The 115343-nt window shown below is 65.2% G+C and carries 96 protein-coding genes, 1 tRNA gene and 2 pseudogenes (1 of these 99 cut by a window edge); 49 read left to right on the top strand and 50 right to left on the bottom strand.

The window, feature by feature from the left end:
- Both N2603_RS02630 and N2603_RS02625 read left to right on the top strand, forming a co-directional pair.
- Nucleotides 1-798: the 3' portion of a uracil-DNA glycosylase family protein gene (locus N2603_RS02630; protein ID WP_018643552.1), read on the top strand. It extends 21 nt beyond the left edge of the window; only the last 798 of its 819 coding nucleotides appear in the window; the start codon falls outside the window, past its left edge; the stop codon is at nt 796-798.
- Nucleotides 795-2417: an amidohydrolase family protein gene (locus N2603_RS02625; protein WP_260387587.1), complete on the top strand. Its 1623-nt coding sequence runs from the start codon at nt 795-797 to the stop codon at nt 2415-2417. The genes N2603_RS02630 and N2603_RS02625 overlap by 4 nt, the downstream gene beginning before the upstream one ends.
- Here N2603_RS02625 and N2603_RS02620 read toward each other — a convergent pair.
- Together N2603_RS02620 and N2603_RS02615 are read right to left on the bottom strand one after the other, a co-directional pair.
- The gene (locus N2603_RS02620; RefSeq protein WP_260387586.1) at nt 2414-3448 is read right to left on the bottom strand and encodes an aldo/keto reductase; all 1035 of its coding nucleotides are present in this window, start codon (nt 3446-3448) and stop codon (nt 2414-2416) included. The genes N2603_RS02625 and N2603_RS02620 overlap by 4 nt on opposite strands.
- 10 nt (nt 3449-3458) lie before the next feature.
- Nucleotides 3459-4640, bottom strand: coding sequence for an MFS transporter (locus N2603_RS02615; protein ID WP_260387585.1), 1182 nt, complete (start codon nt 4638-4640; stop codon nt 3459-3461).
- A 98-nt stretch (nt 4641-4738) separates the two neighbouring features.
- Here N2603_RS02615 and N2603_RS02610 point away from each other — a divergent pair, with 98 nt between their 5' ends.
- Entirely contained in the window at nt 4739-5692 is a 954-nt protein-coding gene (locus tag N2603_RS02610) for a LysR family transcriptional regulator (protein ID WP_260387584.1), read from the top strand.
- A 7-nt stretch (nt 5693-5699) separates the two neighbouring features.
- Here N2603_RS02610 and N2603_RS02605 read toward each other — a convergent pair.
- A tRNA-Ser gene (locus N2603_RS02605) sits at nt 5700-5789 on the bottom strand.
- A gap of 196 nt (nt 5790-5985) precedes the next feature.
- Between N2603_RS02605 and N2603_RS02600 the strand changes: the two genes are divergently transcribed.
- Nucleotides 5986-6327 carry a hypothetical protein gene (locus N2603_RS02600; protein ID WP_260387583.1) on the top strand — a complete coding sequence of 114 codons (342 nt, stop codon included), beginning with the start codon at nt 5986-5988 and terminating at the stop codon, nt 6325-6327.
- A gap of 44 nt (nt 6328-6371) precedes the next feature.
- Here N2603_RS02600 and N2603_RS02595 read toward each other — a convergent pair whose 3' ends face one another.
- The 3 genes from N2603_RS02595 to N2603_RS02585 all read right to left on the bottom strand — a co-directional run bounded on the left by N2603_RS02595 (nt 6372) and on the right by N2603_RS02585 (nt 10389).
- Nucleotides 6372-7835 carry a trehalose-6-phosphate synthase gene (locus N2603_RS02595; RefSeq protein ID WP_026312501.1) on the bottom strand — a complete coding sequence of 488 codons (1464 nt, stop codon included), beginning with the start codon at nt 7833-7835 and terminating at the stop codon, nt 6372-6374.
- A gap of 240 nt (nt 7836-8075) precedes the next feature.
- Nucleotides 8076-8897 (bottom strand): trehalose-phosphatase, encoded by an 822-nt coding sequence (otsB, locus tag N2603_RS02590; protein WP_018646258.1) that lies wholly within the window; start codon nt 8895-8897, stop codon nt 8076-8078.
- A 4-nt stretch (nt 8898-8901) separates the two neighbouring features.
- Complete coding sequence (locus N2603_RS02585; protein ID WP_260387582.1) at nt 8902-10389, bottom strand: MFS transporter; 1488 nt, start codon at nt 10387-10389, stop codon at nt 8902-8904.
- Nucleotides 10390-10570: 181 nt separating this feature from the next.
- Between N2603_RS02585 and N2603_RS02580 the strand changes: the two genes are divergently transcribed.
- Nucleotides 10571-10954 (top strand): DUF3175 domain-containing protein, encoded by a 384-nt coding sequence (locus N2603_RS02580; RefSeq protein ID WP_260387581.1) that lies wholly within the window; start codon nt 10571-10573, stop codon nt 10952-10954.
- Nucleotides 10955-11288: 334 nt separating this feature from the next.
- On the opposite strand, the gene N2603_RS02575 is transcribed toward N2603_RS02580, so the two are convergent.
- Together N2603_RS02575 and N2603_RS02570 are read right to left on the bottom strand one after the other, a co-directional pair.
- Entirely contained in the window at nt 11289-13322 is a 2034-nt protein-coding gene (locus N2603_RS02575; RefSeq protein ID WP_260387580.1) for a methyl-accepting chemotaxis protein, read from the bottom strand.
- 319 nt (nt 13323-13641) lie between these two features.
- Nucleotides 13642-15681, bottom strand: coding sequence for a methyl-accepting chemotaxis protein (locus N2603_RS02570; protein WP_260387579.1), 2040 nt, complete (start codon nt 15679-15681; stop codon nt 13642-13644).
- 227 nt (nt 15682-15908) lie between these two features.
- Between N2603_RS02570 and N2603_RS02565 the strand changes: the two genes are divergently transcribed.
- Both N2603_RS02565 and N2603_RS02560 read left to right on the top strand, forming a co-directional pair.
- Entirely contained in the window at nt 15909-17075 is a 1167-nt protein-coding gene (locus N2603_RS02565; protein ID WP_260387578.1) for an FIST N-terminal domain-containing protein, read from the top strand.
- 5 nt (nt 17076-17080) lie between these two features.
- Nucleotides 17081-18436, top strand: a complete 1356-nt coding sequence (locus N2603_RS02560) for a hybrid sensor histidine kinase/response regulator (RefSeq protein ID WP_260424439.1) — start codon at nt 17081-17083, stop codon at nt 18434-18436.
- 143 nt (nt 18437-18579) lie between these two features.
- Here the strand turns inward: N2603_RS02560 and N2603_RS02555 are convergent, their stop codons facing one another.
- From N2603_RS02555 to N2603_RS02535, 5 genes are all read right to left on the bottom strand, one after another.
- Nucleotides 18580-19269, bottom strand: a complete 690-nt coding sequence (locus N2603_RS02555; protein ID WP_051123047.1) for a response regulator — start codon at nt 19267-19269, stop codon at nt 18580-18582.
- 115 nt (nt 19270-19384) lie between these two features.
- Complete coding sequence (locus tag N2603_RS02550; protein ID WP_260424438.1) at nt 19385-20074, bottom strand: response regulator; 690 nt, start codon at nt 20072-20074, stop codon at nt 19385-19387.
- 153 nt (nt 20075-20227) lie between these two features.
- Nucleotides 20228-21418: a c-type cytochrome gene (locus N2603_RS02545; RefSeq protein WP_260387577.1), complete on the bottom strand. Its 1191-nt coding sequence runs from the start codon at nt 21416-21418 to the stop codon at nt 20228-20230.
- Nucleotides 21419-21557: 139 nt separating this feature from the next.
- A complete protein-coding gene (locus N2603_RS02540; protein ID WP_260387576.1) occupies nt 21558-23273 on the bottom strand; it encodes a PQQ-dependent methanol/ethanol family dehydrogenase in 1716 nt (571 codons plus the stop codon).
- Nucleotides 23274-23680: 407 nt separating this feature from the next.
- Nucleotides 23681-24130 (bottom strand): SRPBCC family protein, encoded by a 450-nt coding sequence (locus tag N2603_RS02535; protein WP_211414326.1) that lies wholly within the window; start codon nt 24128-24130, stop codon nt 23681-23683.
- A 543-nt stretch (nt 24131-24673) separates the two neighbouring features.
- On the opposite strand from N2603_RS02535, the gene N2603_RS02530 reads away from it, so the two are divergent.
- From N2603_RS02530 to N2603_RS02515, 4 genes are all read left to right on the top strand, one after another.
- A complete protein-coding gene (locus N2603_RS02530) occupies nt 24674-25159 on the top strand; it encodes a (2Fe-2S)-binding protein (protein WP_209969521.1) in 486 nt (161 codons plus the stop codon).
- Between the two features lie 85 nt (nt 25160-25244).
- A complete protein-coding gene (locus N2603_RS02525; protein WP_260387575.1) occupies nt 25245-27587 on the top strand; it encodes a xanthine dehydrogenase family protein molybdopterin-binding subunit in 2343 nt (780 codons plus the stop codon).
- A gap of 15 nt (nt 27588-27602) precedes the next feature.
- The gene (locus N2603_RS02520; RefSeq protein WP_260387573.1) at nt 27603-28403 is read left to right on the top strand and encodes an FAD binding domain-containing protein; all 801 of its coding nucleotides are present in this window, start codon (nt 27603-27605) and stop codon (nt 28401-28403) included.
- Between the two features lie 257 nt (nt 28404-28660).
- Nucleotides 28661-29767 carry a CaiB/BaiF CoA transferase family protein gene (locus N2603_RS02515; RefSeq protein ID WP_260387572.1) on the top strand — a complete coding sequence of 369 codons (1107 nt, stop codon included), beginning with the start codon at nt 28661-28663 and terminating at the stop codon, nt 29765-29767.
- 197 nt (nt 29768-29964) lie between these two features.
- Here N2603_RS02515 and hppD read toward each other — a convergent pair whose 3' ends face one another.
- Nucleotides 29965-31083, bottom strand: a complete 1119-nt coding sequence (gene hppD, locus N2603_RS02510) for a 4-hydroxyphenylpyruvate dioxygenase (protein WP_260387571.1) — start codon at nt 31081-31083, stop codon at nt 29965-29967.
- A gap of 121 nt (nt 31084-31204) precedes the next feature.
- Between hppD and N2603_RS02505 the strand changes: the two genes are divergently transcribed.
- Nucleotides 31205-31684: an Lrp/AsnC family transcriptional regulator gene (locus tag N2603_RS02505; protein ID WP_026312495.1), complete on the top strand. Its 480-nt coding sequence runs from the start codon at nt 31205-31207 to the stop codon at nt 31682-31684.
- Between the two features lie 73 nt (nt 31685-31757).
- Nucleotides 31758-32069 (top strand): DUF1272 domain-containing protein, encoded by a 312-nt coding sequence (locus N2603_RS02500; RefSeq protein WP_260387570.1) that lies wholly within the window; start codon nt 31758-31760, stop codon nt 32067-32069.
- A 103-nt stretch (nt 32070-32172) separates the two neighbouring features.
- On the opposite strand, the gene fahA is transcribed toward N2603_RS02500, so the two are convergent.
- From fahA to N2603_RS02475, 5 genes are all read right to left on the bottom strand, one after another.
- Nucleotides 32173-33444: a fumarylacetoacetase gene (gene fahA / locus N2603_RS02495; RefSeq protein ID WP_260387569.1), complete on the bottom strand. Its 1272-nt coding sequence runs from the start codon at nt 33442-33444 to the stop codon at nt 32173-32175.
- Between the two features lie 209 nt (nt 33445-33653).
- On the bottom strand, nt 33654-35000 hold the full coding sequence (gene hmgA / locus N2603_RS02490) for a homogentisate 1,2-dioxygenase (protein WP_260387568.1): 1347 nt from the start codon (nt 34998-35000) through the stop codon (nt 33654-33656).
- A gap of 2 nt (nt 35001-35002) precedes the next feature.
- Nucleotides 35003-35959 (bottom strand): MBL fold metallo-hydrolase, encoded by a 957-nt coding sequence (locus tag N2603_RS02485; RefSeq protein ID WP_260387567.1) that lies wholly within the window; start codon nt 35957-35959, stop codon nt 35003-35005.
- Between the two features lie 17 nt (nt 35960-35976).
- Complete coding sequence (locus N2603_RS02480; RefSeq protein WP_025032749.1) at nt 35977-36201, bottom strand: DUF2783 domain-containing protein; 225 nt, start codon at nt 36199-36201, stop codon at nt 35977-35979.
- A gap of 8 nt (nt 36202-36209) precedes the next feature.
- A complete protein-coding gene (locus tag N2603_RS02475) occupies nt 36210-37826 on the bottom strand; it encodes an FAD-dependent oxidoreductase (RefSeq protein ID WP_260387566.1) in 1617 nt (538 codons plus the stop codon).
- 110 nt (nt 37827-37936) lie between these two features.
- Here N2603_RS02475 and N2603_RS02470 point away from each other — a divergent pair, with 110 nt between their 5' ends.
- Both N2603_RS02470 and N2603_RS02465 read left to right on the top strand, forming a co-directional pair.
- Nucleotides 37937-38479, top strand: coding sequence for a MarR family winged helix-turn-helix transcriptional regulator (locus tag N2603_RS02470; RefSeq protein ID WP_018646236.1), 543 nt, complete (start codon nt 37937-37939; stop codon nt 38477-38479).
- 57 nt (nt 38480-38536) lie between these two features.
- Complete coding sequence (locus N2603_RS02465; protein WP_260387565.1) at nt 38537-39280, top strand: class I SAM-dependent methyltransferase; 744 nt, start codon at nt 38537-38539, stop codon at nt 39278-39280.
- A gap of 173 nt (nt 39281-39453) precedes the next feature.
- Here N2603_RS02465 and N2603_RS02460 read toward each other — a convergent pair whose 3' ends face one another.
- Nucleotides 39454-39798, bottom strand: a complete 345-nt coding sequence (locus N2603_RS02460; RefSeq protein ID WP_260387564.1) for a YciI family protein — start codon at nt 39796-39798, stop codon at nt 39454-39456.
- A 229-nt stretch (nt 39799-40027) separates the two neighbouring features.
- Here N2603_RS02460 and N2603_RS02455 point away from each other — a divergent pair, with 229 nt between their 5' ends.
- Nucleotides 40028-40948 carry a c-type cytochrome gene (locus N2603_RS02455; protein ID WP_260387563.1) on the top strand — a complete coding sequence of 307 codons (921 nt, stop codon included), beginning with the start codon at nt 40028-40030 and terminating at the stop codon, nt 40946-40948.
- Between the two features lie 126 nt (nt 40949-41074).
- On the opposite strand, the gene N2603_RS02450 is transcribed toward N2603_RS02455, so the two are convergent.
- Nucleotides 41075-41881: an N-acyl homoserine lactonase family protein gene (locus N2603_RS02450; RefSeq protein WP_260387562.1), complete on the bottom strand. Its 807-nt coding sequence runs from the start codon at nt 41879-41881 to the stop codon at nt 41075-41077.
- A 384-nt stretch (nt 41882-42265) separates the two neighbouring features.
- Here N2603_RS02450 and N2603_RS02445 point away from each other — a divergent pair, with 384 nt between their 5' ends.
- The 6 genes from N2603_RS02445 to N2603_RS02420 all read left to right on the top strand — a co-directional run bounded on the left by N2603_RS02445 (nt 42266) and on the right by N2603_RS02420 (nt 49501).
- Entirely contained in the window at nt 42266-43816 is a 1551-nt protein-coding gene (locus N2603_RS02445; protein ID WP_260387561.1) for a caspase family protein, read from the top strand.
- Nucleotides 43817-43964: 148 nt separating this feature from the next.
- On the top strand, nt 43965-44639 hold the full coding sequence (locus N2603_RS02440) for an OmpA family protein (protein WP_260387560.1): 675 nt from the start codon (nt 43965-43967) through the stop codon (nt 44637-44639).
- Between the two features lie 158 nt (nt 44640-44797).
- Entirely contained in the window at nt 44798-45727 is a 930-nt protein-coding gene (locus N2603_RS02435) for an efflux RND transporter periplasmic adaptor subunit (RefSeq protein ID WP_260387559.1), read from the top strand.
- Nucleotides 45727-48876, top strand: coding sequence for an efflux RND transporter permease subunit (locus tag N2603_RS02430; RefSeq protein WP_260387558.1), 3150 nt, complete (start codon nt 45727-45729; stop codon nt 48874-48876). Before N2603_RS02435 ends, N2603_RS02430 begins: the two co-directional genes overlap by 1 nt.
- A gap of 56 nt (nt 48877-48932) precedes the next feature.
- A complete protein-coding gene (locus N2603_RS02425; RefSeq protein WP_260424437.1) occupies nt 48933-49220 on the top strand; it encodes a hypothetical protein in 288 nt (95 codons plus the stop codon).
- The gene (locus N2603_RS02420) at nt 49217-49501 is read left to right on the top strand and encodes a type II toxin-antitoxin system RelE/ParE family toxin (protein WP_260387557.1); all 285 of its coding nucleotides are present in this window, start codon (nt 49217-49219) and stop codon (nt 49499-49501) included. Before N2603_RS02425 ends, N2603_RS02420 begins: the two co-directional genes overlap by 4 nt.
- A gap of 5 nt (nt 49502-49506) precedes the next feature.
- Here the strand turns inward: N2603_RS02420 and N2603_RS02415 are convergent, their stop codons facing one another.
- Nucleotides 49507-50181, bottom strand: a complete 675-nt coding sequence (locus N2603_RS02415) for a Crp/Fnr family transcriptional regulator (RefSeq protein ID WP_026312449.1) — start codon at nt 50179-50181, stop codon at nt 49507-49509.
- Between the two features lie 235 nt (nt 50182-50416).
- Between N2603_RS02415 and N2603_RS02410 the strand changes: the two genes are divergently transcribed.
- From N2603_RS02410 to N2603_RS02400, 3 genes are all read left to right on the top strand, one after another.
- On the top strand, nt 50417-52474 hold the full coding sequence (locus N2603_RS02410) for an AsmA family protein (protein ID WP_260387556.1): 2058 nt from the start codon (nt 50417-50419) through the stop codon (nt 52472-52474).
- A 203-nt stretch (nt 52475-52677) separates the two neighbouring features.
- The gene (locus N2603_RS02405) at nt 52678-55131 is read left to right on the top strand and encodes an adenylate/guanylate cyclase domain-containing protein (protein WP_260387555.1); all 2454 of its coding nucleotides are present in this window, start codon (nt 52678-52680) and stop codon (nt 55129-55131) included.
- Between the two features lie 306 nt (nt 55132-55437).
- Nucleotides 55438-56304, top strand: a complete 867-nt coding sequence (locus N2603_RS02400) for a hypothetical protein (protein WP_260387554.1) — start codon at nt 55438-55440, stop codon at nt 56302-56304.
- Here N2603_RS02400 and N2603_RS02395 read toward each other — a convergent pair whose 3' ends face one another.
- A complete protein-coding gene (locus N2603_RS02395; RefSeq protein WP_260424436.1) occupies nt 56305-57573 on the bottom strand; it encodes a Spy/CpxP family protein refolding chaperone in 1269 nt (422 codons plus the stop codon).
- A 173-nt stretch (nt 57574-57746) separates the two neighbouring features.
- Nucleotides 57747-58766: a LysM peptidoglycan-binding domain-containing protein gene (locus N2603_RS02390; protein WP_260387553.1), complete on the bottom strand. Its 1020-nt coding sequence runs from the start codon at nt 58764-58766 to the stop codon at nt 57747-57749.
- A gap of 181 nt (nt 58767-58947) precedes the next feature.
- On the opposite strand from N2603_RS02390, the pseudogene N2603_RS02385 reads away from it, so the two are divergent.
- Together N2603_RS02385 and N2603_RS02380 are read left to right on the top strand one after the other, a co-directional pair.
- Nucleotides 58948-59642, top strand: a pseudogene (locus tag N2603_RS02385) (hypothetical protein).
- A 236-nt stretch (nt 59643-59878) separates the two neighbouring features.
- Nucleotides 59879-62539, top strand: coding sequence for a bifunctional diguanylate cyclase/phosphodiesterase (locus N2603_RS02380; protein WP_260387552.1), 2661 nt, complete (start codon nt 59879-59881; stop codon nt 62537-62539).
- Between the two features lie 121 nt (nt 62540-62660).
- Here the strand turns inward: N2603_RS02380 and N2603_RS02375 are convergent, their stop codons facing one another.
- On the bottom strand, nt 62661-63176 hold the full coding sequence (locus N2603_RS02375) for a Spy/CpxP family protein refolding chaperone (protein ID WP_018645909.1): 516 nt from the start codon (nt 63174-63176) through the stop codon (nt 62661-62663).
- A 332-nt stretch (nt 63177-63508) separates the two neighbouring features.
- Here N2603_RS02375 and N2603_RS02370 point away from each other — a divergent pair, with 332 nt between their 5' ends.
- Both N2603_RS02370 and N2603_RS02365 read left to right on the top strand, forming a co-directional pair.
- A complete protein-coding gene (locus tag N2603_RS02370; RefSeq protein WP_018645910.1) occupies nt 63509-63868 on the top strand; it encodes a hypothetical protein in 360 nt (119 codons plus the stop codon).
- Between the two features lie 123 nt (nt 63869-63991).
- Entirely contained in the window at nt 63992-65689 is a 1698-nt protein-coding gene (locus N2603_RS02365) for a GMC family oxidoreductase (protein ID WP_260387551.1), read from the top strand.
- A gap of 116 nt (nt 65690-65805) precedes the next feature.
- On the opposite strand, the gene N2603_RS02360 is transcribed toward N2603_RS02365, so the two are convergent.
- The 3 genes from N2603_RS02360 to N2603_RS02350 all read right to left on the bottom strand — a co-directional run bounded on the left by N2603_RS02360 (nt 65806) and on the right by N2603_RS02350 (nt 68443).
- A complete protein-coding gene (locus N2603_RS02360) occupies nt 65806-67905 on the bottom strand; it encodes a methyl-accepting chemotaxis protein (protein WP_260387550.1) in 2100 nt (699 codons plus the stop codon).
- Nucleotides 67906-68047: 142 nt separating this feature from the next.
- Nucleotides 68048-68170 carry a hypothetical protein gene (locus N2603_RS02355; RefSeq protein ID WP_260387549.1) on the bottom strand — a complete coding sequence of 41 codons (123 nt, stop codon included), beginning with the start codon at nt 68168-68170 and terminating at the stop codon, nt 68048-68050.
- 96 nt (nt 68171-68266) lie between these two features.
- Entirely contained in the window at nt 68267-68443 is a 177-nt protein-coding gene (locus tag N2603_RS02350) for a hypothetical protein (protein WP_260387548.1), read from the bottom strand.
- A 175-nt stretch (nt 68444-68618) separates the two neighbouring features.
- Between N2603_RS02350 and N2603_RS02345 the strand changes: the two genes are divergently transcribed.
- The 4 genes from N2603_RS02345 to N2603_RS02330 all read left to right on the top strand — a co-directional run bounded on the left by N2603_RS02345 (nt 68619) and on the right by N2603_RS02330 (nt 71325).
- Nucleotides 68619-68756: a hypothetical protein gene (locus N2603_RS02345; RefSeq protein WP_260387547.1), complete on the top strand. Its 138-nt coding sequence runs from the start codon at nt 68619-68621 to the stop codon at nt 68754-68756.
- 123 nt (nt 68757-68879) lie between these two features.
- Nucleotides 68880-70004 carry a lactonase family protein gene (locus N2603_RS02340; protein WP_260387546.1) on the top strand — a complete coding sequence of 375 codons (1125 nt, stop codon included), beginning with the start codon at nt 68880-68882 and terminating at the stop codon, nt 70002-70004.
- Nucleotides 70005-70073: 69 nt separating this feature from the next.
- Nucleotides 70074-70244, top strand: coding sequence for a hypothetical protein (locus N2603_RS02335; RefSeq protein ID WP_260387545.1), 171 nt, complete (start codon nt 70074-70076; stop codon nt 70242-70244).
- Nucleotides 70245-70431: 187 nt separating this feature from the next.
- Nucleotides 70432-71325, top strand: a complete 894-nt coding sequence (locus N2603_RS02330; RefSeq protein WP_260387544.1) for an efflux RND transporter periplasmic adaptor subunit — start codon at nt 70432-70434, stop codon at nt 71323-71325.
- Nucleotides 71326-71570: 245 nt separating this feature from the next.
- Here the strand turns inward: N2603_RS02330 and N2603_RS02325 are convergent, their stop codons facing one another.
- Nucleotides 71571-72422, bottom strand: a complete 852-nt coding sequence (locus N2603_RS02325; RefSeq protein ID WP_018645919.1) for a caspase family protein — start codon at nt 72420-72422, stop codon at nt 71571-71573.
- A 424-nt stretch (nt 72423-72846) separates the two neighbouring features.
- Between N2603_RS02325 and N2603_RS02320 the strand changes: the two genes are divergently transcribed.
- The 3 genes from N2603_RS02320 (at nt 72847) to N2603_RS02310 (ending at nt 76812) form a co-directional block, all read left to right on the top strand.
- Entirely contained in the window at nt 72847-74574 is a 1728-nt protein-coding gene (locus tag N2603_RS02320) for a hypothetical protein (protein WP_260387543.1), read from the top strand.
- Between the two features lie 222 nt (nt 74575-74796).
- The gene (locus N2603_RS02315) at nt 74797-75519 is read left to right on the top strand and encodes a thermonuclease family protein (RefSeq protein WP_260387542.1); all 723 of its coding nucleotides are present in this window, start codon (nt 74797-74799) and stop codon (nt 75517-75519) included.
- 105 nt (nt 75520-75624) lie between these two features.
- Entirely contained in the window at nt 75625-76812 is a 1188-nt protein-coding gene (locus tag N2603_RS02310) for a pyridoxal-phosphate-dependent aminotransferase family protein (protein WP_018645922.1), read from the top strand.
- A 162-nt stretch (nt 76813-76974) separates the two neighbouring features.
- Here the strand turns inward: N2603_RS02310 and N2603_RS02305 are convergent, their stop codons facing one another.
- Together N2603_RS02305 and N2603_RS02300 are read right to left on the bottom strand one after the other, a co-directional pair.
- On the bottom strand, nt 76975-78084 hold the full coding sequence (locus N2603_RS02305; protein WP_260387541.1) for a hypothetical protein: 1110 nt from the start codon (nt 78082-78084) through the stop codon (nt 76975-76977).
- The gene (locus tag N2603_RS02300) at nt 78084-79520 is read right to left on the bottom strand and encodes an MBOAT family O-acyltransferase (protein ID WP_260387540.1); all 1437 of its coding nucleotides are present in this window, start codon (nt 79518-79520) and stop codon (nt 78084-78086) included. Before N2603_RS02300 ends, N2603_RS02305 begins: the two co-directional genes overlap by 1 nt.
- Before the next feature lie 214 nt (nt 79521-79734).
- On the opposite strand from N2603_RS02300, the gene N2603_RS02295 reads away from it, so the two are divergent.
- Entirely contained in the window at nt 79735-81834 is a 2100-nt protein-coding gene (locus tag N2603_RS02295) for a S9 family peptidase (protein WP_260387539.1), read from the top strand.
- 337 nt (nt 81835-82171) lie between these two features.
- Here N2603_RS02295 and N2603_RS02290 read toward each other — a convergent pair whose 3' ends face one another.
- From N2603_RS02290 to N2603_RS02265, 6 genes are all read right to left on the bottom strand, one after another.
- Nucleotides 82172-83263, bottom strand: coding sequence for an SMP-30/gluconolactonase/LRE family protein (locus N2603_RS02290; protein ID WP_260387538.1), 1092 nt, complete (start codon nt 83261-83263; stop codon nt 82172-82174).
- Between the two features lie 140 nt (nt 83264-83403).
- A complete protein-coding gene (locus N2603_RS02285; protein WP_260387537.1) occupies nt 83404-84123 on the bottom strand; it encodes a ribonuclease activity regulator RraA in 720 nt (239 codons plus the stop codon).
- Nucleotides 84124-84236: 113 nt separating this feature from the next.
- The gene (gene araD / locus N2603_RS02280; RefSeq protein ID WP_260387535.1) at nt 84237-85973 is read right to left on the bottom strand and encodes an L-arabinonate dehydratase; all 1737 of its coding nucleotides are present in this window, start codon (nt 85971-85973) and stop codon (nt 84237-84239) included.
- Entirely contained in the window at nt 85970-86830 is an 861-nt protein-coding gene (locus N2603_RS02275; RefSeq protein WP_018645929.1) for an ABC transporter permease, read from the bottom strand. Before N2603_RS02275 ends, araD begins: the two co-directional genes overlap by 4 nt.
- A gap of 11 nt (nt 86831-86841) precedes the next feature.
- Nucleotides 86842-87603, bottom strand: a complete 762-nt coding sequence (locus N2603_RS02270; RefSeq protein ID WP_260387534.1) for an ABC transporter ATP-binding protein — start codon at nt 87601-87603, stop codon at nt 86842-86844.
- Nucleotides 87603-88619: an ABC transporter substrate-binding protein gene (locus N2603_RS02265; protein ID WP_260387533.1), complete on the bottom strand. Its 1017-nt coding sequence runs from the start codon at nt 88617-88619 to the stop codon at nt 87603-87605. Before N2603_RS02265 ends, N2603_RS02270 begins: the two co-directional genes overlap by 1 nt.
- A 97-nt stretch (nt 88620-88716) precedes the next feature.
- Here N2603_RS02265 and N2603_RS02260 point away from each other — a divergent pair, with 97 nt between their 5' ends.
- Nucleotides 88717-89430: a GntR family transcriptional regulator gene (locus tag N2603_RS02260; RefSeq protein WP_018645932.1), complete on the top strand. Its 714-nt coding sequence runs from the start codon at nt 88717-88719 to the stop codon at nt 89428-89430.
- 1 nt (nt 89431) lies between these two features.
- Here the strand turns inward: N2603_RS02260 and N2603_RS02255 are convergent, their stop codons facing one another.
- On the bottom strand, nt 89432-91573 hold the full coding sequence (locus N2603_RS02255; protein ID WP_260387532.1) for a HAMP domain-containing methyl-accepting chemotaxis protein: 2142 nt from the start codon (nt 91571-91573) through the stop codon (nt 89432-89434).
- Between the two features lie 392 nt (nt 91574-91965).
- On the opposite strand from N2603_RS02255, the gene N2603_RS02250 reads away from it, so the two are divergent.
- Together N2603_RS02250 and N2603_RS02245 are read left to right on the top strand one after the other, a co-directional pair.
- Nucleotides 91966-92385 (top strand): response regulator, encoded by a 420-nt coding sequence (locus N2603_RS02250; RefSeq protein WP_260387531.1) that lies wholly within the window; start codon nt 91966-91968, stop codon nt 92383-92385.
- Nucleotides 92363-95959: a PAS domain S-box protein gene (locus tag N2603_RS02245; protein ID WP_260387530.1), complete on the top strand. Its 3597-nt coding sequence runs from the start codon at nt 92363-92365 to the stop codon at nt 95957-95959. Before N2603_RS02250 ends, N2603_RS02245 begins: the two co-directional genes overlap by 23 nt.
- A 109-nt stretch (nt 95960-96068) precedes the next feature.
- On the opposite strand, the gene N2603_RS02240 is transcribed toward N2603_RS02245, so the two are convergent.
- Nucleotides 96069-96704, bottom strand: a complete 636-nt coding sequence (locus N2603_RS02240; protein WP_020608024.1) for a response regulator transcription factor — start codon at nt 96702-96704, stop codon at nt 96069-96071.
- 149 nt (nt 96705-96853) lie between these two features.
- On the opposite strand from N2603_RS02240, the gene N2603_RS02235 reads away from it, so the two are divergent.
- Complete coding sequence (locus N2603_RS02235) at nt 96854-97159, top strand: aldo-keto reductase family protein (RefSeq protein WP_260387529.1); 306 nt, start codon at nt 96854-96856, stop codon at nt 97157-97159.
- Between the two features lie 46 nt (nt 97160-97205).
- Here N2603_RS02235 and N2603_RS02230 read toward each other — a convergent pair whose 3' ends face one another.
- The 7 genes from N2603_RS02230 to N2603_RS02200 form a co-directional block, all read right to left on the bottom strand.
- A complete protein-coding gene (locus N2603_RS02230) occupies nt 97206-97709 on the bottom strand; it encodes a response regulator (protein WP_260387528.1) in 504 nt (167 codons plus the stop codon).
- Nucleotides 97710-97847: 138 nt separating this feature from the next.
- Nucleotides 97848-98165, bottom strand: coding sequence for a hypothetical protein (locus tag N2603_RS02225; protein ID WP_011083221.1), 318 nt, complete (start codon nt 98163-98165; stop codon nt 97848-97850).
- Between the two features lie 2 nt (nt 98166-98167).
- Complete coding sequence (locus N2603_RS02220) at nt 98168-99046, bottom strand: CheR family methyltransferase (RefSeq protein ID WP_260387527.1); 879 nt, start codon at nt 99044-99046, stop codon at nt 98168-98170.
- A 61-nt stretch (nt 99047-99107) separates the two neighbouring features.
- Nucleotides 99108-99494: a response regulator gene (locus tag N2603_RS02215; RefSeq protein ID WP_018321619.1), complete on the bottom strand. Its 387-nt coding sequence runs from the start codon at nt 99492-99494 to the stop codon at nt 99108-99110.
- Between the two features lie 32 nt (nt 99495-99526).
- Nucleotides 99527-99997 carry a chemotaxis protein CheW gene (locus tag N2603_RS02210; RefSeq protein ID WP_260387526.1) on the bottom strand — a complete coding sequence of 157 codons (471 nt, stop codon included), beginning with the start codon at nt 99995-99997 and terminating at the stop codon, nt 99527-99529.
- Between the two features lie 24 nt (nt 99998-100021).
- On the bottom strand, nt 100022-102808 hold the full coding sequence (locus N2603_RS02205) for a hybrid sensor histidine kinase/response regulator (RefSeq protein ID WP_260387525.1): 2787 nt from the start codon (nt 102806-102808) through the stop codon (nt 100022-100024).
- A 410-nt stretch (nt 102809-103218) separates the two neighbouring features.
- On the bottom strand, nt 103219-103698 hold the full coding sequence (locus N2603_RS02200) for a response regulator (protein ID WP_425248972.1): 480 nt from the start codon (nt 103696-103698) through the stop codon (nt 103219-103221).
- Between the two features lie 447 nt (nt 103699-104145).
- Here N2603_RS02200 and N2603_RS02195 point away from each other — a divergent pair.
- The 4 genes and pseudogenes from N2603_RS02195 to N2603_RS02180 all read left to right on the top strand — a co-directional run bounded on the left by N2603_RS02195 (nt 104146) and on the right by N2603_RS02180 (nt 106605).
- A pseudogene (locus N2603_RS02195) lies at nt 104146-104848 on the top strand (Crp/Fnr family transcriptional regulator).
- Nucleotides 104849-105037: 189 nt separating this feature from the next.
- Entirely contained in the window at nt 105038-105736 is a 699-nt protein-coding gene (locus N2603_RS02190) for a Crp/Fnr family transcriptional regulator (protein ID WP_260424434.1), read from the top strand.
- Nucleotides 105737-105883: 147 nt separating this feature from the next.
- On the top strand, nt 105884-106261 hold the full coding sequence (locus tag N2603_RS02185; protein ID WP_260387524.1) for an Hpt domain-containing protein: 378 nt from the start codon (nt 105884-105886) through the stop codon (nt 106259-106261).
- Nucleotides 106262-106359: 98 nt separating this feature from the next.
- Nucleotides 106360-106605 carry a hypothetical protein gene (locus N2603_RS02180; RefSeq protein WP_260387523.1) on the top strand — a complete coding sequence of 82 codons (246 nt, stop codon included), beginning with the start codon at nt 106360-106362 and terminating at the stop codon, nt 106603-106605.
- 56 nt (nt 106606-106661) lie between these two features.
- On the opposite strand, the gene N2603_RS02175 is transcribed toward N2603_RS02180, so the two are convergent.
- Nucleotides 106662-107285, bottom strand: a complete 624-nt coding sequence (locus N2603_RS02175; protein ID WP_260387522.1) for a LuxR family transcriptional regulator — start codon at nt 107283-107285, stop codon at nt 106662-106664.
- 338 nt (nt 107286-107623) lie between these two features.
- Here N2603_RS02175 and N2603_RS02170 point away from each other — a divergent pair, with 338 nt between their 5' ends.
- The 3 genes from N2603_RS02170 (at nt 107624) to N2603_RS02160 (ending at nt 111061) form a co-directional block, all read left to right on the top strand.
- Nucleotides 107624-108787, top strand: coding sequence for a hypothetical protein (locus N2603_RS02170; protein ID WP_260387521.1), 1164 nt, complete (start codon nt 107624-107626; stop codon nt 108785-108787).
- Between the two features lie 354 nt (nt 108788-109141).
- Nucleotides 109142-109561, top strand: coding sequence for a hypothetical protein (locus N2603_RS02165; RefSeq protein ID WP_260387520.1), 420 nt, complete (start codon nt 109142-109144; stop codon nt 109559-109561).
- Nucleotides 109562-109846: 285 nt separating this feature from the next.
- A complete protein-coding gene (locus tag N2603_RS02160; protein WP_260387519.1) occupies nt 109847-111061 on the top strand; it encodes an EAL domain-containing response regulator in 1215 nt (404 codons plus the stop codon).
- Between the two features lie 11 nt (nt 111062-111072).
- On the opposite strand, the gene N2603_RS02155 is transcribed toward N2603_RS02160, so the two are convergent.
- Nucleotides 111073-111933 (bottom strand): DMT family transporter, encoded by an 861-nt coding sequence (locus tag N2603_RS02155; protein ID WP_260387518.1) that lies wholly within the window; start codon nt 111931-111933, stop codon nt 111073-111075.
- Nucleotides 111934-112090: 157 nt separating this feature from the next.
- Between N2603_RS02155 and N2603_RS02150 the strand changes: the two genes are divergently transcribed.
- Nucleotides 112091-113449: an aminotransferase-like domain-containing protein gene (locus tag N2603_RS02150; RefSeq protein WP_425248971.1), complete on the top strand. Its 1359-nt coding sequence runs from the start codon at nt 112091-112093 to the stop codon at nt 113447-113449.
- 13 nt (nt 113450-113462) lie between these two features.
- Here N2603_RS02150 and N2603_RS02145 read toward each other — a convergent pair whose 3' ends face one another.
- Nucleotides 113463-114068: a GDYXXLXY domain-containing protein gene (locus tag N2603_RS02145; RefSeq protein ID WP_260387515.1), complete on the bottom strand. Its 606-nt coding sequence runs from the start codon at nt 114066-114068 to the stop codon at nt 113463-113465.
- Nucleotides 114065-115336 carry a DUF2157 domain-containing protein gene (locus tag N2603_RS02140; RefSeq protein WP_260387514.1) on the bottom strand — a complete coding sequence of 424 codons (1272 nt, stop codon included), beginning with the start codon at nt 115334-115336 and terminating at the stop codon, nt 114065-114067. Before N2603_RS02140 ends, N2603_RS02145 begins: the two co-directional genes overlap by 4 nt.
- Nucleotides 115337-115343: the final 7 nt, after the last annotated feature.

Below are 115343 nucleotides of genomic sequence, written 5' to 3'. Positions count from 1 at the left end.
GGATACGGCGAACAACCCTTTCGCGATCTGTGCAGCAACTATCCCGGCCCTGAAGCCTACGATCCCCACGATTTCCGCATTGAATGGGGACCGATCTTCCATCGCGGCCGGCTCGATGGATCGGCGCGTGTGCTTGTCGTCGGACAGGACCCCGCCCAGCATGAGACGATCGTGCGCCGGATCCTGGTCGGCACCGCGGGACGCCGGACGCAAGGCTTCCTCGCCAAGCTCGGCATCACGCAGAGCTACGTGATGGTGAACACGTTCCTGTACAGCGTCTACGGGCAGAGCGGCGGCTCCAAGCACAAGAACGAGCCCGGCATCGTCGACTATCGCAACAAATGGTTCAAGGCCGTGCTCGCGCCCAGCAACATCGAGGCCGTTGTCTCGCTCGGCGGCCTTGCCGACGAGGCCTGGAAAGCGTGGCTGAAGACCGCCGATGGCGCGGCCTACAAGACGCTCGCCTATCAGCACATCACGCATCCGACCTGGCCGGAAAGCTCCGCCCATGATGCCGCCACGCAGGCCGCGAACACCAAGCTCATGCTGACCAAATGGAATGCCGCCCTCGCCGCGCTCGCGCCTGCGGTCAAACATCCCGACGTCCAGACTGCGCTCGTGCCCTATGGCGATGCCTTCAAGCCGACCGAACTGGTCGACATCATCGCCAAGGACCTTCCGGCGGGCCTGCCGGCCTGGATGCGCGGCGACACGCCATGGGCCGTGCGCCAGGGCACTGATGCGGTCACCAAGCGGCGCAACATCACGATCACCATTCCCAATGGGGTGATCCCATGAGCCCGGCCGCAGGCCCGAAGCGCTGGGCGCTGAGCGGGCGGATCGTGACGATGGCCACTGACGGCGACGTCATCAAGAGCGGGACGATCTTCATCGAGGATAGCCGCATCGCCGCGATCGTTCCGAAGGGACAGCCGGCCCCAGCGGGCTTCGAGACCGTGGCTCCGGTGGCGACCGGGGGCACCATCTATCCCGGCCTGATCGAGCTGCATAATCATTTGAGCTACAACATCCTGCCGCTCTGGCAGGTGCCTCAATCCTACGGCAATCGCGACCAGTGGCAGAATGCCAAATCCTACAAGACGTCCGTGACCGGCCCGATGAGCGCGATCGCGCTCGCCGATGACGGCTCGTTGCTGCCGGCCCTGGTCCGTTATGTCGAAGCCAAATGCATGGTCGCGGGAACGACGACGAGCCAGGGAATCACGCTGTCGAACTGGAGCGGCACGATCCACAAGTACTACAAGGGCGCGCTGCGGGCCGCCGAGATCGGCAGCCCGCCGGATCTGCCGCGCGCTCACTCCAAGATTCCCGACATCGATGCCGAGGACTGGGCGAAGTTCGACAAGGAGCTGAAATCGTCGTCGTGCTTCCTGCTGCACCTGAGCGAGGGCATCGACACCAAGGCGCACAGCCACTTCCTCGCCTTGCGCAACCCTCAAGGCGACTGGGCAATCGAACCGTCGCTGGCCGGCATTCATTGCACGGCGCTGGACGCGACCGACTTCGGAACGATGGCCGAAAATCATGCCAAGGTCGTCTGGTCGCCGCTGAGCAATCTGCTGCTCTACGGCAAGACGACCGACGTTGCGGCCGCGCGCACCGCCGGCCTCACCATCGCGCTCGGCTCGGACTGGTCGCCATCAGGCAGCAAGAACCTGCTCGGCGAGCTGAAAGCGGCGAAGGTCGTGTCCGCACATTTCAATCTCGGCTTCAGCGACTTCGACATCGTCGCGATGGCAACGCGCAATCCCGCCGCGATCCTGAAATGGGATGCCAAGCTCGGGACCATCGCCAAGGGCAAGTTCGCTGATCTCCTGGTCGTGAAGGGCGTCACCGGCGATCCCTACGCCCACCTGATCAAATCGCGCGAGCAGGACATCGTTCTGGTCACCATCGGCGGACGGCCGCGCTACGGCACGAAGACGGTGATGCAGAAGGCCGGCGGAAGCGGCGAGGCTCTCAAGATCGGCAGCAGCGCGCGCGTGATCGACTTCTCCTCACCCGACCAGGATCCAGGGATCGAGAAAATTTCACTGGCGGAAGCGACGAGCCGCCTGAAGGCCGCACTCGGCAATCTCGGCGCGCTGCAAACGGACAGCCTCGCCATGAGCGATGCGATCGCCCGCGGAACGGTGTCACGCACCGGGTGGCGCCTCGCGCTGGATGAGCAGTTCGGCAACAATGTCCAATTGCGCCCGCGGCTCGCATATGACGGCGTGCGCACCGGTCCCGATCTGGCGGCAGTGGCCGTGACCGACGAGCCGCTGCATCCGATCAAGCTGAATGGCCTCACCGTGGCGGGCGATCCCGTCTTCCTGGACACGCTGAAGAGCGAGACGAACCTTCCCGACGGAATCGCAACGGCTATCGCGGCGTTCTATCGGTCACCGGCCTAGACCAGGGGCGGGTTCAACCGCGCAAAGCCTTCCTGGACGCGGTAGGGATAATAGGGATAAGGCGGCATCACCGCGCTGACCTCGTCGAGCCGCCTGATCTGATCCGCGCTCAGCGTCCAGCCGACGGCGCCGAGATTGTCGCGCAGCTGCGCCTCGTCGCGCGCGCCGATGATGACGGAGGAGACCGTGGGGCGTGACAGCAGCCAGGCGATCGCGGCCTGGGGCACGGTATGGCCGGTCTCTGCGGCAATTCCATCAAGCACATCAACGATGGCGTACAGACGCTCCTCATCCACGGGCGGACCGAACTGTGCGGTGGCGTGCAGGCGGCTCGCTTCCGGCAACGGCTGGCCGCGCCGGATCTTTCCGGTGAGCCGGCCCCAGCCCAATGGGCTCCAGACCAGTGCGCCGACGCCCTGATCGCGTGCGAGCGGCATCAGCTCCCATTCATAGTCGCGGCCGAGCAGCGAGTAATAGACCTGGTGCGCGACATAGCGCGGCCAGCCATGCCGGTCCGCGATGGCGAGCGACTTCATCAGCTGCCAGCCGGCGAAATTCGAGACGCCGACATAGCGCAGCTTGCCGGCGCGCACGAGCGTGTCGAGCGTGGACAGCACCTCCTCGATCGGCGTGAACGCGTCGAAGGCGTGGAGCTGAAGCAGGTCGATCGTGTCAGTGCCAAGCCGCCGCAGCGCCGCATCGACCGAAGCAAGCAGCCGCTGCCGCGAGGAGCCGGCGTCGAGCGGGCCGTCGCCCATCGGCAGGCTCATCTTGGTTGAGATCAGCACCTTGTCGCGGCGGCCCTTGATCGCAGCACCGAGGATCTCCTCGGAGGCGCCGTTCGAATAGACGTCGGCGCTGTCGAACAGATTGACGCCGGCATCGAGGCAGATGTCGACCAGCCTACGGGCCTCCTCAGTGCCGCTGCGGCCCCAGGCCGAAAACAGCGGGCCCTGGCCGCCGAACGTGCCGGTGCCGAAGCTGAGGACGGGGACCTTGAGCCCGGATGCGCCGAGATTGCGGTATTCCATGATCGCTCTCCTATTCCGCCGGGCACGCCGCGACCGCGGTCGTCGTGCGATCGAGCTGGAGGCTCCACAACGCCAGCACGAGACCGATCGCCGTGATGCCGGCTGCGACCAGCGGCAGCGCCGAGAGGCCGAACCCGCGATCGATGGCGACGCCGCCGGCCCAGGCTCCCAGTGCGTTGCCGAGATTGAACGCGGCGATGTTGAGGCTGGATGCGAGCGTGCGGCCGCTCGGGCCGGCGGCCTCCAATACGCGAAGCTGGAGCGGCGCGACGGTTGCGAAGGCGGCGATACCGAGGAGCAGGATCATCACGATCGCAGGGATCTTGACCGACAGCACCGCGGCAAGGCCGAGCAGCACGATGGCGAGCGCGGCGAGCGTGCCGATCAGGGCGCGCCCGAGGCCACGGTCGGCGAGCTTGCCGCCGGCGACGTTGCCGATCGCAAGGCCAACGCCGAACACCAGCAGGATCGGCGACACCACGGCTTCCGAAAAGCCGGTGAAGCGCGTCAGGATCGGCTGGATATAGGTGAAGACGACGAACAGGCCGGCGAAGCCGAACACGGTCATGGCAAGGCCGAGCAGCACCTGCGGACGGCCGAGCACCGCGACTTCCTCAGCAAGCGAGATCGGCTTGTCGCCCTTGCCGACATGACCAGGGACGAGCACCGCGACCACCGCGAACGCAACCACGCCGATCACGGTCACCGCCCAGAACGCCGCGCGCCAGCCGAGCATCAGGCCGAACCAGGCGCCGAAGGGCACGCCCAGCAGCGTTGCGACCGTCAGGCCGATGAACATGGTCGCGATGGCGGAAGCGCGCTTGTCCTCGGCCACGAGGCTGGTGGCCACCACCGAGCCGACGCCGAAGAACGTGCCGTGGGCGAGCGAAGTCAGCACCCGCGCCGCCATCAGCAATTCGTAGTTGGGGGCCAGCGCGCAGGCGGCATTGCCGAGCGTGAAGATCGCCATCAGCGCCAGCAGCACGGTTTTGCGCGGCAGCCGTCGTGTGGCCAAGGTCAGCACCGGCGCGCCGACGAACACGCCGAGCGCATAGCCCGAGATGAGCAGGCCCGCGACCGGCACGGAGACATGCATGTCGGCGGCGACCTGGAGCAAGAGGCCCATGATGATGAATTCGGTGGTGCCGATGCCGAAGGCACCGGCGGTGAGCGCGAGAACGGCGGGAGGCATGCGTGGCTCCAATGGATGAGACGAGCCACGCAGATAGCTGCACCGCGGCAAAACCATTAGAATGTCCGCAATCCAATCATTTATGACGTGAATTCAACATGGCCCGTTTCGACACCAACCGCTCCGCCGAGATGGAGGTCTTCGTCCGCGTCGTCGACCTCGGCGGCTTCACCCAGGCCGCGCGAAAACTGCGCCTGACGCCGTCGGGCGTGAGCAAGCTGATCTCGCGGCTGGAGGCGCGGCTCGGCTCTCGCCTGATCAACCGCACCACGCGCAAGCTGACGCTGACCGAGGAAGGCCAGGCCTTTTACCAGCGCTCGTTGCGCATCCTCAGCGAGATGGAGGAAGCCGAGCGCGAGGCGGCCTCTGGGGCCGCGCCGCGCGGCCGCCTCACGGTCAACAGCAACATCCCGTTCGGCATGCTGCACGTGATGCCGCTGATCCCGCGCTTCCTCGAACAGCATCCCGAAATCACGCTCGACCTCATGCTGACCGATACGCTGATCGACCTGATGCAGGAGCGTGCCGACGTCGCCATCCGCGTCGGGCCTCTGAAGACTTCGCGCCTGATCGCGCGCAAGCTCGGCACCAGCCGCATGGTGGTGGTCGGCGCCCCAAACTACCTGGCGCGCTTCGGCACACCGAAGACGCCCGAGGATCTCGCCGATCACCGCGGCATCGGCTGGACCTTTCCACGCATCCGCGGCGGCTGGCCATTCCGGCGCGGCGATCGCACCGAGGAAGCCGTGCCGCCGCCGATCGCGCGCGCCAGCGACGGCGAAGCCGCCCGGCGCCTCTGCCTCGGCGGCGTGGGACTAGCCCGCCTCGCCCTCTTCCATATCGGCCCCGACATCGAAGCCGGCCGCCTCGTCCCGGTTCTGCAGAGCTACAATCCCGGCGACCGCGAGGACATCCACGCCGTCTATGTCGGCCACACCGCGCCGCTCCCCGCGCGCGTGCGCGCCTTCATCGATTTCCTCGCGGAGCATGTGCGAGTGAGCGATCCCGCGCTGAAGCGGGTGGGAGATGGGAAGTGGAGGCTGGTGAGATGAGGCCCAGTGGCGGAGAGAGTGGGATTCGAACCCACGGTACGGTTTCCCGCACACACGCTTTCCAAGCGTGCGCCTTAAGCCACTCGGCCATCTCTCCGGAGCGCCCTCTCTTGAAGGGGCGCCGGTGATTTTGCAAGGGATCGCGGGAAAATCGGGTGAATTTTCCGTAAGATGTTGTATTTAAATAATAATATCTGACGTCGACGGCCCCTGCGGAACCGCCCGCTCGCTGAACCGGAGGCGGGTTTGGCGCGACGATTCACCTGAGGCCACCAAACACGACCGGGGACGCCATGACCATCCGCAAGACCATCGCCGCGCTGGGCCTGATTTCGGCCCTCGGCTCCGCCTTAGGCGTGCCGGCCCTGGCACAGGTCTGCACCCGGCAGGGCGTCGATGTCAGCTGCGACGACGGGCGGCGCGGGGTGCTGTCGGGCGATGCCATCCTCTGGCCGGACGGGACGCGCTCGAGCTCGACGCCGCATCAGAGCGTCATCATCGGCAACAAGAGCTCGGTGCATGTCGGGCCCGGCGTGTTCGTCGGCCAGGGTAAGGGCATGGTGCCGCTGGACGATCCCAACGCGCCGAACAAGCGGCAATGCGCGATCCTGGAGGGCGTGTCGTATTGTTATTGAGGTCGTCGTTTTTCACCTCTCCCCGTAAGGAGAGGGAGAAGAGGCTAAATCAACCGCACGCCTGATATCGCCGACTTCAGCCAGCGCAGCGCTTGCGGCGGCTGGGCGGCGAGCGGGGCGACGGCGGCCTTCTGCGTGCGGCACTTTTCCAGTTCAGTGACGAAATCGGTGGACCATTGCTGGATGGTGTGGCCGCGCAACTTCTTCATCATCGCGTCCCAGCGCATCTTGCGCTCGGTGAGCGGCATCGAGGCTGCGATCGCGATCGCGCGCGCCATGCCGTCGATGTCGTGCGGATTGACCTGCAGCGCGGCGTCGAGCTCGTTGGCGGCGCCGGCAAACTTCGACAGCACGAGCACGCCGGGATCGGCCGGGTTTTGCGCGGCGACATATTCCTTGGCAACCAAGTTCATGCCGTCATGCAGCGGCGTCACCACGCCGACCTGCGCGGTCCGGTAGAGCCCCGCGAGGACGGCTTGGCTAAAACCCTTGTTCAGATAGCGGATCGGCGTCCAGTCGACCTCGCCGTGACGGCCGTTGACGTCGGTGACGAGGCGCGCGACCTCGTTCTGGAGATTGCCATAGGCCTCGATCGCGCCGCGCGAGGGATTGGCGATCTGAAGCAGCGAGATGCTGCGCGAAAACTGCGGCTGCTCGGTCCAGAGCCGGTCGAACGCGCTGATGCGGTTGACGAGGCCCTTGGAATAGTCGAGCCGGTCGACGCCGATCGCGAGCCGCTCGCCATTGAGGCTGCGGCGCAGTCGCGACACGTCGGGATGCGATGCCGACTTGGCGGCATAGGCTGCGAATTTCTCCGCATCGATGCCGATGGGGAAGACTTCGCAGCGCGTGCGACCATGCTGCGAGACCACGACACCGTCTTCGATGGCGAGGCCAAGCTCGCCGCCGACGTAACCGAGAAAATTCTGCCGGTCCTCCTCGGTCTGGAAGCCGAGCAGATCATAGGCCAGCATCGCCGTGATCAGCTCGCGATGATTGGGCACGCCCTGCATCACCGCGACCACCGGCCAGGGCGTGTGCAGGAAGAAGCCGATCGGATCATCGACGCCGAGTTCGCGCAGCTCCGCGCCGAGCGCGAGGAAATGATAATCCTGCACCCAGAACGCGGTCCGGGCTTTGCGGAAGCGCATCAAGGCGCGAGCCATGAAGGCGTTAACCTCGCGATAGCTGACATAGTCCTCGCGTGAGACGCGGATCAGATCGCTGCGCGAATGCAGAGCCGGCCACAGCGCCGAATTGGCAAAACCTTCGTAATAGCCGCCGTAATGCGCCGCCGGCAGATCCAGCGTTGCGATCGCGCCCGTACCCAGCGCCTCGATCTCGGCAAACGGTTCCTTCTGATGACCGTCACGCACGCGGCCTGACGACCCCACCCAGATGGCCCCTGAATGCTCGACAACGGGAAGCAATGCCGCAGCGAGGCCACCCGTCATGGGTTCATTCGGCTTGCCGCGAGCGACGCGATTTGAAACGACGACTAAGTTCACAGGTCGTCCCCTCCTGTTCATTCCACCCCGTTTAACTGCCGTTCATCAATATGGTTCCTGTCATGATTTCTTCGGATTGAAACCAAAATCGGGCATGCGCGTTGGAGCAGGTTTCGCCTGCGGAACCTGGAAATTTCACTGCAAAGACAGCATTTGCGACCTTGTCGCGCAGCATGCATTGCGTAGCGCAATGGTGCCTTGCCGAGAGCATTGTGTCTGTGACGTGGCGCTGCCTTCGTTTCACCTTGGATCGAGCAGGCGCGCGAGGAACATGCGCACATCGGCGGGCGCATCGAAGTGACCATTCACGCCCATGGCACGGCGGCCGACCGAGAAGGCGAGCCCGTCCATGTCGGGCATGATCGCGAACACCGTCTCATCCGTGACGTCGTCGCCGATGAACAGCGGCCGGCGCCCCCTAAAAGGTTCATGTTTCATCAATTCGCGCACGCCACTCGCCTTGGTGAAGCCGGAATGCTTGATCTCGCAGACGAACTTGCCCGGCAGCACCTCGATGGGAGCGCTGGGCAGGTCGGCGCGGATCAGCGAGACGGATTCGTAGATCGCCTTTTCGGCATGCGGCGCGAGGCGGTAATGCAGTGCCAGCGAATAGCCCTTGTCCTCGAGCAGAATGCCGGGCGAAAGCTTGGCGATCGCGGCGAGCCGCCGCTTCAGCTCCTTGTCCAGCGGCGGCGCGTGCACGTCATCCGCTTCGTTGTCGACCGACAGCCGCATCTCAGCGCCGTGACCCGCGACGGCGCGGAAGACGTCGGGCGCGAAGATCAGGTCGATGTCGTTGAGCGAGCGGCCGCTGACCAGCGCCAGCGCTCCGGAGGTGCGCTCCGTCAGCCGGTTGAGTGTCTCCGACAGGCCGGGCGGCACCCACACCTCACGCGGCGTCGGCATCAGGTCGAGCAGCGTGCCGTCGATGTCGAGCAGGATCGCGGTCTCGTCGAGATGCGGGACGAGCGCATGCGGCACCGGCACCGCATCCGGCTTCTCGTTGTCGTTGCGCACAGCGCGTTCGTCGACCATCGACATGTCCGCAAGTTCCGATTTCATCAGTCTACTCCATAAAGGCGAGCGGCCGCGCGATTTGTTCGAGCGATTTTCGTTCCGCGGAGACGGCATAGCGCCACGCCACGATCGCGGCCGCGATCATCAGGAAGGCACCCAGCAGATAGCCGGCGAACACGCTGGTGCGTGATCCCGTATCGATCAGCGCGCCGAACAATGCCGGCCCGATCACGCCGCCGATGCCGGTGCCGATCGCATAGAACACCGCGATCGCCAGTGCGCGCACTTCCAGCGGGAAGGTCTCGCTGACGGTGAGATAGGCCGCGCTCGCGGCGGGCGAGGCAAAGAAGAAGATCACCATCCAGGCGATGGTCTGTCCTTGCGCACTGAGTGCGCCGATCGTGAACAGATAGCCCGAGAGCGCCAGCAGCAGGCCGGAGATGCCATAGGTGAACATGATCATGGTGCGCCGTCCGAGCGTATCGAACAGACGGCCGAGCAGCAGCGGGCCAAGGAAATTGCCAGCGGCAAAGGGCAGCAGGTACCAGCCGACATGGTCGGCGCTGATGCCGTAGAAATCGGTCAGCACCAGCGCGAAGGTGAAGAAGATGGCGTTGTAGAAGAACGCCTGCGCGCTCATCAGCACGAGGCCGACCAGCGCGCGCTGGCGATAGGTGGAAAACAGCGTGTGCACGACTTCGCGGATCGGCGTGTGATCGCGCATCTTCAGCCGGATTTTTGTGAAGCGTCCCTCGCCCGCATCCTGGTCATGTCCGATCACCGAGCGCTCGATGTCGTCGACGATGGCATGGGCCTGGTCAGGCCGCCCGTGGATCATCAGCCAGCGCGGGCTCTCCGGAATCCACATCCGCATCAAGAGCACGACGAGGCCGATGGCGGCGCCGATGAGATAGGCGAGCCGCCAGCCGAGATCGGGGCCCATCAGTGCAGGATCGAGCAGCACAATGGCCGCCACCGCGCCCATCGCAGCGCCGATCCAGAAGCTGCCGTTGATGACGAGATCGGTCCAGCCGCGATAGCGCGCCGGCACCAGCTCCTGGATGGTCGAGTTGATTGCGGTGTATTCGCCGCCGATGCCGGCGCCGGTGAGGAAGCGAAACAGCGCGTAGCTCGCGATGTCCCAGGACAGCGCGGTCGCCGCGGTCGCCGAAAGATAGAGCGCGAGCGTGATGAAGAACAGTTTTTTGCGGCCGATGCGGTCGGTGAGCCAGCCGAAGCCGAGCGCACCGAGCACGGCGCCGGCGAGATAGGCGGAGTTGGCGATGCCGAGATCGAGATTGGAGAACTGCAGCGTAGGACTCTGCTTCAGCGCGCCGGAGAGCGCGCCCGCAAGCGTGACCTCGAGACCATCCAGGATCCAGGTAATGCCAAGCGCCAGCACGACGCGGGTGTGAAAGCCGCTCCACGGCAGCGCGTCGAGGCGCGAGGGAATGCTGGTCTCGACGATGCGATCGGCCGCAACCGCCGCAGGGACGGCAGGTCCGTAGTTCAGCGCTGGGGTTTGCTGCAATTCCATCGGGTTGTTGGATCTGACCAAAGGATGCAGCCCCGGTTCACATGAGGTGGACGGGGCGATCCGATCATCGGGGTGCGGCACCTCGCCTGCCACATGCGACAACGTCTGCGGCGATGCCAGGTTCCCGCAGGAACAGTCTCACGGGCCGCCCGTTTGCGACGGAGCCGCAAGGAGTTGACGCATGGCTCATGCCAGAAAGACGACACATTCGCGAAAGAGCGGCGCGCACAAGACTGCACGCCGAAAGACCAGCGCGAGGCGTAGCACCGCGCGCAAGGGCACGAAGCGCGCGACGCCGAAGCGCTGGTCACAGCGCGTAACGAGGGAGAGCGACGCGCTCGATCTCAAGCAAGGCGTGTTCAAGCTGACCAGCGCGAAGAAGATCGCGGCGTCGCTGAAGCGCTCGGCGGAGCACAGCTCACGCCGCAAGACCGGCGCCTACCGCTCGGCGCTGTCGATGCTGACCTTCTACGTCAACCGCGCCGGCAAGACGCTGCCGAAGACCCAGCGCACACGACTGGAGCGCGCGAAGGTGGAGCTGAAGCGGGCGTTCGGGAGGGAATGAGGCTTCCGCTCTTTACTCCGCCGTCGTCCCGGCGAAGGCCGGGACCCATACTCACAAGATTGGGTTTGGCCAAGACTCGGAGTTACCGGCGTCGCATCCCACTACGCCCTGTGGCTATGGGTCCCGGCCTGCGCCGGGACGACAGCGGAGTGTGATGCGGTGCCAGCGAAACACTCAGACGTCGTCCTGGACAAGCGAGCGGAGCGAGCGCTAATCCAGGACCCATTACCACAGCACGTGGTTTGGCGAAGACTTGGAGTTACCAGCATCGCGTCCCACAGCGCCCTGTGGTTATGGGTCCCGGCCTTCGCCGGGACGACGAGAGAGGGAGCGCTTACGCCGCCCTGATATTCCCCATGAAGCGGTCGAGCTCGGCGCGCAGGCGGGTGCTTTCGGATGAGAGCGACTTGGCCGAGTTCAGCACTTCTTCCGAGGCCGAACCGGTCTCGGCGGCGCCGCGATTGACCTGGCCGATGTCGGTGGCCGCGGTCTGGGTGCCCTGCGCGACGGTCTGGACGCTGCGGGCGATCTCCTGCGTGGCCGCGCCCTGCTGCTCGACGGCGCTTGCGATCGAGGTCGAGATCGACGAGATCTGGCCGATGGTCGCGCCGATCTCCTTGATCGCGGCGACCGATTCGGCGGTGGCGCCCTGCATGCCCGCGATGTGCGAGGAGATCTCGTCGGTGGCCTTGGCCGTCTGGCTTGCCAGCGACTTCACCTCGCTCGCGACCACCGCAAAGCCGCGGCCGGCGTCACCGGCGCGCGCCGCCTCGATGGTGGCGTTCAGCGCCAGCAGATTGGTCTGCTCGGCGATCGCCGTGATCAGCTTGACGACTTCGCCGATCTGCTGGGCGGCATGCGAGAGCTTGCCGATACGGCCGTCGGTCTCCTTGGCCTGCACCACGGCGGCTTCGGCGATACGGCTGGAATCGCGGACCTGGCGGCCGATCTCCTCGACCGAGGCCGACAGCTCTTCCGTCGCGGTCGCCACCGACTGCATGTTGGAGGAAGCCTGCTCGGAGACGCCGGCGACCTGGCTCGACAGGCTCTGCGTCGTCTCGGCGGTGCGGGTCAGGGTCGAGGCCGCCGATTCCAGCTGCACGGCCGAGGACGAGACATTGGAGACGATGGCGCCGACCGCGCTCTCGAAATCGTCGGCAAAGCGGATCAGCTCGGCGCGTCTGCTGGCGGCCTGCTCCCTGTTCTGGACTTCGCTCGCGGCAGCATCGCGCTCGGCCTTGGCGACCGCCTGAACCTTGAACTCTTCGACCGCGCCGGCCATCTCGCCGATCTCGTCCTTGCGCCCCAAACCGGGCAGCACGACATCGAAATTGCCCGAGGCAAGCTCGCGCATCGCCTTGCACATCGCGATCATCGGCCGCGAGATGCCGTTGCCGAGCATCAGAGCCAGCGCCGCGCCGACAGCAAGGCCGCCCAGCGCTAGCATCAGCATCAGCCGCTCGGTCTCAATAATCGTCGTGTTGGCACTGGCCTCGATGCGCTGCTGGTCGGCAGTGAGGTCCGAACGCAGATCGGCCGAGAGCTTGAGGATGGACGCGGCGGTCTTGGTCATGTCGCCGTTCGACTTGACGATGACCTTCACGTTCTCGGTCAGCTTCGAGAACGAGGTACGGTACTGCTTCAGCAGATTGCCGATCTCGGTGACGCGGTCGGTGATCTTCTGGTCATTGGCGTAGATCGAGACCAGCAGGGTCTCCAGGAACTTGATGCGGGCGATGACGCCATCGGCGGTCTTCGGCTCGGGCTTGGCGACGAAGGCGCTGACCGAGGTGGAGACCGCGAGATATTGCGAGGTGACGTCCTTGGCCGTGGTCTGGACCGAGGCGAGGCCGGCGAGCGCGGCGGTATCGGCGAGGTCGTCGAACTTGAAACGGATCTTGTTGCCGACGCTGTTGAGCTCGTCGGCCGCGATCTTGTTGTTCTCGCGCGTCAGGGTGATGATCTCACCGAACACCTTGGTGAAGCGCTGGAACTCGGCCTCGAGCTTGCCGACCTGCTCGCGGCGCGCAGCGCCGGTCGTGGCCGCCATGGACTTGGCGATTGCGCCCCTCAGATTCTCTTCCGCCGCCTTGGCCGCGGTCTCATCATCATTCGCGCCGGTCAACGTGTAGGCCCGCGCCAGCCCCTGATAGGAGATCAGCTCGCGGTCGACGGTCCGGGCGAGATCCGCTTCCGACACGCTGGTGCGGTAGGAGGCCACGGCAGCCTGGATCCGCTCGAAGCCGAAATAGGCGAAAGCCATGCTGACGGCGAGGATGGCCAGCACCGCCACGAAGCCGAGGATGATTTTTGCGCGAAAACGCAAGGTGAGCAGCTTCGATGTCTTCGGTTTCGACTTGACGGGCATTCCCCCACCCCATTCCATTCGCGGAAAACCAGGCGCAGCCCGGGAGCAGCCCGCTCCCCGACTCGTATGCACGGTAGTCGGCAAAGGATAAGCCACGGTAAATTTATGGCGTCGCAACTAGCGGTTAGGTGTCGCGGGGAGTGTTAAGGCGCGCTTTCTCGCGCCGCTAAAATTGATCTCCGCTGTCGTCCCGGCGAAGGCCGGGACCCATACCCACTAGATCAGGTTTGGCGAAGACTCGGAGTTACCAGCATCGCGTCCCACAACGCCCTGTGGTTATGGGTCCCGGCCTTCGCCGGGACGACGAGAGAGGGAGCGCTTACGCCGCCCGGATATTCCCCATGAAGCGGTCGAGCTCGGCGCGGAGGCGGGTGCTTTCGGATGAGAGAGTCTTGGCCGAGTTCAGCACCTCTTCCGAGGCCGAACCGGTCTCGGCGGCGCCGCGGTTGACCTGGCCGATGTCGGTGGCCGCGGTCTGGGTGCCTTGCGCGACGGTCTGGACGCTGCGCGCGATCTCCTGGGTTGCCGCGCCCTGCTGCTCGACGGCGCTCGCGATCGAGGTCGAGATCGACGAGATCTGGCCGATGGTGGCGCCGATCTCCTTGATCGCGGCGACCGATTCGGCGGTGGCGCCCTGCATGCCCGCGATGTGCGAGGAGATCTCGTCGGTGGCCTTGGCGGTCTGGCTTGCCAGCGACTTCACCTCGCTCGCGACCACCGCAAAGCCGCGGCCGGCGTCACCGGCGCGCGCCGCCTCGATGGTGGCGTTCAGCGCCAGCAGATTGGTCTGCTCGGCGATCGCCGTGATCAGCTTGACGACTTCGCCGATCTGCTGGGCGGCATGCGAGAGCTTGCCGATACGGCCGTCGGTCTCCTTGGCCTGCACCACGGCGGCTTCGGCGATACGGCTGGAATCGCGGACCTGGCGGCCGATCTCCTCGACCGAGGCCGACAGCTCTTCCGTCGCGGTCGCCACCGACTGCATGTTGGAGGAAGCCTGCTCGGAGACGCCGGCGACCTGGCTCGACAGGCTCTGCGTCGTCTCGGCGGTGCGGGTCAGGGTCGAGGCCGCCGATTCCAGCTGCACGGCCGAGGACGAGACATTGGAGACGATGGCGCCGACCGCGCTCTCGAAATCGTCGGCAAAGCGGATGAGCTCGGCGCGTCTGCTGGCGGCCTGCTCCCTGTTCTGGACTTCGCTCGCGGCAGCATCGCGCTCGGCCTTGGCGACCGCCTGAACCTTGAACTCTTCGACCGCGCCGGCCATCTCGCCGATCTCGTCCTTGCGCCCCAAACCGGGAAGCACGACATCGAAATTGCCCGAGGCGAGCTCGCGCATCGCCTTGCACTTCGCGATCATCGGACGCGAGATGCCGGTGCCGAGCAGGAAGGCGAGGAAGGCGCCCAGCAGCGTGCCGCCGACGGCCAGCATCAGCACCAGCTGCTCTGTCTGCCCGATGGTCGCTTCCGACTCCGACTCCAGCCGCTGCTGCTCGGCGACCAGGTCCGCCTTCATGGCGGTCGCGCCTTGCAGGATCGCACCGGCCGAGCCGCTCATCTCGGTCACGAGATCGTCGACCATCTTGGCGTTGGCGATCAGCTTCTCCAGCGATTCGCGATAGGCGACGAGGATGGTCTTGGCGTCCTTCAGGCCGGCGACGATCTTGTCGTCCATGGAATAGACCGCGCCGAGCGAGTTCTCGACGAATTTCAGCCGCGCGAGCGCGCTGGTGGCAATCGTCTGGTCGGACGTCAGCACAAAGTTGGTCGCCGCAGCACTCGCGGTCTGGAACTGGGCGTTGACCTGCTTGGTGCCGAACTCGATCGCCTGCGCCTCGGAATCGGAGGCGTTGTTGCCGATATCGTCGAGCTTGTACTTCAGCAGGTTGGCGTTCCGGGTCAGCTGGTTCTGCACCAGCAGCGCGCTGTCACGCTTGGCCTGGAGCACCTTCGCGAAGGTCGCGGAGAAATTGGTAAACTCCTTGGCGAGCTTGTTAAGGCTCTCCTGCCGCGCCGGCTTCTTGGCGCCCTTGATGGCCTGGTCGATGGCGCTCTTCAGGCTTGCCTCGGCGTCCAACGCTGCCTTGGCATCGTCTTCCTTGCCGGTGACGACGAAATATCTGACGGCCGAACGGTAGGCGAGCAGCTCGCGGTCGATGTTGCGGGCGAGGTCAGCCTCCGTGACGCTCGTGCGGTAGGATCCGACCCCGGACGACACCCGCTCGAAGCCGAAATAGGCAAAAGCCATGCTGCCGGCGGAGATCACCAGCACAGCGGCAAAGCCGAGGATGATCTTTGCGCGGAACCTGAGGGTCGGAAAAATTGCACGCTTCGACGGCGACGCGGTACGCCCGGACATTCCCAACCCCCAGCTTATGTTCTTGCAACGATTTTGCGGCTCGGAAGCAGCCCTTTCCGAACCGTGCGGAAAATTAAGGCAGAATCGTCAAGGGGTGGTAAATCCGTCCGGTCTGCATCCTTGCTGGGACCGGGCGCCGTGTTGCGGCTCACCGGAAAACGCCTTACTCTCGAATCTTATCAGGCACTTGGCGTTAGACCGAGCTGGTCCTCGAGGGGAGAAACGGAGTGGGGCAAACCGATTTTCGGTTTGGCGGTGCATCTGGCGTTGCCGTGGCCAAGTCGAAGGCTGCGAGCGTCGACGAAGCCGTGGCCGAGCTGGCGGCCCAGCTCCCCTCCGACGGGCTGGCGCTGATCCTGGTGTTCCTCTCCCCCAGCTACGACCCCCATCACTTCATCGCCGAGATCACCCGGCACTTCGATGAGACCCAGGTGTGCGGTTGCACCACCGCGGGCGAGCTTGCTCCTGATGGCTGGGACGAGAACAGCGTCGTGGCGCTGGCATTCAGCCGCGCCGATTTCTCCGCCGCGGTGCGGCCCATTTTCAATCTCGACAGTTTCCGCGTCGAGGACGGCCGCAGGATCGGCGGCGAGCTCCGGCACGAGCTGTTGCGGGCCACTCCGCAGGTCGACCGTGGCAGTCCCTTCGGCCTCGTCCTGATCGACGGCCTGTGCCGCCGCGAAGAAGCGGTGATGTCCGCGATCTATGCATCGCTCGACGACATTCCGGTCGTCGGCGGGTCCGCAGGCGACGGGATGCGCTTCGAGAAGACCTTTGTGTTCTTCGACGGCAAGGCACACACCAATGCCGCCCTCCTGATCCTGTTGAACACCTCGCTGCCGTTCCGGGTCTTCAAGTGCGACAATTTCGAGCCGACCCCACAGAAGATGGTGGTCACCGAAGCCGACATCGAGAACCGGACGGTCAGGGAGCTGAACGCCGAGCCTGCGGCCCTGGAATATTCGCGCATGGTCGGGATCATGGACGCCAAGCTCGATCCGTTCTCCTTTGCGTCCCATCCCGTGCTGGTGCGCGTCGGCGGCTCCTATTACGCGCGCTCGATCCAGCGCGTCGAACCGGACGGCTCGCTACATTTCTTCTGCGCCATCGACGAGGGCATGGTGCTGACGGCGGCGACGTCGCGAAGCCTGGTCGGCGCGACCTGCGAGACCTTTGCCGACATCCGCGACCAGATCGGAGACGTCTCGCTCTATATCGGTTTCGAGTGCCTGCTCCGCCGGCTCGATGCCGAGCAGCATCAGCTCACCCGCGACATGTCCGAATTGTACCGGCAGAACCGGGTCGTCGGCTTTCATACCTATGGCGAGCAGTTCGGCTCCATGCATGTGAACCAGACCTTCACGGGCGTCGCGATCGGAAGGCGTCCGTCGTGACGGACATGTGGCAGGGCCCTGATGCGGTCGACCAGTTGCGGCGCGAAGCCGCCAAGCTGAGGAAGATCAACGCCGCCCTGATGTCGCGCGTCGAGCGCTCGATGGACCAGCAGCTCAACGCCTTTTCATTGTTCGAAACCGCCATTGCGCTCGACCACAAGGTTCGCGACCGGACGCACCAGTTGCGCGAGGCGCTGCATTCGGTCGAGCGCGCCAATGAAGGGCTCTACCGCGCCAAGCAGCAGGCGGAGGCGGCAAGCTCGCTGAAATCCTCGGTGCTGATCTCGGTCACCCATGACCTGTTGCAGCCGCTCAACGCGGCGCGCCTGACCCTGTCCGCGCTGACCGAGATGATGGAATCGCAGGAGGCGGGCCTGCTCATCGACCAGGCCGACCGCTCGCTGCTGATGCTGGAGGACCTGCTGCGGTCGCTGCTGGAGATCGCCAAGCTCGATGCCGGTGCGCTCAAGCCCGACGTGCGCGCGATTGCGCTGGCGCCCCTGTTCGAGCAGCTCCGCAACGAGTTCGAGCCGATCGCCGCGCGGCAAGGCCTGTCCTTGCGCATCCGCAGCTCACAGCTGGCGGTGATGTCGGATGCGATGATGCTGCGGCGGATCCTGCAGAACCTGCTTGCCAATGCCATCCGCTATACCCGCAGCGGCGGCGTCGTCATGGGATGCCGGCCGCGGGGCGACCAGATCTGCGTCCAGGTCTCCGACACCGGGCCTGGAATTGCGCAGGCGCAGCAGGAGGCGATCTTCCGCGAATTCCAGCGCGGCGAGGCCATTGCGACCGACCAGGCCGGCTTCGGGCTCGGCCTCTCCATCGTCCGCCGCTTCGCGACCGTGCTCGGGCACGAGGTGCGACTGTCGTCGCAGCTCGGCAGGGGATCGACCTTCACCCTGGAGCTTGAGCCGGCCGATCTCACTGAAGTCGGCGACGAGGTGCATGAGGTCAAGCTCGCCGAGCGGCACTACAGTTATAGCGGGCTCGAAGGCGCCAAGATCCTGCTGATCGAGAACGATCCGAACGGCTCGGAGGCGATGGCCGCGCTGCTGGAGGGATGGGGCTGCGACGTCGCGACCACGCGATCGGGCGCGGACGCGCTGGAGCGCCTCAGCGAGCTCGGCGGCGCGCCCGATGCCGTGATTGCCGACCTTCATCTCGATCACGGCGAGAGCGGCCTGTCGGCCATCGCCGCCGTCCGGGAGCAGTTGAAGCTCGACACGCCGGCCATGATCATCACGGCCGACTATTCCGAAAAGGCGGCGAAGGAAGCGAGCCTGCATGGCCTCGAAGTGCTGAAGAAGCCGATCAAGCCGGCCGAGATGCGGGCGCTGCTGTCGTTCCTGCTGAGCTAGCGCGCGGCTGCTCACATAAATATCGCAAAACAACCCCATGCATAGTAGAGGTAACACCTTACGCTGGGCCAGGGCTTTGATTTATCTATGAATCATCTGCCGGATGTGGCGCGCCCGGCGCGACAAGAAGAGACCAAATCGCGTCATTGCGGCTCTGGCCGGCCGCGCTCGCGCCTGGTGCCCTCGGCTGCCAGCGTCGCGAAATCGATCCGGGACATTTCGACGATGGCCTTGGTGCGGCTCAGCACGTTGAGCTTGCGCAGGATGTCGGAGACGTGGACCTTCACAGTGGTCTCGGAAATCTTCAGCTCATAGGCGATCTGCTTGTTCTGCAGGCCGCGCTTGAGCATTTCGAGCACGCGCAATTGCTGCGGCGTCAGATCGTGCAGGCGTTTCAACAGATCCTGCGCGGGGCCGGCCGCACGTTGCGGGCGCACGAGCGCGCGATAGGCCGCGGGGACACAGACCGCGCCGCGCAGCACCTCGCCGATCGACTGCGCCAGCTCCTGCTTGGACGATGATTTGAGGATGTAGCCGGACACGCCGAGCGACAAGGCGCCGGACATGATCTGCGGATCCTGATGCCCGGATACGATGACGACGGGGATCCTGGGAAATGCCTTGCGGATGCGAATGATGCCCGAAAGACCTGTGGTGCCCGGCATCGACAGATCGAGCAGGATAAGGTCGAGTTCGGTCATCGCCGCGACCTGCTCGAGCGCACCGTCGATCGACGTCGCCTGAAGGATCTCGGCCGCGGGCGCCACCATCTGAAGCGCGCCCTCGAGGGCTTCGCGGAACAGCGGATGATCTTCGACAATCAGAAATCGCATCACGCGTGAGCCATGCCCTGATTATTGCCGGAGTGGACGTAGAAACGAGAATGTCTCAGTCCGGTCAGACCGGGTTGATCCAGGTCAAACACGAGATCAAGCACGACATCGCGCATCATTGCGACCGCCCGCGGTCGGCCCGCGCATAGGGCCGGGCCTTGGGATCGGGCAAGTCCATCTTGCCGATCTCGATGATCGCCTTGTTGCGGCTGAACAGGCCGAGCTTGCGCAGGATCTCGGTGATGTGCGCCTTCACCGTGGATTCGGCGAGCTGAAGCTCCTGGGCGATCTGCCGGTTCGGATAGCCGCGCCGGAGCAGATCGAGCACGCGAAGCTGCTGCGGCGTGAGCTCGCGCAGCTTGACCTCGAGCGCCTTGCTGGATTCGGCCCGCCGCCGCGGCGTCACCACGAAATCCTTCGGCACCGACACCGATCCCTTCAGCACGCCCTCGATCGATTGCGCCAGCTCGCGCTTCGACATCGATTTCGGCAGATAGCCGGCGGCCCCCAGCTCTAGCGCCTCGCGGACGACGCGCTGGTCCTCGTCGCTCGACACGATGGCGACCGGCAGGCGCGGATAGGCCTCGCGCAAGCGCAGAAAGCCGGAGAAGCCGGTCGCATCCGGCAGCAAGAGGTCGAGCAGCGCGAGGTCGATGCCCTCGCCCTGCTCGGCCGTCAGGATATGAAGAGCATCCTCGATCGACATCGCCTCGAAGATCCGCGCCTCCGGCAAGGCCAGACGCACCGCATTGCCGAGCGCCTCGCGGAACAGCGGATGATCGTCGATGATCAGGAAGCTGGTCATGGCGCCTTCACAGGACTGCACCGCCGAATAGTGCACCGCACGGGCATCCGCCGCCGGAGCGGAAGAGGCCAAGCCATGCGGCACCCGTCCGGCACCGGAATGATGCCGGACGGACGCTAGCACATCCTCCCGATCGGGTTCGGTCAAGACCGTTCAGTCGTTCGATTCGGACTGGACCGTCAGCAGGAAGGAATAGATGCTGTCGAACTGGTCGTCGGTGTACACCTCCTTCCAGGCCGGCATGCCCTTGGTCGGCCGTCCCTCATGCACGGTCGTCCAGAACTTCTCGCGCATCTCGTCGCCGTAGCGATGACGCAGCAGCCGCAGATCGATCTTCCGCTCGCTCTGGATGGCATCGGGACCGTGGCAGTGCGCACAGGTTCCGTTGAAGATCTCCTTGCCCGCGCCGACGGCCTCAGGACCCGGCGCTGCCGCATCGCCCTTGGTCTCGGTCGCTACCACATTGGCGACCTGCGCCACGGCGGCTCCGGTTCCCGTCCCCATCGTCGTTCCCGCCGGCGCCGCACCGAAGCGAACCGGCGCGCCGGTCGGCAGGCCGTATTTCACCGCGAGTGCGCCGATCGTGCTCTGAAGCTGCGGCAACACGGCATCGACGCGATCGCGCAGCTCAGTCGAGGTCTTCGCAAAGCCGATGGCGGCATCCCATGACAGGCCTTCGCCCTCGGTGAGCTCGATCTGATAGCGGCCGTTATAGGTGGTCTTGTTCAGCCAGCCGGCGACCGGCCCCCAGATGAAGGCGACGTCGGCCCTGCCCTGGTCGAGCGCCTGCATGCCTTCCTCGGGCGACAGCACCGTCACCTTCTGGATGTCGTCGCGGCTCGCGAGCAGGTTTTGCGGCGTGCTGGCGAACTGCACGGCAACACGCTTGCCCTTGAGGCCGTCGATGCCGCCGGGTGCCTGGCCCTTCGCAGATTCCTTGGCGGCGACGAGCGCATAGCCTTCCTTCGCGAAGGTGCTGGAGAAGATCACGGCCGGTCCCATGAAATCCTCGGACCGCGGCAGCCCGATCATGGCGTCGCATTGCTTGCCGAGCAGCGTGACGCGCACGGTGCGCTTGCCGAAATAGGATTTGTACCAGTCATAGGCGATCGGCCGGCCGAGCGCCTGCGCCAGGGCCTGCCCGATCTCGACGTAGAAGCCCGGCTGCGACGGACTATCGCTCGAGAACGGCAGATTGGTCGGATCGGCGCAGAGACGGAGCGGCTGCGCTTCGTCGGCGTGCAGCGGCGAGGCCGGAACGATCAGCGCCGCGGCGGCACATGCGAACAAGGCTGAGATGGAGCGGCCTCGGCTCGCACCGATGGCAGAATGATTGGCACGCATCCTCGTCTCCCATAACGTTGTTGGGCCGGAGTTCGTTGAGCTAGGCGCGGCGGCATCAGGCATCGGCCGATGCCGCAGCTAAAGTCTGGAAAAAGCGCGCGCGTATCCCGTCACCTCGAGAGGATACGCGCGCGAGTGGTCACTGGACGGAGAACACGAAGAGCGAACCGCCCTCGGGAGCTGCGGCCGTCATCTTCTTTCCTACCTCGCCCAGGAACGCAGGCAGCGCAGCCGTGCGGCCGACGACGATGGCGACATATTGCTTGCCGTCGACCTGATAGGTCACCGGACCTGCGCCGATGCCGGAGCCGAGATTCTTGCTCCACAGCACCTTGCCGGACTTCGCATCGATGGCGCGGAAATCGCCATGGATGTTGCCGGCAAACACGAGACCGCCGCCGGTGGTCAGCGTGCCGCCGTTGAACGGCAGGTCTTCCTTGATCGACCAGACCTTCTTCTGCGCGACGGGATCCCAGGCCACGAGTTCGCCGAGGAAGCCGCCGGGACCTTCCTTGGTCGGGAATTCGGCGCCGAGATAGAACACGCCGCGCTTGTAGGCGACGTCAGAGACCGACCAGTCCATGCAGACATTGTTGGACGGGATGTAGACGAGGCCGGTCTGCGGGTTGAACGACATCGGCTGCCAGTTCTTGCCGCCGATCAGGTTCGGGCAGATGTCCTTGGCGGGATGGTTCGGCCCGGGACGCTTGTCGGGATCCTCGACCGCCCGCATCGTCGCGACGTCCCACTTCTTGGCCCAGTTGGAGAACACGTATTTCTCCGCCGACAACACCTTGCCGGTCTCACGGTTGGCGACGAAGAAGTAGCCGTTGCGATCCGCCTTCATCAGCGCCGGAACGGTGCTGCCGCCGATCTTCAGATCCGCGAGCACGGCTTCGTTGACGCCGTCATAGTCCCAGGCATCGGCCGGCGTGGTCTGGATGTGCCACTTGATCTTGCCGGTGTTGGGATCGAACGCCACCGTCGAGGCGGTGTAGAGGTTGGTCAGCTTGCCGAAATTGCCATCGCCAGTCGAGCGCACCGCCGTGTTCCACGGGCCCGGATTGCTGGTGCCCCAATAGACCGTGTCGCTCTTCGGATCATAGGAGCCGACCAGCCAGGCCGCGCCGCCGCCGTGCTGGGCGGAGTCGCCCTTCCAGGTGTCGCCACCGGGCTCGTCCGGCGACGGAACGGTGAAGGTCTGCCACACCTGCTTGCCGGTGTTGATATCGAAGGCCTGCAGCGAGCCGCGCACGCCGTATTCGCCGCCGCCAAAACCGGTGATGACCTTGTCGCGCACGACGAGCGGCGGCGAGGTGATGACCGAACCCTGCTTGTAATCGACCACCTTCGTCGTCCACAGCGCCTTGCCGGTCGCGGCATCCAGCGCCGTCAGCTTGCCGTCGAGGCGGCCGACGAAGATCTTGCCGTCGGCATAGGTGACGCCGCGATTGTTCACGTCGCAGCAGGCGTATTGCAGCACGTCCTCGGGAATGTCGGGCTCCCAGGTCCATTTGCGCGCGCCGGTGGCCGCATCGAGCGCGTAGACGTATTTCGGCCCCCACGAGCTCGAAACGTAGAGCGTGTTGCCGATGACGATCGGCGAGGATTCGTTCGAACGCAGCGACGCCAGCGAGAACGAATAGGCGAGCGTGAGCTTGCCGGCGTTCTCGGTGTTGATCTGCTTGAGCGGGCTGAAGCGCGTGTTGCCGTAGTCGTGGCCCGCGACGGCCCACTGGTTCGAATCGGACTGCGCCTTGAGCACGGTCTCGTTGGCGCGAGTGCCGGATGTAGCGGCGGCGAGCATCGCAATCATGGAGATGCCGGCCAAGAAGCCCTTCGTTCCAAAGGTCATGTATTCCCTCCGCGATGTTGTTGTGAACGCCTCGTTGGGCGCCTGAGCGCGCTGCGCTCGTGATGCGCAGTTCGTCTGCGAGCCATCGTTCGAAATTACAGCATCGCGTTTGCGCGCTTAGTATAGGCGGAAGGTAGTAGTGCAGATCGTCGGCGGCTTTCGCTGCTCATCTCGTTGCCCCGACTTGCGTCTTGCCCGTATTTTTCAGCTCGAAATGCGCCGTCGGATTACGGCAACATCGCGCCGCAATCCGATTTGTCCGGCCCACTCAGCGCAGTAGGGTGGGCAAAGCGAAGCGTGCCCACCTCTTCTCTCGCACTCGTGGATTAGTAAGTGGTGGGCACGGCGCAAGAGCGCCTTTGCCCACCCTACAAGTTCGCGTCGGGGCGCCGAGGACGACGTGCTGATCACGATGATGGCGCTACCACCGCCGCAAAGCTTTCGAAGAAGTTCGCGGCGAGTTTTCGCGACGTTGAGTCGATCAGCCGCGAGCCGAGCTGTGCGAGCTTGCCGCCGATCTGCGCGTCAGCCTCGTAGTGCAGGATGGTGACGTCAGGCGATTCTTCTTCCAGCCTGACCTTCGCGCCGCCCTTGGCAAAGCCGGCGACGCCGCCGGCGCCCTCACCGACGATGCGGTAGCCATTGGGCGCATCGATGTCGGTCAGCGTCACCTTGCCGCTGAACGTCGCCTTGACGGGGCCGACCTTCAGCACCACGGTCGCCGTCATCTCGGTCGGCGATGCCATCTCGAGCGATTGGCAGCCGGGAATGCAGCGCCTCAGAATATCGGGATCGTTGAGCGCAGCCCACACCGTGGCCTTCGACGCCGGGATCCGCTGACTGTCGTTCATCTGCATCGCTTCCACCCTTTTGGCCGTTGCTTGTTCGCTTCGACTAGGGGGACGCCCGGCTGCGATCAATCGCCAGGAAGTACTAGGAGGTCGCGACCGACGCGGCTCGCCGGCGGGCCTCTTGCGGGCACGGCTTCGCTGCATCGCAGCGAACAAAATCAATGACTTAACTCGCTTCCTCCTACTACCAAGATCGCGATTACAAGGGCGTGAGCGCGTGCTCCTATTCGCGACAAGGAACAAGGCATCAAAGGGAGAAACGACGCGCGAGGAGCGCGACGTCCAAGGCCAGCGCTCAAGGCCAGCGCTTCGCGCGATAGTGGTTGAGCGCAGGCCGCTGCTGACGACGTGGACACCGTTTTCGCTGGGCTCATTGCAAGGTTGCGCCATGCGCTGGTGGCGACACGAAATGTCGCGACCGAATCGTACATCTGCGGCGACCGCCACGATGACCTTTCCATGACGCGCGGTCAGCAAAATCCCAGTTGCAAAGTTCCGTTCGCGCTGTCTCTAATTAGAATAACTACAAACATTCGGGAGGAGTACGCCGTGTCTACAGTCAAACTGACGGTCAACGGCAAGGCCGTTGCCGTCGACGTCGAGGACCGCACGCTGCTGGTCCACGTTCTGCGCGATCACCTCAACCTCACCGGAACCCATGTCGGCTGCGACACCAGCCAGTGCGGCGCCTGTGTCGTGCACATGGACGGTCGCGCGGTGAAGTCCTGCACCATGCTTGCGGGCCAGGCCGACGGTGCCAACGTCACCACGATCGAGGGCATCGCCAAAGGCGACGAGCTGCACCCGATGCAGGCCGCCTTCCGCGACAATCACGGCCTGCAGTGCGGCTATTGCACCCCCGGCATGATCATGTCGGCGATCGACATCGTGCAGCGCCATGGCGGCCAGCTCGACGAGGCCACCGTTCGTCAGGAGCTCGAGGGCAACATCTGCCGCTGCACCGGTTATCACAACATCGTCAAAGCCGTGCTGGATGCGGCCGGGCGCATGAAGGTCTCGCAGGCGGCCGAGTAAGGCCGCCCGCTTCGAACAAGGAACCACCGCTGCAGCTTTCGAGGGAAAGCGCAGTCGAAACAATTTCCGGTCGGGAGGACCAGACATGGGTGTTGAAGGCATCGGCGCGCGCGTCGTGCGCAAGGAAGACAAGCGTTTCATCACCGGCAAGGGCCGGTACGTGGACGACATCAAATTGCTGGGCATGACCCATGCCCATTTCATCCGCAGCCCGCATGCACATGCCAAGGTGAAGGGGATCGACTCCTCCGCGGCACTGAAGATGCCGGGCGTGGTCGCGGTGCTCACGGGCCAGCAGCTCGTCGACGACAAGGTCGGCAACCTGATCTGCGGCTGGGCCATCACCTCCAAGGACGGCAGCCCGATGAAGATGGGCGCCTGGCCGGCGATGGCGCCGGAGACGGTGCGCTTCGTCGGTCAGGCCGTCGCGGTCGTGATCGCCGACAGCAAGAACCTGGCGCGTGACGCGGCGGAAGCCGTCGTCGTCGATTATGAGGAACTTCCGGCGGTCGCCGACATGCACGCCGCCATCAAGGCCGGCGCGCCGCAGCTTCACCCCGAGGCTCCCGGCAACCAGGTCTATGACTGGGTGATCGGCGACGAGGGCGCGGTGAGCGCCGCCTTCTCCAAGGCCGCCAATGTCGTGAAGCTCGACGTCACCAACAACCGCCTCGCCCCCAACGCGATGGAGCCGCGCGCGGCGATCGCCGACTACGACGCGGCGGAAGAGCATTTCACGCTCTACACGACCTCGCAGAACCCGCACGTCGCCCGCCTCGTGCTGTCGGCGTTCTACAACATCGCCCCCGAGCACAAGCTGCGCGTGATCGCGCCCGACGTCGGCGGCGGCTTCGGCTCGAAGATCTTCATCTACCCGGAAGAGATGGTGGCGCTGTGGGCTTCCAAGAAGGTCGGCCGTCCCGTGAAATGGACCGGCGACCGCACCGAGGCCTTCCTCACCGACGCACATGGCCGCGACCATGTCACCCATGCCGAGATGGCGTTCGACGCCAACAACAAGATCGTCGGGTTGAAGGTGAAGACCTACGCCAATTTCGGCGCCTACATGTCGCTGTTCTCGTCGTCGGTGCCGACCTATCTCTACGCGACGCTGCTGTCGGGCCAGTACAACATCCCGGCGATCCATGCCGAGGTGATCGGGGTCTACACCAACACCACGCCGGTCGACGCCTATCGCGGCGCGGGCCGGCCCGAGGCGAGCTATCTCATTGAACGTCTGATGGAGACGGCGGCGCGGCAGCTGAAGGTCGATCCGGCCGCACTGCGCCGGGCCAACTTCATCACCCAGTTCCCGCACCAGACGCCCGTGATCATGGCCTATGACACCGGCGACTTTAACGCCTCGCTCGATGCCGCGATGAAGGCGATCGACTATGCCGGCTTCGCCGCGCGCAAGGCGCAGGCAAAGTCGCAAGGCAAGCTGCGCGGCATCGGCGTGTCCTGCTACATCGAGGCCTGCGGCATCGCCCCGTCGAAGGCGGTCGGCAGCCTGGGCGCCGGTGTCGGCCTGTGGGAATCGGCCGAGGTGCGCGTCAATCCGGTCGGCACCATCGAGATCCTCACCGGCTCGCACAGCCACGGTCAGGGGCATGAGACAACGTTCTGCCAGCTCGTTGCCGATCGCCTGGGTGTTCCGATCAGCCAGGTCTCGATCGTCCATGGCGACACCGACAAGGTGCAGTTCGGCATGGGCACCTACGGCTCGCGCTCGGCGGCCGTCGGTCTCACCGCGATCCTGAAGGCGATGGAGAAGATGGAGTCCAAGGCCAGGAAGATCGCCGCGCATGCGCTGGAGGCGTCGGAAGCCGACATCGTCATCGAGAACGGCGAGTTCAAGGTAACAGGCACCGACAAGGCGATCGCCTTCCCGATGGTCGCACTCGCGGCCTACACCGCGCACAATCTGCCTGACGGGATGGAGCCGGGCCTGAAGGAGAGCGCCTTCTACGATCCCTCCAACTTCACCTTCCCGGCCGGCACCTATATCTGCGAGCTCGAGGTCGATGCCGGCACCGGCAAGACCTCCTTCGTCAACTTCGTCGCGGCGGACGATTTCGGCCGGCTGATCAACCCGATGATCGTCGAGGGTCAGGTCCATGGCGGCCTGGTTCAAGGCATCGGGCAGGCGCTGCTCGAGCACGCGATCTACGACGCCAATGGCCAACCGGTCACGGCTTCGTTCATGGACTACGCCATGCCGCGCGCCGACGATGTGCCCTCGTTCAACCTCTCCCACACCACGACGCTGTGCCCGGGCAATCCGCTGGGCATCAAGGGTTGCGGTGAGGCCGGCGCGATCGGGGCGTCAGCGGCCGTGATCAACGCGATCACGGACGCGATCGGCAAGAACAATCTGGAAATGCCCGCAACCCCTGATCGGGTGTGGCGCACGATCCACGCGGCTTGAGAGGGAGGAACGAACATGTACCAGACCACATATCATCGCGCCTCCTCCGTGGAGGAGGCTGCCAGTCTGTTCGGCAAGAGCAGCGAGGCCAAATTCCTTGCCGGCGGGCAGACATTGCTGCCGGTGATGAAGCAGCGCCTCGCGGCCCCCACAGATGTCATCGACCTTGGCAAGATCAAGGACATGATCGGCGTCGAGGCCTCCGGCGACACGCTGACGATCAAGGCCGCCACACCGCATTACGATGTGGCGACCAGCGATGCCGCGAAGAAGGCGATTCCAGCGCTCGCCTATCTGGCGTCGCTGATCGGCGATCCCGCCGTGCGTTATCGCGGCACGATCGGCGGCTCGATCGCCAACAACGATCCCGCCGCGGATTATCCGGCCGCGTTGCTCGCGCTCGACGCCACCGTGAAGACCAACAAGCGGTCGATCGCGGCCGGCGATTTCTTCAAGGGCCTGTTCACCACCGCGCTCGAAGACGGCGAGATCATCACCGCCGTGTCGTTCCCGGTTCCGGCGAAGGCAGGCTACGCCAAGATGCGGCATCCCGCCTCGCGCTTCGCGCTCACCGCGGTGTTCGTCGCACAGACGAAGTCCGGCGAGATCCGGGTCGCCGCGACCGGAGCGTCGCAGAGCGGCGTGATGCGGGTCGGCGCCATCGAAGCCGCGCTGAAGGCGAACTGGTCGCCGTCGGCGCTCGACAGCGTCAACATTCCCGCGAGCGGATTGCTGGCCGATATCCACGGCACGGCGGAGTACCGCGCCAACCTCGTCAAGGTGATGGCGCAACGCGCCGTGGCTGCCGCGGGCTGAGCATGATCCGGAAAAGTGTGAAGCGGTTTTCCGGTAAGATCATGCTCGAATAGAGCGCGCCAGCGCCTCGACGCAAATTTTCCGCGGCGCGCACTTCGGTGCGCGCCGTTTTTATTTTGCCCATGCGGCATGAAAACCGCTTGCCTCGCTGGCGGGAAGGCGAGAAAAGTTAATCAGCCGATTAACTCGCCCCCAAGAGCAACGTGAGGCGTTTGCCGGATCACCGGCACCTGCCCGCGACCCGAGGAAACAATAACGTGCTCGATAAATCAGCCCCCACCTCGTCCGTCCGCACCTCCGGCCCGCTCTCGGGCTTCCGCATCGTCGAATTCGCCGGCATCGGGCCCGGCCCGTTCGCCTGCATGATGCTGGCGGACATGGGCGCCGACGTCGTCACGCTCGACCGCATCGGTGCGAAGAAGAGCATGAAGTCGGTGGCGGGCCGCGGCCGCAAGGTGATCGAGCTCGATCTCAAGGACAAGACGGCGATCGCAGAGGTGCTCGAGCTGCTCGCCAGCGCCGATGCGCTGGTCGAAGGCTTTCGTCCCGGCGTGATGGAGCGGCTCGGCCTCGGCCCTGAAATCGTGCTCGCGCGCAACCCAAGGCTCGTCTACGGCCGCATGACCGGTTGGGGCCAGGAAGGCCCACTCGCGAACGCCGCCGGCCACGACATCAACTACATCTCCATCACCGGCGCGCTCGCTGCGATCGGCACGAAGGAAGCCCCGGTGCCGCCGCTCAACCTCGTTGGTGATTTCGGCGGCGGCGCGCTCTATCTCGTCGTCGGCGTGCTCGCGGCACTGCTGGAAGCGCAAAAGTCCGGCAAGGGCCAGGTGGTCGATGCCGCGATGTGCGACGGCGCGGCCTCGCTGATGTCGTTCTTCTTCGACATGACCACGCTCGGCCGCTGGACCGAGGGCCGCAACCGGAATTTCCTCGACGGCGGCGCGCATTTCTACGGCGTCTATGAATGCGCCTGCGGGCACTTCGTGTCGATCGGCTCGATCGAGCCGCAATTCTACGCGCTGCTGCGCGAGCACGCGGGCCTCTCCGACGCCGATTTTGACGCGCAGATGAATCCCAAGGCCTGGCCGGCGCTGAAGGAGAAGCTGAAGGCGGTGTTCAAGAGCAAGACGCGCGAGGACTGGTGCAAGATCATGGAAGGCACCGACATCTGCTTCGCGCCTGTGCTGACCATGTCGGAAGCGACGAAGCATCCGCACATGGTCGCCCGCGAGGTCTTCCTCGAGCGCCACGGCGTGAAGCAGCCGGCACCGGCGCCGCGATTCTCGCGCACGCCGTCCGCGGTGCGCGAGCCGGAGGCGGCGGAGATCGCGGCGGTGACTGCTGCTTGGAAAAGGTAGAGACCCCAAATTCCGTCGTCGTCCCGGCCTAGTTGCGCAATTGCGCACGGGGGGCCGGCACGACACCGGTGATTCAGATCACGCACTCGCAGGGTGGGCAAAGCGAAGCGTGCCCACCACTTTGAGCGGGATCACGGAGAGATCGTGGGCACGGCGCTACGCGCCTTTGCCCACCCTACGGCAGCTCGGCTGGCGCCCTACGCCGCGTTCCCCACCTTCAGCACCCCGCGCCGGATCTGATCCTCCTCGATCGATTCGAACAGGGCCTTGAAATTGCCCTCGCCAAAACCGTCGTCGCCCTTGCGCTGGATGAACTCGAAGAAGATCGGGCCGATCGCATTGGCCGAGAAGATCTGCAGCAGCACCTTGGTCTGGCCGCCTTCGACCACGCCTTCGCCGTCGATCAGGATGCCGTTCTTCTGCAGACGCGCGATGTCCTCGCCATGCTTGGGCAGGCGCGCATCGATGCGCTCGAAATAGGTCTCGGGCGGCGACGGCATGAACGGCAGGCCGGCCTCGCGCAGGCCTTCGATCGTGCTGTGGATCTCCCGGCAGCCGCAGGCGATGTGCTGGATGCCCTCGCCGCGATAGGTCTTCAGATATTCCTCGATCTGGCCGGAATCGCCGGCGTCCTCGTTGATCGGAATCCGGATCTTGCCGTCCGGGCTGGTCAGCGCGCGCGAGAACAGGCCGGAGGCGCGGCCCTCGATGTCGAAGAAGCGGATCTGGCGGAAGTTGAACAGCTTCTCGTAGAAGCCGGCCCAGACATCCATGCGGCCGCGATGGACGTTGTGGGTGAGATGGTCGAGATAGAACAGGCCGGCACCTGCGGGCCGCGGGTCGCGCGCGCCCAGCCATTCGAACTCGGCATCATAAGCCGAGCCGTTGGCGCCGTAGCGATCGACGAGATAAAGCAGGCTGCCGCCGATGCCCTTGATCGCGGGCACGTCGAGCGTCTTCTGCGCCGATGACACATCGGCAGGCTCGGCGCCGAGCGCGATCGCGCGCTCATAGGCGGCCTTGGCATCGACCACGCGAAACGCCATCGACGGCGCGCAGGGGCCATGGGCGGCGACGAACTCATAACCGTGGGTGCCGGGCTCCTCGTTGACGAGATAGTTGATGTCGCCCTGGCGATAGACCGTGATCTTCTTGGTCCTGTGGCGCGCGACGGGCGCATAGCCCATCAGCTTGAACAGCGCGTGCAGCTCGCCCGGATCGGGATGCGCGTATTCGACGAACTCGAAGCCGTCGGTGCCCATCGGATTGTCGGCGCTGATCGTGGCCGGCGGTGCATCGTGCGGAAACGGACCCATGCTGCTCTCCCAAATGACTGCTGGAAGGAACTATCCTTCATAAGACACGCAAGGAGCGTGCAAACGGGACGGGATTTGGCTATCATGTGCACGATCCGCGCATCATTTGGACAAAACACGCATGATCTCCGTAGACGCGTTCGACCTCAAGATCCTGACCGCGCTGCAGGACGACGGCCGCCTCACCAACCAGGAGCTGGCCGACCTCGCCGGGCTATCCGCCTCGCAATGCTCGCGGCGGCGGATGCGGCTGGAAGAGGAGAAGGTGATCTCGGGCTATCATGCCGATCTCTCCAGCGAGGCGCTCGGCTTCGGCGTCATCGCCTTCATCCAGGTCGGGCTCGCGACCCACTCGCCGGACAACTCAAAACGCTTCCGCGCGCTGGTGAACCGGATCGACGAAATCCAGGAAGCGTATTCGCTCACGGGCGATGCCGACTACGTGCTGAAGGCCGTGCTGCGCGACCTCAAGGGTCTCTCCAACCTCGTCAACGACGTGCTGATGCCGCATCAGAGCGTGGCGCATGTCCGCTCCTCGATCGTGCTCGATCGTCTCAAGGAAAGCGCGAAGCTGCCGCTGAGGGAGTTGAAGGCTGGCTGAAATCGAGGGAACTACGACCTTCGCGCGTCAAGCGCCGTCTGCGATGATCAGGGTCAATCCGGGAGACTCCGCCATGGCCCTCCAGCTTCGACCGAACTGCGAATATTGCGATTGCGATCTGCCACCGAGCGCAGTGAATGCGCGGATCTGCTCGTACGAATGCACGTTCTGTGCGGATTGCGTCGAGACAAAACTCTTCAACGTCTGCCCGAACTGCGGCGGCGGCTTTGCCCCGCGGCCGATCAGGCCGGCGCAGGAATGGCGGCCGGGTGTGTGCACGACCAGGCAGGTGCCATCCGACAAGCGGGTGCATCTGAAGTACAGCGTCGAGGATGTCGCCGCGCATTGCGCGAGGGTGCGCGACGTGCCGCCGGAGAAACGATAGGTCTCGTAGGGTGGGCAAAGGCGCGTCAGCGCCGTGCCCACCATCTGCTTGTGGTGGGCACGCTTCGCTTTGCCCACCCTACGGCATCGGAGCGCGCGGCGCCCTACTCCGCCGCCAAAATCGTCCCCTCGACCTCGCCGAAGCCGACGCGATAGCCGTTGCCCTGGCACCAGCCGCGCATGACGAGGCTGTCGCCGTCTTCCAGGAACGAGCGCCTCGCGCCGCCGGGCAGCTCGACCGGCTCGGTGCCGTTCCAGCTGATCTCGAGCAGGCTGCCGCGCTGGTTCTTCTCCGGACCGGAGATGGTGCCGCTCCCTAAGAGATCGCCGACGTTCATGGCGCAGCCGCTCGAGGCGTGGTGCATCAATTGCTGCACCGAGGACCAGTACATGTACTTGAAATTGGTACGGCTAATGCTGGCGGGCGCGTTGGTGCCGGCAGCGCGCAGGGACACGTCGAGCTCGACATCGTAATTCTGCGGCTTGGTCTGCTTCAGATATTCGAGCGGCACGGGCTCCTGCTCCGGCCCCTGCAGACGGAACGGCTCCAGCGCCTCGCGCGTCACCACCCACGGGCTGATCGAGGTCGCGAACGCCTTTGCCAGGAACGGGCCGAGCGGCACATATTCCCATTGCTGGATGTCGCGCGCGCTCCAGTCGTTGAGCAGCACGAAGCCGAAGATCATCTCCTCGGCTTGGCTCTCGGTCAGCATGCCGCCCATGGCTGAGGGCTGGCCGATGACGACGCCCATCTCCAGCTCGAAATCGAGCCGCTTGCACGGCGCAAAGCTCGGCACGTCCACATTCGGCGGCTTCAGCTGCCCACGCGGGCGCTTCACCTTGGTGCCGGACACCACCACGGTGGACGCACGGCCGTTATAGGCGATCGGCATGTGCAGCCAGTTCGGCTGCAGCGCGTTGTCCTTGCCGCGGAACATCACGCCGACATTGGTGGCGTGCTCCCTAGACGAATAGAAATCGGTATAGCCGGAGACCGCGAACGGCAGATGCAGCCTGGCATCGCGCATCGGCACCAAGGCTTGCTTGCGCAGCTCCTCGTTGTCGCGCAGCTCCGGATGATCCGCGCGCAAGAGCTCGCTGATCCGCGCACGGGTCTTGCTCCAGACCTGCGGCCCCAGCGTCATGAAGGGGTTGAGCGAAGGCCCGGAGAACACGCCGAGCGGACCGACGTCGAGCCGGGAATCCTGCTCGAGCTCCCAGAGATCGAGCACGTAATTGCCGATCGCCACGCCGACCCGCGGCGTCGGATTGGCCGCGGTCGAGAACACGCCGTAGGGCAGGTTCTGGATCGGGAAGTCCGAGGCGGGATCGACGTCGATGAAGGAGCGGAGGCTGGGGTCGTTGGGGTGGGGCATTGGTTTCCCGTGCGCAGCGGTGGCGGTGTCACCCTCCCCTGGAGGGGGAGGGTCGGCTCATATTGAGCGCAGCGAAATATGAGACGGGGTGGGGTGATCTCTCAACACGGGCAGTGTTCCTTGCGGAGAGACCGTCACCCCACCCCGCTACGCATTCCGCTTCGCTGCATGCGTAGCGACCCTCCCCCTCCAGGGGAGGGTAAGCAAGACTACGGCTTGTTCGGATCGAAGCGCTTTTCCAGGCCCTTCCAGCAATCCGCGTAGTCGTCCTGGAGCGTCGACGAATTCGCAGCGTGTGCCGTGACGCGTTGCGGATAGCGGGTCTCGAACATGAAGGCCATGGTGCCGGTCAGCTTCACCGGCTTCAGCTCGCCATTGCTGGCGTGCTCGAAGGCATCGCGGTCGGGACCGTGCGGCAGCATGCAATTGTGCAACGAGATGCCGCCGGGGACGAAGCCTTGCGGCTTGGCGTCATAGACGCCGTAGATCAGGCCCATGAACTCGCTCATGATGTTCATGTGGTACCAGGGCGGACGGAAGGTGTTGTCGGCGACCATCCAGCGCTCGGGGAAGATGACGAAGTCGATATTCGCGGTACCCGCGGTCTCCGACGGCGAGGTCAGCACCGTGAAGATCGAGGGATCGGGATGATCGAAGCCGATCGCGCCGACGGGTGAGAAGGTGCGCAGGTCGTATTTGTAGGGCGCGTAATTGCCGTGCCAGGCCACGACGTCGATCGGCGAATGCGGCAACGTCGTCTTGAACAGCGAGCCGCCCCATTTCACGAACAGCTCCGTCGGCGTTTCCTTGTCCTCGTAATTCGCCACCGGCGTCAGGAAGTCGCGCGCATTGGCGAGGCAGTTGGCGCCGATCGGGCCGCGCTCCGGCAGCGTGAAGGCGCCGCCGTAGTTTTCGCAGAGATAGCCGCGCGCCGGGCCGTTCGGAATCTCGACCCGGAACTTGACGCCGCGCGGGATCACCACGATCTCGCCGGGCTCGGCATCGATGCGGCCGAATTCGGTGACAAGGCGAAGAATGCCCTGCTGCAGCACGAACATCAGCTCGCCGTCGGCATTGTAGAAGTGCTGGTCCACCATCGACTTGGTGATGAGGTAGACATGCGCGGCCATGCCGGCCTGCGTGTTGACGTCACCGGCCGTCGTCATGGTCTGCACGCCCTGCACGAAGGTCACGTCGTCCTTCGGGAGCGGCGTCGGGTCCCAGCGCAGCTGCGCGATCGGCAGATCGTATTCGTGGCACGGCGCCGAACGCCACAGTCCGGCATCGACCTTCTCGAAGCGACCGGAATGCTTCACCGAGGGACGGATGCGATAGAGCCAGGAACGCTCATTGGTGCCGCGCGGCGCGGTGAACGGCGAGCCGGAGAGCTGCTCGGCATAGAGCCCGTAGGCGCAGCGTTGCGGCGAGTTGCGCCCGATCGGCAGCGCGCCCGGCAGCGCCTCGGTCTCAAAGCTGTTGCCGAAGCCGGACATGTAGCCCGGCGTCACCTGGGCCGAGCTTCGAACGATCTGGTCAGGCGAGGTATTGATGTTCATGACTATCCTCCTCCTTGCAGGGCCGCCCACATTTCCTGGTCGCGCTTGTCGGTCCAGATCACGGGGTCGTCGATTCCTGACGCTTCGTCATAGGCGCGCGACACGTTGAACGGCAGGCAGTGCTCGTAGATGGCGAAGCTCGAGAATTTCGGATCCATCACCTCGCGCGTCGCCGCCATCGATTCCTTCAGCGTGCGGCCCTTGGCGACCGAGATTTCGGCGGCGCCATAGAGCGAGGCGACGAAGTCGCGCGTCATCGCGATGGCCTCGCGCACGGTGGCCGTGCCCTTCAGCGCATCGCCGCGGCCCGGCGCGATCGCCTTCGGATTGAAGTTGCGGATTTCGTTCAGCGTCATCGGCCATTCGCGCAAATGCGCATCGCCGCAATAGCAGGCCGAGTGGTACTCGATGAGGTCGCCCGAGAACATGACCTCGGCATCCGGCACCCAGGCGACGATGTCGCCCGAGGTGTGACCTGCCCCGAGCTGCATCAGCCGCACCTCGCGCTTGCCGAGATAGATCGACATCTCGCCTTCGAAGGTCAGCGTCGGCCAGGTCAGGCCGGGAATGCTTTGGGCATCCTGAAACAGGCGCGGGAAGCGGCCGTATTCGGAGTCCCAATCCTGCTTGCCGCGCTCTTCGATGAGCCGATAAGTCTCCTGCGAGGCGACGATGCCTTGCGCCTTGTAGGCGGAGGCCCCGAGCACGCGCACGGCATGATAGTGCGACAGCACGACATATTTGATCGGCTTGTCGGTGACGGTTTTGACGCGCTCGATCACCTTGTTCGCCATCGCCGGCGTTGCCTGCGCATCGAACACGAGACAGCCTTCGTCGCCGACGATGACAGCGGTGTTGGGATCGCCCTCGGCGGTGAAGGCATAGAGATCGGTGCCGATCTCGGAGAAGGTGATCTTCTTCTCGGAGAGATCGCCGGTGGATGCGAAGTTCTTCGCCATCGATTCGTCCTTACGAGTTATTGTTGCTGCTGTTGTTGCTGCTGACCGTCGATCATGCGGCGCTTGGCGAGCCCGATCGCCTCGCGCAGCACATCGATGTCGCCGATATGGTTGGCGAGGATCAGCACCAGCGCCGCGTCGAAATCGGCGCTCTGCTCCTCCGTGAGACCGCGATGCGCCTCGACGATGGCACGGAAGGCATCGTCCGGGCGTGCGAAGTTCGAGCTGGTGGAAAGCGGCATGCGAAACCTCAATTCAAGCCTGCGGCACGCGACAGCGCTGTCTGAATCGCTTCGCGCGTCGGATGCCGGAAGCGCGCCGCGACATAGCCATCGGGCCTGAGCAGATAGGCCGCACCAGGCTCTGCGTCGTAGCGCTTTGTGGCGAGACCCGAGGGATCGCCAAGCTCTCCCTCTCCGCCGATGCGGATATCCTTGACGCCGTCGGGCGCATCGAGCGCCGCGCCATTGCTGAACGACAGCAAGGTGAAGTCTGTTCCACCTTTGCGGAAGGCATCCGTGAGATAGCTCCGCTCTGCAATGGGCGCATCGAGCATGGAACAGCCGGGGCGAGGACCACCGGTCCACGCATCGGCATCGGGTGACGACAGCGCCGTATCGTAGCTGCAAGGCACCGACAGCCGGCCGCCATTGACCATGCGCTTGCCGAACTCGGTCTCCTTGGCCAGCGACAGCACCGCCTTGCGCAGCCGCGCCTCCTGATGCGAGTTCGGCGCCATGAAGTCGGTCGAGCGGGTGGATTCGCGGATGTTCTCGTCCGCCGCCATGCTGCGTTCGACGTGGTAACTCTCCAGCAGGCTCGCGGGCGAAGTCCCGCGCAGCACGCGATCGAGTTTCCACGAGAGATTTTCCGCGTCCTCGAGTCCCGAGTTCGCCCCGCGCGCACCAAAGGGCGAGACCTGATGCGCGGAATCGCCAGCAAAAATCACGCGGCCATGGATGAAGCGGTCCATTCGTCGGCACTGGAATTTGTAGAGCGAGATCCACTCGAACTCGAACTTGTCGTGGCCCAGCATGCGCGCGATCCGCGGCCGCACGTTTTCCGGCTTCTTCTCGACCACGGGATCGGCGTAGCGATTGAGCTGGAGATCGATGCGCCAGACATCGTCAGGCTGCCGGTGCAGCAGCGCCGAACGGCCGGCATGGAACGGCGGATCGAACCAGAACCAGCGCTCGGTCGGAAATTCCGCCGTCATCTTGACGTCGGCGATCAGGAACTGGTCCTCGAACACCTGGCCGGCGAATTCTGCGCCGACCATCTGCCGCAGCGAGGACCGTGCGCCGTCGCAGGCAATGACATATTGCGCGTTCAGGCGATAGGCGCCTTCAGGCGTTTCGATCGTCAGCAGCGCGGAATCGTTGCGCTGCTCGAGCGCCGTCACCTTGTTGCGCCAGCGCAGGTCGATCTCGGGCAGCTCGTGGATGCGATCGACCAGATAGGCCTCGGCGTAATATTGCTGCAGGTTGATGAAGGCCGGCCGCTTGTGGCCGTCCTCCGGCAGGAGGTTGAACTGGTAGAGCTGGGATTCGCCGTGAAAGATCCGGCCGACGCTCCACACCACGCCCTTGTCGACCATGCGGTCGCCGACGCCGAGCCGGTCCCAATATTCCAGCGAGCGCTTCGAAAAGCAGATCGCGCGCGAGCCTTCGCCGATGCGGTCGGCATCATCGAGAAGGACGACGCGCTGGCCGCGCTGGGCGAGATCGATCGCCAGCGACAGCCCGACCGGGCCGGCGCCGACGATCACGACCGGATGCTCCGCGGGGCTTGGCCCGGGGCGGTCCTGATCGGGATGACGGCGATAGCCGAACTGGGTTTTGGCCTGATGCGTATTGGCCGGCGCCATACACTAACCTCGGCTCTGGTCAGAAGAGGACTGATCTGCTAGATAGTCTCACGTGCAACTATTTTGGACCGGAGCCGGCCGGCCGTCAACTGGAAATCGGAGCGCTCTCCTTGGCGAGGACATCCAGCGACATCGCGCTGAAGAGACAAGAGGCGAGCGAGGCTGCGCCGCGGCCAAAGGCGCGGCTCGATCTGTTCAAGTTCGTGCCGTTCCGCCTCAACCGGCTGGCGGCGGAGGTGAGTTCCGCGCTCGCGGTCGAATATCAGGAACGCCACGGCCTCGACATTCCGGCCTGGCGCGTGATCGCCACGCTCGGCTTCCGCGTTGACGCCTGCAGCGCACAGTACATCTCGCAATGCACCCGCACGCACAAATCCACCATCAGCCGCGCGGTCACCACGCTGCTGAATGAAGGACTGATCGAGCGGGTCGAGAACGAAGCCGACCGCCGCGAATTCCGCCTGCAACTGACGAAGAAGGGACGCGCGCTTTACGAGGAGCTGTTCCCGCAATTGCTGCGGCGTGAGGACGAGATCCTCGCCTGCCTCTCCGCACAGGAGCGCAAGCAGCTCTCGGCCCTGCTCGGCAAGATCGAAACGAGCCTCGATTTGATCCAGACCAGCGAAGAAGCCGACGCGAAGCAGGCGTATTAGGGACTCATAGAGGCGCCGACGGCGTTGGGGGTCCGGTTGAGGAAGCTTGGTAGGCCCGTGACGGCACTGGCTTGTATAGCGGCGCTCCTTGTGGCGCTTGCCGCGACTCGCGCATACGCCGCTGACATAGGTTATCTGGCTCCCCCCGGAGTCGCTGCAAACGAGTTTCCCGCACCGCAGCGCCCTGTTGCACGGATCGTCAGCCCACGTCGCGCCGCCGAAGAGCGCCGCGACGCCCTCGATGAGGCCGGTCAAATCGCACGTATTCTTGAGCTGAAACCAGGCATGACAGTCGGCGACATTGGAGCAGGCGATGGCTACCACACGGTCAGGCTCTCTCCCCTCGTGGGACCCGCCGGCTCTGTCATTGCCCAGGACGTCACGCGGGATTACCTCATCGAACTCACCAGGCGAACAGAACGTCTGAAGCTGACGAATGTGCAATTCGCGCTCGGCGAACCACACGACCCGCGTCTGACCGCTTCCTCGCTGGATGCCGCAATCCTCGTGCATATGTATCACGAGATAGCCCAACCCTATGCCTTCCTCTACAACCTCGCGCCCGCCTTGAAGCAGGGTGCGCGGGTCGGAATTGTCGATCTCGAGCTTCCGACGTCGAAGCATGGCACGCCAATTGAGCTCTTGCGCTGCGAATTGACCGCCGTCGGCTATCGCGAGATAGCCACATATAAGCTCGCAGGTGACGGAGGATATTTGGCGGTATTCTCTCCGCCGGAGCCAGCGGCTCGAAAATCCCCCGGCGACATCGTTGCTTGCAGGAATCCTGCCGGCGCTCGTTGACACCACGCCAGATGCCCGTCTCAGAGGCTGAACGTGTCCGAAGAAGGGGTCAGGCCGGAAGTCGCCGGCCGAGACTCAAACCGACGCTTTTGACCCAAACCAGTCATCATGAACGACGCGAAACGTTCCGTCATTTGACCTCAGCGTCGGTTCGGCCCCATGTCCTGCAACCGTCATACATGGAGTGGTCGGACCTCTTGTGGCCAGCCACAAGCCGTTGCGATCTTGCCGGCCCAAAACTTTGCGGACTCCTGATTGGAGACATCGACGACGGTGAAGCCACCGAGATATTCGGGGACATTGGAATACCGACCTTCGCCGAAATGCAGTTCGCCGCTGGTCTCGTCAGCACTGAAAGCCTTGCTCAGGTCTTCATCTACTCCCGCGGCGAAGATGAGCACGCCCGCCTCCTTCATCTCCGCTACGACTGCCCTGACCAATGGCCCACGGGACTGAAACCACTCTTTGGAGTGATCACCGACCCATTGCTGGTTGAAGTAGATAATGTAGTGCGTCATCTGATCTCCTGTTATCTGCGGCCCGAAGAACACGCTCCCGTAGATCATCGGTATTTCGCATGTTCAGCTTATGGCCCGAAGCGGGCCTCAGGACGACCGGCCTCAATAACAAGCAAGCCAATTGTTCCCGCGCGGATTCAAGGCTAGTCTGTTTCTCTTCGCTGCCCGAAAGCCGGAGGCGAACATGGCACGGTTGGGAGCGACTTTTCAGGCGTTAGTTGCACTGCCCATGATTTTCGTATCTGCGGCGGGCGCGCAAGCGCAGACCACCGATAAGCCGCCGTTCTGGGCCTACACTTACAATCCGCCTGACTTCAAGCCGCCGTCCGATGACGGCCAACCTCGCCACGTTCCCGACAGCACGGTGAGCTATACGGCTCCACAAACGCGCGATCGCTTCCTTGCACCGGATTGGCACCCGGGTGACCATCCGGCGATGCCGACGGTGGTGGCGAGCGGCCGCGCGCCTGACGTCTACGCCTGCGGCTTCTGCCATCGCGCCTCTGGAACGGGTGGTCCGGAGAACGCCGACATCGCCGGCCTGCCGGTGGCCTATTTCATTCGACAGATGCAAGACTACAGGAGCGGCAAACGCGCGACAGCACGACCCGACCGCATTCCGCAAGCATGGATGATCTCGCTCGCGAAGGCAGCGAACGACGATGAGATCAAGGCGGCGGCTGAATATTTTGCCGCCATCAAGCCAAAGAAGTTGGTTGATGTGGTGGAGACCGAGACCGTGCCGAAACCGACGGTCGCCGGCTGGTTCTTCGTCACCAAAGGCGATGAACGCGAGCTGATCGGCATGCGCATCATCGAGACACCGGCGGACGTCGGCCGCTTCGTCAACCGCGACGCGCGCGTCCGCTTTACCGCCTACGTGCCGCCCGGTAGCGTCGCTGCCGGTCGTGGGCTGGTCGCGAAGCCGGAGATCGCCTGCGCCGGCTGCCATGGCGAGAAGCTGACCGGCACCGACGTCGTGCCGGGCATCGCCGGGCGCTCGCCGACCTACGTTTTCCGCCAGCTCTACGAATACCGGCACGGCTTCCGCGCTGGGCCGGAGAGCAAGCCGATGATCGATGTGGTCAAAACGCTCAACGAGGCGGACTTTTTGCCACTTGCCGCCTATCTCGCCACGCTTGAGCGGTGAAGCGGCCGAGTATTAGCTGGTGCTGTCATTCCGGGGCGCCGCGACAGCGGCGAACCCGGAATCTCGCGCGACAACTTCTGGATTCCGGGTTCGCGCTGCGCGCGCCCCGGAATGACGACTACGCCGTCACTTCGCAAACGAGCGCGTCGGCGGCAAATGCAGCGCCCACGCATCGACCTTGTCGCTGGCGCGCGGATAGATTTCCGTCACGATCGGATCGTGGCCGGGAATGTAGCGGTCGGGGTGGCCGGCGAGGCGTTCGATCGTCTCCCAGCCTTGCGCCATGTCACCGACATTGTAGACGATCGGGAATGGGCTCTTGCGCTGGAGATTGGCGTAGTAGTGCGCGGCATCGGATGCCAGAACCACGGGCCCGCGCGCGGTCTCGACCTTCACCACCTGCAAGCCGTCGGAATGGCCGCCGACCCGGTGCACGGTGACGCCGGGCGCGACCTCGCCGTCGCCAGAATAAAACGTGACGCGCTCGCCATAGACATGGCGCACCATCTGCGTGACGTGCTCGACCGAGAACGGATGTCGCAGCAGTCCGTTGCACATGCAGCGTCCCGTCGCGTAAGCCATCTCGCGCTCCTGAAGATGGAAGCGCGCGTTCGGAAAGCGGTCGAGATTGCCGGCATGGTCGTAATGCAGATGCGTCACGATGACGTCGCGGATGCTCGAAGCCGCAACACCAAAGCGCTCCAGCGCATCGACCGGATTGAGCGTCAGCTTGCGCGCCCGCGCGCTCGCCTCCTCGGCATTGAAGCCGGTATCGACCAGGATGTCGCGCCCTCCACCGCGGATCAGCCAGACGAAATAGTCGAGATCCTGCGCCGCGCTGTCATGCGGATCGGGCGCCAGGAAGTTCATGCTGGGGGTGCGCGGCGACATCGTCGCATAGCGCAGGGCGTAGATTTCGTAGACGTTTCCCATGGCTCTTGGCTTTGCTTTTTTGTGAGGGAAGCTGAACGAGCGGACGTACCAAGCCATCGTCCGCCGCAAAGGTCAAACAGCCGGGGCTTGCTACGACCGGGCCTGCAATGTGAGACCAATCACATTTTCGTCGCCATGAGTCTCCTAACATGACTGCCGCAAACATGGCCGCTGCCATGCCCAACAAGGTCGGGGCGAACCAAACATGACAGCCCGTTCATTCCGCTACCCGCGCACCCCTGCGTTGCGGTCAATCGCCGCGATAATGCCGAATCTCCAAGAGGTTGACGCCCCCTCCCCCCGGTTTGATAATGCATAGAGCGTAAGTTAAGGTCGCCGCGGCGCAAGCTGGAACGGCGCCTTTTTGGCTGGACCGCGCTGATTATGAAAATTCGCTTTCTTTTCCTTCTCCCGTTGCTCGTTTCGCTCGTCCCGACTGCGCCATCGCTGGCGGCCGGCGACCGCTATGCGCTGGTCATCGGCAACGCCAAATATCCGGATGCGGATGCTCCGCTGAAGGAACCGCTCAACGATGCGCGCGACATGGCCGATGAGCTCAAGCGCGACGGCTTCTCGGTCGAGATCGGCGAGAACCTGACCGGCGACGGCATGCGCCGCGCCTTCGACAAGCTCTATGGCAAGATCAAGCCGGGCTCGGTGGCGCTGGTGTTCTTCAGCGGCTTCGGCATCCAGTCGGCACGCCAGAGCTACATGCTACCGGTCGATGCGCAGATCTGGACCGAATCCGACGTGCGCCGCGACGGGTTCAGCCTCGAGACCGTGCTCGGCGAGCTCAACACGCGCGGCGCCGGCGTCAAGATCGCGCTGATCGATGCCTCCAGGCGCAACCCGTTCGAGCGCCGGTTCCGCAGCTTCTCGGCGGGCCTCACGCCCGTCATCGCGCCGAACGGCACGTTGGTGATGTATTCGGCGGCGCTGGCCTCGGTGGTCTCGGACGCCGGCGGCGAGCACAGCCTGTTCGTGCAGGAACTGCTGAAGGAAATCCGCGTCCCCGACCTGATGGCCGAGGAGACGCTGAACCGCACCAAGATGGGCGTCACCCGCGCCTCGCGCGGCGAGCAGGTGCCGTGGATCTCCTCTTCGCTGGCCGAGGATTTCTCCTTCATTCCGGGCGCCGCCGGCTCGCGCCCGACGACAACCACGACGGCGCCCCCGCCGCCTGCGCCGCCCGTCGTCGCCAACAACCCACCGCCGGCACCACCCGCGCCGCCGTCACCGCCGGCGCCGCCCGCGCCCTCGAAGCCGGCTGACAATGTTGCTGCGCCTGCCCCTCCGCCCCCGCCGCCCGCACCGGCTCCGTCGCCGAAGCCGCAGGTCGAGGCCGCCCTGCCCCCGCCGCCACCGCCGGCGAAACCCGCCGATCCCGCGCCCGCACCCGCGCCGAACGCGGATGGCGGGCCGAGCGCGGCCGTCCTGGCGGAAGATCCCACCATCAAGGGCCTGACGGCCAAGATCGCGGCCAATCCCGACGACGTGAACGCGCTGTACCGGCGCGGCCAGGTCTATGCCAGCAAGGGCGCCTACAACCTCGCCATCAAGGATTTCGACGACACGCTCCGGATCAATTCGAAGGACGTCGAGGCGCTGAACAACCGCTGCTGGACCCGCACCGTGATCGGCGACCTCCAGGGCGCGCTGAAGGATTGCAACGAGGCGTTGCGGCTGCGGCCGAACTTCGTCGATGCGCTGGACAGCCGCGGGCTCGTCAATCTGAAGTCGGGCGCAGTCAAGAATGCGATCGCCGATTTCGATGCGGCCCTGAGGATCAATCCGCGGCTGACCTCCTCGCTCTACGGCCGCGGCCTCGCCAAGCAGCGTAACGGCTCCGCCCAGGAAGGCGCGCTGGACATTGCCAACGCCAAGGCGATGGATCCGAACATCGTTCAGGAATTCGCAAGCTACGGAGTCCGCTAGTATTTTTTTGGGTTGAGGCCGCCGACGCCTCGAACCCTTGGCGGCCCACGGAAGACTAACGCTCGGATGCCGCAGGCGGCCTTTCCCGGGGGGCCTATTGCAGAAATTTTGGAACCGCGCGGGCACGGCTGCGCAGGAGGGACTAGCTATGAGATTGGCTGCAAAGGGACTGACCGCAATCCTGTCCATCATGGCTATCGGCGCGGCACTGTCGCTGCCGGCCGCCCCCGCATTCGCCGGCGACGACGGCAACAGCAAGAACGTCACCGAGGACGAGATCCTTCGCGCGCTGGCGCCGCCGGCGAAGAAGCCGCTGACCCGCGGCCTCTCGATCGGCGCGCCGCAGGCCGATCCCGCGCCTAATGCGGCCGAGACCAAGCTGATCCAGTCCGTGCGCGGCCGCTCGACGCGCTCGCTGTCGTCGACCGAGCGCGAGGAGATCGCGTCCGTCGCCAAGGACAAGCCGAACATCGATCTCGAAATCACCTTCGACTACAACTCCGCCAATATCAGCGCCAAGTCGCTTGCTTCCGTGCAGGCGCTCGGCCGCGCGCTGACCAGCCCCGACCTGAAGGGCTCGACCTTCGTAGTCGCCGGCCACACCGACGCCGCCGGCGGCGAGGGCTACAACCAGGACCTGTCGGAGCGCCGCGCGGATTCGATCAAGCGCTACCTCGTCGAGAAGTACAGCATCTCGGCGACCGACCTCGTCACCGTCGGCTACGGCAAGAGCAAGCTGAAGGACCCGAGCCAGCCCATGGCCGAGGTCAACCGCCGCGTGCAGGTGGTCAACATGGAAAACAAGACCACGGCCTCGAAGTAAGCACGACGTAATCCTTTGCAGTGACCCGTCGTGATGTGGTGTAAAGTCTCGCTTCCAAAGCGCGTCCCGCAGCCTTGCGGGACGCCGCTTTATTTCAGGGAAATGCTCTTCATGGGCCTCGTGCGGACGGCCGTGAGCCAGGCCAGGATGATCCGGCGATGAACCTTTCCGAATATCTCAAGCCAGCCGGAACCGTGGCCTTCGTCGTGGCCCTCGGCGTCGGCTATTATCTGTTCGAGCATCGGCGCCGCCCCGAGGCGAAGGAGACGCCGAGCACGGCGCTCGTCATCGTGACGAAGTCGACCAATGCCTGCTTCTCCGACCTCGTGCGGGTGACCGGCTTCTTCGTGCCGCGCCGCGAAGCCGTGGTCGTCGCCGACCAGGAAGGCTCCAGGGTCACCGACCTCTTCGTCACTGAAGGTACTCTGGTCACCGACAACCAGGAGCTGGCGCGCCTGACCGCGCCGCCGCAGATTCCGGGCCAGCCGCAGCGGCCGGGCCCGCAAGGCCCGATCTCGCTGAAGGCACCTGCGCCGGGTCTCGTCACCGAGGTCCGCACCATCGTCGGCGCGCCCGCGTCCCCGCAGGCCGGCCCGATGTTCCGCATCGCCGTCAACAACGAGATCGAGCTCGACGCTCAGGTTCCGGCGGTCCACATGCCCAAGCTCAGCCCCGGCGCGACCGTGCGCATCAGCCGCGACGACGCGCCCGATCTGATCGGACGGGTGCGGCTGGTCGCGCCCGAGATCGACCGCACCACGCAGCTCGGCCGCGTCCGCATCAGCGTCACCAACAATCCCTCGCTGAAGGTCGGCGTGTTCGCCCGAGCCTCGATCGACGCCAAGCGAAGCTGCGGCGTCGCGGTCCCCAAGACCGCGATCGACCATCTCACCGTGCAGGTCGTCAAAGGCAACACGGTCGAGACGCGCAAGGTGCGGGTCGGACTGTCGTCCGATACCGCGACCGAAATCCTGGAAGGGCTCGAGGTCGGCGAAATCGTCGTGGCCGACGCCGGCTCTTCGCTCCATGACGGCGACCAGATCAAGACCATGTTCGCCGATGAACTCGATCGCACGCGGGTACGCTGATGGCTCTCAATATTTCGGCATGGTCGATCCGTCACCCGCTGCCCTCGGTCGTCTTTTCGATCATCCTTCTGGTGCTCGGCTGGACCTCCTTCGTGAAGCTCGCGGTGACGCGGCTGCCCTCGGCCGACATCCCCGTGATCTCGGTCGCGGTGTCGCAATTCGGCGCGGCGCCCGCCGAGCTTGAATCCCAGGTCACCAAGACGGTTGAAGACGCCGTCTCCGGCGTCGAGGGCGTCAGGCACATCACCTCGTCGATCACCGACGGTCTGTCGGTGACCACCATCCAGTTCGCGCTGGAGACAAACACCGACCGCGCGCTCAACGACGTCAAGGACGCGGTGACGCGCGTGCGCTCGAACCTGCCGCAGAACGTCACCGAGCCGCTGATCCAGCGCGTCGACGTCATCGGCCTGCCGATCGTCACCTATGCCGCGATCTCGCCCGGCAAGACGCCGGAGCAGCTGTCCTATTTCGTCGACGACGTGGTCAAGCGCGCGCTGCAGGGCGTGCGCGGCGTCGCCCAGGTCGAGCGCATCGGCGGTGTCGAGCGCGAAATCCTGGTCTCGCTCGATCCCGACCGCCTGCAGGCGATGGGACTGACCGCGGTCAATGTCAGCCAGAGCCTGCGCGGCACCAATGTCGACGTCGCCGGCGGCCGCGCCGAGATCGGCAAGAACGACCAGGCGATCCGCACGCTCGCCGGCGCCAAGACGCTGGGCGATCTCGCCGGCACCATGGTTCCGCTGTTCGGCGGCGGCGAGGTGCGGCTGGACGATCTCGGCACCGTCACCGACACCATCGCCGACCGCCGCACCTTCGCCCGCTTCAACGGCGAGCCGGTGGTCGCGCTCGGCATCAAGCGCTCCAAGGGCGCCAGCGACGTGAAGGTCGCCGCCGCCGTGCAGAAGCGCATCGACGCGCTCAAGGCCGCCTATCCCGACGTCGACCTCAAGCTGATCGACACCTCGGTCGAATACACCAACGGCAATTACGAAGCGGCGATCTCGACCCTGTTCGAGGGCGCCATCCTCGCCGTCGTCATCGTGCTGCTGTTCCTGCGCGACCTGCGCGCCACCATCATCGCCGCGATCTCGCTGCCGCTGTCGATCTTCCCGGCGTTCTGGGCGATGGACCTGCTCGGCTTCTCGCTGAACCTCGTCAGCTTCCTCGCCATCACGCTGTCGACGGGTATTCTCGTCGACGACGCCATCGTCGAGATCGAGAACATCGTCCGGCACATGAACATGGGCAAATCGCCCTACCGTGCCGCGCTGGAAGCAGCCGACGAGATCGGCCTCGCGGTGATCGCGATCTCGCTCACGATCATCGCGATCTTCGCGCCCGCAAGCTTCATGTCGGGCATCGCCGGGCAGTTCTTCAAGCAGTTCGGCATCACCGTCTCGGTGCAGGTATTCTTCTCGCTGCTCGCCGCGCGCTTCGTCACGCCGGTGCTGGCCGCCTACTTCCTCAAGCATGGCCATCACGAGGAGCCGCCGCCCGGCCGCATCTTGCGGTCCTATCATGGGATCGTTGCCTGGTCGGTGAAGCACTATTTCATCACGGTGCTGATCGGCTTCGGCATCTTCGCCGCCTCGATCTGGAGCATCACGCTGCTGCCGCAGGGCTTCCTGCCGGCGCAGGACAGCGCACGCTCGCTGCTGGCGCTCGAGCTGCCGCCCGGCACCCAGCTCGCCTACACCGAGAAGGTCACCGAGGACATCGTCGCGCGGCTGCGCAAGCGGCCCGAGGTGAAGAGCATCTTCGTCGACGGCGGCCGCGTTCCACCCGGCACCCAGGAAGTCCGGCGCGCCGCCCTGATCATCAATTACACGCCCAAGGCCGATCGCGACATCACCCAGCGCGAGCTGGAATTCTCGATCAGCCAGGAGCTGGAGAACATTCCGGACATCCGTTTCTGGTTCCTCGACGAGAACGGCCTGCGCGCGATCTCGCTGGTCGTGACCGGCGTCGACGCCAACATCGTCAACAACGTCGCCAGCGAGCTCGCGACGCAGATGAAGCGGATTCCGACCATCTCCAACGTGATCTCGGAAACCACGCTGGAGCGGCCCGAGCTGCGCATCGAGCCGCGCGCCGATCTCGCCGCCCGCCTCGGCGTCTCCACCGAAAGCCTGTCGCAGACCATCCGCGTCGCCACCATCGGCGACGTCGGGCCGGCGCTCGCGAAATTCGACGTCGGCGACCGCCTGGTGCCGATCCGGGTCCAGCTCGAGGACGCCGCGCGCGGCAATCTGAAGACGCTCGAGCAATTGCGCGTGCCGCTCGGCGAGCGCGGCGAGAAGGGCGGCGTGCCGCTCTCGGTCATCGCCGACGTCAAGCTCGACCAGGGTCCGACCAGCATCAACCGCTACGACCGCGAGCGGCAGGCTACGGTCGCGGCCGACCTCGTCGGCTCCGCCGCGCTCGGCGACGCCACCAAGAAGATCTACGACCTGCCCGTCATGAAGACCTTGCCGAAGAGCGTGAAGGTCTCACCCTCGGGCGATGCCGAAAGCCTGAACGAGCTGTCCGACGGCTTCGCCACCGCGATCACGGCGGGTCTGATGATGGTCTATGCCGTGCTGGTGCTGCTGTTCGGCACCTTCCTGCAGCCGATCACCATCCTGTTCTCGCTGCCGCTCTCGATCGGCGGCGCCATCGCCGCCCTGCTCATCACCGGCAAGCAGCTCACGACGCCGGTGTGGATCGGCATCCTGATGCTGATGGGCATCGTCACCAAGAACGCGATCATGCTGGTGGAGTTCGCGATCGAAGCGATCCGCGACGGCAAGCCGCGCGAGGAGGCCATGATCGACGCCGGCATGAAGCGTGCCCGCCCGATCGTGATGACCACGATCGCCATGGCCGCGGGCATGATGCCGAGCGCGCTCGCGGTCGGCGCCGGCGGCGAATTCCGCTCGCCGATGGCGCTCGCGGTGATCGGCGGCCTGCTCTTCTCGACCATCCTGTCGCTGGTGTTCGTGCCCGCGATGTTCATGGTGATGGACGATCTCGGCGCCCTGATCTGGCGTTTTGGCAAGCGCCTGATCGTGCACAGCGAGGATGCGGAGACCGCCGAGCATCACGGGGCGGCGCCTAAGGAAGCGGGGCCCGCGCCGAAGAACCTCGTGCACCCTGCGGCGGAGTAGATATTTCTCCGCGATCGCGGGCTCGACATGCGCAGGTGAAGTGTTATCTTTTGAAGATGAACCTCGTAAGCCGCACGCTTGAAATCGACGCTGACACTGATGCCCGTCTCAGGGAGATCGCCTCTGAGCGCGGCAAGGATGTTGCAACGGTGCTCGCCGAGGCCGTCGCGCTGCTGGATTCGGTCATCGACCTTTCAGGTCCGGATCTCGCAGAGGATCGCGATCGCTATGAGGAATTCAAGCGCACCGGACTTGCCGTTCCCCTCGACGACGTCAAAGCATGGGTGGCAAGCTGGGGTTCAGCCAACGAGCTGCCTCGCCCACAACCACGCAAGATCAAATGATCCTGCTTTCGCCTGCCGCTCTGGAGGATATTGAGCGGCTGCGAAGCTTCCTTGACGCAGTCAATCCCGAAGCCGCGACACGTGCCTTGCGATTGATCTGGACAGCCATCGATCGGCTGTCGGAGTTTCCCTCCCTTGGCAAACCAACGGAAGAGAACGGCATCCGCCAGATTGTTATCCGGTTCGGTTCAGCCGGTTACATCGTGCGATACGTCATTGTTGCGGAGTCCGGCGATATTCTCATCACGCGGCTCTGGCACGGTCGCGAGGAGCGCACCTAGCCCCCTTACTCGTTCCGCGCGATCGCGGTCAGCTTGGTCATGTTCCGCAGCAATATCCGGCCGCGCTGGAGATCGAGGATCGCTTCCTTGCGCCAGGCCTGGAGCTGGCGGTTGACGCTCTCGCGGGCGGCGCCGACGAAGACGCCGAGCTGTTCCTGCGAGATGTGCACCTCCGAGCCGAAATCGGCGGCGAGCGCGCAGAGCCGCCGCGCCAGGCGCACCGGCAGCGGCTGCAGCATGGACTCTTCCATGCGCTCGCTCTGCCAGCGGATGCGCTGGCAAAGCAGCGCGATGATCTTGATCGCGACCTTGGGCTCGCGCTCGAGGAAGCCGAGGAAGTCTTCGCGCCGCAGCACGAACAATTCGCTGGCTTCGCCTGCGGTCGCGTCCGCCGTACGGTCCTGGCCGTCCAGCACCGCGACCTCGCCGAACAGATCGCCGGGCCCCATGAAATTCAGCGTCAGCCGGCTGCCGTCGGAGGCGCCGGTCTCGATGCGGACCTGGCCGCGGCGCACCCCGAACAGCGCATCCCCGGCATCGCCCTTCTGGAACAGCACCTCGCCGTTCGCCAGATGCTGGGTGTGGCAGAGATTGGACAGCCGCTGGAGCTCGTCCGCGCCGAGATCGGCGAACATCGGGTTCATCTTCAGGATGACCGCAAATTCGGCCTGTTTGCTCATTTGAACGTCCTTGTGAATTTGCTTGTCAACGTCACCGGCAAATCGCTTGGAACCATCAACTTCAGGATCGCGTAAAACCGCACCGGAGAAGTGTGTCATAAGTCACATAACTTTGCAGCACCCCCTGACTATTTTTGACCGCTTGGAGCGGCTTCCCGTCCGGGGATAAACTCACGCGCAAGGGACGGGTGAGCGGCCGGGTTCGGCGCCGTTCGTCCGTCGTTGGAAAGTCGACATGAGAGCAGTGAAATTCGCCGGCGCCGCGGTCGCCGCTATCATCATCGTGATCGCGCTTCTGCTCGTGGTCGGAATCCCCTCGGGCTTCCTGACCTCGACGATCGCCGCGCGCGTCGAGAGCGCGACGGGCTATCGCCTGTCGATCGACGGCACCACGAAGATCAGCCTGTGGCCGACGCTGAACGTCACGCTGAACGACCTGACGCTCCAGGACCCCAAGGACCGCAGCGGCATCACGCGTCTGACGGTCGACAGCGTGCAGGCCGACATGTCGCTCTCCAGCGTGTGGTCGGGCACCCCCAGGATCAGCGAGCTCGTCGTCACCCATCCCGTGCTCTACCAGCCGCTGCTGCGCGAGCGCCTGCCGAACGCCGGCGCCGCGTCGAAGCCGATCGCGCTCGACACGGCCGGGGCGACCATCGACCGCGTCAAGCTCATCGACGGCGAGGTCGCATTCGCGCGCCTGCGCGACCGCGTCGAGGGCCGCATCAGCGCCATCAACGCCGACGCCGTCGTCGGCCGCGACCGCAAGGTTGACATCACCGGCACTGCGCGGGTCGGCGATCACCCGACCAAGTTCGACATCAAGGCGACGGCGCCGACGCCGCCGGCCGAGCGGCCGACCGTTCCGGTGGATTTCGCCATCGACATGCCTGACGTGCTGAAGTCCCAGCTCACCGGTCATGCCGAGATGCGGCTGAATGGCGATGTCGTGATGATCAACGGCGTGAGCGGCCGGCTCGGCGACGGCGCCTTCAACGGCTGGGCTTCGGTCGACATCGCGAGCAAGCCGCTGGTCAAGGTCGATCTCGATTTCCAGCGGCTCGCGATCCCCCTGGCGAAAACGCCCGATGGTGCAGCGGGACAGCCCTGGAGCAATGCGCCGATCGACGTGTCCGGGCTCAATTACGTCGATGCGCAAGTGAGGATCTCGGCGAACGAGGCCGTGATCGGCGATGCGCGCCTTGCGCCGCTGGCGCTCGACGCAAAGCTCGCCGGCGGCGTGCTGAAGGCCGGCACCGCCAATCTCGGTGCCTATGGCGGCCAGGTCTCGGGCGAGGTGATCCTGGATGCGACCACCGGCGCGCCGAGCTTTGCCATGCATTCCGACCTCGTCGGCGTGCGCGCGCTGCCGCTGCTGCAGGGGCTCGCCGAATTCGACCGGATCGACGGCAAGCTGCAGGCCAAGCTCGCCCTGCGCAGCGCCGGCACCAGTCAGCGCGCGCTGATGGCGAACATGCAGGGCACGGCCTTCGTCAATTTCCAGGACGGCGCCATCCGCGGCATCAATGTCGCGCAGATGATCCGCTCGCTGACGACCGGAACGCTTTCGGGTTGGCAAGGAAACCAGGACTCCAGCCAGGAGCAGAGCACGGATCTGTCGCAGCTCTCGGCCTCCTTCCGCATCGACAAGGGGCAGGCGGTGACGACCGATCTCAACCTGATCGGGCCGCTGGTGCGGGTGACCGGCGCCGGCACCATCGCGCTCGACACCAAGATGATGGGCTTTCGCGTCGAGCCCAAGCTGGTGATGACGACCGAAGGCCAGGGCCGCACCTCCGACCCGGTCGGGTTCGGCATCCCCGTGATGATCCAGGGCAGCTGGTCGCAGCCGAAGATCTACCCCGACATGGCCGGCATGCTCGACAATCCGGACGCTGCCTATGCCAAGCTGCGCGAGATGGGCAAGGGCCTGTTCGGGCCTGACGGCGCGGGGCTCGGCAATATTTTGGGAAGCCTGGGTCTCGGCGGAGCCACCGCGCCGGGCGGCGGCAATGCAACCGGCAATGCGAATCCGCAGGCCCAGCAACCGGGACAGAACAACCTGCTCGGCGGTCCTCTCGGCGAGGCGATCGGCAATCTGATCCAGCAGGGGCTGTCCAGTGGTGCGGGACCAGGCACTAGCACCGCGACAGGCACCGGCCGCAGCCGCAGCCTGCCGGCAACGCCGTCGACCCCGGCGCCACACGCGTCCCCCGCCCAGGACGACCCGCCGGCGGCGCAGCAGGACAGCCAGCCGATGAACGACGTGCTACGGCAGCTCTTCAATCGATGATTGCACGCCAATCCCCCTACATCGGCTTCCCGTGCGCTGCTTCGGATGAGGCTGCGACAATTCATCACTCTTCGGCCCCTCCCGGCATCCGCAACGGGTAACCACACCGGCGGTCCACCCGTCCGGTGGCCCAAATTGTGGTAGAAGGGGCAATTGGGCTGCACGGCCCGTAGCGCCAGCGTCGATGGCGCAAGAGGATCCGGATGGCTGGGGCGAACGACAAGACACGGTTTCTGCGCGAGGGCCTGTTCGCCAAATACGTCGTCTCCCTCGTCGGCCTCGTCGTGTTCGTGCTGGCCGTCAACGGCGCGATGGAGACCTGGATCTCCTATCGCGCCACCAAGACGCAACTGACCGGCGGGCTGGAGGACAAGACGCAGGCCGCCGCCCGGCGGATCGAACAGTCGATCTCCGAGCTCGAGCGCCAGATCAGCTGGGTGACGCGGGCGAGCCAGGACACGCTCGAGAAGCGCCGCGCCGATTACGCCCAGCTGCTGCACCAGGTCTCAGTCGTCAACCAGCTGTTTCAGCTCAACGGCGACGGCCGCGAGGTGCTGCGCGTCTCGCGGCAGTCGACCACGACCGGCGGCAATGCCGACCTCTCCCGCGACATGCGCTTCACCGACACGGTCGCGCGCGGCGTCAGCTACGCACCGGCCTGGTTCTCCGACCGGACGCCCTTCATGTCGATCTCGGTGGCGCATTCCGGTTTCAACGCCGGCGTCACGGTCGCCGAGATCGACCTCGGCTTCCTCTCCGACTTCCTGTCCGACGCCCAGGTCGGCAAGGCCGCCTTCGCCTATGTGGTCGACCCGCGCGGCCGCGTGCTGGCGACGTCCGCCAGAGGTCCCGATGTCGGCAAGGATTTGTCGAAGCTGCCGCAGGTGGCGGCCGCGATTTCGCCCGGCGGCGCGCCCGAGACGTCGGGCACCGACTTCAACGGTCATGAGGTGCTGTCGGCTGCGAGCACCGTGCCAAAGCTCGGCTGGAACGTGATGTTCGAGCAGCCGACCACGCAGGCCCTGACGCCGATCCGCGACCAGCTGGTGCGCATCGCGCTTCTGATCGGCATGGGCCTGATGGTCGCAATCCTCGCCGGCACGCTGCTCGCCCGCCGCATGATCATCCCGATCACCGCATTGCGCGACGGTGCGCACAAGCTCGGCGAAGGCGATTTCAGCCATCGCATCGACGTGCACACCTCCGACGAGCTGGAAGACCTCGCCGGCCAGTTCAACCGCATGGCCACGCAGCTCCAGGAGACCTATTCGAACCTGGAGACCAAGGTCGAGGAGCGCACCCGCGACCTCGCGCAGTCGAACCACGAGCTCAAGGTGCTGGAAGAGGTCGGCCGCGCGGTTTCCTCCTCGCTCGATCTCAACGCCGTGCTGCCGACCATCGCCGCGCGCGCGATCGAGATCACCCACGCCGATGCGGTGCTGATCTACGGCTACGACGCCGAGACGCGCCGCTTCAACCTGGTGGAAGCGGGCGGCATCGACAGATCGGCCGAGGGCGCCCATGTCACCATCGACGAAGGCGAGAACATCCTGAGCGATGCCGCCAGAAGCGGCGAGCCGATCGCGCTTGCCGATCTCGAGCAGGCGGCCGGGCAGCCGCTGCGCGATGCCGCGATCGCGGCCGGCTTCCACTCAGTGCTGGTGGTGCCGCTGGTCGACCAGCAGGGCACGCTCGGCGCGCTGGTGGTGCTGCGCCGTGCCGGTGGCGAGTTCGCCGGCAGCCTCATCGGATTGATGCGCACCTTCGCCAACCAGGCGGTGCTGGCGATGCGCAACGCGCGGCTGTTCACCGAGGTCGATCACAAGAGCCACGCGCTGGAAGCGGCGCACGAGACCGTGCGCGCCCAGGCCGACAAGCTGCGCGTGCAGACCGAGCAGCTCAAGGACTGGAACAAGTCGCTGGAGGAGCGCGTCAGGACCCAGCTCGGCGAGATCGAGCGCATCCGCAAGCTCGAGCGTTTCCTGGCGCCGCAGGTGGCGCAGCTGATCGCCTCCTCCGACAGCCCCGAGGGGCTGCTCACCAGCCAGCGCCGCGAGGTCACCGTGGTGTTCTGCGATCTGCGCGGCTTCACCGCGTTCACGGAAGCGACCGAGCCGGAAGAGGCGATGAATGTGCTGCGCGAATATCACGCCGCGCTCGGCAAGCTGATCTTCAAATACGAGGGCACGCTCGACAAATATGCCGGCGACGGCGTGATGATCCTGTTCAACGCGCCGATCCAGTTCGAGGACCACACCCAGCGCGCGGTGAAGATGGCGGTGGAGATGCGCGACACCATCGGCCCGCTGACCGAGCGCTGGCGCAACCGCGGGCATAGCCTGGGGTTCGGCATCGGCATCGCGCTCGGCTATGCCACGCTCGGCCAGGTCGGCTTCGAGCAGCGGCTGGAATATGCCGCGATCGGCAGCGTCACCAACCTCGCCTCCCGCCTCTGCAGCGAGGCCAAGCCCAACCAGATCGTGGTCAGCCGCCGCGTCTACGGCATGGTCGAGCCCTGGGTCGAGGCCCGCGCCCTCGACGATCTCCAGCTCAAGGGCTTCAATCACCCGGTGCTGGCGATGGAGATCTTGTCCTTGCGCGAGGAAGTGGAGAACGTGGTGGATGCGGCTGCCGCGGCGGCACGGCGACGAGGATAGCGGTCGCGACGACATCGTAGCCCGGATGGAGCGCAGCGAAATCCGGGGTCGTGCCACAAGCGACAGCGGTCCCGGATTGCGCTTCGCTCCATCCGGGCTACGCGACCAAACAAAGAGTCGAAAACAACCCCATGCACCGTAGACAGGGGCTGTGCGATCAATGACTTACGCGGGCGTCGACGCGGTTTGACACGTCGGGCAAAACACCGGCAGAATGGCGTCATCCCCCTTCCACGAACCCCAACGCCCCTCCCCGCGACTAACCATCGCCTCAACGGCGAGGCAGGCTTCGGATGGAGACGACCCGTGGCGTTTGCCCTGCCTTTGCGTGCGTATGATCTGCAGATGCTGGACCGTCCCGCCGACCGTGCGCGCGACCACGGCTGGGTTTATGGGCTGCCGCCGGGGATCACGAGCGAGCAATGGCCGCTCGATCCCGTCACCGGCTATCCGCTGATGCACGGTTTCACGCTGCTGCTGCCGGAGGATTATCGCGTGCATGGCGCGGACATCGTCGCGGTGTCGTTCTTTGCGACGCCGCCCGATCACAATGACGGCGGCGCGGTTGACGATCCCGAAATCCGCGATGTCGTGCTGGCGCGCACCTCGCATCCGCGGCTCTCGCGCATGACCGACATCCTCGACTACGAATATGCTGCGCTGCTGCTGACCAAAGCCGAATACGAGGGCGCACTTGCGACGCCGCCCGCGCCGCTCGCGCTTGCGACGGCGGAGCGGCCGCGCTGGCTCGACGTCGGCGGCGCCAGCGCTTTCTTCGAGACCGCCGCGCCCTTCGCGCAGAAGATGTTCGCCGGCCCTCCGCGGGCCGATCTGGCGGAGACCCTCGGGATCGCCTTGATGCCGCGCGCGACCGATCCCAACGCCGGCAAGGCCCCGCAGGATCCGCACATCCCACGCAACCCGCCGAGCGACTATCAGTCCTACTACTACTTTGTCGACGGCGTCCCGACGACCGAGAATTTCCGTCTGCACGACTGGAGCAAGGACCACGCCCACAACCATCTCGGCGGCACCATGCGGCCCTGCCAGGCGGTGCCGGAGATGAGCCCGTTCTACATCGAGTTCGAGGAATATTTCGGCGGCTACAATTTCGGCACCGGCAACGCGCAGCTCGACTTCAAGGACATGAAGTTCGACTGGGCGTGCGGGTGATCACGCCCCCCGCTTCGGCCCGATCGCCTCGAAGCCCGCCTTCTGCTCGTCGCTCAAGTCCGCCTCGAAATCGTCGAGCGCATCAGCGACGCCGTTCACTGCTTGCAGCATTCTCTCCAGCCGTGCCTTCACCTCGGTGAGGCGGCCTTGCGGCGTCTCGGCGGGCCTGGTCGGACAGGCGCTCAGCGTCTCCATGGTGCGCAGCGTGGTGTCCTGGAGCACGTCGAGGCGGGCGCGCGCGATCTCGTCGAGGCGAAGCGTGGTGGCCATATCCGCGACGGGCCATTGCTGCTGCACGAGCTGCTCATACTGGCGCTGCAGCTTCTCGTCATAGCGGGGATCGCTGTTCGGATCGCAGGCGCTCGCGGCCTGCGCATCCCTGGGCTGACCTGCTGCGAGCGCGGCGCGGCGCTCCTTGGCCAGCCCGTCGAGCTTTGCCTTCTGGCGCTCGTCGAGGAGCCCCTCGAATCTCGCGAGCGGTGGCGCGAGCGTGTCCATCGCCTTGATCATGACGGCGAGACGCTCGCGCATCAGGCCGAGGCGCTCCGCTGCGGTCGCCGGCACCTCTGTCGGGCAGGTCGCACGAATGCTGTCACGAGCAGCTTGCCAGGCGCTCACGAGCTCGTCGAGCGCGGTGCGCTGCAATTCGTTGGGGTGCACGGCGGCGGCCATGAGATCCGCGGGGAAGCCGGCGGGATCGCTGACATCGCAGATGTTCTGCGCCGACGGAATCTTGCGCGCGCGCCTGCCTTGCGGGGCGGTGTAGGCGGCAAGTTCGGTGGCGGCATAGGGCGAGAAGAGCGCGGCATAGATGTCGCCGTAGCCGTAAAGCGAGATGCCGGTGGTGTCGGCGAAGATGACCGCGTTGGCGAGATCGTCTTGTGCGAACGGCCAGAACACCGGGCCGGCCCAACCATAGCTGCCGTCGGGATGACGCCACCAGCCCTGCGGGCGGCGGCCGCCGTGCCAGCCCGCGAGCGCGGCTTGCGCCGAGAGAGCCGCACGGATGATGTAAGGATTGGAAGGCTGCCCGCGCTCGGCGCCGCGCGGATCCTGGGATCGCAACGCAGCGGAACGGTAGCGGCCACCGCGCACCGTCATGCGGGCGTGGCGCATGCGCGACATACCGATGACGTGACCGACCGCGAACCGCGCAACACCGAGCGGACCGCCGCGCAGCCCGAACTGCGCCTGCGCCGTATTCGGCAGCAGCACTGCCGCAATCAGGAGGGTCGCGCCAGCGAGCACCAGCCCCATGCGTCCCGACATGATCGCAGACCCGAGCGCTGACTTGGCCACGTCCTGGCCCTCCCTCCCGCACGACGCACGCAATGCGTCTCACCACGATGACGCGCAGGGGAACCAAAGGTTCCCGACATGCGACGATCAAACCGTCGCGGGAGAGAGAATTCCGATAGTCGCAGCGCTGGGGACCGCGCTCACTACGGCTTTTGCGGCAACACGAACGTCTGGCCGGGGTAGATCAGGTTCGGATTGTGGATCTTGTCGCGGTTGGCCCTGAAGATCACCGCGTAGCGGGCACCGTCGCCATAGGCGAGCCGACTGAGCGCCCACAGGCTGTCGCCGCGGGAGATCACCCGGCTGCCGCCCGCTTCAGTCGGTGCGGTGCTAAGGGCGTCCGCCGGCGAGGCCGATGCGACCGTCGTGGCCGCCGGCACCCGCGCCATGGCTCTTGGCTTTGTCGCGCCCATCATCCTGGGCCGAACCGCGGAAGACGTTGACGCCAAATGCGGTGCGGCCGATGGCAGCGAGGCCACAACATCCGATTTGTCGTCCATCCTCTCGGCCTGCTTCGCAACCGGCGCGGGTCGCGCGGGCGGCGGCGCGATTTCCGCGATCGTCACCGGCATGGTCCGGCTGGACTGCGTGACGGTGCCATCGGGCGCCTTGGAACGCAGCGTCAGCTCGTAGCTGCCTGCGGGAAGCTGCGGCGGCGTCATGACGAACTGGCCCGACGCATCGGCGGTGACCGAATGAAGCGGCTGGCCGTCGCGCAGCAGCTCGACCTTTGACCCCGGCGCGGCCTGGCCCGCGATCACCGCCGCCTCGCCATGATCGTCGACACGGGCGACGTCGAACCGGGGCCCGGCGTCGGTCGCGGAGGGCTGCGGCTTGACCGGCGCGAGATCGGCGAGCGCCGCCGTGACCTGCTTCTGGGTTTCGGCCACGGGCCCCGCCGGCTTCGGCGCTGCAGCCGGCGCCGGGGATGGCGCGGGCTGCGCAGCGGCGAGCTTCGGTTCTTCGGGCTTCGGCTCGACCTTGGTTGCGGCTTTGGGCTCAAGCTTGGTCTCCGCCTTGACTTCGGGCTTGGCGGCGACAGCGATCTCGGTGCCCGCTCCGCCCGGCAACAGGCGGCGCAGCTCGGCGGGACCGATCACAAGGACGGTGCCGACCACCGCGAGCAGGCAGAACGCAATGAGGGCCTTGGTTGCGGTCATCATCAGAAGTCGAATCCTTGCTGGCAAATCAGCCGATGACCGTAGCCTGCGCCGATTTGGTTACGGCAGCAAGTCGCCCGAAGGGATGATCGGCCATCGTTTCCGCCCGCCGCGGGTGAACCGGCGACCCCTTCGGCGTCAAATGAGCGAGGCCGCGCAGCGGCTATTTTTCAAGGATTTTTCCATGACTTCATCCTTTCGAACCGCGCCATGGCTGGCGCTCGCCCTGATGCTCGCCGCCTCCCCGCGCTCGCCGCCTCCGGCCCGCCGCCGGGCTACGTCCTCACCGACAATAAGGACCTCGCCTTCACCTCGCCCGACGACGCCACCAAGCTCGAGCAGTACATGAAGGACAGTGAAGACCTTTTCGGCGTCAAATGGCAGGTCTGGGCGCGGCGCGGCGACCAGATGACGGAGCTGAAGCCCGAGCAGGGCTATGGCGCCGGCTTCCGCTTCACCAGCGACTCGCAATGGCTGGTGCGGATGCAGAAGACCGGCTCGGGCTCGCAGGATCTCTTCCTCTACCATGTCGAGAACGGCGCCTTCGTGAACGCGACGAAGAAGTCGCTCAGCGATCTCGCCTGGGCCTACTTCCACAGCCGGCCCGACACGAAGAACATGAAGCTCGACTACCACATCTCGGCCAATCTCATGAAAGGCACGGAGGATGGCTATCGCTGGCTCGGCGTCGACTGGCCCAACAACCGCTACCTGCTGATCTCGCTGTCGGGCGAAATGGACAAGCATCCGAAGAACGTCGCGGTGAAGGGACTAGCCAACTGGCGCTGCCGCTACGACCTCAAGACCGGGACCTTCGACGTGCCCAAGATGTTCGCCAAGGAGAACGCGGAGGCGCTGGAGTGGGAGATCAGGCGGTAGGGGACTGGGATCGCAGGGTGGGCTAGCTGGCGGCTGCGCGAAGCGCAGTCGCAAGCGTAACCCACCACTTCTGCCGCCGCCGAGACTAAAGAGGTGGATTACGCTCCGCTAATCCACCCTACGGGACTGCGAGGGAACCAACCCCCTGATTCCACTCCGATTCATCTTTTCCTAACCCTCCATGGTAACGGGGTCTTGTCGGTTTTGCTGCATCTTGCATCCCACGGGAGGGCTGGATGGGCACATCGATCCGATGGACCGCGCGGATGCGTGCGCTGCTGCGCCGCTGGCGCGGGGCGCCGCTGACATGGCTGATCGCCGGCGGCTTCGTGCTGATGCTTGCGACCGGCATCGGCACCGCGCTCACCGTCGACCGCTTCCGGCAGAATGCGATCGAGAGCGGTCGCGACAGTCTCGAGAGCGCGGTGCGGCTGCTCGCCCGGCACTACGACCGTGAGTTCGCGGATTTCGCCGTGTTCCAGAAGAGCGTCATCGCCGAGCTCGAGAGCCATGGCATCGAGTCCGCCGACCTGTTCCGCAGCCAGATGAGCACGCTCGCCGTGCACGAAGCGCTGCGCGCAAAGGCCAGCGGCTGGACCGACGTCGCCGGCGCCAATGTGTTCGATTCCGAGGGTGTGCTGATCAATTCGTCGCGGCGCTGGCCGGTCGCCGACGTCTCGGTCGCCGACCGCGGCTATTTCAAGCGGCTCAAGAACGATCCGATCGCGCAGGAAGAGATCGAGGTCGTTCCCGGTCGGCTCGGCAACGGCCCTGCCATCGTGTTCGCGCGGCGAGTCTCCAGCCCGCGCGGCGAGTTCCTCGGCATCGTCACGCGCGCGATTGCGCCCGACCAGCTCGAATCCTTCTTTGCCTCGACCGGGCTCGGCGAGGAATCCTCGATCGCGATGCACCACCAGAACGGCCAGCTGCTCGCGCGCATCCCGCATGTCGATGTCATGATCGGGCAGAATTTTCGCCAGGGCACGCCGGAGCAGATGGCGGTGTTCGAGCGCACCTTCGTCACGAGGCAGCTCGCGAGCCCGATCGACGGCAAGGACCGCATCGTCGCCTCGCGCCTTTTGACCGGCGAGCCGCTGGTCGTGGTCGCCACCAAATCGCTGGACGCGACGCTCGCCACCTGGCGCACGCAGACGAAATTCTTCGTCGCCGTCGCCGTGACGTCGATCGGACTGCTGGTGCTGACGCTGTTCCTGATCTTCCGCCAGATGACGCACAGGCTCTCGGTCGAGAAGCAGCGGCTCGACACCGCGATGAACACCATGACGCAGGGCCTGCTGATGTTCGACCAGGACGAGCGGCTGATCGTCTGCAACCGGCGCTACATCGAGATGTATGGCCTCTCGGCCGACATCGTGAAGCCCGGCGCCCATTTCCGCGACGTGATCCAGCACCGCCATGACACCGGCTCCTTCGACGGCGACGTCGATGCCTATTGCGACGGCATCCTGGGCAGCGTCGAGCAGACCCACAGTACGATCGTCGAGACGGGTCGCGGCCGCCTGATCGAGATCAAGAATCAGCCCGGCGCCGCCGGCGGCTGGCTCGCCACGCATGACGACGTCACCGAGCGCATCCGCGCCGACGAACGCATCGCACATATGGCGCATTACGACGCGCTGACCGACCTGCCCAACCGCGTGCTGATGCGCAGCCATCTGGAGCGCCGCGTCGCGGAGCTTGCCGAGGGCAGGCCGTTCGCAATCCTCTATATCGACGTCGACGAGTTCAAGGGCGTCAACGATTCGCTGGGACACGAGGTCGGCGACGAGCTGCTGCGCCAGGTCGCCAGCCGCCTGCGCGCCTGCGTCAGCGGCAACGATCTCGTCGCGCGGTTAGGGGGCGACGAATTCGCCATCGTCAAGGCCGGCACCAACGATCAAGCCGAGTTGACGAGGCTGGCGGACACGATCCTGTCGGCGTTGCGCGCGCCCGTGAGCTGCAAGGGCCAGGAAGTTTTGACCGACGCCAGCATCGGCGTCGCGATCGCGCCGGAGCACGGCGACAATCTCGACGACCTGCTCAAGCGCGCCGATCTCGCGATGTACGCGGCGAAATCGGAAGGCCGCGGCACCTTCCGCATCTTCGTGCCCGAATACGACGCCAAGGCGCGGCAGCGGCGCCAGCTCGAGCTCGATCTGCGCCAGGCGCTCGCGCGCGGCGAGTTCGAGGTGCATTACCAGCCGCTGGTCGATCTCGCCGCCAATGTCGTCACCGGCTGCGAGGCGCTTTTGCGCTGGCGCCATCCCGGGCGCGGCATGGTCTCGCCGGCGGATTTCATTCCGGTCGCGGAGGACACCGGCCTGATCGGCGAGATCGGCGAATGGGTGCTGAAGCAGGCCTGCAATGAGGCCGCGAGCTGGCCGGGCAATATCCACATCGCCGTCAACGTCTCGCCGGTGCAGTTCCGGTCGCGGTCACTGGCGCTCAAGGTCGCTGCGGCGCTTGCGGACTCAGGTCTCGCTCCCGGACGGCTCGAGCTCGAGATCACCGAGACCGTGCTGATCCGCGACGATGAGGAGGCGCTGACGATCCTGCAGCAGCTGCGCGAGCTCGGCGTGCGCATCGCGCTCGACGATTTCGGCACCGGCTATTCGTCGCTGAGCTATCTGCACCGCTTCCCCTTCGACAAGATCAAGATCGACCGCAGCTTCATCAGCGACATCGGCGAGCCCGAGGATTCCTCGCCGATCGTGCAGGCCGTGGTGCACATGGCCGCCGCCCGCCACATGGCGACGACGGCGGAAGGCGTCGAGACCGAAGCCCAGCGCGAGGTGCTGCGTCAGCTCGGCTGCAGCCAGATGCAGGGCTGGCTGTTCAGCCCGGCCGTGCCGGCGGCGAAGCTGAAGCAGCTTCTCTCGGCGCAGGCGGCTGCCTAGATCAGGTCGCGCATGCGGCCTGGGGATGTCGACCTTGGAAAAGGGGACATCCCCAGGCTTAAAGTTGGTTAGCCGCGCAGGTTGAGACCGTCACGCGGCTTGTATGAATCAACATCCTGCTTCAGTCTTCATCCTCGGCCTGCGCACGACGTCGCTCCACGACATCGCTCATGTCGTGAAGGACAAGGACCGCGAGGGCCCCCATGCGCTGCCTCTGTTCGGGATTGAGGGTCTTGTAGAGTGGCTGCCACGCCTCGGCGAGTTTATCCAAATCAGCTGATCGTTGAGCCAATGCCTCCGAGCGTCGTTGCAGGAAGGCGATGGGATCACGGTTACGTATCGTTTCGACGGCATTCTGGTCGGCCCGCCGACCCACTGTTTCCGAGATTTTTGCAACACGGGCCCTCCGATCTTCCGCTCTGGCACGAATGGCGCTCTCGACAGGCGGCCAGAGCTTTTCCTGGTCAGGGGTCAGCTGCAATGCGGCCTTGGTCAAATCGATCCGCATGTCCATCAGTGTATTCCGGTCCACTGCGTTGAGCCGTTCTGACGTCGCAGGGGACGGAGCTTGCGCGCTGGCAATCGACGGTGCGGCAAGAACGAGTGCGGCTGTTCCGATCACGATTATTTTCATCATCGGCGACCTCCTAGGTGAGTAGCCCCCAGGCACCACGCTAACAATGGTCGGCAAGGCGATGTCACATTGATTCAAATCAAGGGACTTGGAGAAGGAATTGTGGCGCGCAGGCCGAGAAGTCCTGCAGCCTGAGGCCGATCTCTCCACCTGCAATTGCGCGATGACGACCGGCCCTATCCAGGAAATAGGATCAAACGCTGGGGATCGCGGTTATCGTTTCGCTGAACCGGCCGGAACCGCGGCCGGCGAGCGTCAGCCAGCATCACATCACACACATCGCAGGCGACTTGCGCCTGCGTTGTTGCGCGCGTGCGCGGATCGAGCGAGGCGAGATGGCGATCGTGACCTTCAGGATGATTCCTCTGCTGGCGGCTATCGCCATGATCGGCCTGTCGGCGGAGGCCCGCGACGACGGTCGCTACGCGAATTCTCCGCTCAAGGGCTGGTTCGAGAGCCTGAAAAGCAAAGCTGGAGGTCCGTGCTGCGCCGACGCCGACGGCACCGCGCTGGATGAGGTCGACTGGGACACGCTGGACGGACACTACCGGGTTCGCCTTCTCGGCGAGTGGATCACGGTGCCCGACGATGCCGTGATCAAGGAGCCGAACCGCGCCGGTCGCACCTTCGTGTGGCCCTACTACGTCAACGGCCGCGCCATGATCCGCTGCTTCATGCCGGGCAGCATGACGTGAGATCCTATCTCGCATGCCGCGGGCCATTCGTGGCGTTCATGGCGCACCGACGATTGCGGTGAGGTGACCTCACGATAAATCCACGCTAGCTTCTTCCTGCAAGAACAAAAGGAAGCGCCAATCGTGTACGACTACATCATCGTCGGCGGCGGCTCGGCGGGGTCCGTGCTGGCCCACCGGCTCTCCGCGAAGAGTGCCAACAAGGTCCTGCTCTGCGAGGCCGGACAGGACACACCACCCGGCAACGAGCCGGCCGAGATCAGGGACAGCTATCCGGGCACCGCCTATTTCGACCCGCGCTTCCACTGGACCGAGCTCAAGGTCACGACGCAGGTCGTCAGCCACAACAATCCGAACGAAGCGCGTCCGCCCTTGCGCAAGTACGAGCAGGCGCGCGTGCTGGGCGGCGGCTCGTCGATCAACGGCCAGATGGCCAATCGCGGCGCGCCGACCGATTACGATGAGTGGGACGCGCGGGGCGCCGAGGGCTGGGCGTGGAACGACGTGCTGCCCTTCTTCAGGAAGGTCGAGCGCGATCTCGATTTCGACGGGCCTTATCACGGCAAGGACGGCCGCATTCCGGTGCGCAGAATTCCGAGGGAGCACTGGACGCGGCATTCGCAAGCATTCGCCGACGCCTTCCAGCAGGCCGGCCATCCATTCGTGGCCGATCAGAACGGCGAGTTCGTCGACGGCTATTTCCCGGTGACGCATTCCAACCAGGCCGAGCAACGCGTCTCGGCGGCGATGGGCTATCTCGATCGCGACACGCGTCAGCGCGCCAACCTCACCATCTCCACCAACACGCAAGTGCGGGGGCTGCTGTTCGCAGGCACGCAATGCGTCGGCGTGAAGGCCGTGGTCGACGGGCGGGAGCAGGAATTCCGCGGACGTGAGATCATTCTCTCCAGCGGCGCGATTCATTCGCCGGCGCATCTCTTGCGAGCCGGCATCGGCCCGGTCGGCCACCTCAAGGATTTGGGGATTCCCGTGCTGACGGGCTTGCCGGGTGTCGGCCAGCGCCTGATGGACCATCCCTCGATCTCGCTGTCGTCCTTCGTCCGCCGCGGCGCGCGTATGAACGAGCACACCAGGCGACACATGCAGCTCGGCCTGCGCTATTCGTCGGGCCTCGCCGGCGTACCGAAGGGCGACATGTTCGTTGTCCTGCTCAGCAAATCCGCCTGGCATGCGGTCGGCGAGCAGATCGGCTCGCTGCTGACCTTCGTCAACAAGACCTATTCGGAGACCGGACAGGTCAAGCTTGCCTCGCGTGACCCCACAGCCGAACCGATCGTCGAGTTCAATCTCTTGTCTGATCGGCGCGATCTCGATCGCCTGATGGACGGCTTCCGCAAGATGGCGGCCATTCAGATGAGCGACATCGTGAAGAAGGTGACGGACAAGCCGTTCCCGGCCGCCTACACCGACAAGGTCCGCAAGATCGGCGTGGTCAACACCAAGAACAGGATCCTGACCAAGATCGCCGCAACGCTGATGGACGGGCCGGCGGCACTGCGTCACTATCTGATCGACAATTTCGTGGTCGAAGGCTTCACCTTCGATCAGGTGATGAACGATGACGAGGCGCTGGAAGCCTTCGTGCGCAAGGCGACCATCGGCGTCTGGCACGCCTCCTGCTCATGCCGCATGGGCCGGGCCGACGATCCGATGGCGGTGGTCGACAACCAGGGCCGCGTCAAGGGCATCCAGGGACTGCGCGTCGTCGACGCCTCGATCTTCCCGGTGGTGCCGTGCGCCAACACCAATTTCCCGGTGCTGATGACGGCGGAGAAGATCGCTGCGGCGATGGTGCAGTGAACTGCGGCGACGGTTTCGTAGGGTGGGCAAAGGCGCGCTCTTCGCGCCGTGCCCACCATCTAGACGTGGTGGGCACGCTACGCTTTGCCCACCCTACGAGACTACGAATCCTCGATCTACGCCGCCCGGAGATCTCCGACGAAGCGGTCGACGTCGCGCTTGAGATCATCCGACAGGCGCGCCAGCATTTTTGCGGAATCCAGCACCTCGCCGGCGGCAGCACCGGTCTGGCCGGCGGCTTGCGAGACGCCGGAGATGTGGCGCGAGACCTCGTTGGTGCCTTGCGAAGCCTGCTGCACGTTGCGCGCGATCTCGCGCGTCGCAGCGCCCTGCTGCTCGACGGCCGCCGCGATCGCGGCTGCGATCTCGTTGACCCGCTGGATGGTGGAGCCGATCGACCGGATCGCGGTCACCGAGGATTGGGTCGCGCCCTGGATCGCGGCAACCTGGCCGGTGATCTCCTCGGTCGCCTTCGCGGTCTGCGTGGCGAGGTTCTTCACTTCGGATGCGACCACCGCAAAGCCGCGGCCGGCTTCGCCGGCGCGTGCGGCCTCGATGGTGGCGTTGAGCGCGAGCAGATTGGTCTGCTCGGCAATGCCGGTGATCAGCGCGACGACGTCGCCGATGCGCTGCGCGGCATCGGCCAGCGCCTGCACCTCGGCATTGGTGCGGTCGGCTTCGGCCGAAGCGGCACCGGCAATGCTGGAGGATTCGGCGACCTGACGGCTGATCTCGCTGATCGAGGCCGAGAGCTCCTCGGTGGCGGCGGCAACCGTCTGAACGTTTGAGGACGCATCGCCCGAGAGGCTTGCGACCGAGGCGGCCTTGGACGAGCCCTGCTCGGCGGTCGACGACATCGACTGCGCGGTGGCGTTCAGCTCGCCTGAGGCCGAGGCCAGCGTGTGCAGCGATTCCGTCACGGTCTTCTCGAACTGTTCGATCAGCCGTTCGACGGCGAGCTGCCGCCGCTCCTTCTTCGCCTGCTCGGCGGCCTGTTCCTCGGCGAGGCGGTCGCCGGTGATCATGTTCTCCCTGAACACGGCCACCGCGCGCGACATCTCCCCGATCTCGTCGCCGCGCTCGATGCCGGCGAGCTCGATCGCATAGTCGCGTTCGGCGAGGCGGCGCATCGCCTGCGTCATCTTGCGGATCGGCGTGCTGACGCGGCGGTTGACGAGGATGAAGCCGAACACTGTGATGGCGAGCGCAACCAGCATCATGCCGCCGTTGAGCGCGAGACTCCATTTCGCCGATGTCATCTGCTGCCCGGCGCGGGCGACCATCTCGGCGAGCGCGGCTTGCCCGGCCTCGACGCTGGAATTCAGGATGGCGGTGTTGAGCTTCGACAGATCCTCGATCTTGATGTCGATGGTCTGGTTGTTGCTCAGCGCCTTGATGAAGCCCTGCTGGCGCTCGGCCATGGCCGCGGCCTCGCCCTGCTTCGAGCGCGCGATCACGTCGGTGAGGCTTGCCGGCGCATCGGGTCGCGCGGCTGCATCGAGCACCTGGCTCCAGGCCTGTTTGGCGCGGCCGGTATCCTCGGCGGCGCCGACCATGTCGGCGGCGCTCCAGGGCTTGCCGCTCGCGGCCGCAGCTTCCAGGCGGATGGCGACGAGGCCGCCGAAATTGCGCGCGGCCCAGGCCGACTGCTTCACGGCGAGCAGATGATCGACCACGGGATCGGTGAGCTTGAGCGCGTTCTCGAGCTCGGCGGTCAGGGCCAGAATGCCGTCGAGATAGTCCTGCGCGGCCTTGCGGAATTCGTCGCCGACCTTCGGATCACGCTCCGCCTTGGTCTGGTGAATGGCGGCCTCCGCCTTGGGCCGGAGCGGCACGAGCGCGTCATGGATCGCAACGAGCTTGCCGAGCGCAGCGGCGAGGCGCGGATCGGACACGCCATCGAGACGCTCGAGCACGCTTTTGTAGGCGGCTTCGGACAACTGCCGGTTGGTGGCGATGCGGTTATCGGCGTTGGCATTGGCCGGCGCGTCCGCGACCAGCGCCGACAGGAAGGTGCCGCGTTCGAGCCGGAAGCCGAGCAGGGTCGCAAACAGCTGCTGGTCCGTGCTGGCGAAACGCTCGACCTTCTGCGCGGCGCCGTTGCGCTCAATAGCCCCCAACAAACCGGTCGCGAGCTGCCCGACCAGGAACAAGCCGAGGACGCCGATGATGGCGCCGAGAACGGAACGAATGGAGGGATTGCCGAACAATGCCATTGGGAGCGCCGGGCCTCTGCGGAAAAGATGCAGAAAAATACCGGTCGCCCCCTAAGAATTGGTTCACCAATGCACTCCCGCCCACGGGGGGCGAGCCGGCCAAGACCAAGCTACGGAGATGAAAGCCTGAAGCGGGACCGGCTCATTTCACCTGCTTGGCGGCACGGATCTCGGCGAACTCGGCGTCGGGATGCGTGACGATGGTGGTGAACATGATGCCGCTGATGATGATCGACCAGGCGGTGTCCCAATAAATCCAAAACACGTGCCACCCTCCGTTTTGGTGTCCTTCGCCTGCGGGATCAGGGTAACGACAAGGCGAGGCTGCCGTTCCTGACGCGAGTTCAGCGCGGGCGAGGCGCTATTTGGATTTGGTCGGCGGCGATGCGCGATCGGTTTGACCGGTGTGGCGCTTTGCCACGACATCCTGATCGCGCGGGCCTTCGTGTGGGCGCGGCGGCAGCTTGGGCTGGCCGGCCTGACCGCCGTGCTTGCCGCCCATGTCGGGCTTGCCTTCGAGATCGTTTTCGCGGGGCATGCCGGTTAATGCCTGTGCGCGGCATTGGTTCGCTTGCGCCCGCGCTGTTCTCGCCTGTGAACGAGTTCATAGAAGCGTCGCCCGTTGCAGTGCACGATGTACCCGCGTGCGTCGCCGCATGCATTTGACGACGGGACTTGCCCAGAGGGGACTTGCTCAGAGGGGATTTGGCCTGATGCGAAAACGACTGGTCGCCTGGACGCTTCTGACCTGCACCCTGCTCGCGGTCGCGGTGTGGACCGTGCTCGGGCCGCCGGACCGCCCGGCCGGCCCGCATCTGCCCTCCCGCAATTTGGCAGCGGCGGTGCGATAGCCACACCCGTGCGACCGATACAATTTCGGTATCGATCAATCTCAATTGGAATTTGGTGCGGCAACCGGCTGCCCGCTATCCTCTCCGGCAAAACGACAACACCTGGTCCCGAGGAGAACGCCCATGTCGAGTCCGACCCGCCGCATCGCAGCCAGAGCACCCCGCGCTGCGGTCGCCACCACTCTCACCTTTCTTGCCCTGACCTTGGGAGCCCGTGCCGGCATGGCCGAGACCTTCGCCTATGTCGGCAACGCCGACAGCAACGACATCAGCGTGTTCAAGCTGGCCGAGAACGGCGAGATGACACCGGTGCAGACCGCCGCTTTCACCGGTGTGGAGAAGCCGGGCTCCTCGACGCCGCTCGCGATCACGCCCGACCACCGCGTGCTGATTGCCGGCGTCCGCTCGCAGCCATTCCAGGCGGTGAGCTTCTCGATCGACCAAAAGACGGGCCAGCTCAGCCATATCGGCAACGGACCGCTCGCCGACAGCATGGCCAACATCGCCACCGACCGCGGCGGCAAGGTGCTGTTCAGCGCCTCCTATGGCGGCAACAAGGTTGCGGTGAATCCGCTCGGAGCGAACGGCGTGGTGGCCGCGCCGACCCAGGTGATCCCGACCGGGCTGAACGCACACGCCTTCCTGCCTTCGCCCGACAACCGCTTCGTGTTCGCAACCAATCTCGGCTCCGACCAGGTGCTGAGCTTCGCGTTCGAGCCCACTACCGGTGCGCTCACGCCGAGCGATCCGCCGGTCTACAAGGTGCCGGAAAAATCGGGGCCGCGGCACTTCGTATTCCACCCCAACGGCAAGTTCGTCTATCTCCTCCACGAGCTGAACGGCGATGTCGCCGCGTTCAACTATGAGGCCAGGAGCGGCGCATGGGACGAGATCCAGCGCACCACCGCGCTGCCTGAAGGGTTTTCCGGAAAACCCTGGGCCGCCGACATCCACATCACGCCGGATGGCCGCTTCCTCTACGCCTCCGAGCGCACCACCAACACGATCGCCGCCTACAAGGTCGATGCGGCCAGCGGCAAGCTGACCACGATCGGCAGCGTGCCGACCGAGAAGCAGCCGCGCGGCTTCAACATCGATCCCAGCGGGCGCTACCTTGCCGCGGTCGGCGAGCTCTCCGACGGCATGACGGTCTATGCGATCGACCAGTCGAGCGGCGCGCTGGCGAAGCTGAAGTCCTACCCCACCGGCAAGAAGCCGAACTGGGTGGAGTTTTTGGGCCTGCCGTGAGGGACCGCGACCGACCTACGTAGTCATCCGTAATTTCGGAAGCCCCCGCATTGCCATCATATGGCGGTCATGGACCGCCATATCCTCTTCAAGTGCCCGCAGACCGGCATGAACGTGCAGCATCGGCTCGGCGACGCGCCAGCCGAGGGCACGCACGTTTCCGTCCCCTGCCCGGCCTGCACGCGGTTGCACCTGATCGACCGTTCCACCGGCAGGCTGCTCGGCGATCGCCGGAGCTGAGCCGTCCCCTTTGGCCCCCTTGGGGCCGGCCCGGTCGGCAGCGAACCTGTTTCCCAATTCCGCGACTAATCAAGGACTTGCCGCGCCAGCCCGGGCGGCGTGGCATCCCGCTCTGGGACAACGCTGCCGTAGTCCGGGCTCCCGCCATCTGCTATCGGTTGGAGGCATCGCCCCCGTGGAATTTCCAATGCGTCATTTGCCCCGTTCCGTCGTTCGAAGCCTGTTTCCCGCCGCCATCGCCGGAGTGTTCGTCCTCGGCGTACAAGGCGCGCCTGCCGCCGACGACGATGCGCCCAAGGGGCCGGCGGTCACGGTGCTCAAGGTCGCGAAATCCTGCTTCTCCGACATCGTCGAGGCCACCGGCACCATCATCGCGCGCGAGGAAACCTCGGTGCGGCCCGAACGCCCGGGCCTGAAGGTGACCGAGGTGCTGGCGGAAGCCGGCGATACCACCACGGCTGGCCAGGTGCTGGCGCGCCTCGCGCTGCCCGAAGGCGGCACGCTTCAGGTCACGGCGCCCGTGGCGGGCGTGATCGCGACCTCCACGGCGCAGATCGGCAATCTCGCCTCGGCCAAGGGCGAGGCGCTGTTCACCATCGTGGCGCGCAGCGAATACGATCTCGTCGGCCTGGTCGCGACCACCGACATGCGCAAGCTCGCCGTCAATCAGCCCGCGACCGTGCGTATCGCCGGCGCCGGCGACCTCGAGGGCAAGGTGCGCCGCATCGGGCCGACCGTCGAGCCGAACATCCAGCAAGGCATGGTCTATATCGGCATCTCCTCGCAGAAGCGGCTGCTGCTGAACGCGAGCGGACGCGCGCTGATCAAGACCGGCCAGAGCTGCAACGTCGCAGTCCCCCTCACCGCCGTGCAATATTCGTCCGCTGGCACCGTGGTGCAGGTGATCCGCCGCAACCGCGTCGAGACCAAGCGTGTCGAGATCGGATTGATGTCCGGCGGCAATATCGAGGTCCGCGACGGCCTCAATGAGGGCGACGTCGTCGTCGCCCGCGCCGGCGCGCTCTTGCGCGAAGGCGACCCCGTGCGCCCGGCGATGGCGAGCGCGGAAGCGGCGAAGTAGGTCTCAACTCGTCATTGCGAGGAGCGAAGCGACGAAGCAATCCAGAGTCTTCCCGCGGAAAGATTCTGGATTGCTTCGCTGCGCTCGCAATGACGGTGTGGAGGCAGACGTGCACTAAGGCACGGCTATCGTAGGGTGGGCAAAGCGAAGCGTGCCCACGTCTTCTATCGAAATGTTAGAAAGATGGTGGGCACGGCGCGTTGCGCCTTTGCCCACCCTACGAGAGCTACGGTTGCCGAGAAAAACTAGCCGCCGGCCTGGTCGAACTGCACGTCTTCGAGCAGCGAGGACGAGACGGTCGGGACCTGGCCGCCTTCGGAGGCGCGGGAGATGGCGACGCGGGTCTTGTTGAAGACGGCTTCTGCGCTGCCGCTCTGAGCATTGAGATTGCCGAGCAGCTCGCCGACCAGCACGCTGTGCTCGCCCTTACCGTCGTCGACGACCTTGCCGGGCGAGGCCGAGGAGAGGATCAGCGCATTGTCGGGCGCGCTGATCGGCGCGAGGCCGTGGCTGTAGGAACGGAAGCGGCGCTCGTAGGGGTTACGGCGGGAGGCATCGACGACGACGAGCTTGGCCTTGGCGCCCTGCTCCTTCATCATCTCGAGCACGCCCTCGATCGAGACGCCGTGGCGGCGGACGTCGCTTTCCTTCCAGATCACGGCATCGACCGGCAGCATGTAGCTCTCGCGGCCCGCCTGCACGCCGAAGCCGCCGAAGAACAGCATGACGACGGTGTCGCGCTTGATCCGGGACTTCAGGCGATTGACGGCGCGGACCATGTCGTCCTTGGTCGCGTCTTCCACCATGTCGACGTCAAAGCCGCTCTTGCGCAGCGACGAGGACAGCGCGCGGGCGTCGTTGATCGACTGCGTCAGCGGCGCGCTTGCGTCGGGATAATGTCCATTGCCGATGACGAGCGCGAGGCGCGAGGTCTGGCCGATCGAGCCAGTGATCTGGTCGGTCGTCACAGCCTTGGCGGCATCGAGCGCGCGCATGTTGAGGGCAGCATGCGCGCCGATCACCAGCGAGACCGTGCCGATGAGGGCTGCGGCCACCGCGATGGTGCGTCGGGAAATGTCGAGCTGCCTTACATTCATCTCGGTTCATTCCTGTCAGTGCCAAAGACCAGCCAAGCGCGCGCACACTGTTTGAGTAGCGCGATAGCGTCTTTAGGTTTGAGGGATTGGCCGGGGGAGTGCCCCCGAATTGCGCGCAATTTGCGGCGCCGCACCAAACAAACCCTTAACCGGATATCGCCCCCCGAGCAATAGATCGTCCAAAATTTGAACTAAGTCACTGAAGTTATTGGTTAATTCTCCAGGCCGATTTTCTCGGTTTGTGGCATCCCCGTAAGCACCCGGGGACTGATCATGCAGGCTCCATGCCGGTTAATTCCGTGACATCAGTCACGTTTGTTTTTCCTGCGAATCCGGGTAGTTTTTCAAAGACTTGCAGGGGGCGGCGGGCGGTCGGGTGCGCGCGCTCGCCGCTTCCGCGCAAGGCCCCGCGACCAGGTATTTCATGAGCTTTCATTATTTTGCCGGCGCCGCCTGCCGGGCGCTGACGGCGCGGAAGGACGGCCCCTCGCTTTATGAGGTCTGCGATCCCGTGCTGGCGGCCAGTGCCAGCGGCGATCCGCACCTGGCAAAGTTCTACAAGACCGCGCTCGGCAATCCCGCATTGCGGATGCTGCTGCGGCGGGCCGGACTGCCCGAGCTGCGCGACGAGGCGAAGCTGACCCGGCTGCGCGAGGCCCTCGCCCGCGCCCGCGATGATGCCGAGCCGGATTGGGCGGCGGTCGGCCAGCCCGTGGCCGATCTCGTCGACAGTATCGCGCTCGACCACCCGAAGCCGCCGCCGGCGATGTTCACCGGCACCATGCCGCAGACCGCAGAGATCGACGGCGTGATCCGCGACTGCGCGCAGCACCTGCTCGGCTCGTACCGCAAGAACGGCTTCCTGCCGACCTACGCCGCCTTCAATTTGATCGGCGACCCTGATGTCCGCGGCCGTGAGCTGATCATGGCGCTGACGGGGCTGAATGCGCGCGGCTACAAGAACTCCTCGCTGCTGTTCAACCTCGCGCGCGTCTTCATCGCGCGCTCGCACGCGCGCGCCGTGGTCAATCCGCCCTGGAAAGGCATCGCCGAGCCGATGTGGGAGCCGGTGCAGATCCGCCACCGCTCGGCCTATTACGATGCGTTCTTCATCGAGGCGCTGCTCGGCTATGTCGAGACCGGGCTCGCCTCGCCAGCGGACAAGGCGGCGGCGGAGCGCGCCATCGCCGACATGGTCGATTTCTGCGTCAATATCAGCCGCGAAGAGGTCGAGGGCACGGACGGTGCGCGCTTCAACGTCATCACGGCGCTGGCGCCGGCGCCGCATCCGCGCTTCTCCCGCTTCTTTGCCCAGATCAAGCAGGAGCTCGGCTTCGGCATCTATGTGCCGGATTGCGACACCACGGCGTGCTCGATCTCGGCGGCGACGCAGGCCGGCTGCCTTGATGCGATCATCGACCAGCCGCTGCTCGACTTCTACAGCGGCTATCAGGTGCGTGCCGGCGTCAACGCGCCGCGCGTCACCGTGCCGCTCAATGACAACATCGACTATGAAGGCGGCGTCGCCACCTGGATCGACAATCTCAAGGGCGAGCGGCCCTATGGCAACGATCTCGATCCGACGCTCAATCTCGACATTCTCGAGGTGAGTTTTCGCAATCTGACGCGCTGGAAGATCCTGGAAACACCGGCGCGGCTCGCGACCGTGCATCGGATCATCGGCTTCCAGAAGCGGCTCGCCGCCAGCGGCGCCTTCGGCAATCCGCGCTCGCACATCTATTATCTGCCGGAGCTCTACAGCGCCTATTTCGGCCGCTGTTATGCTGCGTTCCTGGCGCTGCCGCTGGCGGCGCAGGCGGCGATCGATCCCGACGGCGATTTCGATTTCATCCGCCACCGGGTGCTCTCCTACGTCAAGGGCGAGCTGATGGCCGCGGAGATGAACGTGTTCGACGCCGCGCTGGCGCTGATCGCGCTCGGACATCTCGGCGCCGATCCGCGCGCCTTTGCGCCGGCGCTGAACGTCATCATCGCAAGCCTCGGCGAAGGCGGCCGCCGCGGCCCGTTCCGCGCCTATGAATGGAACAAGATGAAGACGCCGACACGGATCCTGGTCGGCGGCCCGGAGGTGACCTCGGCGTTTGTGCTGATGGGACTGGCGGTGGCGAAGCGGGCGATGGCGCGGGGGTAGGTCTCGTAGTTTCGTAGGGTGGGTTAGCGAAGCGTAACCCACCACTTCTGTCGCCGCGACGGCCAAAGAGGTGGGTTACGCCTACGGCTGACCCACCCTACGAAGCCGTCGCAAAATGACAGGAAGTTGAAAGCCCAACTGTTAGGCATAAGCTGGCCGAGTGGCCAAAAGCCGACCACAATCGCGCGGCTTATCGAGATTGTCCTGAACACCCGGACCGGCATGTTGCGAAAATTCCTGATTGCGCTGTCCCTGCTCGTCCCGTCGCTCGCCCAGGCCGCCGACATCACCGGCACGGCAAAGGTCCGCGATGGCGATTCCATCGTGATCGGCAACACGCGGATCCGGCTCGGCGGCATCGACGCGCCGTCGTCCGACCAGCTCTGTCTCAACACCAAGAGCGAGCGCTGGACCTGCGGCGTGGCCGCGCGCGAGGAGCTCGCAAAGTACACGGAAGGCAAGACCTGGGTCTGCCACACCCGTGCGATCGACCGGCGCGGCCGCACCGTGGCGCGCTGCGACGTCGGCGGCGAGGACATCCAGAAATGGCTGGTGCGCAACGGCTGGGCACTGGCCTACACCCGCGTCTCCAAGGACTACGAGCCCGACGAGGCTGCGGCACGCGAGGCCAAGGCCGGCATGTGGCAGGGCGCCTTCATCGCGCCCTGGGACTGGCGCGTGCGCAACAAGAAGACCGCCATCCTGGGCGCCACCAAGCCGCCGGACGGCGCGCATGCCGTGCTGCTGGCCTCGGCCTCGGGGCCGGTCGCGCCCTCGCCCGACTGCACCATCAAGGGCAACGTCAACACCGCCGGCGAGTGCATCTATCACCAGCCGACCAGCCGCTGGTACACCCAGATCAAGATGAAGATCAGCAAGGGCACCCGCTGGTTCTGCTCGGTGGAGGAAGCGGAAGCCGCCGGTTGCCGCGAGACCAAGAGATAACCCAGTTCAGACCTGCGTTTTCCGGGCTTTTCTTGGCTCCCAGCGCCACGTAAAAGTGTGAATCAGCGACACCATCCTGTTCTCAAGCAACAAGGACCGATAGCAATGACCGTTCGCGCGGGCCGGGAATTTCTGGCCATCCCCGGGCCCACCACGATGCCCGACGAGGTGCTGCGGGCGATGCATCGTCCGGCGATCGACATCTACTCCAAAGAGATGCACGAGCTGACCGACACGCTGCTCGCAGACATCTCGAAGCTGTTTGCGACCAAGGGCAAGTCCTACATCTACATCGCCAACGGTCACGGCGCCTGGGAAGCTGCGCTGAGCAACGTGCTGTCGCGCGGCGACAAGGTGCTGGTGCTGGAGAGCGGTCGCTTCGCGATCGGCTGGGGCAATGCGGCAGCGCTGATGGGCGCCGAGGTCGAAGTGCTCAAGGGCGACTGGCGCCGCGCGGTGCGGCCGCACGAGGTCGAGGAACGCCTGCGCCGCGACAAGGAGCACAAGATCAAGGCCGTCGTCGTCGTGCAGGTCGACACGGCCTCCGGCGTGCAGAACGACATCGAGGCGATCGGCAAGGCGATCAAGGCGAGCGGCCATCCGGCGCTGTACATGGTCGACACCGTCGCCTCGCTCGGCTGCATGCCGTTCGAGATGGACAAATGGGGCGTGGACGTCGCGATGTCCGGCTCGCAGAAGGGCCTGATGACGCCGCCCGGCCTCGGCTTCGTCGCGGCGAATGCGCGCGCGCTCGAGATGCAGAAGAAGGCCAATCTGTCGACGCCCTATTGGAGCTGGAGCGAGCGCGAGGGCACCGAGAACTATCGCAAATATGCCGGCACCGCGCCGGTGCACCTGCTGTTCGCGCTGCGCAAGGCGATCGACATGCTGCACGAGGAGGGGCTGGAAAACGCCTTCCGCCGCCACAGCCTGCTCGGCGAAGCCGCGCGCCGCGCGGTTGCGATGTGGTCGGAAGGCCAGGTGCTCGGCTTCAACGTTGCGGAGGCGAGCGAGCGCTCCAACACCGTGACCACGGTGACCATGAACAACGGCCATGATCCGGCGGTGCTGCAACGCTATTGCAAGGACAAGTGCGGCGTCGTGCTCGGCACCGGCATCGGCGACCTCTCCGGACAAGCCTTCCGCATCGCCCATATGGGCCATGTGAACGCGCCGATGCTGCTCGGCACGTTAGGGGTGATCGAGATCGGCCTCAACGCGCTGAAGATCCCGCACGGCAAGGGCGGGCTGGAAGCGGCGGTGTCGTATCTCGGTGAAGAGGTGGCGGCGTAATTCGCTGTCGTCCCGGCCTAGTACGCAATTGCGCACGGGAGCCGGGAAGACGGCGGAGTTTTTGGCAACTCGCGAGCGCCACGAGCAGTCTCGTAGCCCGGGTGAGCGAAGCGACACCCGGGATGTTGCGCGAGGCCCCGCATGTCGCTTCGCTCATGCGGGCTACGGCTGCGGCACGCGATATGCTTCGACCTGCGCCTTGAGCTCGTTTAGCCACACCAGCGGCGTCCTCGGGTCGACGCGATACTCCCCGCTTCTCAGCCATTTCAGCACCATCGCGTCCACCACCGGCGAGTGGTGGATGACGTCGCTGTAATTGTTGAGGTCATGCGTCACCGCCTTGATCGCGCGGAAATCGTGCAGGCGGACGTTGGGCAGCTGCGTCAATCGCTGCGCGATATGCGCCGTGAGATCGGTGACGATCTTCAGCGTCTCCGGCGAGGCATCGCGCATGGCGACGAATTGCAGGATCGAATAGGGCGGGAAGTAGATGTCGAAGGTCACGTCCGGATGGCGCGTGATGAGACCGACGGCGTCCTGCTCGAAATGCCGGACCATGTCCTCATAACCATAGCCTTCGCCGAGGAAACGGCTGCGCGCGGGGGCGGTGATGTAGGCGAAGGCGGCGAGCGTCTTCTTTGCATTGTAGTCTCGCGCAATGTCGAAATTCCGCGGCAGCGCGTAGATGTCGTCGACATCTTCGAGCGCGAACTTGACGGGAAGATAAGGCGCCGCTCGGGTCAGAGGCTCCCGCAGCGGCGGGACAGACCGCATCACCGTGAACAGCGACTCCTTCGCCATCGCCGCACTGAAGACATAGGACGCGATCCCCCTGGCCGTCCCGCGATAGAGATCGACGGACAGATAGGGATCGGCCTCGATATCGGCCGCATCGACGAAGCTGAAATCGTCCATCGCCCAGACCACGCGTCGGGCGCCGCGGTCGATCGCCTGCCCCAGCACGAAGGCCTGCTGGCGCGAATTGGAACCGGTCATCGCCAGCTTCAGCGAACGGACGCCGAGCACCCGGTCGATGTCGCTCTGGCGGAAATGGATGGCGAGCGAGGTGCCCATGAAGGCGGTGTCGAACGTCTGGCTGCGGATCAGCCCGGCATTCTGCACGCGCGTGTCGTCGGAGTAGAACGCCGCCATGAGACGCGAGGGACGAAACAGCTGCAGGGGATCGACGACGTAGGTGAGCACTGCTGCGCCCAACAGGCACACGATGCTCGCGAGGAGAAGACGTTTCAGGCTGGTGAACGATGTGCGCATCAGAACCGGAAATAGATGAATTCGCTGTGGCTCTGGATGCCCAGGATGCCGAACGCGAGCACCAGCGACGCCGCAGAGAGAGCCAGCGGTCGCATGCGCCCTGCCAGCAAGGTTTCGCCGACCCGGCGATTGCCGTGATCGTAGCCCATGATGTCTTGCGTGTTCGGCGCCAGCCACACCAGCGCGGCATAGACCGTGACCTGCACCAGCGCCGCGATCTCCTCGCGCCCGAAGACGATATTCGCGGGATCAGCCATCGCATGCAGAACCCACAGCGCCCAGGCGACACTCTCGGCGCGGAAGAATACCCAGGCGACGACGACGGCGAAGAACGTCAGCACGGCACCGGCGATACGGACCGGGCGCGCAAGCAACGCCGGAACGTTCGGCACCAGCGCGTTGAAGGCGTGATTGACGCAGAGATAGGCGCCGTGCAGCGCGCCCCACACCACGAACGTCCAGGCCGCGCCGTGCCAGAGCCCGCCGAGCAGCATCGTGATCATCAGATTGACATAGCGCAGCACGCGGCCACGCCTGTTACCTCCGAGCGGGATGTAGAGATAGTCGCGCAAAAACTGCGACAGCGTCATGTGCCAGCGCCGCCAGAACTCGGTGATGCTGAAAGCCTTGTACGGCGAGTTGAAGTTGATGGGCAGGAAGATGCCGAACATCAACGATATGCCGATCGCCATGTCGGAATAGCCGGAGAAGTCGAAATAGAGCTGGAACGTGTAGGCGAGCGCCCCAAGCCAGGCCTGGTCGAAGCTCGGCGAGCGCGCCTCGAAGGCGAGCGCGACCAGGGGCTGAATGCCGTCGGCAAGGCAGGTCTTCTTGAACAGGCCGATCGCGAAGATGATGATGCCGCACAGGATCAGATGCGCATGCGGATGCTTGGCGTCCTCCCGCTCGAATTGCGGGATCATGTCCTTGTGATGGAGGATCGGTCCCGCGATCAGATGCGGGAAGTAGGTCACGAACAGCGCGTAATGCGGCAACGCATAGGCTGCGACCAAACCGCGATACGCGTCCACGAGGAACGCGATCTGGGTGAACGTATAAAAGGAGATGCCGACCGGCAGCAGGATATGGATCGCAACATGCGTGCCGAGCAAGGCGTTGATGTTCTCGGTCGCGAAGCCGGCATATTTGAAGATGCCGAGCACGAGGAGGTCGCCAACGACACCGAGCGCGAGCGCCGCCTTTCGCTGCGCCGGGCCGAGTTTCGCCACGATGAGGAGATGACCGACGCCATAGTTGAACGCGATCGAGAGCAGCAGCAGGGCCACGAACTGCCAGCTGCCGATCGCATAGAAGGTGATCGAAGCCAGCGCCAGCCAGATCACCGGGGTCAGATTGCTGCGCCGCCCAAGCCAGAAATAACCGGCCAGCACGACCGGCAGGAACAGCAGGATGAACGGGTAGGAATTGAACAGCATCGGCTGGACCGGCGGCGGGGGTATAGCCCTAAAGCATACAAGGGGCGGGTCAACAACCCGGCGACTTGGCGCAGGCATCGAAACGGCCGCGCTGGCAATTCGCGAAAGCGCGACGATATAAGTGGAACGCGGCGAGCCTGTTCCTTCCCCGTCGCCCCGCTTACGGGGCCGGGTGAGGGGCCTCTCTCCGCGAATGAGAGATGATGAGGACCGAGTGACACAAGCCAAGACGCCTTCGAAGCCCCCCGTCGCCCCGCGCCGGCCGCATTCCTTCACGCGGCACGGGATCACCGTGACCGACGACTATGCCTGGCTGAAGGACGCGAAATGGCAGGAGGTGCTGCGGGACCCCGGAGTGATCGATCCCGACATCCGCAAATATCTGGATGAGGAAAACGTCTACACCGAGAGCCTGCTCGGCCATACCGCCAGCCTGCAGAAGACTCTGGTCGGCGAGATGCGCGGACGGATCAAGGAGGACGATTCCAGCGTGCCGTCGCCGGACGGCCCCTTCGCCTATTTCCGCAGGTTCCGCGAGGGCGGCCAGCACGAGCTGTTCGGCCGCATGCCGCGCGACGGCGGCGAGGGCGAGATCGTGCTCGACGGCGATGCGCTCGCAAAAGACCACAAATATTTCAAGTTCGGCGGCAGCCGGCACTCCTATGACCACAAGCTGCAGGCCTGGAGCGCGGACACCAAGGGCTCGGAATATTTTTCGATCCGCGTGCGCGACTGGGGAAGCGGCAAGGATCTCGGCGATCTCGTCGAGGAGACCGATGGCGGCGTGGTCTGGGCCGCGGACTGCAAGAGCTTCTTCTATGTGAAGCTCGACGACAACCACCGGCCAATGCAGGTGTGGCGGCACAAGCTCGGCACCAAGCAGGCCGACGACACGCTGGTCTACGAGGAGCAGGATGCCGGCTGGTTCACCCATCTGCACGAGAGTACCAGCGGCCGGTTCTGCGTAATCGCGGGCGGCGATCACGAGACAAGCGAGCAGCGGCTGATCGATCTCGCAAACCCTGAGGCGCCGCCGCGCCTTGTCGCGGCGCGCGAGGAAGGCGTGCAATATTCGCTCGCCGACCGCGGCGACGAGCTGTTCATCCTCACCAACGCCGATGACGCCATTGACTTCAAGATCGTTACGGCGCCGCTGGCCTCGCCCGAACGCAAGAACTGGCGCGACCTGATCTCGTATCGGCCCGGCATCTACATCATCGACCTCGATCTCTATGCCGGCCATCTGGTGCGGCTCGAGCGCGCCAATGCGCTGCCATCGGTCGTGATCCGTGACCTCGCGACAAAGGACGAGCACGCGATCGCCTTCGACGAGGCGGCCTATTCGCTGGATACGATGGGCTCCTACGAATTCGAGACGACGAATCTGCGCTTTGCCTATTCGTCGATGACGACGCCGTCGGAAGTCTACGACTACGATATGGTCAAGCGCACGCGCACCCTGCGCAAGCGGCAGGAGATTCCGTCAGGCCATAACGCCGCCGACTACGTCACCACGCGCATCATGGCGAAGGCGCAGGACGGCGCCGAGGTGCCGGTCTCGATTCTCCATCGCCGCGGGCTCAAGCTCGATGGCACCGCGCCGCTGCTGCTCTACGGCTACGGCTCCTACGGCATGGCGATGCCGGCCTCGTTCAACGCCAACCGTCTGTCGCTGGTCGACCGCGGCTTTGTCTACGCCATCGCCCATATCCGCGGCGGTGCCGACAAGGGCTGGGGCTGGTATCTCGACGGCAAGCGCGAGAAGAAGACGAACTCATTCGACGATTTTGCCGCCAGCGCCCGTGCGCTGATCGCGGCGAAGTACACCAGCGCCAAGCGCATCGTCGGCCATGGCGGCTCGGCCGGCGGCATGCTGATGGGCGCAGTCGCCAACCGCGCCGGCGAATTGTTCGCAGGCATCGTCGCCGAGGTGCCGTTCGTCGACGTGCTCAACACCATGCTCGACGACACGCTGCCGCTGACGCCGCCGGAATGGCCGGAATGGGGCAACCCGATCGAGAGCGAGAAGGATTTCCGCACCATCCTGTCCTATTCGCCCTACGACAATGTCGCGGCGAAGGACTATCCGGCGATTTTGGCGATGGGCGGGCTGACCGATCCGCGCGTCACCTACTGGGAGCCCGCCAAATGGATCGCGCGCCTGCGCGCGACCATGAGCGGCGGCGGCCCGGTTCTCCTGCGCACCAACATGGGCGCCGGCCATGGCGGCGCGTCGGGACGGTTCGACCGACTCGATGAAGTCGCGATCGTCTATGCGTTCGCGCTGTGGGCGGCGGGGATGGCGGAGGCCTAGCTTCGTAGCCCGGATGGAGCGCAGCGAAATCCGGGGCTCGTGCAGCTGGCAAGACCGTTCCCGGATTGCGCTTCGCTCCATCCGGGCTACGGGCTGTGCGTTTGTTTGGCTCAGCTATCACCACATCGTCGTCCCGGCCTAGTGCGCAATCGCGCACGGGGGGCCGGGACCCATACCGCGTGATGTATCGGTGGAGGACGGGAGCAGTACCGACGAAGACTTTTTAACTACAAGTCTTCGTCAAACTGCTCCCTGGGGTTATGGGTCCCGGGCTCGCGCTTTGCGCGCCCCGGGACGACAATGGGGTTGTGGGGCGAGTTACCGCTCCACCAACACCTCACACCGCCCCGTGCGCCTCGACATACAGCGCATAGACCGAGTGGCTGCTCGCCATGTAGAGCCGGTTGTTCTTCGGCCCGCCGAAGCAGAGATTGGCGCAGCGTTCGGGCAGCTTGATGAAGGCGAGCGGCTTGCCTTCGGGATTGAACACCATCACGCCGTCGAGGTCTTCGGACTTGCCCCTGAGCTGAAACACCTTGCGGCCGCCGATGTCGGTCGGTTCGCCCTGCAGCGCGCCGTTGGAGCCCCAGCCGCACCAGAGATTGCCGTCGCGATCGACGCGAAAGCCGTCGAGCGAGCCCTGGTCGGCGGCGTCGATCAGCTTGGTCTTGCCGCCGAGCGAGCCGTCGTCGCCGACATTGTAGCTCCAGATGCTGCGGTTGGGCGTGCCCTTCCATTCGACGATGTAGAGCTTCTTCTCGTCCGGCGAGAAGGCGAGGCCGTTCGGGTTGACGAGGTCGGTGAGCACGGCGCTGATCTTGCCGTCCTTGGCGATGCGGTAGACGTTGGTGGTGGCCTGCTCGGCCTTTTCCTTCTTGCCTTCCCATTCGCCGTTGATGCCGAACAGCGGATCGGTGAACCAGATGCTGTCGTCGGACTTCACCACGATGTCGTTCGGCGCGTTCAGCCGCTTGCCCTCGAACTGGTCGGCGAGCACGGTGATCTTGCCGTCCTTCTCGGTGCGGGTGATGCGGCGGGTGACCGAGTGCTCGCAGGTGACGAGGCGGCCCTGGCGGTCGCGCGCATTGCCGTTGGCGTAATTGGCGTTGGCGCGGAACACGCTGGTCTGCCCGGTCTTCTCGTCGAACTTCATGATCCGGTTGTTGGGAATGTCGGAGAACAGGAGATAGCCGCCCTCGGGGAAATAGGCGGGACCCTCGGCCCAGCGCATGCCGGTCGCGACCTGCTCGACCGTCGAGGAATAGAGCCGGTATTTTCCAAAGCTCGGATCGAGGATCTGGACGGCGGGGTCGGGATAACGCTGGTTGGGCGTAAACGCGAACGACTGGGCGCCGGCGGCGCGGGCGAGAAGCGTTGAAGCCGCCGCCGCGCCGGCGCCGGCCATGAGATTGCGTCGTGTGAAATTCATCAAAGTCCTCCCTGCTTGATAAAAGGCCGGCGCTTGATGCGCCGGCTCATGTCTTGATGCGAGTTCGTCTCGGTTCTAGCGGCTTATTGTTTGAGCATGATCTTTTCGGAAAACCGCTGCGCACTTTTCCGGATCATGCTCTAGCGGCCGTTCTTCTTCCGCCACGCCGCAAAATCGGTGAGCGTTTGCGGATCGGTCGCCGGATAGAGACCAAAAATGCCGCGGCCCTTGCCGACCTCCTCGGTGACGAAGTCCTCGAACGCGGTCATCTCGAAGGTCTCGCTCGCGATCTCGTCGGCGAGATGCGCGGGGATGACGATGACGCCGTCGGCATCGCCAAGGATGACGTCGCCGGGAAATACCGGTGCATCGCCGCAGCCGATCGGGACGTTGATCTCGATCGCCTGGTGCAGCGTCAGATTGGTCGGCGCCGAGGGGCGATGGTGGTAGGCGGGAATGCCGAGCCTGGCGATCTCGGCGGAATCGCGAAAGCCGCCGTCGGTGACAACGCCGGCAACGCCGCGCTTCATCAACCGCGTCACCAGGATCGCACCGGCCGAGGCCGCGCGCGCGTCCTTGCGGCTGTCCATCACCAGCACCGCGCCCGGCGGACAGTCCTCGACCGCCTTGCGCTGCGGATGGGAGCGATCCCTGAAGACGTCGATGGTGTTGAGGTCCTCGCGCGCCGGCATGTAGCGCAGCGTGAAGGCCTCGCCGACCATGGTCGGCTGGTCGGGGCCGACGGGATGCACATCCTGGATCATCTGGATGCGCAGGCCACGCTTGAACAGCGCGGTGGCGACGGTGGCGGTGGAGACGGATTTGAGCTTGTTGCGGGTGGCTTCGGATAGTTTGGTCATTGGCTGAACTCTCTCCTTCGTCATTCCGGGGCGCTCGCGTTAGTGAGTGAACCCGGAATCTCGAGGTTCCGGGTTCGATGCTTCGCATCGCCCCGGAACGACGGTGGGTGAAACTAGTAAATCGACGGCTCCCCGATCGGCGCGCCGAAATCGGTCTCGAGGAAGTCGAAGTCGCAGCCGTCATTAGCCTGCTTGATGTGCTTGGTGAACATCCAGCCATAGCCGCGCTCGAAGCGGCGCTCGGGCTGTTTCCAGGCGGCGCGGCGTTTTTCCAGTTCGGCTTCGCTCACATCGAGATTGATGGTGCGCGCGGCGACGTCGAGCGTGATGCGGTCGCCGTTCTGCACCAGCGCCAGCGGACCGCCGATATAGGATTCCGGCGAGACGTGCAGGATGCAGGCGCCGTAGCTGGTGCCGCTCATGCGCGCGTCCGAGATCCGCACCATGTCGCGCACGCCCTGCTTCACGAGTTTGGTCGGAATCGGCAGCATGCCCCATTCCGGCATGCCCGGCCCGCCCTGCGGCCCGGCATTGCGCAAGATCAGGATGTGGTCCTCGGTGACATCAAGATTGGGATCGTCGACCGCCTTCTTCATCGAAGGATAGTCGTCGAACACCAGCGCCGGCCCGGTATGCTTGAGGAAGCGCGGCGCGCAGGCGGAAGGCTTGATGACGCAGCCGTCGGGCGCGAGGTTGCCCTTGAGCACCGCGAGCGCGCCTTCCTTGTAGATGGGATTGTCGACCGAGCGGATCACGTCGGCATTGTGAACTTCGGCGCCGTCGATATTCTCAGCCAGAGTCTTGCCGGTCACGGTGACGCAATCGAGATGCAGATGTTGCTTGATCTCGCCCATCAGCGCCGGCAGTCCGCCGGCGTAGAAGAAATCCTCCATCAGATAGGCGTCGCCGCTCGGCCGGACGTTGGCGATCACGGGTACCTTGCGGCTGGCGATCTCAAAGTCGTCGAGGCCGATGTCCTGGCCGGCGCGGCGCGCCTGCGCGATCAGATGGATGATCGCGTTGGTGGAGCAGCCCATCGCCATCGCGACCGCGATCGCGTTCTCGAACGCCTTGCGAGTCTGGATCACCTTCGGCGTCAGGTCTTCCCACACCATCTCGACGATGCGGCGACCGCATTCGGAGGCCATGCGGATGTGGTTGGCGTCGGCCGCGGGAATCGAGGAGGCGCCCGGCAGCGTCATGCCGATCGCTTCCGCGATCGCGGTCATGGTCGAGGCCGTGCCCATGGTCATGCAGGTGCCGTAGCTGCGGGCGATACCGGCTTCGATGTCGAGCCAGTCCTTGTCGGAGATCTTTCCGGCGCGGCGCTCGTCCCAATATTTCCAGCCGTCGGAGCCGGAGCCGAGCGTCTTGCCTTTCCAGTTGCCGCGCAGCATGGGACCGGCCGGCAGATAGATCGCCGGGATGTTCATGGAGGTCGCGCCCAAGAGCAGCGCCGGCGTGGTCTTGTCGCAGCCGCCCATCAGCACCACGCCATCGACGGGATGGCTGCGCAGCAGCTCCTCGGCGTCCATCGCGAGCAGATTGCGGTAGAGCATGGTGGTCGGCTTGAGCAGCGATTCCGACAGCGACAGCGCCGGCAGCTCGAGCGGCAGGCCGCCCGCCATCAGGATGCCGCGCTTGACGTCGTCGACGCGCGACTTGAAGTGCATGTGGCAGGGCTGCGCATCCGACCAGGTGTTGAGGATCGCGATGATCGGGCGGTCCTTCCACTCCTCGGGCGCGTAGCCCATCTGCATGGTGCGGGAGCGATGGCCGAACGAGCGGAGATCGTCGGGCGCGAACCAGCGCGCGCTGCGGAGCTGGTCGGGCGTTTTCTTCTTGGTCATGATTGGGTGCCCCATTTCTGGACGGTATTCCGCTCGATGGCGCGGAAGATCAGGTTCTCGACAAAGAGCCCGATGATGATCACCGTCAAGAGGCCTGCGAAGACCGCAGGTATGTCGAGGAGGTTGCGGTTCTCGAAGATGAACCAGCCGAGTCCACCCTGACCCGAGGACACGCCGAACACCAGCTCGGCCGCGATCAGCGTGCGCCAGGCAAAGGCCCAGCCGATCTTGAGGCCGGTGAGGATCGAGCCGAACGCCGCGGGGATCAGGATCTTGGCGACATAGGGCAGTCCGCGCAGGCCGTAATTGCGTCCGACCATGCGCAGCGTGTTGGACACGCTCTTGAAGCCGGAATGGGTGTTGAGCGCGACCGGCCACAGCACCGAATGGATCAGCACGAAGACGAGGCTGCCATTGCCGAGCCCGAACCAGATCAGCGCCAGCGGCAATAGCGCGATCGCCGGCAAGGGATTGAACATCGCCGTGACTGTCTCGAGGAAATCGGTGCCGATGCGAGTCGAGATGGCGAGGATGGTGAAGATCGCGGCCAGCACGATGCCGGCCGAATAGCCCATGAACAACACCTTCAGCGAGGTCCAGGCGCGCATTGGAATGGTGCCGTCCTTGACGCGGTCGTAGAGCGTGGCGATCGTGTCGTGCAGCGTCGGAAACAGCAGCGGATTGTCGAGCGTCACGCCGTAGGCTTCCCAGACCGCCGCCAGGAACAGGATGATGACGGTCTTGCGGACGAAGCCGTCGTTCCAGAGCAGCTCGGCCACGCTCAGCTTGCGCTCGACCTCGTCTGCGCCGGTGACGGCAGCAGGCGCGTCACGCAGCAATATTCTCGCTTCGCCCATCGGAGGCTCCTTCAATGCGCGGTGGCTTCGCCGGCGAACAGGAGATCATGAATCTCCTTCTCCAGGCGGCCGGCGCTGCCGTCTTCGTTTGAGACCTTGTCGACTTCAACCACCTCGGCCTTGACCCGGCCGGGATGCGGCGACAGCAGCAGGATGCGATTGCCGATGCGGATCGCCTCGGCAATCGAATGCGTCACGAACAGCACCGTGAATTTGGTCTCGCTCCAGAGCTGGAGCAGCTCGTCCTGGCAGGTCCGGCGCGTCAGCGCGTCGAGCGCGGCGAACGGCTCGTCCATCAGCAGGATGTCCGGCTCCATCGCCATGCCGCGCGCGATCGCGACGCGCTGCTTCATGCCGCCGGACAGCGTGTGCGGATAGGCATCGACCACGCGGGTGAGACCGACCTTCTCGATATAGGCCCGCGCCTTCGCCTCGGCGTCCTTGCGCGACAGTTTTCGCGCGGTGAGCAGAGGGAACATGACGTTGGCCAGCACGCTCTTCCAGGGCAGCAGCTGGTCGAACTCCTGGAAGATCATCATGCGATCCGCGCCGGGACCGTGGATCTCGCGATCGCCGATCGTCATGCGGCCCTCGCTCGGGCTCATGTAGCCGCCGACGGCCTTGAGCAAAGTCGACTTGCCGCAGCCGGACGGTCCGAGCAGCACGAAACGATCGGACTTGTCGACGGTGAAACTCACCCTTTCCGTGGCGGTGACGACGGCGCTGGAGGTCTTGTAGCGCAGCGTCACGCCGCTGACGTCGAGCAGCGCCATCAGTTGCCCTTCAGGTCGTGCGCGACGGGGAGATAGTAGTCCGTCCAGGCCTTGGGCTGGTTCTTCAGCGTGCCGGTCTTGAACAGATGCGCCGCGAACTTCATCGTGCCCTGCGGCTCGAGATTCCACTCCATCATGCCGGGCTCCTTGAGGAGATCGAGCAGCTCTTCCACCGAGGTCTTGTCGCCGGTGATCTCCTTGTAGATCTCGACGGCCTGCTTGGTGTCGCTGCGGATCAGATCCTGCGCTTCCTTGGTCGCGTCGCGCACAGCCTGGATGATTTTTGGATTGGCGTCGGCGAATTTGGTCGTGGTGAAGAACTGCGCCTGGCTGAGCGGGCCGCCCATCACGTCGGGCGAATTCAGCACGACATGCGCGCCCGGCACGTTCTTCAGCTCCAGGAAGGTGAAGGGCGGGATCGAGAAGTGGGTGTGCACCTCGTGCTTGGGATTGGCGAGCGCCGCATAGGCATCGGGATGGCCGAGCTGCACGGTGTTGGCATCGAGCTTGGACCATTGATCGGCACCGAAGGCTTCAGCAGCCGCGATCTGCAGCACGATGGCCTGGGTCGAGACCTTCACGGTCGGCACCGCGATCTTGTCACTGGGGCCGAAATCCCTGATCGACTTGATGTTGGCGTCGCGGCTGATCAGCGTCATCGGCTGCGCCGAGGTCGCGACGATGCCCTTCACGCCGCCGCGGGTGCGGTCCCACAGCAGCAGCAGATTGCCGGTACCGGTATTGAGGATGTCGACACCGCCCGCGAGGAGCGCATCGGTCTGCGCGCCGCCACCGGAGAAGGTGATCCATTTGGTGGTGACGCCTGCTACGCCGAGGGAAGCTGCGTGCTTCTCGATCAGCTTCAGCTTCTCCATGATGTGGCTCGGCATGTAGAAAATGCCGGGCTGGCGCGACAGCGCGATCTCGGATTTCTGCTGCCCATGCGCCGCGGGCGCGAAAAGTGCGGCGGCGGTCAGAACGGCGGCCGCAAGCTTGCTGCGAAGATGCTCGATCATTGTTGTGTGTTTCCTCCGGGTGCGCGTCGTGCTGCGTTGACCCTGCTGATGCACTAATATATTAGTGCATCAAAGGCAAGCCCGCGGGACCCGACATATGGAAGCAGCCCATACCGCGCCGCGCGCGGCGTCACGACCCGCCCGGCTCGACCGCGCCCGCCAGGCCGCGCCGCAGGTGTTCGAGCGGCTGCGCAACGCGATCATCGCGCTGGAGCTGCCGCCCGGCGCCCCGCTGTCGCGCGCCGAGCTCGCCGCCCAGTTCGGAATCAGCTCGACCCCGGTGCGCGACGCTCTCATGCGGCTCGAGGAAGAGGGCCTGGTCGACGTATTTCCGCAGCATGCGACCGTGGTCAGCCGGATCGACATCAGCCGCGCCCAGCAGGCGCATTTCCTGCGCCAGGCGCTGGAGCTGGAGATCGTGCGGCTGCTGGCCGAACAGCACGATGAGGCCCTGATCATCCGCCTCGACCACGCCATCGCACTCCAGCAGCAGTTCGCGAAAGCCGGCGAGTTCGAGGCCTTCATGGCCGCCGACAATGACTTCCACGCCCAGCTCTACACGGCCGCCGGCAAGCAGGATCTATGGGCGCTGGTGCGCAGCCGCAGCGGGCATATCGACCGGCTGCGCCGGCTGCATCTGCCCTCACCTGGCAAGGCCCAGAACATCGTGCGCCACCACAGGCTGATCACGCGCGCGATCGAGGCGGCGGATGCCGATGCCGCGCAACAGCATCTGCGCAAGCATCTGTCGGGCACGCTGAGCGAGCTCGACAAGATCCGGAGCCACCATCCGGAGTATTTGACGGATTGAATCAGGCCGCTTCGCGGCCGCTTCGCCGTTCCGTCGGACCGGTGCGCAGCCTGACGAAGAAGGCCTGGACCTCGGTAGCGAGGCGCTCGGCCGCCCCCGAAACCTGGTTCGCGGCCCCCATCACATCGTCGGCCGAGCGGTTGGTTTCCGCAATGGCGCCGGAGACGGTGCCGATGCTGGTTGCCAGCGTCTGCGTTCCCGACGCCGCCATCTGGACGTTCTGCGAGATCTCCCGCGTCGCCGCGCCCTGCTCCTCAACGGCGCTGGCAATCGCCGCGGTCACCTCGTCGATCCGGCGCATGGCGGTTGCAACCTCCTTGACGGAGGCGACCGCGCTGCCGGTCGAGCTCTGGATCGCGGCAATGTGCTGCGCGATCTCCTGCGTCGCATTGCGGGTCTGGTCGGCCAGCGCCTTGACCTCGGACGCGACCACGGCAAAGCCGCGACCGGCCTCGCCGGCGCGCGCGGCCTCGATGGTGGCGTTGAGCGCCAGCAGGTTGGTCTGGGCCGCGATCGCCTGGATCAAATCGACCACCGAGCTGATGCTCTGCGCGGCGTGTGCGAGTCCTTCGATCTCGCTCTCCGAGCGCGCAGTCACCTCGCCCGCCGAGCGCACGGTCTTGTTGGACAGTTCGATCTGCCGGCCGATCTCGACAATGGAACTCGCGAGCTGCTCGGCCGCCGCGGCAACGGTCTGGACGTTGACCGCGGTTTGTTCGGAGGCGGTCGCTGCGGACGCGGCCTGGCTCGTCGCATGGTTGGCGATGCCGCCGAGGCTCTCCGCGGTCTGCCGCATGGTGCCCGCATTCTCGCCGACCAGCGCGAGCAGGTCGCGCGAGGTCCCACGAAAGTCCTCGACCGCGTCCTCCATGTTGCGGTTGGCGGCTTCGCGCGCCTCCGCTTCACGCGCGAGAGACGCCGCCGCCTGCTGCTGGGCGATCACATTGTCGCGGAATTTGGCCACCGCCTGCGACACCACGCCGATCTCGTCGCCGCGCTCGGCGGTCCTGAATTCGACACTGGTGTCGCCGCCGGACAGGCGCGCGGAATCGCCCACCAGCTCGACGATCGGACGCGTGATGGAGCGCGCAACCAGGATCGCAATCACTGTGGCGAGCGCAAGCCCCGCGGCGAGCAGGATCCATTGCAGCAGCAGCAACCGCTCGACCGCGTCGGCCACATTGCGGGCATCGTCCGCGAGCTTCGACTGCTGGTCGCTCTTGAGACCGCCGGAGCGCTTGCCGTCGGCGTCCTTGCGACCGTCGAGCAGATCGAGGATGCGCGCGGCGCGCGGCGCGGCCTCGGTGGACAGGATGAAGACCGGCGTGTTCCATTGCGGCGTCTGGCGGATCGCGAAGATCTTCTGCGGCAGCGGGGTGAAGGCCTCATTCGCCTTGACGATGGCCCGGTAAGCGGTCGCCTGCCGTTCGGTGAGCAGATCCGCCTGGGTACCGACCGATGCGAGCGCGGCCCTGAAGGTCGCCAGCGGCTTTTCGAACTTGTCACGATCGGTGGCCTCGCCCGAGGCCACGTACAGGCGCAATTGCGATCCCGCGGCGGCGAGATTGCCGCGCACGTCGGCAAAGGTCTTGAGCAGGCGCTTGCGCTGCGGCGTCGCCTCCAGCGCCTCCTCCTCGTCGATCATCGCGGTGATCTCGGCGAACATGGTCGTGATCAGCGGCGCGGCCTCCTTCGCCAGGAGCTCGCTCGCCGGATAGGCCGATGGCGTGAAGGCAGCGAGCTCGGCCTTGTCCTGGGCCTGGCGGAACTCCGCCATCAGCGCCCTGGCTTCGCTCCAGTTGGTCTTGTTCTGCGGATTGGAAAAGCCCTCCGCCATGCGGTCGACCGCGGCGGCCGTACGATCGAGCTCGGCCCAGACGGCGGCCCGGTCGCGCTTGCCCTGTGCATCGCCCGTCAGCAGGTGGCCGCGCAGCGTCGAAAGCGTGGAATAGAGATTGCCGACGAGCTCCGTGCTGGCGATCGCGACCGGCGCACGCTGGTCCACGACCTCCCTGATCCGCGACGAAATGTCCGAGACGGCGGCAACGGTGTAGATCACCGTCGCCGCGAGCAGGCCACAGATCAACGCAAAGCCGCCGAGCAGCCGGGTGCGAATTCCGGTGTTCGCGATCGATTTGAACATGAGAGGTCTCGTGCTGATGCCGGTTGGGGGAGACGGCTTCGTCGGTTGCCAGAATGCGGAAATGAAATGCGCGAAATACGTTCGGAAACTATCGGAGATTGTAGCCCACGGCCTTTAATCCATCGTGAAGGCCGAGGTGCCGTACAACTACGGCGAGAGTAATATCTCTCGTTTCTGAAATGGGTTACGGCACTTGGAACCGAAATTTGAACTCATATGCACGCAAGAGTGCGTATGGTATTTCGAAGGCATTGGCTCCCGGCGCGCCAGGAAAGGCAATCGCGGCAGACGCGAGGCGCTTGCGGCGCAGCCAGAATCCGCGCAACAATTTCGCATTTGTTGCTTTGATTTGAGGTCGCGGAACGTGCCATGCGACCCGGAGGATTCTTGACGTGGCCAACATCCTGATCGTGGATGACGACCCGGCCGTCCAGATCACCATCCGGCTGCTTCTGGAAAGGGCCGGCCATCACGTCACTGTCGCCGGCGACGGCTACAAGGGACTTGCGCTGTTCGAGGCCAGCCCGTTCGACCTGCTGTTTCTCGACATCTTCATGCCCGGCATGGACGGGCTGGAGACGATGCGCCACATCCGGGCGCTAGCCCCGGCCACTCCGATCATCGTCATTTCCGGGCGCTCGATCACGCCGGACGCCTATGCGGAACCGGATTTCCTGAAAATGGCGACCAAGCTAGGCGCGGTGGCGAGCCTTCAGAAACCGTTCCGGCCCGACGCGCTGCTCGCCGCGGTCGACGGCTGCCTGAAGGCGAGCGAGCCGGAAGAATCCGATGTCAACTCCGGCCGCCGATGACGAGCCCCTCCTCTCTGCACCGGACCGGAGCAGGCGCGACCGTCCGGCAAGTCCTGCGAACATCCGCATGACGCTCGCAACGCGGCTGGCCATCGCGATGATTCTGCTGGTGGCGGTGACCGTGGCCGCCGTCGGCTGGCTGGGCTATCGCAACACCACACAAGCGGTCATTCCGCGAGTCCTGGAGCGGGTCGAGGCCCAGTCGCGCCTGCTGGCCACCAATCTCGAATCCTACGTTGCCGGCGCTCGCGGCGATTTGACCGGCTATCGCTCCGCCGCAGCCATCAACGGACTGATCCGCGCTCACCTCGGTGGAGGCATTGACGCTTCCGACGGCGTTTCAGAGCAAACCTGGCGCGAGCGCATCGCGGCGCGGCTCGTTGCCGAGATCGAGGCCAAGCCCAGCTATGCGCAGTTTCGCATCATCGGCCTCGACGATAACCAGCGCGAGCTGGTCCGCGTCGACCGCTCCGGCCCGGATGGAACGGTACGGATCGTCCCGGACAGCGAACTGGAGCACAAGAGCGAGCGAAGCTATTTTCAGGAAACGATACGGCTGGCACCCGGCGAGATCTACGTCTCGTCCATCGATCTTGCCACCCGCCAGGGCGGCACGACGGGCCTCCACATTCCGACTCTTCGCGTCGCGATGCCCCTGTTCACGCCGGACGGCAAGCCGTTCGGGATCGTCATCGCCAATATCGACATGCGTCCGGCGCTCGACCGCGTCCGCTCGACCAGGAGTCCGGGAGGAGAGATATACGTCGTGAATTCGCGCGGCGACTATCTCGTCCATCCCGACCGCACGCAGGAATTCGGCTCGTTGCGCGGCCATCCCGCCGATTGGCGCAAAGACTTTCCGTTGTTCTCGGCGCTGGCTGGCACTCCGGACGTCGCCACGCGGCTCACAACCGACGAGTCAGGCCGGCCGAGCGGCGCGGCGATCGCGCCGGCGCTGCTCGCGGGCAAGGAATGGGTCGCCATCATCGTGACCATTCCCCCGTCCGTCTTCGGTCGCGTGCCGGCCGCCATTCAAAAGACGTCCCTTCTCGTCGGCATCCTTGCCGTGCTCGCCGCAGCCGCGCTCGCGGTGCTGCTGGCGCGCTCATTGACCCGTCCGATCGGGCGCCTGACCGCGGCGGTGGAAGCAATCGGCAGCGGACGGCCCGCAGACATTCCCGTCGATGCGAGCGGGGAGACCGGCGTGCTGGCGCGGGCTTTTGCCCGGATGGTCGAGGAGACGCAGGCGAAGACGGCCGCGCTCGAACGCGAGATCCGGGAGCATCGCCGCACCGAGGCGGCACGAAGCCATCATGCGGCGCGCGAGCAATTGTTCAGCGCGGCCGTCGAATCATCCGACGATGCGATCGTCATGCAATCGCTCGATGCCGTCATCACGGGTTGGAATTCCGCCGCCGAACGTCTCTATGGCTATGCGGCGACCGAGGCGATCGGGCAATCAACTGCGATCATCGTGCCACCCGACCGCCGCGAACAGGGCAAGGACTATCTGCGACGGATCGCCCGGGGCGAGCCGATCGAACGCTTCGAGACGATACGCCTGCGCAAGGACGGCACGCCGGTCGAAATCTCGCTCAGCCTCTCGCCGATCAAGGGGCCGTCGGGCGAAATCGTCGGCGCCTCCGGAGCCGCACGCAGCCTCACCGAGGCGCGACGGGCCGAGCGGGCGCTGCAACAGCAGCTCGAGGAGCGGCGACAGCTTTTCGACGCCTCGCAGGACCTGATCATGATCATGGACCCGGGGGGCCATGTCGTGCAGATCAGCCCGAGCTGCGAGGCCATTCTCGGCTACCGGCCCGACGAGATGATCGGCCGCAGCGGCGTGGATTTCATCCATCCCTCGCATCTTGAGCGATCCCAGGAGGAGATGCGCGCGCTCAGGCGCGGCGAGCACCCGAAGCTTGCCGACACCCGCTGCTTCCACAAGGACAGGCGTGAGGTCTGGCTGTCCTGGCTCGGCAACTGGTCCGAGAAGGCCCAGCGCTTCTTCTTCGTTGGCCGCGACATGACCGAGGCGAGGCTCGCGGAAGAATCCCTGCGCGAGAGCGAGCAGCTCGCACGCAACATCGTCGAGACCGCGCTCGACGCCTTCGTCCAGACCGACGAGCGCGCCATCATCCTGAACTGGAGCTCGCGGGCCGAAGAGCTGTTCGGCTGGCGCCGCGACGAAGCGCTGGGCCGGAGCTCGATCGACCTCATCGTCGCTCCCGGCGAGCGTGACAGGGTCAGGGAAGGCCTTGCGCACTTCCTCGATTCCAGGGACGGCCAGATGCTCAACCGCCGCCGCGAGCTGATGTGCTGCCGCCGCGACGGCAAGGAATTCAGGGCCGAGCTGAGCGTCACGGCACTGAAGCGTCGCGAAGGCATCCTGTTCAACGTCTTCTACCGCGACCTCACCGACAAGATCGCGTCCGAGGAGCGCATCCGCCACGCCGAGAAGATGGAGGCCGTCGGCCAGCTCACCGGCGGCGTGGCGCACGACTTCAACAACATCCTCACGGTGATCACCGGGACGATCGAAATTCTCGGCGAAGCGGTGGCCAAGGAACCCGAGCTCGCGGCGATCACCAGGATGATCGACGAAGCGGCCGGACGCGGCGCCGAGCTGACCCAGCACCTGCTTGCGTTTGCGCGCAAGCAGCCGCTGCAGCCGCGCGAGATCGACATCAACTCGCTGATCATCGACACCGCAAAGCTGCTGCGGCCGACGCTGGGCGAGCAGATCCAGATCGAATCGGTGTTCGAGGACGAGAGCTGCGTGGCGATCGTCGATCCCAACCAGCTCACCACCGCGATCCTCAACCTCGCGCTCAATGCCCGCGATGCCATGCCCGGCGGCGGCAAGCTGATCGTGGAGACGGGCACCGCCTATCTCGACGAGGTCTATGCCAGCGTCAACGATATCAGGCCCGGCCACTACGTGCTGATCGCCGTGAGCGATACCGGCAACGGCATTCCAGCGAACATGCTGGCTCGGGTGTTCGATCCCTTCTTCACCTCGAAGGGACCGGGCAAGGGCACCGGGCTCGGGCTTTCCATGGTCTACGGCTTCATCAAGCAGTCCGCCGGACACATCAAGATCTACAGCGAGGAAGGCCACGGCACCACGATCAAGATGTACCTGCCGCCGGGCAAGACCGCGACCGCGGTCGGCGATGGCGTGACGCCCGCGACGGTCGAGGGTGGACACGAGACGATCCTGGTGGTCGAGGACGACCGTCTGGTGCGCGACTACGTGCTGGCGCAACTGCATGCGCTGGGCTACGTCACCCTGCAGGCTGCGAACGCCGCGGAGGCGCTCGCGATCGTCGCCACCGGAAAACCGTTCGACCTGCTGTTCACCGACGTCATCATGCCCGGCAAGATGAATGGACGGCAGCTTGCCGACGAGCTGACGAAGATGCGGCCCGATCTCAAGGTGGTCTACACGTCGGGTTATACCGAGAATGCGATCATCCATCACGGCCGGCTGGATTCCGGCGTCCTGCTGCTGGCAAAGCCCTATCGCAAGTCGGATCTGGCGCGGATCATCCGCAAGGCGCTGAACGGGTGAGGTCCCGTAGCCCGGATGGAGCGTAGCGACATCCGGGACAGACTTGCCGCACGCGCGATCCCCGGATTGCGCTGCGCTCCATCCGGGCTACGAAACGTCACTGAGAACCTTACGACGCGCGCTGGGCCGCGGTCATCACGATGCGGATCAGGTCGGCGGCATTGCGCGCACCGAGCTTCTTCATGATGTTGGCGCGGTGGTCCTCGATGGTGCGCGGGCTGATGCCGAGGGTGCGGCCGGCTTCCTTGTTGGAGGCACCTGAGGCGAACTGCTCGAGCACCTCGCGCTCCCTGCGCGTCAACGGCTCGCGCCCGGGGAAATGCAGCGAGCCGAATTTCGGCGACGCGTTCTCTGCCTGCCGGCGTGCATAGGCGCCGATCGCCTCGTCGAGACGACCGACGATCTCGCTGCCACGGAACGGTTTCTCGATGAAGTCGAGCGCCCCGTTCTTGATGGCGCTCACCGCCATCGTGATGTCGCCCTGCCCGGAGATCATGAAGATCGGCGCCGGATAATCCTCGCCGTGCAACTCCTTCAGAATGTCGAGACCCGACTTTCCGGGAATGTGCACGTCGAGCAGGATCGCAGCCGGTGTGCGGTTGCGCGCAACGGACAGCAGCGCTGCACCGTCCGCAAAACAGATCACCTCATAGCCCGCCGCCTTCAACACCATCGACAAGGTATCGCGAACGGCAGGGTCGTCGTCGACTACGAAGATTTCACCGCGAGAGCTTTGTTCGGCCATGTGCCACATCCAGTTGGCATGAAGGACTCGCGTCCGCGCCTCCCGTTATGGCGTTCGGCGCGGATTCGGCCCACCCGTATTTGTACGGGACATGGACTTAACGCACAAGTAGCGGCAGGCTGCCTTATTGCGGGAGACGGAGAATATCCATGCTAAATTACGCAGGCACACCCCCGCTCACCGCGATGGCAGACACTGACAGCCGTCAGTTGATCGCAGCCGAACTTCGCTCTCTGATCGCGCGCATCGACCTCAGTATGCGTCTGATCGACGCGGCCATGACCGTGGACGACATGGAGCCGGAGGACGACAGCGCTGCCGCGGGTTCCAGTGCGATCTTCGTGCTCGACGACGTCACGCCCCGTTTTGCCACGGCAAGCGCCGCTCTCAACGCCTGCCGGGCGGAACTCGACCACGCCCTGCAGCAGCTGTCGGCATCGGACGGTCCCGCGTAGGCCGCAATCGCGCGCGCCGCGACCCACCGCATGGCAGGCCCGCGCGTCAGGCGCGGTGCCGCTCCACGATCGCGTCGGTCGCGACACCACCCCAGGTGTGAATCGCCGGCAGGCCCATCGCGGTCTTGCCGAGATTGGCGAGGCTGATGCGCAGGGCCGCCAGATCGAGCGGCTTCGGCAGGCTCTGCAACTCGATCCCGACCGAACGGGCAAAGCTGCGGGCGGCGCTGCGGCGCTTGCCGTCCATGCCGCTGATGACGATCACCGCGCCGGCGAACTTCGCCTCGGCCATCTCGCGCAGCACGTCGATGCCGTCGCCATCCTCCAGCACGAGATCCAGCGTCACGCAGTCGAAGCGCGCGGCGCGGAGCTTTTCGATCGCCTCCGCCACCGACGGCGCCACGGTGACCTCGTGGCCGGCCTGCTTGGCGGCGACGGTGATCAGGCTGCGCTGCGTGGCGTCGTCGTCGACGACCAGGAGCTGAAGCGCACGCCGCTCGGCGACGTCGGGCAGGTTCGATGCGACGGGGGAGAGGGAACTTCTGGGCATTGCCGGATCCTGAGATTGAGACGGGCAATGGATACACGGCGCGCGCTTAGGCCCCGTAAAGCCGCTGCGGCAAATTCGCTCGGATGTTTCAGCAAATATAAAGCAACGTAGCGGAAAGCGCTGGGCACCACGTGCCGATCAGGCCGCCGCGTCGTGACCGCCGGCTGCGCCGCGCTTCTTGCGGTTCTTGCCGCGCAGGAACTGGATGTCCATTTCGGCGCCGTTGACCCGCACCAGCTCGCAGCGACGGTAGGCAAGGCCGGTCGACGACAGCAGCAGGAAGAACTCCTTCAGGTTCAACCCCTGGATCGAACCTTCAACCGTCAGGATGGCATCGGTGTCGGAAATGGCGTTGAGCTTGCAGTCGCGACGCCAGGTGCCGTCGATGGCCATGATGCAGACATCATAGCCGCGGCTGAACGTGACGCGTTCGGCGCCCTTGCCATCCTCGGCCATGCCTATCGTCCTGCCATCACCGCCATGCGCGGCGCCGCGCCGGCGAGAGCCGGCCTGGCAGCCGCGGCACGCGGATCGTTCGGCTTGTACAGGCCGCGCCGGTCCGGAATCGGCCTGAACGTATCGGTCAATCCGACCACGGTTTCCGCCGCGCCGAGCACCAGGAAGCCGTCGGGCTCGATCTGGCGCGCCAGGCGGTTGAAGATGTTGATCTTGGTATCCTGGTCGAAATAGATCAGCACGTTGCGGCAGAAGATGACGTCGAACGTCCCGAGCTGGGCAAAATCGTGCAGCAGGTTGAGCTGCCGGTGCTGGATCATCGCCCGCAATTCGGGATTGATCTGCCAGGTCTCGCCGGTCTGCTTGAAATACTTCACCAGCATCTGGATCGGCAGGCCGCGCTGCACCTCGAACTGGCTGTAGACGCCGGCCTTGGCCTTTTCCAGCACCTCCTGCGACAGGTCGGTCGCAATGATCTCGACGCGCCAGCCGGTGAGGGCCGCGCCCATCTCCTTCAGGCACATCGCCAGCGAATAGGGTTCCTGCCCGGTCGAGCCGGCGGCGCACCAGATCCGCACGCTGCGCTTGCTGGCGCGCGCCTTGATGATCTCCGGCATGATGTGGTCGCGGAAATGATCGAACGGGACCTTGTCGCGGAAGAAGAAGGTCTCGTTGGTGGTCATGGCTTCGACCACGTCGGTGATCAGCTGGCGCGAGCCGGCTTGCAGCTTCTGCACGAGCTCGGGGATGCCGGAGAGCCCCGCCTTGCGGGCGAGCGGCAGCAGGCGGCTTTCGATCAGATATTGCTTGTCTGCGGACAGGTCGAGACCGGAATTATCCTTCAGAAACTTACGCAGATACTCGTACTCGGTCGGGGTCACGGATGGCCTCTCAGAAAGCTGTACTGGAACACTCTGGCCCAAACACTCAGGCCAGACACACTCAGACCATGGCTTGTCCGACCGGGATCAAACCAACTTCAGCGAACTTGTCGGCGATAATGTCTTTGTCGAAAGGCTTCATGATGTACTCGTTGGCGCCGCCGCTGAGCGCCTGAGCGATATGAGCCACGTTGTTCTCGGTGGTGCAGAACACCACCTTGGGCTGGTCGCCGCCGGGCAGGCGGCGCATGTGGCCCATGAACTCGAAGCCGTCCATCACCGGCATGTTCCAGTCGAGCAGCACCGCGTCGGGCAGCTGCCGCTGGCAGATCTCGAGCGCCTTCGAGCCGTCCTCGGCCTCGGTGACTTCGAATTCGAGGCCTTCCAGGATCCGGCGCGCGATCTTGCGTACGACGCTGGAATCATCGACCACCAAACACGTTTTCATTTTGGTTCTCCGGCTTCGATGTTTTCGTTGGCTTACGCTGCCATTTGCACTTTGGTTTCGAGCTCGAGGACGCGATCGACGTCGAGCACGACCATGAGCTGGCCGTCGAGGCGGTGGACGCCGCCGGCGAGCTTGGCCATGCGGGGATCGAGGTTGACGGGGTTCTCTTCCATGCCGGCCTCGGGCAGGCGCAGCACCTCGCCGATCTGGTCGATCAAGAGGCCATAGGATTCGCCGCGCAGATCGACGCCGACCGCCATCGGGGTCTTGCCGTCCTCGTCCCTGGGCAGGCCGAGACGCGAGCGCATGTCCACGACGGTGACGATGCGGCCGCGCAGATTGAGGACGCCCGCGATCTCGCGCGAGGACAAGGGCACGCGGGTGACGCGTTCGGGCATGAACACGTCCTGGACGCGGGAGATCGGCAGGCCGAACAGCTGGCCGCCGATCATCGCGGTGACGTATTCGACCATGGCGTCGCTGGACTGGGTCTTGCTGCTCATCGATCTGACTCCTGATCCCGTTGGTTACGCCGCCGCCCGGCTCAGCTCGGAGGCGCCGGCGGCGCCCGCGGTCTGCTCCTTCAGCGCCGCAATCAGACCGGGACGGTCGAACTTGGCGACGTAGTCGTGGAAGCCGGCCTGCCGGCCGCGCTCGATTGCCGCCGGCGACACCAGCGCCGAGAGGCCGATGATCGGCGTCGCGGCGAGGTTGTTGTCGGAGCGGATGGTCTCGGCAAACTCGAACCCGTTCATGTCGGGCATCTCGATGTCGGTCAGGATCACGTCGAAGTTTTGCGCACGCAATGCCGCCAAGCCTTCCTGCGCGGTCGGCGCGGTGCGGACGCGGTAGCCGGCCGCCTTCAGCACCGGCGCCAGCATGTTGCGGAAGAACGCAGAGTCGTCGACCAGCAGCACCGACTGCGAATGCATCGACGGCTTCATCTCCTTGCGGGTGAACCAGTCGGCGAACGCCATCGGCAGGAAGTGGCCGACGTCGATCACCTCGGTGGCCTGGCCCTTGATCACGGCCGAGCCCAGAATGCCCTGGCTGGAGCCGCCGACCTCGATGTTGAGGCGCTCCTCGACGATGTCGATGATCTCGTCGACGACGAGGCCCATGGAGCGGCCGTCGTCGGCGAACACCAGGATCGGCTGGGCGCCTTGGCTGGCAATGGTGACGCCGTCCATGGCGACCAGCGGCATCAGCTGCTCGCGGTACTGCACCATGTAGCGGCCGTTGGAGAACTCGATCTTGTCGGCGGGCAGCTCTTCCAGGCGCGTGACGAGCCCGAGCGGGACCGCCTTGGGCTGCGACGAGCCCGCGCGGAACACCAGGAGCGAGGTGGTCTGCTCGCCCGAGCCGATGTGGTGCGCGCCGTTCTCGTCGCCCATGTCATGGGCCGAGGAGCCGGCGGCGCCGAGCGCCTTGGCAATGCCGTTGGGGTCGATGATCATGATGACCGCGCCATCGCCCAAGATGGTGTTGCCGGAGAACATGTCGATGTGACGAAGCTTGGTCGACATCGGCTTGACCACGATTTCTTCGGTGTGGAACACGCCGTCGACGACGATGCCGAAGGTCTGGCTGCCGACTTGCGTCACCACGATGAAGCCGTTCTCGGGATCGCTGGCCGCGCCGTCGTCGATCTTGAGGAGCTTCTTCAGGTGGATCAGCGGCAGCAGCTTGTTGCGCAGGCGCAGGACCGCGGTGTCCTTGATGCGCTCGATGCGGTGCTCGCTGTTGGCGCGGGCGCGGACCAGCTCGACCACCGAGAGCTGCGGGATGGCGAAGCGGTCGCCGGCGGCCTCGACGATCAGCGCCGAGACGATGGCGAGCGTCAGCGGGATCTTGATGGTGACGGAAGAGCCCTCACCCGCCACCGACTTGATGTCGATGGTGCCGCCGATCTGGTCGATATTGGTGCGGACCACGTCCATGCCGACGCCGCGGCCCGAGACCGAGGTGATGGCGGCCGCGGTCGAGAAGCCCGGGGCAAAGATGAACTTGTGGATCTGGGCTTCCGACATCTTCTCCAGCTCAGCCTCGGTGACGAGACCGCTAGAGATCGCCTTGGCCTTGATCTTCTCGGTGTTGAGGCCGCGGCCGTTGTCGGCGATGCAGATGATGATGTGGCCGCCCTCGTGATAGGCGGAGAGGCGAATGGTGCCCTGCTCGCCCTTGCCGCTCGCCAAGCGCTCGGCGGGGGTCTCCAGGCCATGATCGGCGGAGTTGCGCACCATGTGGGTGAGCGGGTCCTTGATCAAATCGAGCACCTGGCGGTCGAGCTCGGTGTCGGCGCCGTGCATCTCCAGCTCGATCTGCTTGCCGAGTTCGCTCGAGAGGTCGCGGACGATGCGGGGCAGCTTCTGCCAGGCATTGCCGATCGGCTGCATGCGCGTCTTCATGACGCCTTCCTGCAGCTCGGCGGTGACGTTGGAGAGGCGCTGCAAGGGCACCTTGAACTCGGTGTCCTCGTTGCGCCTTGAGATCTCCAGGAGCTGGTTGCGGGTCAGCACCAGCTCGGAGACCATGGTCATCAGATGCTCCAGCGTGTCCACGTTGACGCGGATCGACTGGTTGGCGATGCGGTCGCCCTCGCTCGCCGTCTCGTCGGCCATCGACTTCTTCGGCGCCGCCTTCTCCTTGGCGGGTTTTGCAGCTTCCTTTGCAGCTTCCTTGGCCGCAGGCGCAGGAACTTCAGCAGCGGGCTCGGCCTTGGCGACGGGCGCGGGGACCGGCGCTTCGATCGCGGTCTCGCGGAAGGCGCGCTCGAGCTCGTCGAGCGAGACTTCGCCCGGACGCAGCGGACGCTCCAGGGTCTGATCGATCAGCGAGCCCGTGGTCATCTCCTTTGCCGGAGCGGCAACTGGTGCTTCCGGCGCCAGCGGCGGCGCGTCGGCAACAGGCGCAGCGCTTCCCGCCGCCATGGCCGCCATGCCCTGCTCGACCATCGCTTCCAGCTTGTCGATGAGGTCGCGGTCGGTGCCTTCGGGCTCGGCTTCGGTCGCCTCGAGCCCGGCCAGAATCTCCTTGATGCGGTCGATCGAGGACAGGATCACCGTCACCGCCTCGGCGGTCACCGGCATGCCGTCGCGGAATTTGCCCATCAGCGTCTCGCCGGCATGCGCCAGCGCTTCGAGCCGCGGCAGGCCGAGGAAGCCGCACGTGCCTTTGATGGTGTGGACCAGGCGGAAGATGTTATCCAGGATCTTGGCGTTGTTCGGCTCCTGCTCGAACTTCACCAGCTGATTGTCGACGGTGTCCAGGCTCTCGCTGGTCTCCGTCAAAAACTCCCGCAACAGATCATCCATGGAGTACGCCTTACTGAACTGGACTTCGACACCCGCGCCGCGCCTGGAATCGGCGGAAGTCTTCGCTTTAGATCGTTAGACAACCCCTTTCACGGTCCCGTTAATTTCATCCTCCGTGCTAATACGGATATTGAAGACAAGTTTGCGGTTCGACCGCATGCGGCAGCGCTTTTCGGCAAAACCGGCAGCGCGCCGTGACGACGATTAACGTCGGGTAAACATGTCCGTACAGGTAGGGCGACGCGCGCGAAAAAGTCCTGCTCTTGAAGGACGATAGGCACAGCGAGCGTGAAATCGCCGGCGACCGCGCGTGCTCAGGTGGCGATCGCGTCGTGACCGGCTGGACTCCGCAGGATCCGCATTTAGAGTCAACGAACGCTTACCTCGCCCGCGATGCCACCGGTGCAGCGCTAACCGAGGCGCGCGGCCGCGGCGACATCGTCGGGACGGTGCTCCGCGAGGCAATCGTTGATGGCGGCGAGCAGCGCGTGCGGCGTGAACGGCTTGCGCAGACAGCGTGCCGCGCCGAGCTCGAGCGCCATCCGGAGGAAATCGGGCGCAGGTGAATTCAGATTGGCGAATGCGTAGCCGGACATCGCGATCAGCGGAATGGCGGGTGCGCGCTCGTGGAAGACCCTGATCGATTCGAAACCGCGCATATGCGGCATGAAGATGTCGATGATCATCAGATCGAACTGTTCGTGTTCGAGAGCCCGCAGCCCTGCTTCGCCTCCGTCGGCAATCGTCACCCGAAAATCGTTTCGCTGGAGATAGACCTCGATGGCCATGCACACCATCGGGTCGTCGTCGACAACGAGAATATGGCGCAGACCTTCTGTCCCCGTTTGGATTTCCCGTTTCGGCGATTCAAGAATTGAACCGTGGGGCACACCGTTCTCCTCTGGTTTGGATCGAAATATTGACGGTTGCGAACGCCGGTGGCGGAGTCAGGAAAAAGGCGACGACGGACGCGAAATATGTGGCGGCGTCACTGAATGGCGCGAAGCAATCGCTGACGAGTGATGTAGGTTGGTGGGCAAGGGAAGCTGCGCGGATCGCCGACGTCCGATGGCATTGGCAACGCAATGTCTGCCGCCGACCGAAAGCTTCCGGCTCATCAAGGCCCCCTGCCGGTTCTTCCCGGCTGGCGACATTGGATTGCACGCCAGCCGCGTGCGCGAATCAGCACGCAGCTCTTATTTCCGCCGCAACCGCGCCGGCGTGTCTGCCCCCTAACGGGTATATGAACACGTCCACAACCTCTAGAATAGGATTTATCCGCCGTGCAACTGGACGCGGCTCCGATCGTAGCTTGAACGCTTTGGGATTGATCCTGCATGACCGCGAGCGGCCGCCCGCCCAATCAGCTGCTGCAGATGCTCGACGCCGCAGATTTCGATCGGCTGCGCCCCCATCTGGCAACCGTTGAAATGGTCAGAGAATCTGTCCTGGGCGAGGCCGGCGCTGCGCTGAGACACGTCTACTTCCCCCACGGCGGTTCCATCTCGATCTCGGTGAGCTTGTCCGAAGGACAGACGATCGAGGTCGCGATGCTGGGACGCGACAGCGTGGTCGGCGGCGGCGCGGCGCTTGCGGACGGCATCGCACCGACGGACGCGGTCGTACTCTTCCCCGGCACGGCTTCCACGCTGGAAATCGCGGCATGCCGGACGATCGCCGCCGCAAGCCTCCGGTTTCGAGGATTGATCATGCGTCATGAGCAGATCCTGCTTGCGCATGCGCAGCAATCGTTGCTCTGCAATACGCGGCATCCGGTCGAGGCACGGCTGGCTGCTGCGAGCCCGCGATCTGTCCGACGGCGCAAGCCTCCCGCTGACGCAGGAAGCGCTGGCGCAGATGATGGGGGTGCGGCGCAATGCCATTTCCCTGGTCGCGCATGCGATGCAGCGGGCCGGCATCATTCGCTACACCCGCGGACAGATCGAAATCATCGATCTGCCCGCGCTGAAAGCGACGTGCTGCGACTGCTATTCGGCGGTAAAGAAGTCGCATTCGCGCCTGATCGGAACGCCACAGTGACGAGAGCCGGGTGCCGTCATCTGCATGCTGCGGTGAACACAGCACTGCGGGCGCGCTCGCTGCACCCGGACATCTTGTCCCAATTGCCAATATATCCCGACGTGAACATGATGGAACTTACCCGTGTCGGGAGCAATCTCGCTCGCCGCGACTTACCGATGCAGGAGACGGGAGGCAGCTTTGGAAACGATGGTGCGCCCTTCCAATGGTTTCCTATCCGCGCTGTCGGCGGACGATTTTGAACTGCTCCGCCCGTACCTGCGCACGATCGAGCTGCCGCACGAGGCCGTATTGGTCGAGGCCGGCGAGACGCTCAAGCGCGCCTACTTTCCCCATCGCGGCGTCATCTCGCTGGTGGTGAAGCTCGCCAAGGGCGAGCATGTGCAGGTCGCCATGATCGGCCGCGACAGCGTGCTCGGCGCGCTCTCGACCATGGGCGATGCCTACGCACTGAATACGGCGATCGTGCTGGTTCCCGGCACCGCATCCGTGATGGATCTCGACCGGCTGCGCGCCGCGGCCGACCAGAGCGGGACCCTGCGCACCTTTCTCGCGCGCCACGGGCTGGCGGTCTACGCGCAGGTCCAGCAGACTGCGGGCTGCAACGCCGCCCATCCCGTGGAATCGCGGCTGTCGCGCTGCCTGTTGCACACCCATGACCTGTCGGGCGACTACCGGCTGCTGCTGACCCAGGAGGCGATGGCGCAGATGATCGGCGCGCGGCGCAACAGCGTGTCGCTGGTCGCCAACACCTTGCAGCATGCCAATTTCATCCACTACAGCCGCGGGCATATCCAGATCCTGAACCTGGACGGCCTGCGCCAGACGGCGTGTGAGTGCTACAGCACGGTGAAGACCCAGTACGACCGGCTGCTCGGCCAGCGCTGAGCGGCACGTGGTAAACCTGCGGCTAACGGCGGCCCGCAAACATTTTCCGTCCCGCTACCGGAACTGAAATTCAAATGCCGTAGACACGGGGGGAAGGCGCGCGCCGCATGCGCCGCGCGACCAGCGAACCGTGACCAGGGCGAGACCATGTTTGACGTGACCGTTGCACCCGCGCAGGGAACCTTCGATTTCGAGCCTGCGCGCGAGCCGGGCGCGTACGCGGCCCTGGTGCGCGAGATCGGCGAGGACGGCGCCGGTGAGGTGCGCGGCGTGTTCTGGAGTGAGACCTGCGCTCGGCTGCAGCTGTTCCGCACGCTTTCGCTGGCGCAGCACCACGGCAAGATCGCGCGCGAGGCGCATTCGCTGAAGAGCGCGGCGGGAACGTTCGGCTATGTCAGGCTCGCGGCGCTGGCGTTGCGGCTGGAGAAGACTGCGGAGACGCTCGGCGAGACCGAATTCCGCGATCTCCTGGACCGGATGGATGCCGCCTACGCCGCCGCGCGCGCACAGGAGCCGCAAGGTTAGCGCGGACCGCGCTAAACCCGCCGTACTTCTACGGTTTGTGATTTTTAGAGATGGCTAATCATAGGTGGCGATAGTCGCGGGAAACCAGGAGGGTTTCCATGTTCACCTATGAGACTGCGGACCAGAACGAGGTCCGTCGCTTCCGCATCGCCCAGTTCAACGGTCGGATGGCGACCGTCAAGTCCGGCGAGTCGACGGTGACAGGCTTCGTACGCTCGGTGCTGGAGCAGGAATCGAGCCCTCCGCGCTGGACCATCACGATCATCCCGAACGTGCCAAAGGAAGACCTCAAGCCGCTGCGGCCCACATCGCGCGCGCGTCCCTTCGCTGAAGATTATTTCTGACCGCGATCGGGCTTCTCCCGCCCCCGCACCGCCGGCGGCGGCGCAGGACAAGAACCTCAATCGATCGAATGCAGCAGCGCCGCGCGGACGAGATCCGCGGTGTTGCGCGCACCGAGCTTGCGCATCGCCTCGGCGCGATGGCTCTCGAAGGTGCGCGGGCTGATCTGCATCCGAAGCGCACCCTGCTTGTTCGAATAGCCCTCGCTGATCAGGCGGAGCACCTCGCGCTCGCGCTTGGTCAGCCGTTTCTGGCCCGACAGGCCCATCAGTTCGGCGCTCGGCACGCGCTGGGCTTGCTGTGCGCGCGGGGCGTTCAGTTCTGCGTCTTCGATCCGGGACGGAATCGGCGGGGCACCCTTGTGGGGGCCGGCAAGCTGCTTGACCAGGCCACAGACGCGCTCGGTCTGCGTCAGCGCATTCTCCACCACCCGCTGCAGATAGGCACGGTCGGCCGTGACAGGCGCGAGCTGATCGCTGTGATGCTTGATCTCGCCCATATAGAGCAGGAGCGCAGTCAGGGGTCCGTTGAGCTCGCGGGCGATGGCCGCCGCCATTTCGTCGGCTGCCTTGGCCCGGGCGGCGTTCAGGCGGACGAAATCGAGCCCTTCAGCTGGAGCGGTGCTGCTTTCGTACCATTCCGACGGCCGCGAATCGGCGGCCGTATCATTCTGTGACCCCATGTGACCTGTTTAGCGGAACCGGGGCCGATCTGTGGTTAACTTTTTGCTCCGTAAGACTACGGTGATTTTGTCAGTTTTGCGCTAAAAGCTCGACATCGGCACAATTTATGCTTGCGCGAGGCTTGCTTCGACCATGCAAGGGTTGAGAACTTCGCCCAAATCCCCGGCAAACACGTCGAAGCCTGCTTAACCGCCAACCCGGCCGGACGCCCAGGCCCCCGGATTTTACGGATTAATTAACGGCGACTTGCTTCTCTAGGTCACAATTGAGAGCGCGCAAATGCCTCCATGCATTGGGCCCGTAGGCCTGCTGGAATCGTTGCGGAAGATTGCGTGCCATGAACGAGATCGATCGGCTGTCGGAATTCCTGCAGAGGCTGACGCCGCTGTCGCGCAGCTGTCTGCTCAGCGAGCTCGAGCGACTCGAGCTGTGCGGCATCGACATGCCCGGTTCGGCCGAGGTCCAGGCCCGCCTGCGCGCCGAATTTCGCAAGGACGGATCGACCCAGGCGCGCGCGACCAGCCCCTCGCGCTATTTCTTCGCCCCGCTCGAGCTGCTGCTGATCGACGGCGCGCCCGAGCATGCCAATGCGGGACGCATCTCGCGCAACACCCTGACCCCGATCTGGGAGTGGATCTGCCGCGACCTGCTGCCGACCATGGCACGCGACTACATCAAGGCGATCAACGACCAGGTCACCGCCAACAATCCGAAGGAAGTGCAGAAGATCGCGTCGAGCTTCCAGACCAAGGTCATCAAGGTGCTCGAGAACACCCTTGCATCAGTGGAGAGCGCCGAGTTCGCCCGCGGCAAGCTCGCGCAATACACGGCCTCGCGCACCGCCTTCGACGACGTGAGGAAGATGCAGCATGTGCTGCGCGCCGGCGAAGCGCTGCCGAAGTTCAACGGAAAGCTGCCCGAGAAGATCGCGAAGTTCGACGACGGCCAGGTGGCCCAGATCACCGCGCAGCTCGATGCGTTCAGGAAGTCACATCCCGAAGCGCTGCCCTACGCCCTGGCGCTGGTGGCGCGGCGGCTGAAGACGTCCTGGCAATTGGTGCACCTTGCCACCAAGGCCGCCGCAAGCAAGGCCGCGGCCGACGTCGCCGCCGCGCCCTATGCCTGCGTCGTGCCCATGGTGCTCGACCGGCTCGACGACAAGCGCCTCGCGCTCAGGGTCGCGCTCCGGCACAACCGGGTGCTGGTCGCGCGCGACCTGCTCGCCGAGATCTACGACACCGAATATGCGCTCAAGGTCCGCATCGACGGCATCGAGGCCAGCGAATGGGGCGTCCGCCTCCAGCAATTGATGGACGCGATCGCGGCGCTGGTGTCCGCCGAGGTGAGCCGCTTCCCGTCCAATGTCGGCCACATCCTCGGCTCGCGCCGGCTGCGCAGTCACGACACGCTCGGCGGCAAGCTCTCCTATCTCGCCTGGAAGGGGCGCGACGCCGTGCAGGACGGCGCAGCGGCGTTTCGCAAATTGATCGGGCAGACCTAGATCGGGGTTCGGCCGCAAAGGACCATGTTGCGCAGCACGGCTAACGCGGCAGGCACAGGAAGCGATCCATAAACCGCCCTGACAGTACGAACCTGAACCACCAATACATCATTCGCCGCATCGACATAGCTGCAATCCTCGACAGCCCACCACCGGCTACGTGGACCATTAGCGCAGTTGCAGCAATGCACATGTGATCTGCTTCACACACGCGCCGTCTCGCCCGCGCGCATTGTCGCAGAACCGTCACGAGCGACGGCGGAACATACGCGCATCGCGCGAATATGAGTTCTCCCGCTGGACGCGTCGCTTCTATGCTCCGGTCCATCGCACGAGCATGGGAAGGAATCCGCGATGATGTCGAACCGACGGACGTTGACGATGGCTGCCCTGCTGACGGTCGCGCTGACATCGACGACGATGGCACAGACGTCGCCGCCGCAGGGCGATGCGGCGCCAACCGCGGACAACGCGGTGCTGCTCACCATCTTCTTCAAGCACGATCAGTCCCGCCCATTGAGCGAACTGAATGCGCAGCTCGACAGGCAGGGCTTCCGCAAGGCGTTTCCGCCGCCCGGCATCGAGGTCGTGAGCTGGTACGTGATGATGGGCATCGGCCAGGTCGTCACGCTGCGCCTGCCGGCCTCGCGGCTGCGCGAGGTCAATCGCGTGATCGAGGACACCGCGTGGGGTCCCTACCGCACCGAGTTCTATCCGACCTACGACTACAAGGCGGTCGGGATGGCTCAACACGAGAAGGCCACCGGCAACTGATACCGCCGTTATTCAATTGGGCAAAACGCGAACGGCTCCGTCCTATTGCAGGACACCGACCTCGCGCGCGCAACTGGCCGCATCATTCGAGATTCTTCCGCGATGACGGTGTCACGCGGCCGTCATGTGCGGTCAGACGTAAAAACTTCTGCAACGAGATCCAGACAATTTTAGACGTGGTGCGCGCTTTAACGTTACCCAGATAATTCAACAATCGGCTGAAGCTCTCCATATTTGAAACTGCTCCCGTCGCTAACACCTGTCGCGGAACGGGAGTGGTTTGCGATGAACGATGAAATTGTTGAGCTCGCCGGACGAAGGCCCAAAACCTTCGGGCGGCGAAAGATGACGCCGCGCGCTTGCGTCGCCGACGGCAAGCGCCATTTGCGCGCCTTCCTCGCCGAAGTGCTGGAGGATCTCGGCTTCGTCACCAGCGAGTGCGCCAGCGCGGACGAGCTGCAAGCCGTGCTGACGCGCGAATTGCCGGACCTGATCCTGCTCGGCATCTCCGCCGACGGCATCGAGCCCGGGAAATTCCTGGAGATATTGGTGCGCGAGTCATTCGACGGCAAAGTTCTCGCCGTCGGCGCCCGCGAGTCGATCATCGTCAGAGCCGTACAGCAGGTCGGCGAGGAATACGGTCTTGCGATGCTGCCGCCGCTGACCACGCCCTTTGCCGCGGAGACGCTGCGCGACCGCGTCGCGATGCTGCTGCCGGAGGAGCCGGCGCCGAGCCCCGCCGTGCATGTCGGCGAGGCCCTGCATGCCGGCTGGCTCGAGCTGTGGTACCAGCCCAAGATCGACGCGAGGACGCTGATCCGCAGCGGCGCCGAAGCGCTGGTGCGGATGCGGCATCCGACCTGGGGTGTGGTGCCGCCCGCCTATTTCATTCCCGAAGCGGACGATCCGCATCTGCGCAGCCTGTCGGAATTCGTGATCGAGCGCGCCGTGCAGGACTGGCACTATCTGCTGGAGCGGCAGGGCCCGGTCGATCTCTCGATCAACCTGCCGGCCTCCTACCTGAAAGAGCCGCAGGCCGTGCGCGATCTCTGCCGCCGTGTGCCGACGCATCCGGCCTTCGGCGGACTGACGATCGAGATCGACAGCGAGGAGGCGTTCCGCGACCTCGATCACCTCGTCGAGGTCGCCCGCGAGGTGCGCCTGCACAATATCGGCCTGTCGATCGCCAATCTCGGCGCCAACTGGCCCTCCCTGATGGACCTCGGCAAGATCCCCTTCATCAAGCTGCAGGCCGACCGGCACTTCGTCACCGGCAGCGGCGATGATCGGCTGAAGCGGACGGTGTGCCGCCACATCGTCGAGCTTGCACAAGGCTACGGTGTCGGCGCCATCGCCGAAGGCGTCGAGAGCCGCGCCGATCTCGTCGCCGCCAACGAGCTCGGCTTCGACCTCGTGCAGGGTTTTCTGTTCGGCAAGCCGATGCCGCTGAAGAAGTTCGCAAAGAGTGCGCTGACGCGGACGGTAATGGGACAGGCCTGAGGCTTTCAGCCTCAGGCGAACCGCCGCGCGAAGAAGACGCAGACGACGACGAGCGCGGTCGCGGCGATCATGCTCCAGGCGATCGGCTCGTGCAGCAGGAGGCCGGCGAGCGCGAGGCCGAAGAACGGTTGCAGCTGCTGCAACTGGCCGACGCGGGCGATGCCGCCGATGGCAAGCCCGCGGTACCAGAAGATGAAGCCGACGAACATGCTGAAGACGGAGACGTAGGCGAGCCCGATCCAGGCAGGCGTATCAACGCCGCTCCACGTCGATGGCCAGGTCAGCGCCACGACCGGAACCATCAGCGGCAGCGCCAGCAGCAGCGCCCAGGAGATCACCTGCCAGCCGCCGAGACGACGCGACAGCGCGGCGCCTTCGGCATAGCCGAGCCCGCACAGCACGATCGCCGCGATCATCAGGAGATCGCCTGTCAGCGAGGCGGAGCCGTCGCTGGAGAGAGCGAAGCCAACTACGGTGGCGCTGCCGAGGATCGCGAACAGCCAGAACAGCGGCTTTGGCCGCTCGCCGCCGCGCAGCACGGCGAAGATCGCGGTCGACAAGGGCAACAGCCCGATGAACACGATCGAATGTGCGGACGTGATGTGCTGGAGCGCGAGCGCCGTGAGCAGGGGAAAGCCGACGACGACACCGATGGAGACGATGGCGAGCGAGGCGAGATCGCGCCGCTCCGGCCAGGTTTGACGCAGCAGGCCGAGCACGGCCGCGCCGATCAGTGCGGCAATGACCGCGCGCGCCGACGTCAGGAACAGCGCGGAGAAGCCGCCGACGGCCACGCGCGTCGCCGGCAGCGAGCCGCTGAAGATGATGACGCCGAGAAGCCCGTTGCCCCAGCCGCTGCCCGCCGATTGCATGTCCACCTCTTTTTGGGACCGCGATCTTCGGTCTTCCGCGGTGGCGGGGACAGCGACAATGCAGTACAATTGCGCCAAACTGTATTGATATGGAAGGTCATACACTTTGGACGGCGCGCAGGGAAAGGGTCGCAACGGAACGCGGACGAGCGACGTGATGAGCGCGATCCGCGCCAGGGTCGCCGGCCGCGCGCTCGGCGCCGGCGACCGGCTGCCATCGATCCGGGGTCTCGCCGCGACGATGGGCGTTTCGCCCTCCACGGTGGTCGAAGCCTATGATCGCCTGGCGGCCGAGGGCCTGATCCGCGCCCGCCGCGGCTCGGGCTTCTATGTTTCGCCGAGCGTCATGCCGCCGCTTGCGTTGACCGAGGCCGAGCCGCGCCGCGACCGCGCGGTCGACCCGTTCTGGGTGTCCAGGCAATCGCTCGATGCCGACGAGAGCGTGCTCAAGCCCGGCTGCGGCTGGCTGCCGCCGGACTGGATGCCGGAGGACGCCTTGCGCCGCGCCGCGCGCGCCCTTGCCCGCACGGATGCGAGCGTCTTGACCAATTACGGCTCGACATCCGGCTCCCCCGCTCTGCGCCGACTGCTGCTGAAGCGCCTGGCCGAAGATGAGATCGAGGCCTCGATCAATCAGCTGATGCTGACGGGCTCGGGCACGCAGGCAACCGACCTGATCTGCCGCTTCCTGCTCCGCCCCGGCGACACGGTGCTGGTCGACGACCCCTGCTACTTCAATTTTCGCGCGCTGCTGCGGGCGCATCAGGCGAAGATCATCAGCGTGCCCTATACGCCGTCGGGCCCTGACGTCGCACGCTTCGAGCAGGTCCTCGCCGGCGAGCGGCCGCGGCTCTACATCACCAATTCAGCGCTGCACAACCCGACCGGCGCGACGATGTCGCTGCAGACCGCGCACCGGCTTCTGACGGCGGCCGCCGCGCACGATCTCACCATCGTCGAGGACGACATCTTCGGCGATTTCGAGCCGGAGCGCTCGCCGCGCCTTGCCGCGCTCGACGGGCTCAACCGCGTGATCCGAATCGGCAGCTTCTCCAAGACGCTGTCGGCCTCGGTGCGCTGCGGCTACATTGCGGGACGCGCCGACTGGATCGAGCAACTGGTCGACCTCCAGGTCGCGACCAGTTTTGGCGGGCCGAGCCCGGTTGCGACCGAACTCATCGCCAACGTGCTGGCCGGCGGTAGCTATCGCAAGCACATGGACGAGCTCAGACAGAGGCTCACGCGCACGCGCCGCGACATCGCGCGAAAACTTCAGGCCCTTGGCATCGAACCCTGGCTGATGCCGCGCGGCGGCTTCTTCCTCTGGTGCCGCCTTGCGGGCGGACAGGACGCCACGGCGGTGGCGCGCGCCGCGCTCGAAGAGGACGTCGTGCTCGCCCCCGGCAACGTGTTCAGCGTCTCGCAGACCGCAACGAGCTTCATGCGGTTCAACGTGGCGCACATGAGCGAGCCGCGGATGTGGGACGTGCTGCGGCGGGCGGCGAAGGCGGCTTGAGGATCAGCGACGCCTAATACCACGGCTCCTCATACACCGGCTTGCCGTCGAGCAGCAGCCGCTTGATGGCGGCGCGGCCTGAGGGCAGCACGGCGGCGACGACGCGCAGCTTCTGCTGATTGCGGGCCTGCTCGAGCGTCCTGCCCTCGCCTTCGGGCACGAAATAGCTTTCGAGACCGTATTTGATCGTCAGCTTGTCACAGAAGATGGGGCTGGTCGAACCACAGGAATAGAGAACGCGGCCGCGGATCAGGATTTCGGGCGCCGTGACCGGAACAGGCTCGGCATGCACCGAGACGGCCTCGTAAAGCCCGTTGGCATTCGGCGCGAGCTTGACGAACACGACGGGATTGCGCGTCCCGGACGGCTTGCCGGTGAGGCTACCTGCCGGCAGCTGTGAGATGTCGTAGCGGAGCACGACATAATCGCCGCGCAGGAGATCGCGGGGATCGACGGGCTGGGTTTGCAGGGTCACCTCGCGGCCGTCGCTCAGGATCTGCATGCGATCGGCAACCATCAGAACCAGCAGCGCGCATTGGATCAGGATGGCGGCACCGAACAGCACGGCTTTCGGAATGCGCTGCCAGAGTTTTGTGACGGATGCGATCAGATCGGTCATCGCCCGGCCCTCGGCAGCACGCGATTGAGCGCGGTTGCAAATGCGACGGCCGCGACGCCGGCCGCCGCCAGGAACGCCGAGCGGCGCAGCAGCGAGCCCTTCACCGCCCAGGTGATGCCGGCGATGACCCCGGCAATCCCGAGCCAGCCCGCGACGATGCGCGGACGTACGTCATCGAGCATGCCGGAGACGACGAGACACAGCATGGCTGAGAGCAGCGCGGCATAGGCGAACCAGGACTCGCCGGCCAAGGACGCCGGCCAGACCGGCGCCGCAAGCAGGACCAGGCCGATCGCGCATGCTGCAAGGACTTCCCCTGCGCGCCTCGTGATCGCGGCCGACGTCAGTGCAAGGATCACACCGGCAACCCCGCACACGATCGCCCAAAGCGGCTGGCCCGCGCCAGAACCGGTCCGGAAGCGGACGATGTCGTCGACCGTCGTCACCTCCAGGAACGCCACGACGGCCAGCGAAAGCGCGCCGTAGATCGACAGGACGCTGCCGAGCCGGAGCGCCTTCGGCGACGGCGCGGCGGCGATCGCGAGCCCGGCGCCGAACAGCAAGGCCGCACCGTTCGCGAGCACGAATGACGGCTGAGCTCCGTCGAATTCGAAGCGAAACGACGTCGCGACCCACCACGGAATCACCGCGATCGCGACGAGGTGGGCGGCGACGCGGGAATTCCAGACGAAGGCAACAACGGCGGCGAACAGCCAGACCACTGGGAATGGAAGATGCAGGAGGTCAGGCGCATCGTAAGCCCGCATGCAGGTCCAGACCGAGGCGGCCGCGAGGCCGACCGCGAGCGCACCACGCGAGCCGGTCAGCACGGCTGCGGCGAACGCGCCGATCGACCACAACAGCATGCCGCCGGCGAAGTCTTCGCCGAGATGATACATCTGGCCGACCAGCGCGATGCCGGCGCCGAAGATGATCGCGCCGATGCTGGCGCAGAGATCGGCGAGAACGGTGCGCTCCCTCGCGGCGAACCAGGCGCCGAGGCCGCCGGCGACGGCCATGCCGGCGATCAGGATCGCAAACCGCATCAGCCGCGCGATCTCCGCCCAGTGCGCTGCGACGAAGGCGAGGAACGCGGCAGCGATCAAGAGGCCGCCGACAATGGCGACGACCACGGCGATGTTGATGCCGGGCGACAATGGCGGCAGCGCATTGCGGATGGAGACGGCAGCCGCCGGCGCAATCACGCCATCGGCTTCCCACTGCGTCAGATCAGCTTCGAGGCGCTGCCGGTAGGCTTTGTCGAACATCGTCGTA

This window comes from Bradyrhizobium huanghuaihaiense (genome assembly GCF_025200885.1).
Lineage (GTDB): Bacteria > Pseudomonadota > Alphaproteobacteria > Rhizobiales > Xanthobacteraceae > Bradyrhizobium > Bradyrhizobium huanghuaihaiense.
This window is presented reverse-complemented; position numbering and strand designations above follow the sequence as displayed.

What these genes read in the sequence shown, in the direction of transcription:
- N2603_RS02625 (WP_260387587.1), top strand. Translation starts at nt 795, where the DNA reads ATGAGCCCGGCCGCAGGCCCGAAGCGCTGGGCGCTGAGCGGGCGGATC.
- N2603_RS02620 (WP_260387586.1), bottom strand. Translation starts at nt 3,448, where the DNA reads ATGGAATACCGCAATCTCGGCGCATCCGGGCTCAAGGTCCCCGTCCTC.
- N2603_RS02615 (WP_260387585.1), bottom strand. Translation starts at nt 4,640, where the DNA reads ATGCCTCCCGCCGTTCTCGCGCTCACCGCCGGTGCCTTCGGCATCGGC.
- N2603_RS02610 (WP_260387584.1), top strand. Translation starts at nt 4,739, where the DNA reads ATGGCCCGTTTCGACACCAACCGCTCCGCCGAGATGGAGGTCTTCGTC.
- N2603_RS02600 (WP_260387583.1), top strand. Translation starts at nt 5,986, where the DNA reads ATGACCATCCGCAAGACCATCGCCGCGCTGGGCCTGATTTCGGCCCTC.
- otsB (WP_018646258.1), bottom strand. Translation starts at nt 8,897, where the DNA reads ATGAAATCGGAACTTGCGGACATGTCGATGGTCGACGAACGCGCTGTG.
- N2603_RS02585 (WP_260387582.1), bottom strand. Translation starts at nt 10,389, where the DNA reads ATGGAATTGCAGCAAACCCCAGCGCTGAACTACGGACCTGCCGTCCCT.
- N2603_RS02580 (WP_260387581.1), top strand. Translation starts at nt 10,571, where the DNA reads ATGGCTCATGCCAGAAAGACGACACATTCGCGAAAGAGCGGCGCGCAC.
- N2603_RS02575 (WP_260387580.1), bottom strand. Translation starts at nt 13,322, where the DNA reads ATGCCCGTCAAGTCGAAACCGAAGACATCGAAGCTGCTCACCTTGCGT.
- N2603_RS02570 (WP_260387579.1), bottom strand. Translation starts at nt 15,681, where the DNA reads ATGTCCGGGCGTACCGCGTCGCCGTCGAAGCGTGCAATTTTTCCGACC.
- N2603_RS02560 (WP_260424439.1), top strand. Translation starts at nt 17,081, where the DNA reads ATGTGGCAGGGCCCTGATGCGGTCGACCAGTTGCGGCGCGAAGCCGCC.
- N2603_RS02555 (WP_051123047.1), bottom strand. Translation starts at nt 19,269, where the DNA reads ATGCGATTTCTGATTGTCGAAGATCATCCGCTGTTCCGCGAAGCCCTC.
- N2603_RS02550 (WP_260424438.1), bottom strand. Translation starts at nt 20,074, where the DNA reads ATGACCAGCTTCCTGATCATCGACGATCATCCGCTGTTCCGCGAGGCG.
- N2603_RS02545 (WP_260387577.1), bottom strand. Translation starts at nt 21,418, where the DNA reads ATGCGTGCCAATCATTCTGCCATCGGTGCGAGCCGAGGCCGCTCCATC.
- N2603_RS02540 (WP_260387576.1), bottom strand. Translation starts at nt 23,273, where the DNA reads ATGACCTTTGGAACGAAGGGCTTCTTGGCCGGCATCTCCATGATTGCG.
- N2603_RS02535 (WP_211414326.1), bottom strand. Translation starts at nt 24,130, where the DNA reads ATGCAGATGAACGACAGTCAGCGGATCCCGGCGTCGAAGGCCACGGTG.
- N2603_RS02525 (WP_260387575.1), top strand. Translation starts at nt 25,245, where the DNA reads ATGGGTGTTGAAGGCATCGGCGCGCGCGTCGTGCGCAAGGAAGACAAG.
- N2603_RS02520 (WP_260387573.1), top strand. Translation starts at nt 27,603, where the DNA reads ATGTACCAGACCACATATCATCGCGCCTCCTCCGTGGAGGAGGCTGCC.
- hppD (WP_260387571.1), bottom strand. Translation starts at nt 31,083, where the DNA reads ATGGGTCCGTTTCCGCACGATGCACCGCCGGCCACGATCAGCGCCGAC.
- N2603_RS02505 (WP_026312495.1), top strand. Translation starts at nt 31,205, where the DNA reads ATGATCTCCGTAGACGCGTTCGACCTCAAGATCCTGACCGCGCTGCAG.
- N2603_RS02500 (WP_260387570.1), top strand. Translation starts at nt 31,758, where the DNA reads ATGGCCCTCCAGCTTCGACCGAACTGCGAATATTGCGATTGCGATCTG.
- fahA (WP_260387569.1), bottom strand. Translation starts at nt 33,444, where the DNA reads ATGCCCCACCCCAACGACCCCAGCCTCCGCTCCTTCATCGACGTCGAT.
- hmgA (WP_260387568.1), bottom strand. Translation starts at nt 35,000, where the DNA reads ATGAACATCAATACCTCGCCTGACCAGATCGTTCGAAGCTCGGCCCAG.
- N2603_RS02485 (WP_260387567.1), bottom strand. Translation starts at nt 35,959, where the DNA reads ATGGCGAAGAACTTCGCATCCACCGGCGATCTCTCCGAGAAGAAGATC.
- N2603_RS02480 (WP_025032749.1), bottom strand. Translation starts at nt 36,201, where the DNA reads ATGCCGCTTTCCACCAGCTCGAACTTCGCACGCCCGGACGATGCCTTC.
- N2603_RS02475 (WP_260387566.1), bottom strand. Translation starts at nt 37,826, where the DNA reads ATGGCGCCGGCCAATACGCATCAGGCCAAAACCCAGTTCGGCTATCGC.
- N2603_RS02460 (WP_260387564.1), bottom strand. Translation starts at nt 39,798, where the DNA reads ATGACGCACTACATTATCTACTTCAACCAGCAATGGGTCGGTGATCAC.
- N2603_RS02455 (WP_260387563.1), top strand. Translation starts at nt 40,028, where the DNA reads ATGATTTTCGTATCTGCGGCGGGCGCGCAAGCGCAGACCACCGATAAG.
- N2603_RS02450 (WP_260387562.1), bottom strand. Translation starts at nt 41,881, where the DNA reads ATGGGAAACGTCTACGAAATCTACGCCCTGCGCTATGCGACGATGTCG.
- N2603_RS02445 (WP_260387561.1), top strand. Translation starts at nt 42,266, where the DNA reads ATGAAAATTCGCTTTCTTTTCCTTCTCCCGTTGCTCGTTTCGCTCGTC.
- N2603_RS02440 (WP_260387560.1), top strand. Translation starts at nt 43,965, where the DNA reads ATGAGATTGGCTGCAAAGGGACTGACCGCAATCCTGTCCATCATGGCT.
- N2603_RS02435 (WP_260387559.1), top strand. Translation starts at nt 44,798, where the DNA reads ATGAACCTTTCCGAATATCTCAAGCCAGCCGGAACCGTGGCCTTCGTC.
- N2603_RS02430 (WP_260387558.1), top strand. Translation starts at nt 45,727, where the DNA reads ATGGCTCTCAATATTTCGGCATGGTCGATCCGTCACCCGCTGCCCTCG.
- N2603_RS02425 (WP_260424437.1), top strand. Translation starts at nt 48,933, where the DNA reads ATGAACCTCGTAAGCCGCACGCTTGAAATCGACGCTGACACTGATGCC.
- N2603_RS02420 (WP_260387557.1), top strand. Translation starts at nt 49,217, where the DNA reads ATGATCCTGCTTTCGCCTGCCGCTCTGGAGGATATTGAGCGGCTGCGA.
- N2603_RS02415 (WP_026312449.1), bottom strand. Translation starts at nt 50,181, where the DNA reads ATGAGCAAACAGGCCGAATTTGCGGTCATCCTGAAGATGAACCCGATG.
- N2603_RS02410 (WP_260387556.1), top strand. Translation starts at nt 50,417, where the DNA reads ATGAGAGCAGTGAAATTCGCCGGCGCCGCGGTCGCCGCTATCATCATC.
- N2603_RS02405 (WP_260387555.1), top strand. Translation starts at nt 52,678, where the DNA reads ATGGCTGGGGCGAACGACAAGACACGGTTTCTGCGCGAGGGCCTGTTC.
- N2603_RS02395 (WP_260424436.1), bottom strand. Translation starts at nt 57,573, where the DNA reads ATGTCGGGACGCATGGGGCTGGTGCTCGCTGGCGCGACCCTCCTGATT.
- N2603_RS02390 (WP_260387553.1), bottom strand. Translation starts at nt 58,766, where the DNA reads ATGATGACCGCAACCAAGGCCCTCATTGCGTTCTGCCTGCTCGCGGTG.
- N2603_RS02380 (WP_260387552.1), top strand. Translation starts at nt 59,879, where the DNA reads ATGGGCACATCGATCCGATGGACCGCGCGGATGCGTGCGCTGCTGCGC.
- N2603_RS02375 (WP_018645909.1), bottom strand. Translation starts at nt 63,176, where the DNA reads ATGATGAAAATAATCGTGATCGGAACAGCCGCACTCGTTCTTGCCGCA.
- N2603_RS02370 (WP_018645910.1), top strand. Translation starts at nt 63,509, where the DNA reads ATGGCGATCGTGACCTTCAGGATGATTCCTCTGCTGGCGGCTATCGCC.
- N2603_RS02360 (WP_260387550.1), bottom strand. Translation starts at nt 67,905, where the DNA reads ATGGCATTGTTCGGCAATCCCTCCATTCGTTCCGTTCTCGGCGCCATC.
- N2603_RS02350 (WP_260387548.1), bottom strand. Translation starts at nt 68,443, where the DNA reads ATGCCCCGCGAAAACGATCTCGAAGGCAAGCCCGACATGGGCGGCAAG.
- N2603_RS02345 (WP_260387547.1), top strand. Translation starts at nt 68,619, where the DNA reads ATGCGAAAACGACTGGTCGCCTGGACGCTTCTGACCTGCACCCTGCTC.
- N2603_RS02340 (WP_260387546.1), top strand. Translation starts at nt 68,880, where the DNA reads ATGTCGAGTCCGACCCGCCGCATCGCAGCCAGAGCACCCCGCGCTGCG.
- N2603_RS02335 (WP_260387545.1), top strand. Translation starts at nt 70,074, where the DNA reads ATGGACCGCCATATCCTCTTCAAGTGCCCGCAGACCGGCATGAACGTG.
- N2603_RS02330 (WP_260387544.1), top strand. Translation starts at nt 70,432, where the DNA reads ATGCGTCATTTGCCCCGTTCCGTCGTTCGAAGCCTGTTTCCCGCCGCC.
- N2603_RS02325 (WP_018645919.1), bottom strand. Translation starts at nt 72,422, where the DNA reads ATGAATGTAAGGCAGCTCGACATTTCCCGACGCACCATCGCGGTGGCC.
- N2603_RS02320 (WP_260387543.1), top strand. Translation starts at nt 72,847, where the DNA reads ATGAGCTTTCATTATTTTGCCGGCGCCGCCTGCCGGGCGCTGACGGCG.
- N2603_RS02315 (WP_260387542.1), top strand. Translation starts at nt 74,797, where the DNA reads ATGTTGCGAAAATTCCTGATTGCGCTGTCCCTGCTCGTCCCGTCGCTC.
- N2603_RS02310 (WP_018645922.1), top strand. Translation starts at nt 75,625, where the DNA reads ATGACCGTTCGCGCGGGCCGGGAATTTCTGGCCATCCCCGGGCCCACC.
- N2603_RS02305 (WP_260387541.1), bottom strand. Translation starts at nt 78,084, where the DNA reads ATGCGCACATCGTTCACCAGCCTGAAACGTCTTCTCCTCGCGAGCATC.
- N2603_RS02300 (WP_260387540.1), bottom strand. Translation starts at nt 79,520, where the DNA reads ATGCTGTTCAATTCCTACCCGTTCATCCTGCTGTTCCTGCCGGTCGTG.
- N2603_RS02290 (WP_260387538.1), bottom strand. Translation starts at nt 83,263, where the DNA reads ATGAATTTCACACGACGCAATCTCATGGCCGGCGCCGGCGCGGCGGCG.
- N2603_RS02285 (WP_260387537.1), bottom strand. Translation starts at nt 84,123, where the DNA reads ATGACCAAACTATCCGAAGCCACCCGCAACAAGCTCAAATCCGTCTCC.
- araD (WP_260387535.1), bottom strand. Translation starts at nt 85,973, where the DNA reads ATGACCAAGAAGAAAACGCCCGACCAGCTCCGCAGCGCGCGCTGGTTC.
- N2603_RS02275 (WP_018645929.1), bottom strand. Translation starts at nt 86,830, where the DNA reads ATGGGCGAAGCGAGAATATTGCTGCGTGACGCGCCTGCTGCCGTCACC.
- N2603_RS02270 (WP_260387534.1), bottom strand. Translation starts at nt 87,603, where the DNA reads ATGGCGCTGCTCGACGTCAGCGGCGTGACGCTGCGCTACAAGACCTCC.
- N2603_RS02265 (WP_260387533.1), bottom strand. Translation starts at nt 88,619, where the DNA reads ATGATCGAGCATCTTCGCAGCAAGCTTGCGGCCGCCGTTCTGACCGCC.
- N2603_RS02260 (WP_018645932.1), top strand. Translation starts at nt 88,717, where the DNA reads ATGGAAGCAGCCCATACCGCGCCGCGCGCGGCGTCACGACCCGCCCGG.
- N2603_RS02255 (WP_260387532.1), bottom strand. Translation starts at nt 91,573, where the DNA reads ATGTTCAAATCGATCGCGAACACCGGAATTCGCACCCGGCTGCTCGGC.
- N2603_RS02245 (WP_260387530.1), top strand. Translation starts at nt 92,363, where the DNA reads ATGTCAACTCCGGCCGCCGATGACGAGCCCCTCCTCTCTGCACCGGAC.
- N2603_RS02240 (WP_020608024.1), bottom strand. Translation starts at nt 96,704, where the DNA reads ATGGCCGAACAAAGCTCTCGCGGTGAAATCTTCGTAGTCGACGACGAC.
- N2603_RS02235 (WP_260387529.1), top strand. Translation starts at nt 96,854, where the DNA reads ATGCTAAATTACGCAGGCACACCCCCGCTCACCGCGATGGCAGACACT.
- N2603_RS02230 (WP_260387528.1), bottom strand. Translation starts at nt 97,709, where the DNA reads ATGCCCAGAAGTTCCCTCTCCCCCGTCGCATCGAACCTGCCCGACGTC.
- N2603_RS02225 (WP_011083221.1), bottom strand. Translation starts at nt 98,165, where the DNA reads ATGGCCGAGGATGGCAAGGGCGCCGAACGCGTCACGTTCAGCCGCGGC.
- N2603_RS02215 (WP_018321619.1), bottom strand. Translation starts at nt 99,494, where the DNA reads ATGAAAACGTGTTTGGTGGTCGATGATTCCAGCGTCGTACGCAAGATC.
- N2603_RS02210 (WP_260387526.1), bottom strand. Translation starts at nt 99,997, where the DNA reads ATGAGCAGCAAGACCCAGTCCAGCGACGCCATGGTCGAATACGTCACC.
- N2603_RS02205 (WP_260387525.1), bottom strand. Translation starts at nt 102,808, where the DNA reads ATGGATGATCTGTTGCGGGAGTTTTTGACGGAGACCAGCGAGAGCCTG.
- N2603_RS02190 (WP_260424434.1), top strand. Translation starts at nt 105,038, where the DNA reads ATGGTGCGCCCTTCCAATGGTTTCCTATCCGCGCTGTCGGCGGACGAT.
- N2603_RS02185 (WP_260387524.1), top strand. Translation starts at nt 105,884, where the DNA reads ATGTTTGACGTGACCGTTGCACCCGCGCAGGGAACCTTCGATTTCGAG.
- N2603_RS02180 (WP_260387523.1), top strand. Translation starts at nt 106,360, where the DNA reads ATGTTCACCTATGAGACTGCGGACCAGAACGAGGTCCGTCGCTTCCGC.
- N2603_RS02175 (WP_260387522.1), bottom strand. Translation starts at nt 107,285, where the DNA reads ATGGGGTCACAGAATGATACGGCCGCCGATTCGCGGCCGTCGGAATGG.
- N2603_RS02170 (WP_260387521.1), top strand. Translation starts at nt 107,624, where the DNA reads ATGAACGAGATCGATCGGCTGTCGGAATTCCTGCAGAGGCTGACGCCG.
- N2603_RS02165 (WP_260387520.1), top strand. Translation starts at nt 109,142, where the DNA reads ATGATGTCGAACCGACGGACGTTGACGATGGCTGCCCTGCTGACGGTC.
- N2603_RS02160 (WP_260387519.1), top strand. Translation starts at nt 109,847, where the DNA reads ATGAACGATGAAATTGTTGAGCTCGCCGGACGAAGGCCCAAAACCTTC.
- N2603_RS02155 (WP_260387518.1), bottom strand. Translation starts at nt 111,933, where the DNA reads ATGCAATCGGCGGGCAGCGGCTGGGGCAACGGGCTTCTCGGCGTCATC.
- N2603_RS02150 (WP_425248971.1), top strand. Translation starts at nt 112,091, where the DNA reads ATGAGCGCGATCCGCGCCAGGGTCGCCGGCCGCGCGCTCGGCGCCGGC.
- N2603_RS02145 (WP_260387515.1), bottom strand. Translation starts at nt 114,068, where the DNA reads ATGACCGATCTGATCGCATCCGTCACAAAACTCTGGCAGCGCATTCCG.
- N2603_RS02140 (WP_260387514.1), bottom strand. Translation starts at nt 115,336, where the DNA reads ATGTTCGACAAAGCCTACCGGCAGCGCCTCGAAGCTGATCTGACGCAG.